This is a genomic window from Luteimonas sp. MC1825, from assembly GCF_014764385.1.
Classification (GTDB): Bacteria; Pseudomonadota; Gammaproteobacteria; order Xanthomonadales; family Xanthomonadaceae; genus Luteimonas.
This window is the reverse complement of sequence record NZ_CP061714.1, coordinates 2,772,499-2,882,955: the sequence shown is the minus strand read 5'-3', so window position 1 is coordinate 2,882,955 and position 110,457 is coordinate 2,772,499. Positions and strand designations below refer to the sequence as shown.

Sequence of the window (110,457 nt, the reverse complement as noted above, 5' to 3'; positions counted from 1 at the left end):
CCGTGCGAAGGCCGGGGATGCCGCGAATGGTGCGCCTGGAGGGATTCGAACCCCCGACCAATGGCTTCGGAAGCCACTACTCTATCCAGCTGAGCTACAGGCGCGCAGTGCGGCATTTTCCACTATCGCGCCGCGCGAAGCGAGCGCCCGGCCGGAACGCCCCGGTGACGGAGCCAGCGCCGTCGCATCGGCACCCGGCGGTACCATGCCCGCCATGTCCTACGAACGCTTCGACCCGCAACCCGCCACCACGCCCGGCTGGCGCACGCGCCTGGGCCTGTACTGGCGGCTGATGCGCGCCGACCGCCCGATCGGCTGGCTGCTGTTGCTGTGGCCGACATGGTGGGCGCTGTGGATCGCCGCCGAGGGCGTGCCGCCGCTGTGGACGCTGGTGGTGTTCAGCGCCGGCGTATGGCTGACACGCGCGGCCGGCTGCGTGGTCAACGACTACGCCGACCGCTGGCTGGACCCGCATGTCGAGCGCACGCGTGGGCGGCCGATGGCGACCGGCGCGGTTTCCGGGCGCGAGGCGCTTGCACTGTTCGCGGTGCTGATGCTCGTCGCGTTCGCGCTGGTGCTGACGATGAACCGCCTGACCATCCTGCTCAGCGGGGTGGGGCTGTTCCTGGCGGCGACCTACCCCTATCTCAAGCGCCACACGCACCTGCCGCAGGTGTACCTGGGCATGTCCTTCGGCTGGGGCATCCCGATGGCGTTCGCCGCGGTGCAGGGCGAAGTGCCGGCGGTGGCCTGGGTGCTGTACGTCGCCAACATCTTCTGGTCGACCGCCTACGACACCTGGTACGCGATGGTCGACCGCGACGACGACATCAAGGTGGGCTCGAAGTCGACCGCGATCCTGTTCGGTGACCTCGACCTGGTGGCGCAGGGCGTGCTGTACGCGCTGGAGTTCTCGGCGCTGGCCCTGGTCGGACGGCAGGCGGGGCTGGGCCGGTTCTATTGGGCGGGGCTGGGCGTCGGCCTGTTGCTGGTGGCGTACGAGTTCTGGATTGCCCGCCATCGCCAGCGCGAGCCCTGCTTCCGCGCGTTCCTGCACAACCACTGGGTGGGCATGGCGGTGTTCGCGGGCATTGCCGCGGACTTCGCGTTGCGGCGCCCGGGCTGAGCGTCGTGGAACGCGCGCCCGCTCCGCCGCCGCCACCCGATCCCGTGCAGCGCCCGTCGGCGCTGTCGGCCATGCGCTATCCGGTATTCCGCAAGGTCTGGCTGGCCAGCGCCTCGTCCAACTTCGGCGGCATGATCCAGTCGGTCGGCGCGTCGTGGCTGATGATCTCGATCGCGGAGTCGGCCGACATGGTCGCGCTGGTGCAGGCTTCGATCGCGCTGCCGGTGATGCTGTTCTCGCTGGTGGCCGGCGCCATGGCCGACAGCCTCGACAGGCGCAAGATGATGCTGGGCGCGCAGCTGTTCATGCTGCTGGTGTCGGTGGCGCTGGCGCTGTGCACCTGGTCGGGGCTGATCACGCCGTGGCTGCTGCTGCTGTTCACCTTCCTGATCGGCTGCGGCGCGGCGTTCAACGCGCCGGCCTGGCAGGCGTCGGTCGGCGACATGGTGCCGCGCGTGGAACTGCCGGGCGCGGTGGCCCTCAACAGCATGGGCTTCAACATCGCGCGCAGCGTGGGGCCGGCGCTCGGCGGCGCGATCGTCGCCGCCGCCGGTGCCGCCGCGGCATTCGCGGTGAATGCCGTCAGCTACATCGCGCTGATCGTGGTGCTGGCGCGCTGGCGCCGGCCCGCCGAGCCACGCCTGCTGCCGCGGGAAACCCTGGGCGTGGCGATCGCCGCGGGCATCCGCTATGTCGCGATGTCACCCGCCATCCGCACCGTGCTGGTGCGCAGCGCCGTGTTCGGCGTCGGCGCCAGCGCGGTCATGGCACTGATGCCGCTGGTGGCCAGGGACCTGGTCGCCGGCGGCCCGCTGACCTATGGCCTGCTGCTCGGTGCGTTCGGCGTGGGTGCGATCGCCGGCGCGATGGGCAGTGCGCACCTGCGCCAGCGCCTGACAACCGAGTCGCTGGTCGGTTGTGCCTGCGTTGCCTTCGCGGTGGCCGCGGCAGGTGCGGCGATGAGCACGTGGCTGCCGCTGACCATGGCGGCGCTGCTGCTTGGCGGTGCGGCGTGGGTGCTGGCCATGTCGACCTTCAACGTCACGGTGCAGCTGTCCACCCCGCGCTGGGTCGTGGCGCGCGCGCTGTCGCTGTACCAGATGGCGGCGTTCGGCGGCATGGCGACCGGCAGCTGGCTGTGGGGTTCCGTGGCCGCGCGCGACGACGTGCGCACGGCGCTGCTCGGCGCGGCGGTGGCCATGCTCGCCTGTGCGGCGCTTGGCCGCTGGCTGCCACTGGCGAAACTGACCGAACTCAACCTCGATCCTTTGCGCCGCTGGCAGGAGCCCGCCACCGCGGTCCCGGTGCAGCCGCGTACCGGTCCGGTGGTGATCACCATCGAGTACGTGATCCGCGAACAGGACGTGCTGGAGTTCCTCGGTGCAATGGCCGAACGCCGCCGCATCCGCCGCCGCGACGGCGCCCGCAACTGGCGGGTGCTGCGCGATCTCGCCGATCCGCAGGTGTGGATCGAGCGCTACGAGACATCCACCTGGCTGGAGTACATCCGCCACAACAGTCGCCTCACCCACGACGACGCGACCATTCCCGAACACCTGCGTGCGCTGCACCAGGGGCCGGGGGCGCCCCGGGTGCGGCGGATGATCGAGCGCCAGACCTCCGCGCTGCACACGGTGGCCAGCGCCGGGTCATCGGCGATCGGCGAAACGCTGATCGATCCGAACCGGTCCCCCTAGGTGCGGCACCCGGCGCGCGGCGCTCACGGCACCCGGGCCGCGACCCAGGCGTCGACCCGGGCCACGCCGGCCCGGCGCAGGGCGATCGCGGCGGCATGCAGGGTGGCACCGGTGGTCATGACGTCGTCCACCAGGGCGACGTGCCGCGGCAGCGCGCCGCCCGACGGCTGCGCCGCGAATGCGCCACGCAGGTTGCGCCGGCGTTCGTCGGCATGCAGCCGCGACTGCGGCGTGGTGGCACGCGCGCGCAGCAGCAGGCCGTCGCACAGCGGCAGCGCCAACGCGCGCCCCAGCGGCCGTGCCAGCTCCAGCGCCTGGTCGTAGCCGCGTTCGCGCAGGCGCGCGCGGTGCAGCGGGATCGGCAGCAGCGCATCGGGACGTGGCAGCGATGCGAACGCGCCGGCCATCGCCGCCGACAGCAGCCGGCCCGCGGCAAGGTCGCGGTGGAACTTGAAGCGCGGCAGCAGCCGGTCGAGGGGGAAGGCGTAGACGAACGCGGCGTGGGCGGCATCGAGCGGGGGTGGCTGGCGGAGGCAGGCGGCGCAGGGCGCGGCCGGTGGGCCAGGCGCCGCGCAGCGCGGGCAGGCCAGGCGGTTCCACGGCAGCGCGGCGGCACAGGGCTGGCACAGGTCGCGCCGGCCGTTGGCCAGCTCGCCGCAGACGAGGCAGCGCGGCGCCCACAGGCTGCGGCCCATGCGCGCAAGCCAGCCGTCAACCGCGGTGGCCGGGCTGCGGTTGACAGGCGCAGGCATGGTTTCCAGACTGCCGGGTCCGCAATACGTGCGCCCTCAGGACTCCGCCATGCCCGACGTCAGCGACTTCCGCGCCAGTGACGCCGCCATTCCGCGCCACGACTGGTCGCGGAGCGAGGTCGAGGCCCTGCTGGACCTGCCGTTCACCGAGCTGCTGCACCGCGCCTCGAGCGTCCACCGGCTGCATTTCGATCCCGCCGAAGTCCAGGTCAGCACCCTGCTGTCGGTGAAGACCGGTGGCTGCCCCGAGGACTGCGCCTACTGCCCGCAGGCGCAGCGCTACGACACCGGCGTCGACGCGCAGAAGCTGATGGAAACCGAGGCGGTGATGGAGAAGGCGCGCCAGGCCAAGGCCGCGGGCGCCTCGCGCTTCTGCATGGGCGCGGCGTGGCGCTCGCCGAAGGACCGCGACATCCCCAAGGTCGCCGAGATGATCGCCGGCGTGAAGGCGCTCGGCCTGGAGACCTGCGCCACGCTCGGCATGCTCACCGGCACGCAGGCGCAGGCGCTGAAGATGGCCGGGCTGGACTACTACAACCACAACATCGATACCGATCCCGAGCACTACGGCAACATCATCCACACCCGCGAGCTGCAGGACCGCTTCGACACGCTCGGCCACGTGCGCGATGCCGGGCTGAAGACCTGCTGCGGCGGGATCGTCGGCATGGGCGAGTCGCGGCGCCAGCGCGCCGGCCTGCTGCAGACGCTGGCGACCATGCCGGCGCACCCGGATTCGGTGCCGATCAACCGCCTGGTGCAGGTGGAAGGCACGCCGTTGCACGGCACCGCCGAGCTCGATCCGTTCGAGTTCGTGCGCACGATCGCGGCGGCGCGCATCCTCATGCCGAAGTCGATGGTGCGGCTGTCCGCCGGCCGCGAGCAGATGAGCGACGAGCTGCAGGCGCTGTGCTTCGCCGCCGGTGCCAATTCGATCTTCCACGGCGACAAGCTGCTGACCACCGGCAACCCGGATACCGCACACGACGAAGCGCTGTTCGCGCGCCTCGGCCTGCGCGCGATGGCGGTCACCGTGGACGCACCCGACCATGACCACGGCGGCACCGTGCATGCCGACATCGTCGCCTGCCAGCCGCGGAGGCAGGCCGTTGGCTGAGCAGCGCCCCGACCTGCGCCGGCGCGTGCAGTCGCTGCGCGCGGACGCACTGGCCGACGACCTGGTGCGGCGCCGCCGCGTGGTGGGCCGCCGCGACGGCGTGCGCCTGGAAGTCGACGGCCGCTGGCTGCTGAACTTCTGCGGCAACGACTACCTCGGCCTGGCCCAGCAGTTCCAGGTCGTGGACGCGCTGCAGAACGCGGCCTCGCGTGACGGCGCCGGTGGCGTGTCCTCGCACCTGGTCTGCGGCCACCACGTGGCGCATGACGCGCTGGAGCGCGAGGTCGCCGACTGGCTTGGCACCCCGCGCGCGCTGCTGTTCGGCAGTGGTTACCTCGCCAACCTCGCGGTGCAGCAGGCGCTGCTGGGCGATGACGATGCCTGCGTGCAGGACCGCCTCAATCACGCCAGCCTGATCGACGCCTCGCGCCTGGCCGGCTGCCGCCTGCGCCGCTACCCGCATGCCGATGCCGAAGGTGCGCTGCGGCAGCTGAAGACCGTGCCGGCTGGCGCGGCGATGCTCGCCACCGACGGCGTCTTCAGCATGGACGGCGACGTCGCGCCGCTGCGCCAGCTGGCGCTGGCCGCGCGCATGCAGTCGGCGCTGCTGTATGTCGACGATGCGCATGGCGTGGGCGTGCTTGGCCCGGGCGGGCGCGGCAGCGTCGCCGAAGCGAAGCTGGGCGTCGAAGAAGTGCCGCTGCAGCTGGCCACGCTAGGCAAGGCGCTCGGCGGCTACGGTGCCGTGGTCGCCGGCGATGCGGATCTCATCGAACACCTGGCCGGTACCGCGCGGCCGTACCTGTACACCACCGCGCTGCCACCGGCGCAGGCCGCGGCCTCGCTGGCCGCGGTCAAGCTGGCGCGCCGCGAGCACTGGCGCCGCGACAAGCTTGCCGCGCACGTGCAGCGCTTCCGCGACGGTGCGCGCCGCGCAGGCCTGCAGCTGCTGCCGTCCGACACCCCGATCCAGCCGGTGCTCTGTGGCGGCAACGCCCGAGCGCTGGACATGGCCGCACGCCTCGAGGCCGACGGCATCTGGGTGGCCGCGATCCGCCCGCCGACGGTGCCCGAAGGCCGCGCACGCCTGCGGGTCACGCTGAGTACGGTCCACCTCGACGGGCAGGTGGATGCGCTGGTGGAGGCGCTGGCGCGCGCGCGCGACCACGTCGACGCGTTGCACCTGGCCTGATCGGCGTGCCGGCGCATGCGTCCGCCCCCAGCCGCCCGCTGGCCGCCGTCGGCATCGGGCTGGCATCGGCCCTGTTCTTCACCATGACCTACGTGCTCAATCGCGCCGCGGTGGGCGGGGGCGGTGACTGGACGTGGACGGCGGCGCTGCGCTACCTCATCACCTTGCCGCTGCTGCTGCCGCTGATGCCGTGGATGGGCGGCATGGGGCCGGTGGGGCGCGCGCTGCGCGCGCATCCCTGGGCATGGCTGCGCTGCAGCGCGATCGGCTTCGTGGCGTTCTGCGTGCTGCTGACGTTCGCGGCGTCCAGCGGGCCGTCGTGGCTGGTCGCCGGCACCTTCCAGTTCACCGTGATCGCCGGAATGCTGTGCGCGCCCTTCCTCTACAGCGATGCGCGCCGGCGCATCCCGCGGGCGGCACTGCTGGTGGCCGCGCTGATCTTCGCCGGCGTGCTGCTGCTGCAGGTCGGCTACGGCGGCGGCGCGATCGACCGCGCCGGCTGGATCGCGCTGGCCTGCGTGCTGGGCGCGGCATTCGCCTATCCGCTCGGCAACCGCCTGTTGCTGCTGCACCTCGAGCGCAGCGGCGAAACGCTCAACGCGGCGCAGCGCGTGTTCGGCATGACGCTTGCCAGCCAGCCGCTGTGGTGGCTGGTGGCGGCCTGGGCCTGGACGCGCAGCGGCGCGCCGCCGATGGACCAGGTCTGGCTGGCCGCCGGCGTGGCGCTCAGCGCCGGCGTGATCGCCACCATCCTGTTCTTCCAGGCCACCGGCATGGTGCGCAACAACCCGACCGCGCTCGGCGCGGTCGAGGCGATGCAGGCCGCCGAGCTGCTGTTCGCGATCGGCATCGGTGCGTGGCTGCTGGGCGAGCCGCTGCCGGGCGCGCTTGGGCTGTGGGGCGCCGCGCTGATCGTGGCCGGCATCGTCGCCTTCGCCTGGGTGGTGGCGCGGCCGCAGGCCGGCAGTCCGCGCCGTGCGCAGGCACTGCGCGGGGACAAGGGCGCATGAGCGGCGAGCTGCACATCGAAGTCGTGGGCCAGGGCGCGCCGCTGGTGCTGCTGCACGGCTGGGCGATGCACGGCGGCGTGTTCGCGCCGCTGGTGGCGCGCCTCGAGGACCGCTTCACCCTGCACGTGGTGGACCTGCCCGGGCACGGCCGCAGCCGCGACAGCGCCGTGGCGCTGGAGCCGGAAGCCTGCGCCGCCGCGATCGCCGCGCGGGTGCCGGTGGCGCCGTGGCTGGGCTGGTCGCTGGGCGGCATGGTCGCGCTGCACGCCGCATCCACGCGCCCGGAGCGCGTGCCGGCGCTGGCGATGGTGTGCTCGGCGCCGCGCTTCGTGCGTGACCCGGAGGCCGCCGGCGACGACGACGGCCGCTTCGGCATGTCGGCGGAGATCTTCGCCGGTTTCGCGCGCGGCCTGCGCGAGGATTACCACGGCACGCTCGACCGCTTCGTCGCGCTGGAAGCGTTCGGCTCGGACGACCCCAGGGGCGAGCTTCGCGCCCTGCGCGCGGAACTGTTCGTGCGCGGCGAGCCGCCGGCGGCGGCGCTGGCCGACGGCCTCGACCTGCTCGGCAGCGTCGACCAGCGCGCCCTGCTGCCGACGCTGCGCGTGCCCAGCCTGTGGCTGGCCGGGCGCCGCGATCGCGTGGTCGACCCGCGCGCGATGCGCGCGGCGGCGGCGCGCACGCCGGGCGCGCGCTTCGTCCAGGTCGAACACGGCGGCCACGCACCGTTCCTCACCCATGCCGACGAAGTCGCGGCCGCGATCGCCGGATTCCTTGATGCCGTCGGTGCGATGCCCGGGCAAGTTGCGATCGACCGCGCCGCATCAGACTCCGAACCAATGCCATGACCGACACCTTCGATACCCGCCAGGTGCGCCGCGCCTTCTCGCGCGCCGCCGCCGGCTACGGCGCCGCGGCGGCGCTGCAGCGCGACGTGGAAGCGCGGCTCATGGAATCGCTGGAATATCTCGGCGAGCGCGTGCCCGACACGGTTGTCGATGTCGGCAGCGGGCCAGGCAGCGCCGCGCTGGCGCTGCGCGCGCGCTGGCCGAAGGCGCGCGTGCTGGCCGTCGACCTCGCCCTGCCGATGCTCCACCAGCTGGCGCCGCGCCGCGGCTGGAACCCGCTGCAGCGCCGCATCGACCGCGTCTGCGCCGATGCGCGCCTGCTGCCGCTGGCCGACAACAGCGTCGACCTGCTGTTCAGCAACCTGTGCGTGCAGTGGGTGGACGACCTCGACGCGCTGTTTGCCGGCTTCCGCCGCGTGCTGCGCCCGGGCGGGATGCTGCTGTGCTCGACGTTCGGCCCCGACACCCTGCATGAGCTGCGTGCGGCGTTCGCGGCGGCCGACGACGAGGCGCACGTGTCGCCGTTCGTGCCGATCGCGGGCTTTGGTGACGCGCTGATGCGGGCGGGCTTCCGCGATCCGGTGCTCGACCGCGAGGTCGAAGTGCACGGCCACCATGACATGCCGGCCCTGATGCGCGAACTGCGCGCGCTGGGCGCGACCAATGCGCTGGCCGGCCGGCGGCGCGCGCTCACCGGGCGCGGGCGCTTTGCCGCGGCGCAGGCTGCGTACGAAGAGTGGCGCGGCGCTGACAACCTGCTGCCGGCCACCTGGGAAACAATCACCGCGATGGCCTGGTCGCCCGCGCACGGCGCGCCGATCCGCGAGGCCGGCGCCGAGATCGCGCGCTTCCCGGCGAGCGGCATCCCGGTGCGCCGCCGCACCGCGTGAGCCGCGGGTTCAGCGAACGCACACCGGCGCTGCCTACACTCCGCGGATGAGCAACCACACATCCCGCAACATCGCGGTGCGCAACGCGCGCGTCGCAACCGGCACCCTCGCCGCCCGCGCACCGCGCCGGTCGCTGCGCCGGTTCGCCGGCCACGCCGCCGTGGCCGTGCTGCTGGCCGGCGCCGCCTCAACCGCCAGCGCGCAGCGCTACAACATCGACCTGTCGCGGATCGATGCCAGCCAGGTGCTGGCGCTGGGCGAGGACGTGCTGCTGCGCGCGCCGGATGCGGCCATCGACCGGCTGTTCCATGCCGTGCACGCCAGTTCGCGCCTGCCCGATGAATCGCAGGCGCTGTGCGCGCTGTTCGAACCCGACGCGGCGCGCGATGTCCCCGCGTTCCAGCGCACGGTCGACCGCCTCGGCAGCGCCAGCCGCGAGCGCTTCGCGCTCGCCTTCACCGACGTCGCACTCGCCGGCCTGCAGGGCCAGCCGCAGCCCTATGATCCGGTGCAGGCGCGGCAGGTACTGAAGTCCGCGGCGGTCAGCGCGACCTTCCTGCATGACGGCTTCATGGCCGGGTTGATGTCCGAAGGCCGCGATGCCGCCAGCCGCGAGGCGCGCTGCCGTTCGTTCCGCTGGCTGGTGGGCGTGCTGGTCGACGTGCCGCTGGCCGAGCGTGCCGCGGCGACCCGCTGGCTGCTGCGCGAGGGCCTGACGCTGGTGTCCGCGGCGCCCTGAGCGGGCAACCTTGCCGCCTACTCGGGCTTGACCACCAGGTCGCGGTGGAAGAAGTACACCTCGCGCGCCAGGAACCGCCACTGCGTGCGGAAGCTGCGGAAGCGGCTGCTCGGCGTGGGCGAACCGAGCGCATCGATGCCGAGCCGGCGGCACAGCCGCAGCGCGCGCGCCATGTGCAGCGGGTCGCTGACCACGATCACGCGCTGCAGCCCGTGTTCGCTCAGCACATCGCGCGCCTGCGCCAGGTTCTGGTAGGTGGTGCGCGACAGGGTTTCGATCAGGATCGCGTCGCCCGGCACGCCCTGGCGCAGCGCGTAGGTGCGCGCGACCTGCGATTCGGAGAAGCGCGCGCCGCTGCCGTAGCCGCCGGTGAACAGCAGGGTCGGCGCGAAGCCGCGCTCGTAGAGCGCGATGCCGTGGCGGATGCGCTCGGTGAACACCGGCGACGGCCGCGTGTCGTAGGCGGCGGCGCCCAGCACCACGATGGCATCGGCCGGCCCGGCCTGGTCGCGGCCGCCCACGTACACGATCCACGCCGCCACCCCCGCCAGCCACAGCAGGCACAGCAACACGAGGCGCGGCAGCCAGCGGAAGCCGTGCCGGCGCGGCTGCCGCCGGCGCGCGGTGCGGCGTCGGCTCATGCGAGCCACGGCAATGCGTCGAGATCGACGTTGCCGCCCGACAGCACCACGCCCACGCGCTGGCCGGCGAAGCGCTCGCGCTGGCCGAGCACCGCGGCCAACGCGATCGCCGACGACGGCTCGACGACCTGCTTCAGGCGCTGCCACAGCAGGCGCATCGCGGCGATCGTGTCGGCATCGTCGACCAGGATGACCTCGGCACCATGTTCGCGCAGCAGCGCGAAGCCGGGGGCGCCCAGCGTGCCGCGCAGGCCGTCGCAGACCGTGTCCGGCACCAGGCCGGTGACCCGCTCGCCGCGCGCCAGCGACGCCTGCGTGTCTGCGGCGCCACGTGGCTCGGCCAGTACCAGGCGGCAGTCCGGTGCGCGCGCGGCCAGCGTGAGCGCGGTACCCGCGGCCAGGCCACCGCCGCCCACCGGCACCACCACGGCGTCGAGCGCGCCGGCCTCGGCGAGCAGCTCCAGCGCCGCAGTGCCTTGGCCGGCGATCACCATCGGATCGGCGTAGGGGTGGACCAGCGTCGCGCCGCTGGCGGCCTGGATGTCGGCGCAGGCCACCTCGCGGGCGGCGATGCCGGGCGCGCAGCGGTGCAGCACCGCGCCGTAGCCGGCGATCGCCGCCAGCTTGGTGCGCACCGCATCCGCCGGAACCACCACGTGGCAGGACAGGCCGCGGGTCGCCGCGGCCAGCGCCAGCGCGCCGCCGTGGTTGCCAGACGAGTGGGTCACCACGCCGCGTGCGGCCAGGGCTTCGGGCAGTGACCACACCGCATTGCAGGCGCCGCGGAACTTGAACGCGCCCGCGCGCTGCAGGTGCTCGGCCTTGAACGCGAGGGTGCAGCCGGCTACGGCATCCAGGCCGCGCGAGCGGAACACCGGCGTGACGCAGGCGTGCGCCGCGATGCGGGCGGCGGCGCCAAGCACGTCGTCGAAGCTGGGCAGGGCGTCGGGCATGTCGCCAGATTAACCGGGATGACTGAGCCGTTCAGCTGAATTCCTTGCAAACGGGGGTGGGTTAAGCGCCAATTCAACGGCTTGGGCCGACTCTGGTCCGGCACACCTGCAGGGGAATGGTCATGATCCGCAAGTTCCTTCTCGCCGCCGGCGCCGCGCTCGTGCTCGGCGGCTGCGTAACCGGCTACGGCTACAGCGGCCACGGTGGATACGACGCCTACGGCGATTACTACCACGGCGGCGGCTCCAGCTACGGCTATGGCGGCTACGGCTACGGCGGCTACGGGTATGGCGTGCCCTACGGCGGCTTCGGCTACGGCGCGTACGATCGCTATTACGGCGGATACGGATCGCCGTGGTACGGCGGCGCCTCGTGGTACGGCTGGCCTGGCTACGGCTATTACCCGCCGTACCGCCCGCCACACCGTCCACCGCACCAGGGGCGTCCGGATCGGCCGGATCGGCCGGGCATGGGCATTCCCCAAGGTCCGAGCCAGTCGCAGGCGCGACCCGTGATCCGCGACGGCTGGCAGACGCGACCCGGGCGCACGATCACGCCCACGCCCGGACGCCTGGGCGCACCGGCCCCCGTGGACCGGCAGCCTTCGCGCATGCGTGAGCGCCCGCTGCAACGGCCGGCGCCGGACCCGCGCGCGTCGCTGCGGATGCCGGAGTCCCGGTTGCAGGCTGGCGGCGCCGAGGCTGGCGGTGCCAGGCTGCGCGCGCCGGCAATGCGTCAGCGCCCCGACGCGATGGCGATGCCGGCACCGGCGGCACGGCAGCAGGCGCCGGCACGGCGCGCCATGCCGTCGCGCCAGGTGGAGCGCAGCGGCACGTCGGCTGCGCGACCCGCCGTGCGCGCGCCGGCGCGTGGCGCGAGCGAGCGCCGCAGCACGCGCGAGGTGCTGACCGAGGCCCCGTAACGCGACCTGCGTCGCGTCCTTGAAACATATTGCCGCTTGCAAAGGTGGCCGCCATGGTCGCAAGCTAGGCCAACTGACCCGATGCGTCGCTTTGGGACGTAATTTGGTCTGACGATTGTCGACACCCGGCGGGGGATCCCGGATCCCCCCTGTTCCGCTCCCGCCGGGCGTCGGCGCCTCACCGGCGCCACTGGCCCGTTCTCCGGCCAAAAAAACGGGGCCGAACGTCCCCCGACGTTCGGCCCCTTCGCTTCCCCGGAATGCGCCTGGCCAGCCCTGTTCCAATCTCCGGCCACGTCCCTTCGGGGTCGTTGGCCATTCCGGGTGCGCCAGAACAGAATGCAGGTTGCGTGCCAACTTTCCGCGCGCGCGTGTACACGCCACGGGCAAACGCGATAATCGCGACATGCATCACGACTTCCATCGCTACGACGTCATCGTCATCGGCGGTGGCCACGCCGGCACCGAAGCCGCGCTGGCCTCCGCACGCGCCGGTGCGCGCACCCTGCTGCTGACGCACAACATCGAGACGGTCGGTGCGATGAGCTGCAACCCGGCCATCGGCGGCATCGGCAAGGGCCACCTGGTGCGCGAGGTCGATGCGCTTGGCGGCGTGATGGCACGTGCGGCGGATGCCGCCGGCATCCAGTGGCGCCGACTCAATGCATCCAAGGGCCCGGCGGTGCGCGCCACGCGCTGCCAGGCCGATCGCGCGCTGTACCGCGCCTTCATCCGTCGCGCAGTGGAAGCGCAGGCCAACCTCACCGTGTTCCAGGCGGCGGTCGACGACCTGGTGATCGACGCCGGCAGCGTGCGCGGCGCGGTCACCAACACCGGGCTGCGCTTCGATGCGCAGGCGGTGGTGCTGACCGCGGGCACCTTCCTCGCCGGGCGCATCCATGTCGGCGAGACCCAGTACTCCGCCGGCCGCATGGGCGACCCGCCGGCGACCACGCTGGCCGCGCGCCTGCGCGACGGCCCGTTCGTGGTCGACCGCCTGAAGACCGGCACGCCGCCGCGCATCGATGGCCGCAGCCTCGACTACTCGGTGATGGTGGAGCAGCCCGGCGACGACCCGCGCCCGGTGTTCTCGTTCATGGGCTCGCATGCCGACCAGCCGCGCCAGGTGTCCTGCTGGATCACGCAGACAACCGAACGCACGCACGACATCATCCGCGCCGCGCTGCACCGCTCGCCGCTGTATTCCGGGCAGATTGAAGGCACCGGCCCGCGCTACTGCCCGTCGATCGAGGACAAGGTGGTGCGCTTCGCGGAGAAGGCGAGCCACCAGGTATTCGTGGAGCCCGAAGGGCTGGACGTGGCCGAGATCTACCCCAACGGTATCTCCACCTCGCTGCCGTTCGACGTGCAGCTGGCGCTGGTGCGGTCGGTGCAGGGTTTCGAGCGCGCGCACATCACCCGCCCGGGCTATGCGATCGAATACGACTTCTTCGACCCGCGCGGCCTCAAGGCCACGCTGGAGACCAAGGCCGTGGCGGGGCTGTTCTTCGCCGGCCAGATCAACGGCACCACCGGCTACGAGGAAGCGGCCGCGCAGGGCCTGCTCGCGGGCGCCAATGCGGCACGCCTGGTGCATGGCCATGACGGCTGGTCGCCACGCCGCGACCAGGCCTACATCGGCGTGCTGGTGGATGACCTGATCACCCACGGCACCGTCGAGCCGTACCGCATGTTCACCTCGCGCGCCGAGTACCGCCTGCAGCTGCGCGAGGACAATGCCGACCTGCGGCTGACCGCGCTCGGCCGCGACCTGGGCCTGGTCGACGACGCGCGCTGGGACGCGTTCGCACGCAAGCGCGACGCGGTCGCGGCCGAAACCGCCCGGCTGGGCGCGTTGCGGGCGTCGCCCAACAACGCGACCGGACGCGAAGCGGTGGCCACGCTCGGCATCGAACTGAGCCGCGAATCCAGCGCGCTCGACCTGCTGCGCAGGCCCGAGCTCGACTACGCGCGGCTGGTCACGGTGCCGGCATTCGGGCCGGCGGTGGCCGATCCGGCCGTGGCCGAGCAGGTCGAGATCGAGACCAAGTATTCCGGCTACCTCGAGCGCCAGCGCGAGGAGATCGCGCGCCAGCGGCGCAGCGAGGACACCACGATCGACCACGCGTTCGACTACACCGTGGTCCGCGGCCTGTCGTCGGAACTGCGCCAGAAACTGGAGCAGGTGCGGCCCGGCACCATCGGCCAGGCGCAGCGCATCCCGGGCATGACTCCGGCGGCGATCTCGCTGTTGCTGGTGCACCTGGAGCGTCGCCGGCGCGTGGCTTAACGGCAGGCAACGGTGGACGCGCGATGCGGCCGCCGCCACCTTGATCACGGTTCCGCCGTTCCTATCTCCGCCACTGGCGGGCTGACGTGCCCGCCCGGCAACAACGGAGGAGAACATATGAACCAGATCAGCCGCCAGCGCGACCAGTGGCCGCGCGCCCAGGACCCGATGGGCCAGCTCTTCGACCGCCTCTTCGGCGGCAACCTGATGGGCGAAACCGGCAACGACGAGTCGTCGGTGGTCACCAGCCAGTGGGCGCCACGCGTCGACATCAAGGAAGAACACGACCGCTTCGTGCTCTATGCCGACATTCCCGGCGTCGACCCCAAGGACATCGAGATCCAGATGGACAAGGGGCTGCTCACGCTGAAGGGCGAGCGCAGCAGCGTGACCCGCGAAGGAGGCGAGCAGTTCTCGCGCATCGAGCGCAGCCACGGCATCTTCCATCGCCGGTTTGCACTGCCCGACAGCGCCGATCCGGACCGAATTTCGGCGAGCGGCGAGCACGGCGTGCTCGAGATCGTCATTCCGAAGCGGCCGGAAACCACCCCGCGCCGGATCCAGGTGGGTGCACGCACCACGACGCAACAGAACGGCGGATAACGCCGCGCCAAGGCCAGGGTCGGCCGGCATCCGCGGCTGCGGGTGCCGGCCGGCGGCTCAGTCCGCGCTGCGCAGGTTCTGTGCGCCGCTCAGAACTTCCACGTCGCCCGCGCGTACACGTCGTCGTCCCGGCGCGGGCCGGCGGCGCTCGCGGGCAGGTCGATCTCCTCGCGGCGGCGGATGCGCGCGTCGATCTGCCAGGCCTTCGAGGCCTGCCACACCCAGCGCGCCTCGAGCAGCTCGTCGTTGGGGCGGAAGTCGCTCGACAGCAGCCAGCCGTCGGCAACGCGCCCGTAGACGATGCCGAAGTCGTGGTCGGGCAGCACGTCCATGAAGCTGAAGGAGGCCTGCCACGACAGCGCGTCAGCCTCGCCGGTGCCTGAATTGACCGCCTCGCGGCGCGGCGTGTCGGGCGCCCAGCCGATCTCGCCACCGAGCCGGAACTTCGTGCCGCCCTGGCCCAAGGGCCATTCGGCGGCGGCCTTCGCGGTCACCGCCAGGTAGTCCTCCAGCGCCGGGTCGGCGAGGCCGTTCGTGCGCAGCGCGGATGGCAGCCAGGTCAGCGTGACCATGCGCTGCACCACGGGGCCGACGGCCGTCTTCGATTCTGCCGCCACGAACAGGCCGGCGCGCGCCGCCATCGGCGAAGTCCAGCGGGCGGCGCAGCGCGCCTGTGGGCCCGCGGCGATCGTTGTGCCGCGCGATCACGTGCGTGGTCCAGTCCTGGCCGCGCCACTGCCACCAGGCGCCATCGGTCCAGGTGATGTCGAAGTTGGTGCTGTCGTTCTGGTCCAGCGACTTCTTCATGATGTCGTCGATGGCGAACGCGGCCTGGAAGCGGCCCAGGCGCAGGCTCCAGGGCGATTCCGCCGCACGGTATTCGAGGTAGGCCTCGTCGATGGTCGCCTGGCCATCCTCGAGCCCCTGTGGGCCCGGCGCGTAGCTCCGCAGCCAGAATTCCGCGTCGTCCTGTTCGCTGTCCAGGCGTGCGGCCACGCGACCGCTGGCGTGCCAGCCGCCGCCGAGCTCGCCGCGCACGCGAAAGCGCACCCTGGCGCGGACGCTGTCGGCGTCGGTGGTGGCGCCGCTGCGGGCGCGCGTTTCGGAGCCGACGTAGCCGAAGCGGACGTCGCCGCTGGTTTGCCACGCGTCGCTGGCCTGCGCGCCGCCCGCGGCGAGTGCCAGGGCGAGCGCCAGGGCAGTGCGTCCGGCGTGACGCGCCGGGGTTCGCCGGGCGAGCCGGCCTTGAATCGCGTACACGTTGTCGATCTCCAGGCCATGCGGGTGCCGGGGCAGGGCGGAAACAGGCTGCGCCGGATCGTGGAGAAGTATGGATACCCGCCGGCCGCGGGGCCTTGACCCGCATCAATCAGGCGCAGGTCGCGCGTGGCGCGGCGCCGCGCCATCAGGCACCGATGCGCCGGCCTCAGCCGGCGTCGGGGTGGCGCTCGAGCCAGCGGGCCAGCCGCTCGCGGTAGTACTGCAGCTCGTCGCTGTAGCTGTCGTTCACGCACGGATCGCAGCCGCTGTCACAGCAGTCGCTGGGGAGCGGCGGCTCGGGCGGTACCGGGCGCGGGTCGCGGTCGGGGACGGGGACGGGGACGGGATGGAGCGTTTTCATCGCGCGCCATTGTCCCACGCGGCACCGGGGCGAAGACCGCGCAGCGCTGAACAAGGCGTGCCAGCCGCGTGCATGCGGCACGCGCGCATCCGCCATCCTCAGCCGCGCTTGGCGCGGGAGAAGGCGTCGGCCAGCGCGCTGTTCGCGGGCGGGGCATCCGCGCGCGTCGCGCCGCCGTTGCGTGGGCCATTGCCAGGTCCGCCACCACCGCGCGGGCCCGTGCGCGAGCGGGGATCGCGGGCACCGCCATCGCGGCGCGCGTCCTGCCGTTCCTCGCGCGGCGCCGGCGCATCATCCAGCCGCCGCGTCAGCGCGATGCGCTTGCGGGCCACATCGACCTCCAGCACCTTCACTTTCACGATGTCGCCGGCCTTGACCACTTCGCGCGGGTCCTTCACGTAACGGTCCGCCAGCGCCGAGATGTGCACCAGGCCGTCCTGGTGCACGCCGATGTCGACGAAGGCACCGAACGCGGCGACGTTGCTCACCACGCCCTCGAGGATCATGCCCACGCGCAGGTCCTTGATGTCCTCGACGCCGTCGGCGAAGGTCGCCGCCTTGAACTCCGGGCGCGGGTCGCGGCCGGGCTTTTCCAGCTCGCCGAGGATGTCGCGCACGGTCGGCTCGCCGAAGCGCGCGTCGGTGAACTGCGCGGGCTTGAGCGTGCGCACGAAGGCGGCATCGCCGATCAGCGCCTTCACCTCGCGGCCGCAGGCCTGCACCATGCGCTCGACCACCGGATACGCCTCGGGATGCACGGCGGAGGCATCGAGCGGTTCGTCGCCGTCGGCGATGCGCAGGAAGCCGGCGCACTGCTCGAAGGTCTTCTCGCCCAGGCGCGGCACCTTCAAGAGGTCCTTGCGGCGCTTGAACGGTCCGTTGGCGTCGCGGTGCGCGACGATGTTGTCGGCCACCGTGGTCGACAGCCCCGCGACGCGCGCGAGCAGCGCACCCGAGGCGGTGTTGACGTGCACGCCGACCGCGTTCACGCAGTCCTCGACGCGCGCATCCAGCGCGCGCGCCAGCCGGTACTGATCGACGTCGTGCTGGTACTGGCCGACGCCGATCGCCTTGGGCTCGATCTTGACCAGTTCGGCGAGCGGATCCTGCAGCCGCCGCGCGATCGACACCGCGCCGCGGATCGACACGTCCAGGCCGGGGAACTCACGGGCCGCGGTCTCCGATGCCGAATACACCGACGCGCCGGCCTCGCTGACCACGATCTTCTGCAGCTTCAATTCCGGCGCGGCCTTGATGACGTCGGCGGCGAGGCGGTCGGTCTCGCGCGAGGCGGTGCCGTTGCCGATCGCGACCAGCTGCACGCCGTGCTCGGCGCACAGCTTGCGCAGCACGTGCACCGACTGGTCCCACTGCTTGCGTGGCTCGTGCGGATAGATCGTGTCGGTGGCGACCAGCTTGCCGGTGGCATCGACCACCGCGATCTTGCAGCCGGTGCGGATGCCCGGATCGATGCCGAGCACCGCCTTCGGCCCGGCCGGCGCCGCCAGCAGCAGATCCTTGAGGTTGTCGCCGAACACGGTGATCGCCTCGGCCTCGGCCTTCTCGCGCGCCTGCGCGAACAGGTCGAGCATCAGGTGCAGCTGCAGCTTGGCGCGCCACGCCAGGCGGCAGGCATTGAGCAGCCAGGCGTCGGCGGCGCGGCCCGCGGCGCGGATGCCGGCGCGCAGCGCGACGCGGCCCTCGGCGTAGGCGTTGCCGGCCTCGACATCGCTGCCGGGTTCCAGCTCGATCTGCAGGAACTCCTCGCGGCGGCCGCGGAACAGCGCCAGCAGGCGGTGCGAGGGGATCTTTGCCAGCGGCTCGGCGTGGTCGAAGTAGTCGCGGAACTTCTCGCCGGCCGCCTCCTTGCCCTCGGCCACCTTCGACCGGATCACGCCTTGCGTCGACAGCCATTCGCGCAGCTCGCCGATCAGCGCCGCGTCCTCGCCCCAGCGTTCGATCAGGATTGCGCGCGCGCCTTCCAGCGCGGCCTTGGCATCGGCGATGCCCTTGTCGGCATCGACGAAGCGCAGCGCGAACTCCTCCGGGACCTGCGTCGGGTCGGCCAGCAGGCCGTCGGCCAGCGGCTCAAGCCCGGCCTCGCGCGCGATCTGCGCGCGGGTGCGGCGCTTGGGCTTGTACGGGAGGTAGAGGTCTTCGAGCCGCGCCTTGCTGTCGGCGGCGTCGATGTCGGCGCGCAGCGCGTCATCCAGCTTGCCCTGCTCGTCGATGCTGGCCAGGATCGCCGCGCGCCGCTCCTCGAGCTCGCGCAGGTAGGCCAGGCGCGTTTCGAGGTTGCGCAGCTGGGTGTCGTCGAGGCCCTCGGTGGCCTCCTTGCGGTAGCGCGCGATGAACGGCACGGTCGCGCCGCCGTCGAGGAGCGCCGTGGCGGCGTCGACCTGGGCGGGGCGGGCGCCGATCTCGTCGGCGATGGTGGCGGCGATCTTGCGCGCGAGCGCGGGCGTGATGTCCAGCGTCGTGTCCTGCATGCAGCGGCTGCACAGCGCCGCGGACCGGTGATTGTCCCCCGCGTCGCCGGTGCGCGTAACCCGTTGACAGCGCCGGCCGCTCAGGCCTTGCGCACGACCTCGTCGGCAGCGCCGCGGCGCCGGCGCCACGGCAGCGGCAGGCCCAGCAGCATCAGTGCCGCCCAGGCGAGGCGGCTGGAAACCGATTCGCGGTCGGGCGGCAGCAGGCGCGCGTCGTCGGCGGCCGCCTCGGCCGCGTCGGTGGCCTCGTCTTCGGCGGTGTCGAGCGCGTAGGCGCCGGCATCGAGTTCGGCGAGCACGCGCCGGGCGTGGATCGCCTGCGCGTCGGGCACCCGCAGGCGCATGCCGCCGATCGCCAGCCGCCATTCCCAGTTGGCGATCGCGGTGCCGGTGTCGTCCAGGCGCGCGTCCAGGCCCTCGGCCTGCAGCAGCCCGCAGGCGAGGTGCGCCTCGAGCGGATCGCTGTAGCTGGCGACGGTGGTGAACATGGTGCGGCCCACGGTACGCTGCGGTGATGCGCATCGCCATCCTCGCCCTTGCCGTGCTGGGCCTTGCCGCCGGATGTGGCGGCGGGGCCGAGGCTCCCGCCGCTGCCGCGCCGTCGTCGGGCATCGATCCCGCCGTGGCGCGCGTGGTCGAAGACTGGCCGCTGCCGGCGACGCAGCCGGGCTCGGCGCTGCCGGACCTCGCACGCGCCGCCGATGGCCGCCTGCTGCTGGCGTGGACCAACTCGCAGCCCGGGCGCCGCCACATCCTCCAGTTCTCCAGCTACCACCCCGGCGACCTGCGCTGGCAGACCGCGCCGGTCACCATCGCCATCGGCCAGAGCATGTTCGTCAACTGGGCCGACACGCCGCACATCACCGCCACCGCCGACGGCACGCTGTGGGCGCACTGGCTGCAGAAGAACGGCACGGCGCCGCACGCCTACGACGTGGCGCTCAGCAACTCGCGCGACGGCGGCATGCGCTGGAGCACGCCGTTCAGCCCGCACGACGACGGCACCGCCAGCGAGCACGGCTTCGTGTCGCTGTGGCCGCAGTCGCCCGACAGCCTCGGCATCGCCTGGCTGGATGGCCGCAACAGCGCGGCGGCGGCCGCCGGCGGGGACGCGTCCGGCAGGGACGCGGTTGACGCCGGCCACGCCGATGCCCACGGCGCGGTCGCGGGAGGCGCGATGACCCTGCGCGCCGCCGTTTATGGCCCCACGCTGCGCCGCAGCCTGGATACGGAGATCGACGCCAGCGTCTGCGACTGCTGCCAGACTTCGGTGGCGGTGACCGCGCGCGGACCGCTGCTGGTCTATCGCGGCCGCACCGCGGGCGAGGTGCGCGACATCATGGCCACGCGCCTGATCGGGGATGCCTGGATCACCCCGCTGCGCGTGCATGCCGACGACTGGACCATGCCGGCCTGCCCGGTCAACGGCCCGGCGGTCGCCGCCGAGGGCGACTCGGCGGTGGTGGCCTGGTACACCGCGCCCGCTGGCGTGGTGCAGGTGCGTGCCGCGTACAGCGATGATGCCGGCACCACGTTCGCGCTACCGGTGGAACTCGACCGCGGCGAAGCGGTGCAGGGCCGCGTCGATGTCGCGCTCGGCGACGGCCAGGCCTGGCTGCTGTGGCTGCGCGAGGACGGCGACGGCCAGTCGCTGTGGCTGTCACGCCGCTCGCCGGACCTCGCCACCGAATACCAGCGCCTGCAGGTGGCCCGGGTCGCCGGCCGCGGCCGCGGCACCGGCTTCCCGAAGCTGCAGGTGGCCAACGGCGTGGCGCACGTGGTGTGGACCGATGTCGTCGACGGCGTGGCGCAGCTGCGCGGGGCACGCGTGCTGGCACGCTGAGCGCGCGTGCGGCAGTCGCGCCGGGGTCTCGCCTCAGCGCTCGTGGCGGTAGTTGATCGAGCCGCGGCTTTCCAGCGTGCTCGATTCGATCTCGATGTCGAAGCCGCGGCGCAGCAGGTACTTCAGCGTCAGCACCTGGCCGGTGCCGAGCAGTGACACGCCAAAGCCGACGTACAGCCGCGGCGACAGCTGCTTGCCCACGCCCAGCACGCTGCCGCCGAGCGCGCGCGACTGCATCACCCCGGCGTCGTCCAGGCCGATCTGCTTGCCCAGCTGCGAGGCCAGCAGGCTGCCGCCGGCGTTGAGGGCGGCGGAGGCGGCGTCGAGGTCGCGCGCCTGGCTGCCGCTGAGGCTCGACAGCGGCCGGCCCAGCGCAAGGTAGGCGAGCGCTTCGGCTTCATCGCTGGCGGGATCGGTCCAGACCCGCGCGCGCGGCGCCGAGGCGCGGCCGTCGACGTCGATGCCGGCGGTCACCTCGCCCACGCGGCGCTCGGCGCGGATGTCGAGCACCGGGTCGGCCACCGGCGTGTTCGACCACTCCAGTCGCCCGCGGGTGATGTCGAGTTCCTGGCCGTAGGCCTCGTAGCGGCCACCGACCTCGAGCATGCCGTCGCCGGTCATTTCGCGGCCGGCGCGCGAGCGCACGCGCAGGCGCCCGTCGAGGGTGCCTTCGAGGCCGAAGCCGTTGAGCGTCACGTCGTCGCCCATCACCAGCGACAGGTCGAGTTCCATCGCCATCGCCGGGCCCTTCCCGGGGTCCACCGGGTCGAGGATGACCACGTCGGGCGACGTGGAGACGCCGTCGCTCAGGCGCTCCAGGTCCATGTGCGCGCTGGGTACGGTCACCGTGCCGGTGACGCGCAGCGGCTGGCGCGCGGCGTAGCGCACTTCGATGTCGGGGCTGGCGACGGCGCGCAGGTCGCGTGTGTCGGAGACCAGCACGTCGTTGCCGCGCACGCGCAGCAGCAGCGGTGCGTCCGCGTTCCGCCAGCCGAGGCTGCCGTCGATCGCCAGGCGCCCGCTGCCACCGGTGCCGAGCGTGCCGGTGATGCGCGCCGAGCCGTCGGGCAGGGCATCCAGCCGCGCGCTGCCGTCGACGATCGCGATGGCGAGCGCCGGCAGCTCCGCGTTGAAGCCGCTCAGCGCCGCCTGGCCGCCGAGCGCGGGCTGCGCACGCGTGCCGCCGAGGCGGATGTCGGCGGTCAGCCTGCCGGTGGGCGAGACGATGTCGGGCGAGAACAGTTCCATCCAGGTGAGCTCGCTGGTGGCCAGCGCGATCTCGCCGTCGAGCGGCGCATAGGCGTCCCAGCCGGTGCGCAGGCGCGCGTCGATGCGACCGTCGCCGTTGAACGCGCTGCCGAGCGTGGCGTCGATGCGGTTGGCGTCGAACGTCGCCGCCAGCGCCAGGCGCTCGTACGACAGCACGCTGCGCCGCGCGCCCGGCCGCGTGCGCAGCGCGCCGCTGGCCGAGGTGAGGTCGACATGGCCCTGCCAGGCGCGGCCTGCCGGACGCAGGCGGCCGTCGAGGTCGACGTTGCCGTCCAGCGCCCAGGGGCGGCCGTTGTCCTGCTCCGGCAGGTACGGCAGCGCCAGCGCCAGCGGCAGGCCTTCGCCGCTGACCGCCAGCCCCTGGCGTGGCCAGTCGGCGCTGGCGCACAGGTTGCCGCCGGCCGTGGAGGCCAGGCAGGTGCGCGACAGCGTCCAGCCACTGCCGGCCTGCGCGAACGTCGCCGGCGCCTGCAGGCGCCAGCTGGCACCACGTGCCGGCGCGGCATCCAGCGATGCCAGCGCGCCGCGCCACTGGCCGCTGCCCGCGCGCTGCGCGCTGCCGGCCAGCGTGATGCGACCGATCTCGCCCTGTGCTTCGGCGTCGAGCTCGAGGTCTTCGACCGCGCCGCGCGCGCGCACCGCGAGGGTGTCGAACGCGATGCCGGCCTGCAGCCCGCCGGCATCGATGGCGAGTTCGCCACCACCGCCGCGCCAGGGCAGCTGGCCCTGCAGGCGCAGGCGGTCGGCGCGGTAGTCGCCGTGGCGCAGGCCGGTACCGGTCAGGTCGGCGCGGATGTCCGGCGCGGTGCGCGCGCCATTGACGGCGAACGTGCCGCGCAGCTCGCCGGACGCACCGGGCAGCAGGTCGTCGAGCCGCAGCGGGCTGAGCGCGCCGTCGACGGTGATGGTGTCGGTGAGGCGGCCGCTGGCGTCGATGCGGCTGGCGCCGACGGTCAGCGCGGCCTCGCCTTCATAGCGTGCCTCGGCGGCGGCGCTCGCCGCGCCCTGCATCGCGAAGCGCGCGTTGCCGGCCAGGCGACGGCCGCGCAGCTGGCCGCCGAGGTCGCGGGCGTCGACGGTGATGTCAAGGCCACCATCGCCGCGGGTGGTGCCGGTGCTGGCGATGCGCCCGTCGATGGCGCCGTCGAAGGCCGGCATGAAGTAGCCGGGGTCGAAGCCGGCGAGGGTGGCGTCCAGCGTCCAGCCCAGTGCCGGTGCCCATGTCAGGTCGCCAGTGCCGTCGAGGCGTCCGCCGGGCATGCTCGCGCGCAGCGTCTGCAGCTGCAGGTGGGCGTGATCGCCGCGGCCCTTGAGCTCCAGCCCGGCGGACTGCGTGCCGCGTTGCAGCGCCGCGGTACCTGTCAGCGCCCAGGCATCGCTGCGCCCGGCGATGCCGAAGTCGGCATCGCCGCGCACGGTGGCCGCGGGGTCGGCGCTGGCGCCGGCTTCGGGTGTCGGCGCCCACGACAGGCCGCGCGCGATCACCGCGTAGCGGAACGTCGCCGCCCGCGGGTCCTTGAAGTCGCCGCGGCCGGTAACGGTGACGCGGCCGTCGAACACGTCCAGCACCAGCGGCTCGAACGCCAGCACCTGCTCCTCGAGGCGCAACTGCGACGGCTGCAGCACGGCGCGCAGCGTGCCCTGCGCCAGCCGCCCCTGCAGCGTGGCCGAGCCGCCGGTACCGTCGGCGCGCAGGTCGAACGACAGCGGCGTGGCGCTGCTGCCGGTGCCGGTGAGCAGCGCCAGGTCGAGCTGCTCGCTGGCCGCGGCCAGCGACCAGCGCGGCGCACCGGCGCCGCGCAGGGTGAGGCGCGCGCGCAGCGGTGCCGGGGCGTGTCCGGTCAGCGCGATGTCGAGCGCCGCCACGTCGCCGCGTGCCACCAGCCCGAAGCGCGGCCGGGTGCGGCCGGCGGGTGCCGGCAGCAGCGCGGACGCGGTCAGATCCATGCGGTAGTCGTCGCCCGGCGCGTACTCGCCGCTGGCGGCGAAGCGGCCGCGGTCGCTCTCCACCACCACGTCGCCCAGCTTGAGCGCGCCGCGCCGTGCATCCAGGCTGCCGCGCAGCGTGGCGACGTCGACCAGCGCCTCGCCGCCGCGCAGCACGCGGAAGCCGTCGACCGCGATCGCGTCCGCCTGCAGTCCGATCGGCGGATTGACCTGCGGCAACACCTCGGGCCACTGCGGCAACGAAAACGGCTCGTCGACAGCCGGCGGCAGTTCCAGCACCGCGTCCTCGACTTCCAGCCGGTCGAGGCGCAGCAGGCGCCCGAGCAGCGGGCGGATGTCGGGGTCCAGGGTGACCCGGCGCGCGCTGAAGCGCAGCGCGCGTGGCGCAGCGCAGCCGCCGTAGGGCACCTGTTCGCCGTCCATGTCCGGGCAGACCAGCTGCTCGAACACCACGTCATGCATGGTCAGCGGGCCGGATGCCGGGCCCTCGGCCGCGCGCCAGGCGAGCGTGGTGCCGGCCGGCAATCGCGCCACCACCTGGGCGAGCAGGAAATCACGGCCGCCGAACGTGGACAGCAGCCAGTACCCCGCCACCAGCAGCAGCACCACCAGCGCCGCGGTGCCGATTGCACTGCGCCGTGCCAGCACGCGCATCCGCGCGCGGCGGCGCGCGCGCAGTCCGGCGATGCGCGCCTCGCGGTCCTCGCCGGTCACGTCGGGTGCCTGCGCCATGGCTACAGGTCCGCGCCGATGTTGAGGTGCAGGGTGAAGGGTGAGTCCGGATCGTCGAGGCCGCGTGCGATGTCCAGGCGGAGCGGCCCGACCGGCGAGCGCCAGCGCAGGCCGATGCCGACGCCGGTGCGGATGTCGGGTGAGCTGTCGTAGGCGCTGCCGGCGTCGACGAACGCGGCCACGCCCCAGCTGCCGCGGAAATAGTGCTCGTATTCCGCGCTCGCGGTGAACACGTGGCGCGCGCCGAGCGCGAAGCTGTCGTCATCGGCATCGACCACGCGCGGGCCGACCTCGCGCCATTCGTAGCCACGGACGCTGCCGTCGCCGCCGGCGTAGAAGCGCAGGCTCGGCGGCATGTCGACCAGCGCGCTGGTCGACGTCTGGCCGAACTCGCCGCGCAGGATCAGGCGGTCGAGGTCGCCGAACCCCAGGTACCAGTGCCCGCGCGCGTGCACCTGGGCGAAGCTCGCCTCCGAGCCGAGGCCCTCGGCGCCGCCGCGCAGCAGCAGGTGGCCGCTGTAGCCGCTGCGCGGGAACAGCGGGTCGTCGAGGTCGACGTAGCTGGCGCGCAGCGAGGGATAGGTAAAGGTGGCGTAGCGGTACAGCGCCGGCGTGCCGGGATCGTTGTCGTCCTCGTATTCGTACGCCCAGCGCTCGCGCAGTGCGTGCACCGCGGCGACCAGGTTGAGGTTGCGGTTGTACTGGCCGCTGCGGCTGGCCACGAACTCGACGCGACGGGTGTCGATGTAGTCGGTCTGCTCGTCGGCGGCCTGCAGGCTGGCGGTGTACCAGCCGTCAAGCCAAAGGAAGGCCGGGATGCGGTACTGCAGGGTCAGCGTCTTGCGCTTGCGCGCGTAGTCGAGCTGCGCCAGCGCCTTGTGGCCGCGGTCGTTGACGTAGCGGCGCTCCAGGCCGAGGCGCACGCCCGGGCCGCTGTCGGTGCCGTAGGACAGGCCGGCCGTGTACACGTCGCGCTTGGCGGGCGTGAGCACCACGTCCACCGGCACCGCGCCATCCACCGCTTCCTCGATGCGCGGCTGGATGTCGATGCGGCTGAAGTAGTCCAGCCGCGCCAGCGAGGTGCGCAGCCGGTCGAGGCGGCCCTGGTGGTAGTAGTCGCCCTCGTTCCAGTACATCAGGCGCTCGAGCAGGTCGTTGCGCACCACCGCCCTGGGCTGCTGCAGGAAACGCGTCGCGCCCATGTCGTAGCGCGCGCCGCTGGTCCACACCAGTTCGATGTCGGCGGCGTGATCGGCGCGGGTGACCTCCACGCGGCGCGCGGAGAAGTCGGCGTCGAAGTAGCCGCGCTCGGCGAGGCGGCGGCTGATGCGCGTCTTGCTGGATTCGTAGGTCGGGTGGTGGAAGATCGAGCCCTCCCGCGGCAGGAAGGCGTCGAGCTCCTCTTCCAGGTAGCGGTCGTCGTGGCCCTCGCCAAGGATGGCGATGTCGGCGCGGCGCACGCGCACCGGCTCGCCCGGTTCCACGGTGATCACCACCGCGACCGGGCCGCGGCTGTCCGCGCCGGCCCCATCGCCGGCGCGCACCTCGCGCGCCACCGTGGCCACGCTCTCGGCCTCGTCTTCGGGCGGGGCGGCGGTATCCAGCACCACCCGGCGGGCGCCGTCGCGCTCGCGTTCCACCACGATCCGCGGCGAGTAGTAACCGAATGGCTCCAGCGCCTCGCGCGTCTCGTCGCCCGCGGCGCGCAGCATGTAGCCGAGGCGCCGCGCCGTGACGTCGCTGCCGATCGCGCCGCCCAGCGACAGCGCCGTGCGCACGTTGTCCTCGAGCTCCTCGTCCAGGCCGCGGATCTCCACCGACGACACCTTCACCGCATGCGCAAGGCCGCCGATCGACAACAGGAAGACGGCGATGGCGGCGCGGGAGGCTGGATGCATCGCGCGAGGATACCGGTCCGGCGTCAAGCCACGATTAACGGCGCCGGGCGTCAGCTCGACAGATGCTCGATCGCGGCCACCGCGCCCAGGCGCGCCGACAGGCGGCCAAGCAGGGCGAGGCGGTTGTCGCGCAGCGCGGTGTCGTCGACGTTCACCATCACCTCGTCGAAGAACGCGTCCACCTGGGGGCGCAGGCGCGCCAGGCGCTCCAGTGCCGCGACGTAGTCGCCGGTGGCCAGTGCTGGCGCGGTGTCGGCCTCGGCTTCGGCGACCGCTTCGGCCAGCGCGCGCTCGGCGGGCTCGGCGAGCAGCGACGCATCGACCTGGTCGGGGCGGGTGCCCTCGGCCTTCTTCAGGATGTTGCCGATGCGCTTGTTGGCCGCGGCCAGCGCCTCGGCCTCGGGCAGTGCCGCGAACGTGCCGATGGCGGCGATGCGGCGGTCGAAGTCACGCAGCGATGCCGGGCGCAGCTCGGCCACCGCGGCGAAGTGCTGCGGCGGCACGCCGCGGTCGGCGTAGTAGCCGCGCAGGCGCTCGAGGATGAAGTCGTAGAGCTCCGTGGCCAGCGCGTCCGGCGCCGGTGGTGGCGCGGCGGGTTTGCCGGCCTTGGCCGCGTCGCCACCGGCGTCGGCTTTGGCGGCGAGCTGCGCGGCATCGACCGCCGCCATGCCGTCGACCACGTGGCGCGCCGCGAGCGCGGCCAGCGCCGGCAGGTCGAGCTCCAGCCCGCTTTCGATGACGGTACGCGCCAGGCCCAGCGCGGCGCGGCGCAGGGCGAAGGGATCCTTGTTGCCGGTCGGCTTCAGGCCCGCGGCAAAGCCGCCAGCCAGGGTGTCGAGGCGCTCGGCGATGGCCAGCACCCGGCCGGCCGCGGACGGCGCGATGGCGTCACCGGCATGGCGCGGCTGCCAGGCCTCGTCGATGGCATGCGCGAGCGCGAGGCGATCGTCGTGCGCGAGGTCGTCGAGCGAGGCGTCCTGCATCGCGTAGTAGCGGCCGGCGATGCCCTGCAGCTCGGGGAACTCGTTGACCATGCGCGACTGCAGGTCGGCCTTGGACAGCAGCGCCGCGCGTGCCGCCAGATCCGGATCCACGCCCACCGGGCGCGCGATGTCGCGCGCCAGCGCCGCCACGCGCGCGGCCTTGTCGGCCACGCTGCCCAGCCGCGCCTGGAAGGTCACGCCCGCGAGGCCGGCATTCATCGACGCCAGGCCCTGCTTCATGTCCTCGACGAAGAAGAACCGCGCGTCGGCGAAGCGCGGGCGGATCACGCGCTCGTATCCCTTGCGGATCTCGGCCTCGTCCTTCGATTCGATGTTGGCGATGCCGATGAAGTGCTCGCCGAGCCGGCCATCGGCGTCGAGCACCGGAAAGAACTTCTGGTTGGCTTCCATGGTCGCGATCAGCGCCTCATGCGGCACCGCCAGGAACCCGGCGTCGAACGAGCACGCGACCGCCTTGGGCCACTCCACCAGGCATTCCACCTCGGCGAGGTTGCCGGGCTCGATGCGCGCGCGGCCGCCGGCCGCCGTGGCCGCGGCCTCGACCTCGGCAACGATGCGCGCGCGGCGCTCCACCGGGTCCACCAGCACTTTGGCCGCGCGCATGGCGTCGACGTAGTCGCCCGGCTGGCCGATCCACACCGGCCGGTCATGCATGAAACGGTGGCCGCGGCTCATGCGGTCGGCATCGATGCCGAAGGCCTGGGCGGGCACCACCGCGTCGCCGAGCAGCACCACCAGCCAGTGCACCGGGCGCGCGAACGCGTGGCCATGCGCGCCCCAGCGCATCGGCTTGGGGATCGGCATCGCGGCGAGGGCGTCGGCGAGCACCGCGGGCAGCAGGTCGCGGGTGGCCGCGCCGGGCGTGACCGCGCGGTGCACGAAACGCTCGCCCTTCTGGTCGCTGGTGCGCTCGAGCGCGGTCCAGTCGACGCCGGCCTTCTGCGCGAAGCCCTGCAACGCGCGCGTCGGCTGGCCGTCGGCGTCGAGCGCGATGTTGAGGTACGGTCCCGGCACCTCGCTGGCCTGTTCCGGCTGCAGCACGGCCACGCCGTCGAGCAGTGCGGCGATGCGCCGCGGCGAGTACAGCGGGCGCGCGCCGGCCGTGAACGCGATGCCGCGGCGCGTGAGCGCATCCTGCACGCCGGCGAGGAACGCCTGCGCGAGGCCGGGCAGTGCGGCGACCGGGAGTTCGTCGGTGCCGAGTTCGATGAGCAGCGGTGCGGTATCGGTCATTGCTGTGCCTTGGTGCGTCAGGCGGCCGAAGCCGGGGCCTGCTTGAGGTCCGGGAAGCCCAGCTTCTCGCGCTGTGCGTGGTAGCTCTCGGCCACCGCCTGCGACAGCCGGCGCACGCGCAGGATGTAGCGCTGGCGCTCGGTGACGCCGATCGCGCGGCGCGCGTCGAGCATGTTGAAGCTGTGGCTGGCTTTCATCGCCTGCTCGTAGGCCGGCAGCGGCAGGTCCAGCGCGACCAGCTTCAGTGCCTCGGCCTCGCAGGCGTCGAAGCGGTGGAACAGCTCGGCGACGTCGGCGTGTTCGAAGTTGTAGGTGCTCTGCTCGACTTCGTTCTGGTGGTACACATCGCGGTAGGTCACCGGCGTGCCGTCGGGGCCGTGCGTCCACACGATGTCGAACACGTTGTCGACGTTCTGCAGGTACATGCACAGGCGCTCGAGGCCGTAGGTGATCTCGCCGAGCACCGGCCGGCACTCCATGCCACCCGCCTGCTGGAACCAGGTGAACTGGGTGACTTCCATGCCGTTGAGCCAGACTTCCCAACCGAGGCCCCAGGCACCCAGCGTCGGCGACTCCCAGTTGTCCTCGACCAGGCGCAGGTCGTGCACCAGCGGGTCCACGCCCAGGCTCTTCAGCGAGTCGAAGTACAGCTCGACGATGTTGTCGGGGCTGGGCTTCATCGCCACCTGGTACTGGTAGTAGCGCTGCAGGCGGTTGGGATTCTCGCCATAGCGGCCGTCGGTGGGGCGGCGGCAGGGCTGCACGTAGGCGGCATTCCACGGCTCCGGGCCCAGCGAGCGCAGGAAGGTCGCGGGATGGAAGGTGCCGGCACCCACCTCCAGGTCGAGCGGCTGGATCAGCACGCAGCCCTGCGCGGCCCAGAATTCGTTGAGCCGCTGGATCAGCTGCTGGAAGGTCGGTGCGGTCATGCGCGTTCGGTGCCCGTGGAAAGGCCGCGTGGCGGGGCGCGCTAGTATAGCGGCGCCCCCGCACGCCCCCATGCGGATGCCGGAGCGATGTTGCAGCCGCCTTCTCCCTTTCGCGAACACGCCGCCACGCCCTCGCCCGCACGCCTGCCGCAGGGGCGCCTGGCACTGGAGCCGGTGCTTGCCGCGCTGGTCGCCGACGGCCTGCTTGCGGAGAACGATGCCGAGCGCGCGCGCACCGCGTCGCGCCAGGCGCGCGCGCTGGACGGCATCCATCCGCTGGTGCTGCTCGCCAACCTCAAGCTGCCCGCGCGCGTGCCGGTGGGGACCGACCTCAGCCTCGAACGGCTGTCGCAGTGGCTGGCCGGTGTGTGTGGGCTGCCCTACCTGCGCATCGATCCGACCCGCGTCGACGTGGCGGTGACCACGGCGCTGGTATCGCAGGCCTACGCGCGGCGCCACCGCATCCTTGCCGTCGAAGTCACCCCGACACACGCGGTGCTCGCGACCAGCGAGCCGCTGGATACCGCCTGGTTGCCGGACCTGCAACGCCTGCTGCGCCGCGAAGTCTCGCTGGTGGTCGCCAACCCGCTCGACATCGGCCGCTATGCGATGGAGTTCCACGGCGTCACGCGCTCGGTGCGCGGCGCGCGCGACAACCGCGAGGGTGGCGACGCCGGGCTGCCGAGCTTCGAGCAGCTGGTCGAGTTGGGCCGCGCGGGCGACGTCAACGCCGACGACCAGCACGTGGTGCACATCGTCGACTGGCTGCTGCAGTACGCCTACGAGCAGCGCGCCAGCGACATCCACCTCGAGCCGCGGCGCGAGGCCAGCCAGGTGCGGTTCCGCATCGACGGCATGCTGCACAAGGTGTTCGAACTGCCGCCGCCGGTGATGGTGGGCGTGGTGAGCCGGGTCAAGGTGCTCGGGCGCATGGACCTGGCCGAGCGCCGGCGCCCGCAGGACGGGCGCATCAAGACGCGCTCGCCGGGCGGGCGCGAGGTCGAGATGCGCCTCTCCACCATGCCCACCGCGTTCGGCGAGAAGTGCGTGCTGCGCATCTTCGACCCCGATACCGCGTTCAAGCCGCTCGAGGCGCTGGGTTTCGACGCCGGCGAGGCCGCGGCCTGGAACGACCTCACCACCCGTCCGCACGGCATCGTGCTGGTCACCGGCCCGACCGGCTCGGGCAAGACCACCACGCTGTACTCGACGCTCAAGCGCCTCGCCACGCCGGACCTCAACGTGTGCACCGTCGAGGACCCGATCGAGATGATCGCGCCCGAGCTCAACCAGATGCAGGTGCACAACGCCATCGACCTGGGCTTCGCGCAGGGCGTGCGCACGCTGCTGCGCCAGGACCCGGACATCATCATGATCGGCGAGATCCGCGACCTCGACACCGCGCAGATGGCGGTGCAGGCCTCGCTGACCGGCCACCTGGTGCTGTCCACGCTGCACACCAACGATGCGCCCTCGGCGGTCACGCGCCTGCTCGACCTCGGCCTGCCGCATTACCTGATCGCGTCCACGCTCAACGGCGTGCTGGCGCAGCGCCTGGTGCGCACGCTGTGCCCGCACTGCAAGGCGCCGGCGGAGGTGCCTGCGGACGACTGGCGCGCGCTGCTCGGCGAGGGTGCGCGCATCCCCGAGGGCACGCCGTTCGGCCCGGTCGGCTGCCTGGAATGCCGCAACACCGGCTACTACGGCCGGGTTGGCCTGTACGAACTGATGCCGGTGTCACCCGCCCTGCGCGCGAAGATCAGCGCCGACATGGATCTCGCCGGCTTCGCCCGCGCGGGTGCCGCGGAAGGCCTGCGCACGCTGCGCATGGCCGGCGCCGAGAAGGTCGCGCAGGGCCTCACCACGATTGCCGAGGTCGTCTCGGTGCTGCCGCCGCGCGAGTAGCGGCGTGTCCATGGATCAATGCCGATGAGTCGCCGCCACGCCCCCTTCCTGGTCCTCGAGACCGGCCGCCCGGTCGCGTCGATGCGCCGCCACGGCCGCTTCCCGCACTGGATCCGCACCGCGGCGGGGCTCGCGCCCGGCGAAGTGACGGTGGTCGACGTGCAGGCCGGCGCCACGCCGCCGTCGCACCGCGGCTTTGCCGGGATCCTGGTCACCGGGTCCGGCGCGATGGTCAGCGACCGCGAGGACTGGAGCGAGCGCAGCGCCGACTGGCTGGGCACCGCGGCGCGCGCCGGTACCCCGGTGTTCGGCATCTGCTATGGCCACCAGCTGCTGGCGCACGCGCTGGGCGGCGCGGTCGGCGACAACCCGCGCGGCCGCGAGATGGGCACCGTGGCCGTGGACCTGCACCCGCAGGCGGCGGACGACCCGCTGTTCGCGGGCCTGCCGCCGACCATCCTCGCCCAGGCCACGCACCTGCAGAGCGTGCTGGCGCCGCCCGACGGCGCCACCGTGCTGGCGGCGTCCGCGCTCGACGATTGCCACGCGTTCCGCTGGGGCGATGCGGCCTGGGGCGTGCAGTTCCACCCCGAGTTCAGCGGCACCCACATGCGCGGCTACATCCATGCCCGCCGCGATGCGCTGGCCGGCGAGGGCCACGACCCGGTGGCGGTGCGCGACGCGGTCAGGGCGGCACCGCGCGCGCGCGACGTGCTGCGTCGCTTCGTGCGCCACGCGCGGCGCGGCGGGGCCGTCGGGCAGGCGGCCGTCCAGTAGAATGTCGCCTGCGTGGCGACCGCCACGGATACGCTGGGAACGGGGAAAGGCATGACCACGCGCGCGATGGGCCCGATTGCGGGTTTCGGCTGGCTGAAGCAGGCGATCAACCAGGGGGGTGGCAATCCGAAGGCGGTGTTCGGCGGCGCCGGGCTGCTGATGCTGGTCGCGCTGGTGCCCACCCTGGTGCAGATCGTGGTGCAGGGTGGCATGGGAGCGGTCAGCGCGACGGCGACCGTGGGGCTGCTCGGCTTTTCGGTGCTGTATTCGCTGCTGGTCATGGGCCCGCTCTTCGCCGGCTACCTGCGCCTGCTGCACGCCAACGAGTCCGGCGCGCCGGTGCACGCCACCTCGATCTTCCAGATCTTCCAGGCGGGCCAGGGCGCGGGCCGGGTGATCGGGGTGCTGCTGCTGGTGCTCGTGCTCGGCCTGCTGCTGTTCGGTGCCATCGCGCTGGCGTTCGGCGGCGACTTCTTCGCCGAGATGGCGGTGGTGATGCAGGCGCTGGAGTCGGCGGAGCCGGGCGAGGCACCGGTGATCCCGGCGCTGCCCAGCGGCACCGGCACGCTGTTCGCGCTGCTGTTCATCGTTGGGGTGTTCTTCAACGGCGTGTACTCGCTCGCCCTGGGCCAGGCCGCGCTGGGCCGCGCGGGCGTGGGCCAGTCGCTGGCCGATGGCCTGCTGGGCGCGCTGAAGAACCTGTTGCCGCTGCTGGTGCTGACCGTGGCGGTGCTGTTGGCCGGGCTGATCGCCCTGTTCGTGCTGGCGCTGGGCGTGGCCCTGCTCATGGCGCTGGGTTCGTTCATCAATCCGGCGCTGGGCATGGTGCTGGCGGCACCGCTGTATTTCGCGGCGATGGTCGCGCTGTACGTGGTGATGTTCGGCGTGATCTATGCGATGTGGCGCGACATCTGCGGTGGCGGCGTGGACACGGCGGCCGGCGGCGGGCACGAAGTCGCCGCCTGACCCGCCGGCTCAACCCGGCGCGCGCTGCAGCGCGGCGCGCAGCACGCCACCCGCCGCCGAGACCAGCCAGATATTTGCCGCGAGCGTCGCGGCCGCGAGCAACCACAGCCATGCGCCTGCCCAACCGGGCATGCGCGCCGGTGCGTCGTCGGCCAGGCACACGCGCGTCCGGCTGATGCGGTCGTGCAGCGCGGCATGGCGCGGCGGCAGCGCCGCCAGCAGATGGCCGAGGTTGAGCGTGAGCCAGGACAGGCCGCCGGCGAGGAAGCGCACCAGCAGGGACATGATGCCCGGCGGCTGGCCCGCCGCATCCACCACGCGCAGGCCGAGCGCGCGCTTGCCGGGCGTCGCCTGCCAGGGCGTGCGCTCGAAGCCGACGCACCACGCCAGCCAGGCGACCACGAACGCCGCCAGCGGCGGCAGCAGCATCGCCGACAGGGCCGACTCCACCCCGTGTGCCGCGGCCAGCAGTTCCGGGTCGCGCAACCAGCCCTGGGCCAGCGCAAGCGGCGACTCCAGGGTCTGCAGCGCGTCGGCCATGCGCAGGGCGGTGGCTTCGAGCAGCGTGTCGGTCGCGGCGCCGAGCGCGCCGATCGAACGCCGCAGCGGGTTCCAGACAACGCCCAGCACCGGCAACGCGACCAGCGCGGCATCCAGGCTCCACGCCGCGGCGCGCCGCCAGAAGCCGGCGGGTCGCATCAGCCGCTGCCGTCGCCCGCCGCGGGCGCGCGTCGCGACACCGCGCGCGCCGCCAGGATCCCCGCCTCGTACAGCAGGCACATCGGGATCGCCAGCATCAGCTGCGAGATCACGTCCGGCGGGGTGATCACCGCCGCCAGCACGAAGATGCCGACGATCGCGTAGCCGCGCGACTCGCGCAGCTGCGCCGGCGTCACCCAGCCCAGCAGCACCAGGATCACCAGCGCCACCGGCAGCTCGAAGCTGATGCCGAACGCCAGGAAGATCACCAGCACGAAATCGAGGTAGGCGTTGATGTCGGTCATCATCGCCACGCCCTCGGGCGTCACCGCGGTGAGGAAGCTGAACACCGACGGCAGCACCACGAAGAACGCGAACGCGCAGCCGGTATAGAACAGCAGCAGGGACGTCGCGAGCAGCGGCAGCGCCAGGCGCTTCTCGCGGCGGTACAGACCCGGCGCCACGAACGCCCAGGCCTGGTACAGCAGCCACGGCATGCTCACCACCAGCGCGGCGAAGAACGCGAGCTTGAGGGGAGCGAAGAACGGCGAGGCGACTTCGACCGCGATCAGGTGCGCGCCTTCGGGCAGCTTGTCGATCAGCGGCTGCGCCAGCCACGCATACAGGCGGTTGGCGAACGGCAGCATGGCCAGCAGCGCCACGCCCAGCCCCATCAGTCCGCGGATGATGCGCGCACGCAGCTCCAGCAGGTGGTCGAACAGCTGGCTTTCGCCGCTATCGGTCTCCGCGGACATGCGCGTCTCCCGCGGCAGGGGGCGCGTCGCCGTTGCTGGCGCCCGGATCCGACGCGTCGTCTCCGCGCACCGGCGCGTCGTGGGCGACGTCGCGTGCGGGCCCGTGCGCATCCGCCGGCTCCGGGTCCGCGTCGGCCGCCGCAGCGGGCGCTGCGGGGTGTGCCCACGGCTCGATCGCGTCGCTGACTTCATCGCGCATGCGTTCGAAATCGCGCTGCATCTCGTCGCCGCCGGCGCGCACGCGGTCGCGCAGGCTGCCCGCGGCTTCGCGGGTCTCGTGGATGCTGCGTTTCAGCTCCTCGGCGGCGAGTTCGCGCTCGAGTTCGGACTTCACCGAATACCACTGCGCACGCGCACGGCGCACCCATAGCCCGGCGAAGCGCGCCGCCTTGGGCAGCCGTTCGGGGCCGAGGACCACCAGGGCGACCACTGCGATCAGCAGCAACTCGCCAAAGCCGAGGTCGAACATGTGTGCGTTCGCGAAGCGCCGGCCCGGGGGCTCAGCGCTTGACGCTGTCGTCGTGCTGGTCGGGGGCCTTGTCGCTTTCGCGCGACTGGTCACTCGGGCGCGACTGGTCGCCGAGCTGGCCGGCCGGCTTGTCGTCGTCGTCGGACATGCCCTTCTTGAAGCCCTTCACCGCTTCGCCCAGGTCGCGGCCGGCGCCGCGCAGGCGCTTGGTGCCGAAGATCAGCAGCACGACCACCAGCACGATGATCCAATGCCAGATGCTGAAACTGCCCATGCTGCTCTACCTGGAATGCGTCGGGCGCTCAGGATAACAAGACGCCCCGCGCGACGCGTGCCGGCGGGGCGTGCGCGCTCACCAGCCCGGTTCGGGGAGCGGCTCGGGCAGCGATTCGGGCAGCGGCTCGGCAAGCACCGGGCTGTCCTCGACCGGTTCGAACGCGGAAGGCGCCGCCAGCGTGTTGCCCGCGTCGATGGGCCGGGTGTCGACCACCGCGGTGCCGGCAGCGGCCGGCAGGGTGGCCGGGGCCGTGCGGGGCGCGCCCGCGGTCGTGCCGCGGTTGCTGCGCGCCAGCGCGGTGGCTTCTTCCAGGCGGTCGCGGAAATCCACGACCGCGGCCGACGGCTGGCCCCTGGCACGGCCCTCGAAGATCATCCGCGGCGTGGTGTCGCGGCCGTAGACGGACTCGTTGGCGGAGTCGTCGATCGACAGCACCGCGCCGTCGAGCGCCACGCCGGCGAACAGGCCGCGCGCGCGCGACCACGACCAGATCTCGGCCTTGAGTTCGCCGTCGGTGGCGGTGGAGGCATTGCGGCCGAGCGGGCCGGCAGCCACCGCGGCGTCGGCGCCGAGGGTGAACTTGCCGTTGACGATCGATTCCAGGCCGCGGTCGCTGCGGAACACCAGCACCACGTCGGCCGACTGCACGCCGGCCTGGAAGCCGATGCTGCCGCCGGTGAGGGTCACGAAGCTCGGGTTGGACCAGGTGCCGTCGGGATTCTTGACCGACATCAGCCCGCGGCCGCGGCGGCCGCCGAGCACCAGGCCGGCCTTGATGGTGTCGGGCACCACCACGATCGCGCGGGCCTCGTCGAACAGCTTGTCCGGGATCCCCGACTCCGGGATCTGCTGGATGTCGGTCAGCACGCGCACGGCGTTCAGCGCGCGCGCATCCTGGTCCGGCCCGGCAACGGCGGGCGCGGCGACGAGGGCGAGCGCGAGCGCGGCGGCAAGCGCGGGCAAGCGGAGCTGGTTACGCGTGGCGGACATGGCGGACTCCGGAAAGGGATGGCACGAGGATGCGGCGGGCGACGCACGATGTCGACCGCGTCGCGCAGGCCGTCAGGCTATGCGCGCGGCGATGAATCGGCGATGAGGCGGCGAACCCGTAAACTGCAGCCTGTTGCCGAACGCCACGCGCATCCCGCGAAGCCATCCCCCATGACCGAATCCCATCCCGCCGCCAGCGACACGCTGTTGCTGGTCAATCTCGGTACGCCCGCCGCGCCGACGCCCGAAGCGATCCGCACCTACCTCGGCGAATTCCTGTCCGACCCGCGCGTGGTCGCGCTGCCGCGCTGGCTGTGGCAGCCGATCCTGCGCCTGGCGGTGTTGCCACGGCGCTCGAAGGCGGTCGCGCACAAGTACGAACAGGTGTGGATGGACGGCGGCTCGCCGTTGGCGGTGCATACGCGCCGGCTGGCAGAAGCGGTGCAGGCGCGCATGCCCGGCGTGCGCGTGGTGCACGCCATGCGCTACGGCGCGCCGGTGCTGGCCGACGCACTCGCTGCCGTGCGTGATGCCGGTGGACGCGCGCTGGTGCTGCCGCTGTATCCGCAGTACTCCACCACCACCACCGCCTCGGTGGTCGACGTGGTGGAGCGGGTGATGCCGGCCGCGCAGGCGCGCGTGGTGGACGAGTATTCCGTCGATCCCGGCTGGGTGGGCGCGGTGGCCGCATCGATCCGTGCGCACTGGCAGGCCAACGGCCGCGGCGAACTGCTGCTGTTCTCGTTCCACGGCATTCCGCAGCGGCTGGTGGATGCCGGTGATCCCTACGAACGCCAGTGCCACGCCGGTGCACGGGCGATCGTCGCCGCGCTCGGACTCGAGGATGGCGAATGGAAGACGGCGTTCCAGTCGCGCTTCGGCGCGGGCGCGTGGCTGAAGCCGGCGACCGACGCAACCGTCCGCGCGCTGGCGCAGGCGGGCACGCGCCGCGTCGACGTGGTCTGCCCCGGTTTCTCGGCCGACTGCCTGGAGACGCTCGAGGAGATCGCGATCCAGAACGCGGAGCTGTTCCGCGAACATGGCGGCGAGACACTCGCCTATATCCCCTGCCTCAACGACGCGCCGGCGCATGCGGACGCGATCGCGGCGATCGCCGCGCGCGAACTGGCAACCTGGCGCTGATGGAAGCCTTCGAACTCGACGTGCCGTTGGGGAAGGTGCGCGGCCTGCGCGCCGGAACGCCCGGTGCGCCGCCGGTGCTGGCGCTGCATGGCTGGCTCGACAACGCCGCGAGCTTCATACCGCTCGCACCGCACGTTTCCGGCGTGGACCTGCGCGCGGTCGACCTGCCCGGGCATGGCGCCAGCGACCACCTCGGCGCGGGCGCCGACTATTCGTTCGCCGGTGCCGTGCATTCGGTGCTCGACATCGCCGACGCGCTCGGCTGGGCGCGCTTCGCGCTGCTCGGCCATTCGATGGGTGCCGGTATCGCCAGCCTGGTGGCGGCGGCGTGCCCGGAGCGGGTGACGCGGCTGGTGGCGATCGAGGCGCTGGGTGCGCTCTCGGAAACCCCGGACAACACCGTGTCCCGGCTGCGCCAGGCGGTGGGCGCGACGCGCGCGCTGCCCGCCAAGCGCCTGCGGGTGTTCCCCGACCTCGAAGTGGCGGTGCGCGCGCGCATGCAGGCCAACGGCCTCACCGAGCCGGTGGCGCGGCTGCTGGTGGAGCGCGGCGTGGTGGCGGTGGAGGGTGGCTGGAGCTGGAGCAGCGATCCGCGCCTGACCCTGCCGACCATGGTGCGCATGACCGAGGCGCAGGTCGACGAGCTGGTGGCCGGCATCACCTGTCCGACGCGGGTGGTGTTCGCCGACCCCGCGCAGGCCTACCTGCCCGATGCGCTGCGCCGCGCGCGCGCAGCGCGCCTGCCCGATGGCGACGTGACCATCATCGCCGGCAGCCACCACCTGCACATGGAAGACCCGCAGGCGGTGGCCGACGCGATCGGCGATTTCCTGCTCCGCTGAGCGCGGCGCGGCGCGTCAACGCGTGGCGGCGCCGTCGCCCGACAGCAGCACGCGCAGCGCCGCCTTGAGCTGGCGGCCCTCGCTGCGGAAGTAGTCGCGCTCGGCGCGCCAGCCCGGGCAGCGCGCCTCGACCTCGTGCCAGAACGCCGGGGAATGATCGGCGCGCAGCAGGTGGCAGAGCTCGTGCACCAGCACGTATTCGAACGCGGAGGGACGGCCGAGCACCAGCGCCAGGTCGAGCGCGAGCGTGCCGTCCGGCGCCAGCGAACCCCACTGCGAGGACATCGGCTTCAGGCGCAGGCGCGCGGGCGCGCGCGGCAGTCCGGGCAGGTAGCCGGGCAGCCAGCGGCCGACGTCGGCGCGCGCTTCGCTCTCGTAGAACTCGCGCAGTGCGCGGCGCAGCGCGGTGCCGCCGCCACGCGCGGTATCGCGGAACACGAGGCCGTCGGCATCGCGCACCACGCAGGCGAAGCGTCCGCGCTCCCAGCGCAGGGGCAGCAGTTCGCCCCGCAACGGAAGCGTGTCGGTGACGCCGCGCTGCAGCGGCGTGATGTGGTCGATGGCGTGCGCGCGCAGTTGCGCCTGCAGCCAGTCGCTGTGTTCGCGCAGGAAGCGCTCGCCCGCGTCCAGGCTGGCGCGCGGCGGGAGCGTCAGGCGCGCTCCGCGTTCATCGACCGACAGGCGTACGCGGCGCGCGCGCGGATCGCGCACGCGCAGCACATCAATGGAGCTGCCATCGTCCATGGCGAGCGCGACGGTGTCGCGCTGGACGTTGCGGGTGCCCGGTGCAATGGACTTCGGAAGCAGCAGGCGGAGCAGGGACGACATGCGCGCATTCTACCGGTGCGCGCACGCAACGCGCACGCGCGCCGGATGCGCGCGCGCCGTTGCGATGCACGCGTTCAGGCGTCGACGCGCGACAACTTGAGCGCGGGCTCCAGCACTTCGAACAGGCGGCGCACCTCCGCCGACATCAACGCGAACTGCGCGTCGAGTTCGGCGCGCTGGTCGGCGCGGTCGCCGCTGTCGAGCTGGTCGACCACGCCGTCGAGGAACTTCAGCTTGCGCACCACCAGGTCTTCGCCGAGCACGAACGACACGTGGTCGTCGAGGGTGAGCGCCAGGCGCGTGACCTGCTTGCCGGCCTCCAGGTGGTGGGTGATCTCGTCGCTGCCGAGGTCCTGGCGCTGGCACTTCACCACCGCGCCCTTGTCGTTGGCGTCCTTCATCTCGCATTCCTCGCCAAGCGCCAGGCCGTCGGGAAGCGCCTCGCCGGCGATCCAGCCGGTGAGCACGCTGCGCGGCGCGACTTCCGCGTTCAGCGGCAGCGCCGGGAAGCTGCCCAGCGCCTCGCGAAGCTGCGACACCACCGCCTCGGCGCTCTTGCGCGACGAAGAGTCGACGATGCACAGGCCGTTGCGCAGGTCGATCATCGCGTCGGTGCGGGTCGGGCGCACGAACGCGCGCGGCAGCAGTTCGTGCACCAGGTCGTCCTTCAGGCGCTTGCGCGCGCGGCCGCCCGGACGGCGGCCTTCGCGTTCTTCCAGCTCGTCGAGCTTGCGCGCGAGCATGTCGTTGACCACCGCCGACGGCAGCAGGCGGTCCTCGCCGCCCACGGCGACCCAGATGGCGTCGGGCACGCGGTGCGCGAGCGCTTCGGTGTCGCGGCCGAGCGGCGCGACGAAGCCGCGCGAGGAGAGTTCCAGCGGGCCGACCGGCTTCAGCGGCTGCGCGGCGAGCGCGTCATCGAGTGCGGCAAGATCGAGCGAGGTGGGGAAGCGGAACAGCGTGAGGTTGCGAAAGAACATGCGGGGGCAATCCAGGATCGGTGTGTCGGGGGCAATGGCGCGTCGTTCCCGCATGTGCGGGAAGCCGGCCATCGTGCGTGGGGTCAGTGCTCGGTACGGGGTGCGGGCCCGGAATCGCCGCGGCCGAGGGCGGCGAAGTCGAACAGCGCCGGGTCGCCCAGTTGCGCGGGGCGGACGTCGCCCAGGGCGCGCGCGATCTGGTCGATGCGGCCGGGCGACGCGCGCTCCCAGTCCGCCATCATCCGCTGCACCTGCACGCGCTGCAGGTTCTCCTGCGAGCCGCACAGGTTGCAGGGAATGATCGGGAAGCGCATGGCGTCCGCATACGCGGCGATGTCGGCCTCGGCCACGTAGGCCAGCGGGCGGATCACCACGTGGCGGCCGTCGTCGCTCAGGAGCTTGGGCGGCATGCCGGCGAGCTTCGCGTGGAAGAACATGTTGAGGAAGAACGTCGCCACCATGTCGTCGCGGTGGTGGCCCAGCGCGATGCGCGTGAATCCATGCTCGGCCGCGTGCGCGTACAGCGCGCCGCGGCGCAGGCGCGAGCACAGTGCGCACATGGTCCTGCCTTCCGGCACCACGCGCGCGACCACCGAGTAGGTGTCCTGCTCGATGACGTGGAAGTCCACGCCGCGCGCGCGCAGGTAAGCGGGGAGCACATGCGCCGGAAACCCGGGCTGCTTCTGGTCGAGGTTGACCGCGGTGAGCGAGAACGACACCGGCGCCTTCTTCTGCAGCTGCAGCAGGATGTCCAGCAGGGTGTAGCTGTCCTTGCCGCCGGACAGGCACACCATCACCCTGTCGCCGTCCCCGATCATGCCGAAATCGGCGATCGCGCGGCCGACCTGGTGGCGCAGGCGACTGGCCAGCTGCGCTGCCGGTGCGTCGGCGCGCGGCTTGCGCGGGGTCGGGGCGGCGAGGGACAGGACGGTACTCATCAGCAGGCCATTCTACCGGCTGCCCACCGTCGGGCCGCGGCCGTCGCGCCGGCGCCGCCCGCCGTGTAATCTCGAGCGCAGATGCATCCGCCGGACACCACCGAACTGGCCCGCCTCACGCAACGCCTCGTCGCGCTGCGCGTCGAACACCGTGACCTCGACCTGGCCATCGAGCGCCTGCACATCGACATCCAGACCGATGAACTGGTCCTCAAGCGCCTGAAGAAGCGCAAGCTGCAGATCAAGGACTGCATCGAGCGGATGGAGTCGGCGCTGATTCCCGACCAACCCGCCTGAGCCGCGGCGGGCCGTCACCAGCGCAGCGTCAGGGCAGCGCTGCTGCGCCAGTAGCGCCAGACATCGGCGTCGAGGTGCCGGCGCCCCCGCGCCGCCGATAGTGCGCGCCGGTCAGCGCGCGGGCAGGTCGTCCGTCGCGGCGGCGGGCTCCGGCGCAGCCGGGCCCGGCTGCGGCACGGGTTTGACCGCCTCGGGGCTGATCTTCTCGATGGTGTGGCGCAGCTCGCGGCCGAGGATGACCTTGGCGTCCTTGGCCCAGGTGTCCAGGCGCTGGTCGAAGGCGAGCTTGCTGTTGTGGTCCAGCTTCACCAGGCCGAGCTCGCGCAGCTTCTGGATGAAGCCGCGGAACAGCGTCTTGTCGAAGAACTCCGGTGCCGCCGGCGCGTACAGCAGGCTCAGGCGCTGCGCCGCCAGCTGGCACAGGGTTTCCAGTTCGCCGGTGCCGAGCGCGCCGGAGCCGTTCTTGGCCAGCACCGAAATCGCGATGTAGTAGCGCTCGAACGCCTGCTGCAGCGGATGGCCGAGCGCGCGCAGGCGGAAGACCTCGTCGGACTGCCCCGGGTGGCGGGCGAGGATGCCGCCGTCGTCGTCACCGACGCGCTCCAGCAGGCCCTCGCGGATGAACAGCGCGATGGTCTGGTCGATGCGCGCGGCAAAGCCGTCCTCGTCCCAGGGCAGGAACAGTTCGCCCTGCAGGAACGGGTACATCGCGCGGCCGATGCGCAGCAGGCTGTCGCGCGCCATGCGCCGGTTGTGCAGGAAGCAGCACGCGATCCACGCCGAAGCAGTGAACAGATGCACCACGTTGTTGCGGAAGTACGACAGCAGCACCGCGGTATCGCCGTTCACGCGCAGCACGTCGCCAAGCGGATGCGCCACGCGGTGCAGCACACCGATCTCCTCGCCGTGGGCGATGATCTGCTCCGGCGCGTGCGGGGTCACGGTGACCAGCGGGCTGTAGGGCACCTCGGCCAGCAGCTTCTTCGACAACACGATCTGCGCGACCAGGTCGGCCTCGCCCATCGCGTGCTTGGGCGTGGACAGCAGGGCCAGCGCCAGCAGGTTGATCGGGTTGACGTCGGCGGCGGCGTTGACGCGTTCCTGGATGCGCTGCGCGGTGGCATCGACCGTGGTCGACAGCCAGGCGGGTTTTTCCTCGTCGGGCAGGGGCTTGCCGTCCCAGGCGGCGGCGTGTTCGGCCAGCATGTCGGCGAGCGCGATCGGCTGGCCGAAGTTCACCACCACTTGGCCGTAGTTCTGCCGCAGCACCTTGGGGATGCCCCACAGCAGGGCCCAGATGGACTCGCCCTGCTTGGGCTTGCCGGACAGCTCGTCGAGGTAGCTGTTGCCCTCCATCAGCTTCTCGTAGCCGATGTACACCGGCTGGAACAGCACCGGCCGCGTCGGCTGGCGCAGGAACGCGCGCACCGTCATCGCCACCATGCCGCCCTTGGGTTGCAGCAGGCGCCCGGTGCGCGAACGCCCGCCCTCGATGAAGTACTCGATGGAGTAGCCGCCGGCCACCAGTTGCGCCACGTACTCCGTGAACACCGCCGAGTACAGCGCGTTGCCGCGGAAGCTGCGGCGGATGAAGAACGCGCCACCCTTGCGCAGGATGGTGCCGATCACCGGCAGGTTGAGGTTGATACCCGCGGCGATGTGCGGCGGCACGATGCCGCGCGTGTACAGCAGGTAGCTGAGCAGCAGGTAGTCCATGTGGCTGCGGTGGCAGGGCACGTAGACCACTTCATGGCCCGGCGCCGCGGCCTTGAGGTTGTCGAGGTGGTGCACCAGCACGCCGCGGAAGATCCGGTTCCACACCGTGGACAGCAGGAAGCTGGCGGAACGCACCACCGGATGCGCGTAGTCGGCCGCGATCTCGTAGGCGTAGCCGTGCGCCTTCTTCCAGGCCTCGGCCTGGGCCTTGTCGCCGGGCGCGCCCTCGCGCCGCGCCTGGTCGGCGATCGCGTCGCGCACCGGCTGCGCGGACAGCACCTTGTCGACCAGCAGGCGGCGCGTGGAGAGGTCCGGGCCGATCACCGCCGCGCGGATGCGGTTGAAGTGCGTGCGCAGCACGCGCGAGAGCTTGCGCACCTCGCGTTCGGCATCGAGGCCTTCGGCGATCACGCCCTGCAGGTCGATCGCCGGCGAGAACCGCACCAGGGTGTCGCGGCCGTTGAGCAGGATCGCCAGCAGCCTGCGGAAACGGCCGACGATGGTCCAGTTCTCCGAGAACAGCACCGAGAACCAGCCGCTGTTCTTGTCCGGCGAGCGCCCGACGAAGATCGACACCGGCACCAGCTGCACGTCGAGGGAGGGATCCAGGCGGTGCGCCGCGAGCAGGCGGGCGAGCGAGTCGGAATGGTTCTTCTTCGGCGGCTTCGGCTGCTGGGTGGCGATCTGCGTCGCCAGCGCCAGGGCATTGCCGGCATTGCGTCGCGACAGCGCCACGTAGGCACGCTTGCGGCCCAGCGGATCGCCCGGCAGCGGCCGCAGTGGCGATGGCAGGCCGGCCTCGCGGCAGGCGCGGTCCAGGATCAGGGCGTTGGACAGGCCGTAATCCTCGAGGACATAGCAGACCAGGCGTGTGTCGATGCCGGCGCCCGGGGACGCCGGCTCGATCTTGAGCCCGATCCATGGCGCGAGCACGCCGCCAAGCAGCCGCGCCCGGAGCGAACGCTGCGCACGCGGCGCGGCGCGCGGGCGGGCGGGGGCGCGCAGCACGTCCGCATCGCCGGGCTGCACCGTGTCGCGCGCGTCGCTTCCGTGGCGTGTGTCCGGCGCGGCGGCAGCGGGCACGGGATCCTCCTGCGCCGCAGCGCCGGGGACATCCGTGCTGTCGGGCCTTGCGGGCTCCGGGCTGCTGTCGAACAGGGAAGGTTGGTCAGGCATCTTCGGCATTATGCCCAAGCGCGCCGATCGCCCGGTCGCCCGCGTTCAGGGTGCGGCGGCCGGGCCGTCGGGCAGCGGCGCGGTCCGCTGCGGGCTGGCGGGGCGGGCCGGGACGCCCGCGGCGGCCTGGGCGTGGCGCAGGAAGTCGCTGACGTACCACTGGCCACCCAGGCGTTCGACCGGGATCAGCGCATCGATCGGGTCGCCGGCGAGCAGGTAACGCAGGCGGACCTCGGCGTAATCGCCGGCCTGCATGTGCAGGCTCGCCTCCAGCCCGTCCAGGCTGTCGTCAAGGCCCAGCCCGTAGCCGGCGAGCACCGCCTTCGCCTCGCCACTGAAGCGGCCGATGCGACGCAGCGTGGCGTCCATGCCGAGCGCCGACCAGGCCTCCTTGTCGGCGTTGCCCAGTTCCGCCGCACGGGCCGCGGCCGCCAGGCGCGCGATGGCCGCGTGCGCGCGTGCGCGGTCGGCCAGCGGCGCGCGTTGTGCCCAGCGTGCCGCGGCGGTCACCAGCTGCGCGTAGTGGGCGCGTTCGGCGGGGCTGAAATCACCCTGGTGATCCACGTACTGAACGCCGAACACCCCGAGCGTGGTCGCGGCGGCGCGGATTTCACCGCCCGCACCCGAGAACTGGCGGTCGAAGTCCTTGCGCAGCGCGGTGTCCGCGTCCGGCGCGGCGAGCGCGGCGAGCACCGACGGGATGCGGTCATTGAAGGGCAGCTCGTCCAGCGGCCAACGGCTGCGGCCGTCGCGCCAGGCCCGTTCCAGGCGGGTGTGCAGCGCGGGAGGCACGGCGTCACGCGCGAAGGCGGCAAAATCGTTGTCGCGCAGGTGCCGGCTCAGCAGCTGCACCGCCAGCACCGGACGACTGGTATCGCCGCGCCCAGCCGCCGTGGCGGGTGCCTCAGCCGCGGGCTTGCAGGCCGAGACCGCGCAGGCCAGCGCGGCGGCTGCGAACACGCGCAGCAGGATGGTTCGTGGTGGCGGCACGTGGCGTCCCTCCCCGGAAGCTGCTGGCATCTTGGCCGCGCGCCGACGCCGGCGGCAAGCGCGGACGGCTCAGAGGTCGCGCACGACCCAGCCATGCGGGTTGGCGGCGGCGCCGCTGTCGATGGCCGCCTCGGCCACCCTGTCGGGCGGGTCCCCGGCGGCCCAGGCCGCGGCAATCGCCGCCAGGCGCTCGCGGGTGACGCGCGTGTAGGCGCCCTCGAGCTCGTTCTGCGCGTCGGCGGCGAGCTTCTGCGGGTACAGCGTGCGCGCATCGTCGCTGCGGTTGAGCATGGTGATCATGCGCGCCAGGCTGTTCCGGAACGTGTCTGCGGACAGCGCCGTGCGCTGGGTGCGCTGCAGGTGCCAGACCGTGAGGTATTCGACCGGCCCCAGCATGCGCCGTGGCGTGGCACCGAAGAAATGCCCGGACAGCGCGCTGGCCGCCATGGGCGCGCCATGGTCGGGGAGGCCGGTCGCGCCCCACGAACTCAGCGCGCCGCCGGGGAGGTCCATGCGCCGCAGGGCGGTGCCGAAGGTCTCGGCGAGGATGCGCTGCGCGCGCTCGTCGTCGCTCTCCGCCACCACCCCCACCAGGCGCAGGAACAGCGGGTACTGCTCCTCGCCCAGCCGGCGCACCAGGCGCTTGAGCACGGCCAGCCGGTACTCCGGATCGGCGTGCGCGGCCAGCGCCGAGACCAGGCGGTCGGCCGCGGTCCGCAGGGCGGCCGGGGTGGGCAGGGGATCGGTCATGGCGCCGGCATTATCACGGCCTGGCGCGGCGGGCAGCCAGTCGCCGCCGTGCACGGGATTCAGGCGAAGGCGTCGAGGACGGCGTCGACGGCGTGTTCGGCGGCCTGCGCCAGCGGCATGCCGCCCAGGCTCGCCTCCAGCGCCAGGTCCCCGGCCAGCAGGCGGTCGTGGCCGGACTCCCACGCCGGGGCATTGAGCATGTACTCGCCGGCATCGGCCTGCGGGGTCGGTGCAACCTCGGCTTCGACCAGCGGTACGGTGCCCTGGACCTCATGCGCGTCCCCGCCCTGCTGGCGACGGAGGTCGTCGAGCGGGCTGTCGATCCGGTGCAGGGCGGAGGCGACGTCGAGGCGCGAATCGGGGCCGGTGATGCTCATTGCGCTGCGTGGAACCTGCACGGACGAGGGGCGATGCCGGAACTCTACGCCCCCACCCCGCGCATGCCAGCTCGGGGCAACCCTAGATGGCGCGGGCCTGGCGGGCGCGCATGGTAGCGTGCACCGGCACTGCAGGCAGGGAACGGGATGGCGAAGGACCAGGGCGCCGACAAGACCGAGCAGCCCACTTCCAAGAAGCTGCGTGACGCGCGCAAGGACGCCAACGTCACCAAGAGCAAGGAGCTGACCAGCACCGTGCTGGTGCTCGGCTGGCTGGTGGGCGCGTGGATGATGCTCGACTTCATGTGGGACCGCATGCGCCAGCTGTTCGAGGCCAGCGTGGCCTCGATCGGCCGCCCGTTCGCCGAGGCGCTGCCCGATGTCGGCATGCTCGCCGTCTGGACCCTGCTGTGGCTGTGCCTGCCGCTGCTGCTGCTGGCGGTGTTCCTGGGCCTGGTGACCGAGTTCCTGCAGACGGGGCCGGTGGCGAGCATGAAGAAGCTCACCCCGGACCTGGCCAAGCTGAACCCGGTCGAGGGCATCAAGAAGATGTTCTCGATGGACAACCTGGTCGAGCTGGTGAAGGCGTTCTTCAAGAGCGCAGGCCTGATCTTCATCGGCGGCTTCGTGCTGTACGGCATGCGCCACAGCCTGCTGCTGCTGCCGCATGCCCCGCCCGAGGCGATGGCCACCGCGATCTGGCACGGCCTGCTGCGCATCGGCATCTGGACGATCTTCGTGTTCTTCTTCGTCTCGGTGCTCGACGCCTGGTACCAGAAGTTCTCCTACCTCAAGCAGCTGCGCATGAGCCGCCGTGACATCCGCCAGGAGGTCAAGGAGAACGAGGGCGACCCCTACATCAAGCAGCGCCGCAAGCAGTTGCACCAGGAGTGGTCGCAGCAGACGATGCTCAATGCCGTGCGAGGATCCAATGTCGTCGTGACCAATCCCACCCACATCGCCGTCGCGCTGCAGTTCGAGCCCGGGGTCAACGACCTGCCGGTGGTCGTCGCCAAGGGCGAGGGCCACCAGGCCGAGGAGATCAAGCGCGCCGCCGAAGAGGCCGGCGTGCCGATCCTGCAGAACATCCCGCTGGCGCGCGGGCTCAACGAGAAGGTCGCGCTGGACGAGTACATCGGCGGCGAGTTCTTCGACGCCGTGGCCGAGGTGCTGCACTGGGCCGAGGGCATCCGTCGCGGCGACTGAGCCCGGCGGCGCGGGTCAGGTCAGGTGCCGAAGGCCTGCTGCAGCACGCCGAGCAGATGGCGGTTGCTGCCCAGGCGCTCCAGCACGATCTCGATGTACACGCCCAGCAGCATCAGGATCAGCGCCGTGGCCAGCCAGGCCTTGATCGGGAGCGTCAGCGCGAACACGTTGAGCTGCGGCGCGTAGCGGTTCACCAGCCCGAACGACAGGTCGATGATCAGCAGGATCACCATGATCGGCGCGGCCATCACCAGGACCGCCGTCATCATGTAGCTGAACTGGCCGACGAACAGGTTCATGCCGGCGGCCGGCAGGTCGGGGAAGTACGACGTGACCGGCCACAGCAGGTAGCTCGACATCAGCAGGTCGAGGAACACCAGGAACGCGCCGCTGGCCATGAACAGCCACGCTGCCAGCTGCGACAGGAACTCGCCGTGCACGGTGACGGTGTGGCCCTGGATGGGATCGAACACCGACGCCATCGACATGCCGACCTGGGTGTCGACCACGTTGCCGACCGCGCCGATCGCCCAGAACACGATGCCGAAGCAGAAGCCGATCGCCACGCCGATGAACAGCTCCTTGAGCACGATCACCGGCCACTCGGCCGCGCCCAGCGACTCCATCGGCATGCCGGCCAGCGCGACGGGCAGGGCGATGATGGCCAGGCTGACCATGAAGCTGTTGCGCACCATCGCCGGCACCGTCTGCTGGGTCATCAGCGGCAGCACCACGAACGCGCCCACCACGCGCGGCAGCGTCAGCGCGAGCGCCAGCAGGGGATTGCCGAGAAAGTCGAACACGCGCTACTGCCGCACCAGTCCCGGGAAGTCGCGGAAGATCCGGTCGGCGTAGCTGTACAGCGAGCCGCCGATCAGCGCCGCGGTCACGAACAGCATCAGCACGATCGCCAGGAACTTGCAGGCGTAGGCGAACGTCTGCTCCTGCAGCTGGGTGGCCGCCTGCAGGAACGCGATCACCAGCCCCACCAGCGCCGCGGCGCCGATCGGCGGCCCCGACAGCAGCATGGTCAGGAACAGCGCCTCCCTGGTGAGCTCCAGGACCTCGTTCACTACCAGGCGCTCCCGTAGGTCAGCACCAGGCCGTGCACCAGCTTGGCCCAGCCGTCGATCAGCACGAACAGCAGCAGCTTGAACGGCAGCGAGATGGTGGTCGGCGAGAGCATCATCATGCCCAGCGCCAGCAGGATGTTGGCCACCACCAGGTCGATCACCAGGAACGGCAGGAAGATCAGGAAGCCGATCTGGAACGCCGCCGCCAGCTCGCTGACGGTGAACGCCGGCACGACCACGATGAAGTCGTCGACGTCGAGCTCGTCGCGGCGCTCGGCGGGCATCAGCCGCTGCGCGCTGCGCAGGAAGAACGCCCGCTCGGCATCGTTGGAATGGTTGATCAGGAAGCCGCGCAGCGGCTCCTTGCCGGCATCCAGGATGCCCAGCATGCGTGCCGCATCCATCGGGCCGTCGGCGGCGGGCTTCGCTGCCGGCGTGCCGACCGGGGTTACCACCACCGGCCCGCCGTCGCCGGCCTGCGCGTCGCCGCTTGCGTCAGGCTCGCCGGCGCCGGGTTCCTCGCTGCCGTTGCGCACGTTGGCGAACAGCGGGCCGCGCCGCGGCGCGGGTGGCGCCTGGGCATCAGGCTCCGCGGCGCCCTGTGCGGCCGTGCCGGCGGCGATCGCCTCGGCCTCGGCACGCAGCGCATCCGCCGCGGCCGGGCTGGCGGGCGGCGGTTCGGCCGCTGTGGCCGCGGGCGCCGCCGCGGGACCGCCCGCCGCCCGCTCCGCGCGGAGGCGTTCCAGTTCGCGGTTCGCCGCGCGCTGCGCGCGTCCCGCCGCGCGTGCCTCCAGTTGCGCCTGCACCGATGCCGGCGGCGGCTTGCCTTCCATGTAGGCCGTCACCGATGCATGCGTCTCCAGCAGCACCGGATGCATCACGTAGATCGACAGCACGATCGCCAGGCCGTTGATGACCACGTTGGGCGGCACCTGCTGCAGGCCGAGCGCATTGCGCAGCAGGCTCAGCACCACCACGATCTTGGTGAACGAGGTCACCATCACCGCGACAAAGGGTGCGAGGCCGATGAACACCACGGTGACGAGAACGACCGCGGGGGAGAACGTGGTGAAGTCCATGCCCGGTCAGCTCCAGGACACCAGGCGCACGCCGAGGGTGTCGCCCACGGCGACCAGTTCGCCGCGGCCCACGTCGCGGCCGTTGGCGCGGATCGCGACGTTCGCGCCCTCGAGCGCGGTTGCCAGCGGGAAGACATGGCCGGGCTGCAGGTCGGCGAGTTCGCCGACGCTCAGTTCGCTGCGGCCGAGTTCGAACTCCAGGCGCACCGGCAGGCGCCGCGCGGGGTCGGCATCGGCCGCCGTCGGGCTGCCCTCGTGATCGGTCATGGTGCTGTCCTCCTGGTACATGGCGGTCGGGATAGGTGTGCCGCGCACGGACCAGCCGCCGGCGGCCGGGGCCAGCGGCCAGTCCTGGCCGGCGGCGCGCGCGATCACGTGGGGCTGGCTGCTGCGGCCGGCGACGATCACGTCGCCCGGGCGCAACGCGCGCCAGTCGCCAGCGGAAAGCGGGGGCGCCGCGAGCAGCAGCGATACCGCGACCGGCAGCGCGCGCCAGCGCCCTGCGCCCTTCGGCGGCTCGCCGTCATGCGCGGGTTCGGCGCGGGCAGCCAGACGGTGCAGCCAGGCGGCGGGCAGCCACAGGCAGGCGCGGGTGCGCGCCGGCGGCGCCGCGGGCGCCGCGTCGTCCGGCAGCGGCGCATCGTCCTCGATGGCCACGTCCAGCCACAGCCCGGGCGCGGCCAGCGCTGTCGTGGCGTCGCCGGGGGCATCATCCACCACCGGCAGCAGCGACACGCCCAGCCATTCGCTCAGCCGCATCAGCAGCGACTCGTGGGCCAGGCTCCAGGCGAGCACGCGCGCGCGGCCGCTGTGGTCGCTCCAGCGCATGCGGCCGTCGTCGGCGTCGCCCGCCGCACCCTCGACGTGCAGCGCCAGGCGCGTGCCCTCGGCGTCGATTTCGAACGCGGCGCTCGGCGCGCGGCCGAAGCCCACCTCGACCGCGCTGCGGTCGGCGAGCATCCACCAGCGCGGTTCGGCGAAGAACGCGCGCAGCGCGTCGGCCACCGGCGCGTCGAGCACCGGAAGCAGGCCGCGCGGTGAACGTGCCGCGACAACCGCTGCCGGCACGCGCACGGCGTCGCCGGTGCGCGCGCGGGCCTTGCGCGCGCCGCGCTCAACCGTGGCCAAGCGCCACCTTCATCAGCTCCGGCACGGAGCGCACGCCCAGCTTCGCCATCATGTTCGCCCTGTGCAGTTCAACGGTCTTGATGCTGATGCCGAGGATGTCGGCGATGATCTTGTTGGGTTTGCTGGCCACCACCAGGTCGAGCACCTGGCGTTCGCGCGGGCTGAGCCGGGCGAGCAGTTCGCCGGCCATCGCGCCGCCGCCATTGCCGCGGCTGCGTGCCCTGGCCAGCGCGGTGCGCAGCGCGCCGACCAGCGCCTCCTCGCTGAACGGCTTCTCGAGGAAGTTCGACGCGCCCTTGCGCATCGCCTCGACCGCCAGCGGCACATCGCCGTGCGCGGTCACGAACACCAGCGGCAGGTGGATGCCGCGGCGGATGAGTTCGTCCTGCAACTGCAGCCCACTCATTTCCGGCATGCGGATGTCCGACACCAGGCACTCGGCGACGTCGCCGTGGCGATTGCCGGCATAGGCCGCCAGGAACGCCGCGCCGGAGGCGAATGGCAGCACCTCGTAGCCGGAGGTCTCCAGCAGCCAGGCGGTGGAATCGCGGAATCCGTCGTTGTCGTCGACCAGGTAGACACGCGTAGCCGGCATCCTCATCCCCTTCCGTCCGCGATCGGCAGCGTGAAGCCGAACACGCTGCCACCGCCGTCGCGCGGCTCGAAGAACAGCCGCCCCTCGTGGTATTCGATGATCGAGCGGCAGATGGCGAGCCCGATGCCCAGCCCGTCGCTCTTGGTGGTGAAGAACGGCGAGAACAGCTGCTGGCCCTGCTCCGCGCTGAGGCCTTCGCCCCGGTCGCAGACGCGCACCTCGACCTCGCCGTCCAGATTCACGCGGCCTTCGATGCGCAGCCCGCGCTTCGCCGCCGGCACTTCGCGCATCGCCTCGATGGCGTTCTTCACCAGGTTCAGCAGCACCTGCTCGACCATCACCCGGTCCGCGTAGACCGCGGGCAGGTCGGGCGCCAGTGCCAGTTCGATGCGCAGTTGCTGGCGGTCCGCCTCCAGCCGCAGCAGCTCGAGCACGGTGCCGGTGATCTGCGCCAGGTCGCGCGCGTCGCGCCGGGGTTCGCGGGCGCGGATGAACTCGCGGACGCGCGAAATCACCGCGGCGGCGTGCTCGGCCTGGGTGCGCGCGGCCAGCAGCGCGCGCTCCACCTGCACCGGTCCGCCGGCCTGGTCCACCAGGCGCAGGCTGCCGTTGAGGTAGTTCACGATCGCCGCCAGCGGCTGGTTCAACTCGTGCGCGAGCATCGCCGCCATTTCGCCCACCGACATCAGCCGGGACGTGAAGAGCAGCTTTTCCTGGCGGCTGCGGTGCGAATCCAGCGCCTCGATGCGCGCGCTGATGTCGACCGCGGTCAGCAGCGACAGCGGCTCGCCGCCGGCATCGGATTCGCCCCAGTGCAGGGCATACCAGCGATTGCTGTGCGCGGCATGGACTTCGCGCGGCGCGGCACCGCCGCTGCCGCTGTCGTGGTCGTCGTCGCCGAGTTCGGCGAGCAGGCGCGTGCGATGCACATGGCCAGGCAGTCCGCTGAACGCGTCACGGTAAGGGCTGTTGCTGGCGAGCAGCCGCCCGTCGCCTCGCGCGAACGCGGCGCAGGGCACCGGGATCGCTTCGAGCAGGGCCGCGACCGCGCCGTCCGCCGTCATCGCGCGCGCATTCCACGGCGCTGGCGGGTGGGAGCGCTGTTGTAGGCTGACGCCGCGCGTCCCGCGCCAATCCCCAGGGCCTTCCATCCCGCCATGTCCAAGCGATCGCTGACTGCCATACCCGCCATCCTGTCCCTCGCCTGTGGCCGCGCCATGTCGGCCGAGCCCGTGGTTGCCGATGCCGCGCCCGCCGCCTCGTCCTTCGGCGCCGAACTGATGGCCATCCTGCTGCCCCTGGCCTTCATCATCGTGGGCCTGCTGGTGGTGCTGCGCCTGCTCCGTCGGCGCTATGGCCTCACCGGTCCCGATGCCCCGTTGTCGATCCTGCAAATCCTGCCGCTCGGGCCACGCGAGCGCCTGGTGCTGGTGAAACTGCGCTCCGGTCGCGTATTCACGATTGGAGTCAGCGCGCAAAGCGTGAACTTCGTCACCGAACTGGACGCGGACGACGTCGCGCCAATCGATCCGGCGACCACGCCGCAGACCTCGATCAAGTGATGCACCGCACTGGCGAAATTTCCGTGACGGCAAAATTACGCCTCAATTACAGCGGCTTGCGTTCACTTCACTGAATCGGCAACGCCTTCGCCGCCATCGCGTCCTGCAATATTTCCCACGTTGCTCTTGTGTCGAGACTATCGTAATTTGCCACAAAGTGACGCATGGGGTCAGTGCGATGTGGCGAGGGCGATGCATCGATAACAGCGGACGGACGCACGGCAGTTGCACGCCGGTTGCGCGCCGTGCGTGGTGCGCGACATGCGTGCGCTGATCGGCTCGCTGTTCGCGGCACCGGGCAACGCGGCACCGCGCGTCAAGCTCGGCTACAGCGACATCATCCTTGCGTTCGCGGCGGTGATGATCATCAGCGTGATGATCCTGCCGCTGCCGCTGGTGGTGATCGACGCGCTGGTCGCGGTCAACATCTCCATCGGCTTCGGCCTGCTGCTGCTGGCGATCTACATCCCCACGCCGGTCGCGTTCTCCAGTTTCCCGAGCGTGCTGCTGCTGACCACGCTCTTCCGCCTGGCGCTGTCGATCGCCATCACCCGCTCGATCCTGCTCGATGCCGAAGGCGGCCACATCGTCGAGACCTTCGGCAGCCTGGTGGCCGGCGGCAACCTGGTGGTCGGCCTCGTGGTGTTCATGATCATCACCGTGGTGCAGTTCATCGTCATCGCCAAGGGCGCCGAACGCGTCGCCGAGGTCGCGGCGCGCTTCACCCTTGACGCCATGCCCGGCAAGCAGCTGTCGATCGACTCCGACCTGCGCTCCGGGCTGATGGACAAGGACGAGGCCAAGCGCAGGCGCCGCCTGCTGGAGTCCGAGAGCCAGCTGCACGGTGCGCTCGACGGCGCCATGAAATTCGTCAAGGGCGACGCGATCGCCGGCATCGTCATCATCATCATCAACCTGCTCGGCGGACTGGCGATCGGCGTCATGCAGCGCGACATGTCACTGGCCGACGCCACCCGCACCTACAGCATCCTGACCATCGGCGACGGCCTGGTCTCGCAGATCCCGGCCATCCTCGCGACGATCGCCGCGGGCCTGGTGGTCACGCGCACCACCGGCGAGGTCGACGACCGCCACCTCGGCGACGCCATCACCCGCCAGGTCAGCGGCCAGCCGCGCGTGCTGCTGATCACCGGCCTGCTCGCGTTGCTCATGACGCTGGTGCCGGGTTTCCCGAAGATGGTGTTCGCCGCGCTCGGCGTCTCGCTGCTTGGCATCAGCGCCTGGCGCTACCGGCACGGCTTCGTGGTGCTGCGCCGCGCGTTCCGCGTGCCCGAGGACGAAGTCGCCGAGGCCGACCGCCTGCCGCCGGTCGACGACCTGGCGCCACCCGCGCCGCTGCAGCTCGAACTGTCACCGGCGCTGCTCGCGGCGACCGGCAAGGACGCGCTGTTCGCACGCGTGGCCGGCGTGGCGCAGCGCATGCGCGAGGAATACGGCGTGCCTGTCCCCGTGCCGCAGTTGCGCGTCTCCGAAGCCCTGGGCCCTGGCGAATACCGCCTGACCGCGTTCGGCGCGCGCCTGGCGGCGGGCCACCTGCGCATGGACGAGGACTTCCGCCGCGCGGCCGTGCCCACCGACGGCAATCGCCAGCCCGGCTTCTTTCCCACGCTCGCCGGTGACTGGGTCGCCCGCGGCGAGGCCGGCGCGCTGGCACCCGACGACCTGCTTGCATCGCATTGCAGCGCCGCGCTGCAGCGCCGCCTTGGCGGATTCATCGGCATCCAGGAGACCGCCAACCTGTTCGCGCGCATGCAGCGCGACTACCCGGACCTGGTCAAGGAAATGCTGCGCGTGGTCGCGCCGCAACGCGTCGCCGACGTGCTCCGCCGGCTGGCCGAGGAAGGCGTGCCGGTGCGCAACCTGCGCGATGTGTTCGAGGCGATCACCGACGTCGGCGGCCGCGAGAAGGACGTGGTGCTGCTCACCGAATACGTGCGCGTCGCGCTCAAGCGCGAGATCGCTGAACGCCATGCCGATGTCGAACGCACGCTGCACGTGTTGCTGATCCATCCGGAACTCGAGGACAAGCTGCGCCAGTCGGTGCGCGTGGCCGGCGGCGCGAGCCAGCTGGCCATCTCGCCCGAGCTCGCCGCGCGGCTGGGCAACGAAGTGCGCGCGCACCTCGCCCGCCAGGCGCCCGGCGTCCAGCCGGTGCTGCTGTGCTCGCTCGATGTGCGCCGCCACCTGCGCAAGCTGATGGAAGTCGATTTCTTCGAGCTGCCGGTGCTGTCGTACCAGGAACTCGCACCCGACCTGCGCATCGTGCAGGCCGGGCAGGTCAACGCATGACCGTCGGGCTGCTCCGCCGCCGGGCAACGATGCAGTCGCAGGATGGAAGACGGGAGGGTCGGCAATGAACGTGGCACGGGACAACGGGACGGAGGGCGGGGTCGACAAGGTGCTGCGCGTGGTCTCGGGCCTGCATGCCGGTGCGCTGCGCCCGCTGGCGGCGCGCGAGATGATCCTCATCGGCAGCGGCGACGACTGCGACATGGTGCTCGCCGACGCCGGCGTGGCCAACCACCACGCCTTGCTCAGCCTCGTCGATGGCGCGTTCTCGCTGCGCGCGCTCGACGCACCGCTGCATGTCGGTACCACCATGGTCCACCCCGGTGATCCGGTCGAGCTCGACCGCGTGCAGCGCGTGGGCCTCGGCGAGGCGGCCATCGCGTTCGGCGCCGCGGACGATCCCGCGTGGGAGCTGCTGGTGCCCGGCGGGCTGGGGCCGCGCGCGCTGGCCACGCCGGCGGCCACCCCCTACCTGCGGCGCCTGCCGGCGGTGGCCGCAGTGGCCGTGCTGTCACTGGTCTCGCTGGCGATTTTCGCCGCGGTCATGCCGGCCAGGCCCGAACCGCCCGATCCGCGCGAGCAGTTGCAGCGCCTGGTGCCCGAGTACGGCATCGATGACGGCCGTGCCAATCTCGACCTGCAGGGCGGGCTGGTGCTCACCGGAACCGTGCCCGACGCCGCCACGCGCGAGCGCATCGCGCGCCGAATCGCCGACGACAACATCGACGCCAAGCTCGAGCTGCGCACCGGCGACGACATCGCCGGCGACGTCAGCGAGATCCTCCGCGGCCAGGGCATCAACGCGCGTACGCGCTACCTCGGCAACGGCGACGTCGAGGTCAGCGGCCGCTTCGAGGACGAGGCCGCACTGCGCGCCGCGTCCTTCTCGCGCGCCATGCGCGAGGTCAAGGGCGTGAGCCGGGTCATCCCGGTGAACGTGGCCGAGCGCAGCGCGGCGGCGAGCGCGCCGGCGGTGCCGCCAAAGCCCGTGCGCATCCGGGTTGCCGCCATCGTGCGCGGCGCCGATCCGCACGTGCTGTCCGGAAAGGGCGACAAGTACCCGGTTGGCGCGGAACTGCCCGGCATCGGCACGCTGGTGTCGATCACCGAGAACAGCGCGCACGCGCTGCGCGCCGACGGCAGCCTGGAAAAGCTCGCCGTCGAACGCGCGCCGCGGCCGGACGAAGAGGTGTCGGAGCCGCAGGATTTCTCCAACGTGCGCGGCGAGGTGTCGTCGATGCGCATGTAAGCCGCGGGCCGGCTCCGGGAAGGCCGGCCCGATCCATCCGTAGTCCAACGCAGCACAGATCACAGAGAGAGGAGAGAACCATGACCAATGTCACCGGAAATGCGGGAATCGGACAGTTCATCGCGGGCGCGGCGGTCACCGGCGGCGCCGGCGGCATCCGTGGCGGTGCGTCGGCCGGCGATCGCGGCAGCTGGTACGAGGCGATGTCGCGTGCCTGGGGCCAGACCCTGGATTCGCAGGCGTCGGTGATCACCGACATGTCGGCCAACATCAGCGGCGGCGACGACCAGCCGTCCTCGATGGTGCAGCTCACCGCGGCCAGCCTGAAGATGCAGTTCATGTCCAACAACGCCGCGACCTCGCAGAACAGCGTCGGCCAGGCGCTGGAAACGCTGGGCAAGCGCCAGTAACCGAGGCATCCGGGTGCGTGCCGCCGGTGGCTTCGCCACCGTGGCAGGTTCCCGCGAATGCAGCCCAACAGGAGACGGAAATGATCGAAGCCATCCAGGTGGCGGCCATGGACCCGACGCAGGCAGCCGGCAATGCCGCTGCCTCCGCGGGCGGTGGCCAGGCCACGGCAACGCCGTACGACGTGCGCGATTTCGCCGCGTCGCTCGAGCGCACCGGCGGCGTGCAGCCGCAGCAGCAGGCGACGCCGGTGGAACTGCCGCCGGCGCAGGCGTCCGAGGGCACGCGCGCGCTGATCGCCGCCATCGACAACCTCAACACCGGTGCCGCCAACATCAACGCGCTGTCGCAGACCATGAGCGGCAACATCGCCGAGCTCACGCCCGGGCAGATGATGGAAATGACCATGAAGTGCCATCAGTTCCTGTTCCAGGCGGAGATGACGTCCAACGTCGCCAACCGCACCTCGGACGGCATCCAGCAGCTGTTCCGGCAGCAGGGTTGACCCAGGAGGGCATGGCATGAAGTCCCACGACCGGCCGCGCGCCCTGCGCGCGGCCCTGTTCGCACTCGCGGCCGGCGCGATGCTCGCCGCCTGCGGCGGCAAGCCGTTGTACAGCCAGCTCGACGAGGGCCAGGCCAACCAGATCATGGGCGCGCTGATCGCCGCGGGCATCGATGCCGACAAGAATCCGTCGCCGTCGAAGACCGGGTGGGAGGTGCGTGTCGCGGCCTCGGACTTCCCGTACGCGATGCAGATCCTCGGCGCGCACGGCCTGCCACGGGCGCAGTTCGCGACCACCTGCGAGGTGTTCAAGAAGGAAGGGTTTGCGTCGTCGTCCACCGAGGAACGCGGGCGCGAAGTGTGCAGCCTGCAGCAGGAGCTGTCGGACACGCTGACGCGCTTCCCCGGCGTGGTCGACGCGCGCGTGCACGTCACGCTGGCCGAGCGCGACCCACTGGGCGGGTCGAGCCTGGATTCGTCGGCGTCGGTGGCGATCTTCGAACAGGCGGGCGCCAGCGTCCGCGACCGCGAGGCCGACATCAAGTTGCTGATCAAGGACGCCGTGCCCGGCCTCACCGACATCAACAAGGTCACGGTGAAATTCGCGGCCGCGCCGCCATTGCCGGCGCGCACCGCGCAGGGGGCCGTGGCACTCTCGGCGGTCAGTCCGCTGACGCTCGGCATCGCTGCGGCGGTCGTCCTGCTGCTGGGCCTGCTGGTCGCGTTCTGGGGCCGGTTGCGCGGGACCACGCAAACCGCCAAGCCCGTCGACCAGGTCTGGAACGGCTGAGGCATGGCCTCCAGGGCGCTGCTGGCGGATATCGACCCGGGCTGGCTCGCCGATGGCGACACGCTGCTTGATGCGGAGCTTGCCGCGCGCGCCCGCGACAGTGCGCTGGGACGGCGCATGCTGGCCGCCTGGCTGGCCGACGGCCCGGCGGCGGCGCTGTTCGCGCCGGACCCGGGCCGGCAGCCGGACCTGGTGCGCATGCGCTGGCCGCGGCAGCGCCTGGACGCGCTGCTGCGCGACATCGGCGTGCTGGCGCATGCCCCCGCGATCCGCGCCGAAACCGGTCGCGAGCCGGTGCGGCGGCTGAAGGCGGCGCTGGGCAACAGCTACCTGCTCGCGCTGGACCGCACCGTGTGGGACGGACACGTCGAACGCGCGCGGCAGGCGGCGCTTGCCTCCGCGCTTGCGCACGCGCTCGCCGCCGCCACGACCGCGGACGGTCCGCAGCCGCTGCACGCGCTGTTCGATGCCCAGGGCCGCGCAGAACTGGTCGCCTGGGCGCGGCGCCGCGATCCGGCGCTGGCCGACTGGTGCCAGCTGCTGCATCCCCCGGGTCCCGCGCCGGTGGCCTGGCTGCCCGAAAAACCGGTGCTGCGCATCTACACGCACCACGACACACGTGCCGCCTGACCGCGGCCCACAGGATCCCGGATGAGCGCAGACGCTTCAGCCATCGCCAGCAGTACGCCCGTCAGCGCGACCGTGGGCGCAGGGCCACGCGCCGGTGCCGGCGTGGGGGTGTTCGAACGCCGCCAGTTCGAGCGCTCGCTGGGTGCCGGCGTCGTGCCCGCCCAGGCCTGGGCGCGGCTGGAGGAACTCGACACCTTGCTCGTCCGCGTCAACGCGCTCTACGACGAGGCCGCGGCCGAGATCGAGGCCGCCCGCGAGCAGGGCCACGCCGCGGGCTACGCGGCCGGCGTCGCCGCGGCCGAGTTGCAGATGACCGGACAGCTCGCCGCGCTCAACGAGCGGCGCGCACGGGTGCTGGGCGAGGCGTCCGGGCGCATCTCCGAACTTGCCTGCGCGATCGTCGACCGCATCGCACCGGGCTTCGACGCCCGCAGCGTGGTGCCAGCGCTGGTGCTGCAGGCGGTGGAGGCCGCGCAGGCCGAGCAGTTCCTGCTGATCCGCGTGCACCCCTCGGTGCGCGAAAGCGTGGCCGCCGGCCTGGGTGCCGTGCGCCAGGCGCATCCGGCGGTCGGGGTGATCGAGCTGGTCGACGATCCCAGCCTCGAGCCGGCCAGCTGCGTGGTGGTGTCGGAGGCCGGCGAGGTCCGCGCCGGCGTGGCGCAGCAGATCGAGGCGATCCGCGCCGCGCTCGCAGGCAGTGCCGCGCATACGGCGAGGTCGGCGCAATGAGTTCCGCCAGGTCCGCAAAGCCGCTCGCCGGCCTGGCGGCCCACGGCGCGCATGATCCGCTGTTGCATGCCCTGGCGCAGGTGCAGTCGATCGAACGCGTCGGTCGCGTGGCCGAGGCTTACGGCACGCTGATCCGCGCCACCGGCCTGAAGGCCGCGATAGGCGAGCTGTGCGAACTGCGCAATGCGCGAGGCGACGGTGATCCCACGTTCCGGCTGGCGGCTGAAGTCGTCGGCGTGTCCAAGTCACACACCCTGCTCACCCCGCTCGGCGCACTCGACGGCGTGTCCGCGACCACCGAGGTGTATGCCAGCGGCCGGCAGGCCTCGGTGCTGGTCGGCGACGGCCTCCTCGGCCGCATCCTGGACGCCCACGGCGAGGCCATCGACGACCTTGGCCCGACCGGCGCCAGCCACGAGATGCCGATCTACGCCGCCTCGCCAAATCCGCTGGCGCGCAACCTGATCGAACGCCCGTTCTCCACCGGCGTGCGCGCCATCGACACCACGATGACCGCGGGCGAGGGCCAGCGCATCGGCATCTTCGCGGTCGCCGGAGGCGGCAAGAGCACGCTGCTGGGCATGCTGGCGCGCGGCGGCGATGCCGACGTCAACATCATCGTGCTGGTCGGCGAGCGCGGCCGCGAGGTCAACGAGTTCATCCACGACAACCTCGGCCCCCAAGGCCTGGCGAAGTCGGTGGTCGTGGTGGCCACCTCCGACCGGCCGGCGCTCGAGCGCAGCCGCGCGGCCTGGGTGGGCACCGCCATCGCCGAGCACTTCCGCGACCAGGGCAAGCGCGTGCTGCTGCTGGTCGACTCGGTCACCCGCTTCGCCCGCGCCCTGCGTGACGTGGGCCTGGCGGTCGGCGAGCCCCCGGCGCGGCGCGGCTTTCCGCCATCGGTGTTCAGCGCGCTGCCGCGGCTGTTCGAGCGCGCCGGCAACAACCACATCGGCTCGATCACCGCGTTCTACACCGTGCTGGCCGAGGACGAGGACGGCGGCGACCCGATCGTCGAGGAAGTGCGCTCGATCCTCGACGGCCACATCGTGCTGTCGCGCAAGCTGGCCGCGGCCTATCACTACCCGGCGATCGACGTGCTCACCAGCCTCAGCCGCACCATGCCGCGCGTGGTCGACGGCGCGCACCAGCGCGCGGCCGGCCAGCTGCGCAAGCTGCTGGCGAAGTACCAGGACATCGAGTTGCTGATCCAGCTGGGCGAGTACAAGCGCGGCACGGATCCCGATGCCGACGCCGCCATCGAGAAGATCGGCGCGATCCGCAAGCTGCTGCAGCAGTCGTCCACCGAACTCGTGCCGTTCGCGCAGTCCGCGGACGCGCTTCGGAAACTCTTCGCGTGAAGCGCTATCCGCTGCAGACGCTGATCCGCCTGCGCGAGCACCGCACGGAGGCCGCGCGCCAGCTGGTGCTGGAGCGCCAGCGCGAGGCGCAGGCCTGTCGCGACGCCTGCCTGGGCGTGGAGGGCGAGATCATCGCGCTCGACTTCGAGCAGCGCCAGCAGCGCGGGCGGATGCTCGACGCGCCGCCGGCAGGCGTGCCGTGGCCCGCCGCGCTGGCGCAGCGCGAGACGCACATCGACCTCCTCGGCGAGCAGGCCGAAGCCGCGCGCCAGCGGTTGTTCAAGGCCCAGGACATCCTGCGCGCGGCGGAAGTCGCGCTGGCCGATGCGCGGACCGCGTACTTCCGCGCCAAGGCGCGCGTGGATGCGCTGGAAAAGCGCCGCGACGTGTGGCGCGGCGAACAATCCGCCCTCGCGTCGCGCCAGGAGGAAAGCGCCACCGAGGACCTGCTGCAGGCACGCCACCTGGCGGGCGCTGAGGCGAACAGGAGACCGGCATGACGATTGAACGCAGCAGCTCGACTTCGGCGTCGGATGCCGCGCGCAGCCGCGAAGGCGGCGAGACGACCCGCGACGTGCGCCCGCCGGCGCAGCCGGAGCACATCGAGCGCTTCCGCCATGCGCTGGACCAGGTGCGCGACAACGGCAAGGGCGGCCAGTCCGATGCCACCGCCAGCGCGGCGGAGCCTGGCGAGGAGGGCGCGCGCGTCGACGAAGGCCTGCGCATCGGCGGTCGCGAGGGCCACGGCCACGAGCAGCGCCAGGACAGCGGCCACGGCGACCAGGCCGAAACCACCCTCCTCGATCCGGCCCTGCTGTGGCAGGCGCAGAACGCGCTGCGCGGCGAGGCGCCGCAGGCGATGCCGGCGCCGGTGGGTGCCAGCAACGCGGTGATGGACATGATCGAGCGCCACGTGCGCCAGCTCGCGATCGGCGACGGCACGCGCGACGCCGCCGGCGATGGCCAGGTGCTGCTGCGCATGTCCGACGCCACGCTGCCCGGCACCGACCTGCTGCTCACGCGCGTCAATGACGGCTGGGTGCTGCGCGCCGACGTGCGCTCGCGCGCCAGCCATGACGCGATCCGCGAGGCCGGCCCGGAACTTGCGCGGCGCTTCGCCGAGCGCAACCTCGGCACGCTGCGCGTGGAGTCGCACTACACCGGCTGAAGCCCGCCATAGGGTCCGACCTAGCTGGCGTGCACGCCCGCCCACGCCTGTAATCACCGCATGCGCGGCAACGCGCCCCGGAACACAGGAGCATCCGCATGGTCGGCCCGGTATCCGCGAACACCCAGAACGTCGTCGGCGATCGCACCAGCCCCGGTGGCTTCGACTACAACCGCATCAGCGGCGTCGAAGGCAACCGCAACGTCACGCCGGAGTTCATCGCCCAGGTCGAGGCCATGGCGCAGCGCCTCGGCACGCAGCCGGAATACCTGCTGGCGGTGATGAGCTTCGAAACCGGCGGCAGCTTCAGCCCTGGCGTGCGCAACGGCGCCGGCAGCGGTGCCACCGGCCTGATCCAGTTCATGCCCAACACCGCGCGCGAGCTGGGCACGTCCACCGACGCGCTGGCGCGGATGAGCGCCACCGACCAGCTGCAGTACGTGGAGCGCTACTTCAACAACCGTTCCGACCCCGGCGAGCTCGACACCCTCGAGGGTGTCTACACCACGGTACTGTACGGAAGCCCGCGACCGGACCCGAACGCCACGCTGTTCAGCGAGGGTGGGGCGGCCTACCGCATGAACTCGCCGCTGGACACCAACCGCGACGGCCGCATCACCGCAGGTGAGGCCACCTCGTTCGTGCGCGCGCGGATCGACGGCGAAGCGCCGCCGCCGCGCGACACCGGGCCTGCCCCTGCGCCGGGCGGCGAGGCGCCCGCGCCTTCGCCATCCGCGCCGGGCGGCAGCGTCACGGTGCGCAGCGGCGACACGCTGTCGGGCATCGCGGCGCGCAACGACGTGTCGCTCGATGCCGTGCTCGCGGCCAATCCGCAGATCCGCAACCCGGACCTGATCTATCCCGGCCAGACCGTGCACCTGCCAGGCGGCGGTGGCCGGGACGTCACGGTGCGCGGCGGCGACACGCTGACGGGCATCGCTGCACGCAACGGCGTGTCGCTGGACGCGGTGCTCGCCGCGAACCCGCAGATCCGCAACCCGGACTTGATCCATCCCGGTCAGCTGGTGCGTATCCCAGGTGGCGGAACCCCGGCACCCGGCGGCGGCAACGCGCCCGCCCCGGCGCCAGGGCAACCGCCCTCGGGCGATGTCCCGACGTACGCGCCCTACACCGTGTACAGCACCGGGAACGCACCTGCCATCGCGGTGCAGGGCCCGGACCAGATGCAGCCCCACCACGACTACCAGACCGCGCAGCGCGGTGGCCAGACGCTGGAAGTGCGCGACGTGGTCCTGCACCGCAACGGCCAGTCGCAGTCGCAACAGGCCATTCCCTCGCCGATTGCCGGCACCGTGGTGTCGGCAGGCCCCATGGGCAATGCCGGCAATGCGGTGGTGGTGCGGGGCGACCAGGGCCAGCTGGTCTACATCTTCCACATGTCGAGCATCGACGTGCGTGCAGGGCAGCGCGTCGACTACGGGCAGGACCTGGGCAACCAGGGCTCGACCGGCAACTCGACCGGTCCGCACGTGCACATCGAAGCCTCGAGCGCGACCATAGACCGCTGGGTCAACGACCTCCTCGACGGACGCTTCGACGGGCGCAGGCAGTAGCCGGCACCCGCCGTGGTCTGGCGCATCAGGGCGCGTGCCATGCTGCCGGCATGACCGCATCACGTACATGGCCACTGCGGCTGCATCCGTGGCGCGCGGCGCCGGTGATGGCCTGCGTGCTCGCGCTTGGGTTCGCCGCGGGCTGCGAGCGTCCCGCCGCCGCGGATCCGCAGCCTGCCGCAGCCCGCATCGCTCCGTCGGATTCCGTCGGGCTGGACGGGCCAGTGCGCATCGAGGCCCTTGATCCGCGCCCCGGCACCCAGCTGCCTGCGGACATCGCCCGGGCCCTGTCCAGCGACGCGCGCGTACTCGATTGCGCGGAGGGCATGCATGCGGGCGGGTCCGCGTTCGCGCCCGACTGGGTCGTCGCGCGGCGCGTCGACCTCGACGATGACGGCCGCGACGACTGGGTCGTGCACGGACGCCATCGCTGCCTGGCTGCTGGCGATGCAGCCGACTGGTGGCTCTACGCCGACGACGGGACACGGCGCCGGCTGCTGCTGGCGGCCGGCCGGGCGCGTGCGATGGAACTGCAGGCGCCGCGCAACGGCGGGTTCCGCGACGTGGTGTTCCAGCGTGACGGCGGCGCCGTGCGCGCCAGCTACCGGGGTACGGCGTACGTGTTCCCCGCGCTGCAGCGCACCGGGGCCACCCCGGGCACGGGCACGACGCTCGACGCCGGGCGGGCCACCGCGTCGCCTGCCAACGGCGCGCAGGTCATGCAGACCGTGGCCGGGCGGCTCGAGATATCACCCGCCGGCACCGGCACGCACGGAGACGCCCACGTGGTGCGGCTCGATGGGCGGGAACTGCTGCGCACCGGTGCCGATGGCGCATTCGCCGATTTCCCGCTGCCGCGCCTGGTCGCGCGCTATCGCGCCCTCGCGCCGTTCGATGAAGTGCTGGTGTTCCAGCAGCACATGTACGGCAACGCCTGCAGCGGCGGTCCGCTGTGGATGCTGGGATTGCGGCGCGGCGGGGCGGCGGTGCGTTCCGCGCCCATCGACTACTGCGGCGGAGGCGACCCGGTGCTCCAGGCCGACGGCGCGGCGCTGCGGGTCACCCTGCCCGGCGCGCCCGCCAGCGGCGTGCATGCGGGCCAGGCGCCGCAGCGCTGGGAGTTCCGCGCCGGCGAATTGCGCCGGCTCGATACGCCCTGATCCCGGCGTGCGGGGGCACGCCGCACATGCGCTCGCCTGGAATCAGGCGTGCGCCGCGCGCCGGCGCACGCCGCGCCAATCACCGCGCGCCAGGCGCAACTCCAGTGCCGGTCGCCCGCGCTGCATCACCTCGCCGGCCGGGACGAAGCCCAGGCGCATGAGCAGCGGCGGCACCGAACGGTTGGCGGGATCGCACCGCCCGACCAGCGTCGGCAGCCGCAGGGTTTCAAACGCGTGCGCGCACAGCGCGGCGCCGCCTTCCAGCGCATAGCCGCGACCCCAGGCGCGCGGCAACAAACGGGTTCCGATTTCCACCTCGCCAGGTGCGAGCTCCGCCATCAGCGAGAAGAAACCGAGGAATCCGTGCGCGTCGTCGGCGCGCCAGACCCCCAGGCCGGGCCGCTCGCGATAGATGCGGTTGGCGAGGTCGACCAGCGCGCACGCGCTGGCGATGTCGTCGACCGGCGCGTCCAGCAGCGCCTGCGTCACCCGCGCGTCGCGGCCAAGGCGCTGCAGGTCGAACACGTCGGCGTGGCGCAGCCCGCGCAGGGTCATCCGCCGCGTGTGCAGGAACGGATCGCCCGGATGGTCGCGTGTCGACATGCGCCGAGTATGCCGCGCCCTCCCCGCGCCCGCGGAGGCGCTCAAGGGTGCGCCCTAGGTGGGGCGCGCACCAGCTTGGCGCGTGGCCGGCGATGCGGAAACTGCCACCTGTCCGGCGAGATCCCCCGGGCATATCCCAACCAGGTGAGGACATGACATGGGCAGTCAAATCGGTTCAATCGTCGGCGGTCTCGTCGGCACCTTCTTTGGTGGCCCCGCCGGTGCGGCCATCGGCCAGCAGCTCGGCTCCTGGCTCGGCGGCATGATCGGTGGCGAAAGCGGCGGCGCCGAAAGCGGCGGATTCGACTTCGGCTCGATGTTCGGCAACGCCTATTCGGGCGGATTCGACTTCGGCTTCGGCGCGGGGGGCGGCTGAGCGATGCAGGCCGATGGCGCACCGCGCACCCGCGAGGAACTCGTCGAACGTCTCGGCGACCTTCGCCGGCAGGGCATCCTCGACACCGCGGAAGAAGATCGCCTCCTCCGCCATTACGACGAGTTGCTGCGCGACGTGCACGACGAAAAGGCGCGGCTCGAGCCGGAGTACAACCGGCGCGTCCGCGAACAGGGGCTGGAGCCTGCCAATGCCTGGCTGCGCGACGCCGCACAGGACCTGGGGCGCCGGCATGGTGAAGCCACGCGCGTGATCACCGACCAGTTGCGCGTGGTCACCGGCTGATCGGCAGCCGGCGGCCCGGAGGTGCCGGTGGACGCTCGCGACCCCTTAGGGTTGGCCCCAGATTGTTGCGCAATGCGAACTCCCTACACTCGATCCAGACAGCCAAGCAGCTCCGTGCCCCGCCCACTTCGAGACGATCCGATGGCCCAGCGTCCGCCCCAGCGTCCGACCTTCCAGCAGCCCGCGGCATTTGTCGCCGGTGCCGCGCTGGAAACGTCGCCCGCACCGGTGGCCGCGCTCGACTCCGGCATGGAGGAGCTGCTGCGCCAGTTCGAAGAGGCGCTGCACGAGCTGGAGAACGACCCGTCGATGGATCTCGCCACCCGCGGCCTGCTGCGCGACCAGTTCACGCAGGCCATGCGCGACATGCGGCACGGCAGCGACACGGCGCTGGAGATCCCCGACCGGGCCATGTGGATGGATGCGCTCCAGGCGCTCCAGGCCAGCGGCGCGGTTGCAACCGACCAGGTCGACGAGCTCATCCGCCAGGTCAACCAGGCGTTGCAGCCGCTGCAGCGTCGTGACACGCGCATCGCGCTCGAGTTCAGCCGCCGTCTGCGCAGCGAGGGCGAGGAAAAGGCCCTGGCCTGGTTTCGCACCGAGACCGCGAAGAACAGGGCCGAAGAGGGTGAGTCCGTCCCGGCCGTTGTTCCTCCCGTCGCGACGGTGTCGCCGATATTGCGCGGTGACGTGGTGAACTCGCGCTCGCGGCGGCTTCGCGGACCTCCGTGAGAAGAAGGTTTCACGGCCTGCGGGCCGGCTGGACCCTTCAACTCGCGTCAAAGAACATCCACGGAGATCACCATGAGCATCGAAGGCAACTTCAACTTTTCTTTCAACGCCACCGCGCAGAACGATCGCGCGTCCGAGGCGCAGAATGCGCGCGCCGGCGGCAGCAACGGCGGCGGCTGGCTGCTCGCGATTGCACTGACCATCGGCAAGATCGCGGACGCGATGGGCGAGCGCATGCTCAAGCTGGCGGAGAAGATCGATACCCTGCAGGCCAAGCAGGCCGACGACCCGAAGGCGGTCGACGCCGAGACGGGCGACGGCCTGACCGAGCTGAACGCCCAGCTGCAGGTCCTCGGCCAGCAGCTCGGCCAGATGCTGCAGATGCTCTCCACCATCGTGAAGACCATCGGTGAAGGCAACAAGGATCTCGCCCGCAAGCAGTAAGGGTTCGCAGGCTGGTCCCCGACGCCTCCGGCTTTGCCCGGGGGCGTTCGGCATTTTGCGGAGGCAACTCATGAACCTGTTCACGCGCAGTGCGGTCGCCATCGCCATCACCTGCGCCGCCGGCTGCGGCAACGCCGCGGAGCGCGCGGCCACGCCATTCACGGGCTCCTATGCCGGTACCGTGAGCGCCCGTGTCGCGCAGGGCCATGGCAAGGCGCAATCCGGCACTGCCAGCGCCACGTTCGCGCCGTCCGGAGGGCGCGACCGCCTGGAGGTGAAAGCAAGTATCCGGCGCGCCAATGATTCCGGCTTCGTCGTGCACGGCCGCCCGGTGCACGGTGGATGGCAGGGCCGCGGCGGTCCGCTCAGCCTGGTCGTCGATCGCGCTGGCCGCATCACCGGTGGTGGCATCGAGAAGGGCCACCGGATCGGGTTTTCCGGGCAACTTGACGCGGCGCGCATGACCCTGACCGTCGAGACCGTCCAGCTGGCGCCGCCCGGCGAGCGGATCGTGTTCGAGTACCGGCTGACGCGTCCTGCGCCGGCCGGGCAGGTCGGCGCGACGGCGGCCGGGCGCGCCCAGGCGGCCGGTGCCTGCAGGCGGCGGGTGTGGAGGACGCGCAACGTCGCTGCTCCCGGCGGCGGCATGGTGATGACCCAGGTTCCCCACTGCCTCGATTGAGCGGCGCGGCGTGCGGGCTTCAGTCGACGCTGTCCACCCGCGACGCGCGCGCGCGGCCGCCACGCGCCAGGTGGCGCGCGAACCACCACGCGCCGCCCGCGGCCACCAGGCCTGCGATCGCGAACCCGCCGCTCCAGCCTCGACCCGACACGGCACTGGCGGCGCTGCCGCTGCCCGACGGCAGCAAGCCCACGATGGCGAAGGCCACGCAGCCGTAGGCGATGATCGCCAGCAACCAGAACAGCCACTGCATGGCGGCCGCCTGGAGTTCGCGTTCGACCTCCCGCGCATCGCGACCCGCCCCCGACGTGCGGCCCTGCGCGCCCATCGCCACCAGCAATGCCGACAGGCTCCCGGGCAGCGCGCGCCCACCGCGCCGCAGCCTGCGGCGCTGCGGGCCTTCGCCGGTGTAGGTGCCGCTCATCGATTCCGCGCGCACCGCCTGGCCGCGGTCGGCGATGGCGAGGCCGGCCACGTTGCGTGCGTCCGCGCCCTGGGCTGCCGGCAGCGCCGGTGCCGTGGCCGCGGTGGCCAAGGTGGCCCCGACCGCGGCGGTGGCCGCTGCCGCGGCCGCAAGCGTCGACGCCGACGCATTGCCCGGCAGCGTGGCCTGCAGGGGACCCGCCGCGTCGGCACGCGCCAGCCCCGCGGGCAGTGCGTCGCCGCGGGCAAGCGGCTGGACGGGGAGGCCCTCGCCGCGTGGTGGCGTGGCGGCATGCAACTGGCCAGCATCCGCGCGCAGCGGCAGCGCTGCCTGCTGTGCGAGATCGCCGCGCGCCTGCGCCGCCGGCATGGCGCCGGCGGCCTGGGCGACTGCCACGCCGGTCGTCGCCACGCCGGGGAGTTGTGCGGCCAGCCCCGTACCGCTGCCCGGCAGGCCCGCCATCGCGGGCTGCGCACCCATGGCCATGGGTGCCGCGGCTTGCGCGCCGTGGGGTCCGTGTCCGTGGGCGTGCCCATGGCCCTGCGCCGCGTGCGCGGGTGGCCCCGGAGGCGACCCGCGCGGCGGCAGCGCATTGGCGAGTCCCTGGGCGACGTCCAGGCTGCCCTGGATCACCTGGCCCGGTGGAGCCGATGGTCCGTTGCCAGGGTTGGGCCGGTCCAGGCCCGGCGGAATGTGGCCCGGCAGCGCGCGTTCGACACCGCGCGGCCCGGCCGGCAGGTCCGGGATACCCGGAATGGCGCGCGGAACACCGCCGGGCATGTCGCCGCCCTTGGGTGGGCCAAAGCCGCGGTCGCCCGCCCCCGGATGCGGGCCGCCGTGATGGTGGAGGGGGCCGCCCGCGTTGTGCGGCCCGCGCCCCGCCATCGGGCCGCGGTTGAGGAGCGCCTGCGCGTTCGCGTGCACATTGTCGATGAGGGACATCGCGCGCCTCCGGCGTCGGCCATGTCGCTGCCGCTGCGGGCGTGGACAGATCCCGAGGCTAGGCGCCGACCGTAGCGGGCACACCCCGGGGCAAACCCTAGGTCGGGCGGCGGCACCATAAAAAACGGGAGACCCTGGGTCTCCCGTAAAGCCGGCCGAAACCGGAGGACTGTGTTGTGGCCAAGGCAGGTTACCTGCTGGTACAACCTGATGCAACGCTTGAGTTTATGGCATTCAAATGATTGATTTTGTTACCTGTCGAGCAGGAGCGCATCACGCTTTGCCGCACGCCGCACCGTGCGCGGCTGGCCCCAGGCGTTGTTGAACAGTGCCGGTTCCCAGGCGCCGTAGGTCGGATTGGGCAGCACCCACCAGCGGTCGCCGAACCAGGCGCGGTATTCCGCGTGCAGCGCTGCGTGCGCCTGCGGCGTGTTGGCCGGCGCCTCGACGAAGTCGCCCAGCTGGTCGCCGAACTGCATCAGCACGCGATAGCCGCGGCCGGCCAGCTGGCGGCGGCAGGTCTTGCCGGAGCCCTTCTGCTCGCAGCCCTCGACCACGGTGCCAAGCCCGAGGAACACGCTGTCGTCCTTCACCGGAAGGCCTACCGCGCGCAGGTTGGCGAGGGTCGCCGCGTGCAGGGCCTTGTCGCGGTTGGAGAGGTAGATGACGGTGACGCCCTTGGCGTGCGCGGCGCGCGCGAACTCCAGCACGCCCGGCACCGGCTTGGCCTTCTCCTCGGCGACCCACTCGGCCCAGGTGGCGTCGTCGTACTCCAGGCCATCCCGGACCAGGCGCGCCTGGTAGGGCGAGTTGTCGAGGACGGTCTCGTCGATGTCCATGACCACCGCGGGCGGCAGGGCGGCGATGGACGCCGCGTTGCGGCGCTCGCCCGGCACCAGGGCATTCCAGTCAGGGGTGGCCAGCGCGGTATCCAGGCGTTCGCCCGCGGCGCGGAACACCGTTTCCGACAGCGCCCGGTATTCCACCGAACGTTGCACCCAGAGCACGGCGTTGAGGTTGTCGTCTGCCGGCACGGCCACCTGCGCGGCAGCCGGCGTGACGGCGGCGGGCGCCGTGCCCGGGAGCGGTGCCGTCGTCGTGCAGGCGCCCAGCGCCAGCACGGCGGCGAGCAGGGTGAGCGTGGGCAGCGTGCGGCGCATGGCGGGACCTGGCGGGTGGAGGGCCGCCGAGTCTAGCCGACACCGGCGAACGCACCGTTGCCCGTCGCCCCGCCGATCAGCCGTCGAGCATCGCCCGGATGGCGGCAAACCCCACCTCCGCGCGCTCCTTCTTGCGCGCCGCATCAGCGACCGGATCGGCGCCGTCGCGCTGCAGTTCGGCGGCCGGCAGTTCGTCGATGAAGCGGCTCGGCTTCAGCCGCAGCCGCTCGCCCCAGCGCTGCGCCTCGCGCGAATGCGACAGCCACAGCTGCTCCTTGGCGCGGGTGATGCCCACGTACAGCAGGCGGCGCTCCTCGTCGATGCGCCCCTCCTCGATGCTGGCCTCGTGCGGCAGCGTGTAGTCGTCGACGCCGACGATGAACACGTAGCGGAACTCGAGGCCCTTGGCCGCGTGCAGGCTCATCAGCCGCACCTGGTTGCCGGGATCGCCCTTGTCGGCGTGGCTGAGCAGCGCCAGCGATGCCGCCAGTTCGCCCGGGCCCGCGCCGCCGCGGGCGCCCTCGAACCAGTCGGCCAGTTCGTCGAGGTTGCCGCGGCGGATGCGGAACATCTCGTCGCTCTTGCACTCCGCGCGCAGCGCGGCGAGGAGCCCGGAGCGCTCGTTGAGCGTGCGCACGAGTTCCGAGGGCGTGAGCCGCGCGGCGTCGCTGCGCAGCCCGCGGATCAGGTCGGCGAACCCGGACAGCGACGCCGCGGCGCGCGGGTGCAGCTGCTTCAGCAGCCCGATCGATTCAATGGCACGCGACATCGGCTGTCCGGCCTGCTGCGCCAGGCCGGACAGCTTGGCCAGCGAGGTCGCGCCCACGCCGCGGCCGGGTGACTGCACGGCGCGCAGGAACGCGGAGTCGTCGTCCGGATTGGCCAGCAGGCGCAGCCAGGCCAGCGCGTCCTTCACTTCGCCCCGATCCAGGAACGCGGTACCGCCGGAGAGGTGGTAGGGCACGCGCAGCATCTGCAGCGCCTTTTCCAGCAGCCGCGACTGGTGGTTGCCGCGGAACAGGATGCAGAACTCGCTCCACTCGGCGTTGCGCGCGGTGTGCAGGAACTGGATCTCGGCGGCCACGCGCTCGGCCTCGTGGGTGGCGTCGCGGCACTCCCAGATGCGGACCCGCTCGCCGTCGGCCTGCGCGCTCCACAGCGTCTTCGGGTGCTCGTGCGGGTTGTTGGCGATCAGCGCGTTGGCCGCGCGCAGCACGCGGTTCGAGCAGCGGTAGTTCTGCTCCAGCTTCACCACCCGCAGCGCCGGGTAGTCGACGCCGAGCTGCGAGAGGTTCTCGGGGTTGGCGCCGCGCCAGGCGTAGATCGACTGGTCGTCGTCGCCCACGCAGGTGAAGTTGCCCTTGTCGCCGGCCAGCGCCTTCAGCAGGCGGTACTGGGCGTCGTTGGTGTCCTGGCATTCGTCGACCAGCAGGTAGCCGATGCGTTCGCGCCAGCCCAGCGCGCAGTCCGGATCGCCTTCAAGCAGTTCCACCGGGCGGCGGATCAGGTCGTCGAAATCGACCGCGTTGAACGCCGCCAGCCGCGCCTGGTAGAGCTCGTACACAATTGCCGCTTCGTGCTCGGGCGTGGACCGCGCAATGGCACGTGCCTGTTCCGGCGACAGGCAAGCGTTCTTGGCGCGCGACACCAGGCCCTGCATGGCCTGGATGGCGTCGGGCTTGGCGCCGGGCATCAGGTCCTTGAACTGCGCCAGCGAGTCGTCGGAATCGAAGATCGAAAACCCGCGGCGCAGGCCGGCGCGCTCGTGCTCCACCTGCAGCATGCGCAGGCCGAGCGCGTGGAAGGTGCAGATGGTCAGGCCTTCCGCCGCATCGCCACGGATGCGCCTGCCAACGCGCTCGCGCATCTCCTTGGCGGCCTTGTTGGTGAAGGTGATCGCGGCGATGCGCTTGGCCGGGTAGCGGCCGGACGCGATCAGGTGCGCGATCTTCTCCACGATCACCCGCGTCTTGCCGCTGCCCGCGCCGGCGAGCACCAGCAGCGGGCCTTCGCAATGGTCGACGGCCGCGGATTGTTGGGGGTTGAGGCCGTGCATGGAAGGTCCTGGGCGGCTGGCGAGTTTACCCCGCGCGTCCGGGGGCGCCGGCGCTAGAATTCCGCCATGGCCAAGCTCTACTTCTACTATTCGGCGATGAATGCCGGAAAGACCACCACCCTGCTGCAGTCCGCGCACAACTACCAGGAGCGCGGCATGCGCGTGGCGATCCTGGCGCCGCGCCTGGACAACCGCGCCGGCAGCGGCCGCGTCGCCTCGCGCATCGGCCTGAGCGCCGACGCCGTGGGCTTCGACCCGGGCACCGACCTCGAGGCCTGGGCGCGCGCGGACATCGCCGCGAGCGGCAAGCTCGACTGCCTGCTGGTCGACGAGGCGCAGTTCCTGACCCGAAGCCAGGTGTGGCAGTTGTCGGAGATCGTCGACGGTCTGCGCGTGCCGGTGCTCTGCTACGGCCTGCGCACCGACTTCCGCGGCGAGTTGTTCGAGGGCAGCCAGTACCTGCTGGCCTGGGCGGACGAGCTGCAGGAGATCAAGACCATCTGCCACACCGGCAGCAAGGCCACCATGACCGTGCGCGTGGACGCGCAGGGCCACGCCGTGCAGGACGGGCCGCAGGTCGAGATTGGCGGCAACGAACGCTACGTGTCGGTGAGCCGTGCCGAGTACAAGCGCATCGCGCGCGGCGAAGGCCGCATCGCGCCGTTGCAGCAGTCGCTGCCGCTGGGCTGATCGCGCGGCTCAGGGCGCCGTCGCGCCGGCCTCGCACGCCCGGTGCCAGCGCGCGATCTCGCGTGCCACCACGCCGCCTTCGGGCTGCGCGACGGCGACCGCCTGGCCAAGCGCGAGCAGCGCCGCCGACGCGTCACCGTGCTGCGGCCCGGCGCAGCGGACCGCCGCCGCCGTGGCGCGCGCGCGCCACGCGATCTTGCGCAGTTCGATGTCGGATTCCGGCAGCGCACCGAGATGGTCGAGCCGCGCCATGGCTCCGGGCACGCCCCGCCCGGCCTCGAAGGTGGCCAGCGCCAGCTCGGCGCGCCGTGACGCTGGATGTGCGGCGCCGAAGGAGCTGCTGGTGAGCGCCACCGCCCGGCGCAGCGCGACCAGCGCCTCCGCGTCGGACCCGCGCGCCGCCGCGACCTCGCCGATCATCCGCCAGGTATTGCCGACCTGTCCGTGGCCGGCGCCGAACACGGCCTTGCGCAGCACCAGCACCTCCTGGAGCACTGCCGCCGCCGCATCGCTGTCGCCGGCCTCGTGCAGCACCTGCGCCTGGTTGAACAGGCCGCCGGCCAACAGGCCCTGGTCGCCCTGGCGGCGCCAGATGGTGTTGGCCCGACGCAGGTCACGCAGCGCGCCATCCAGGTCGCCGCGTTCCCAGGCCACCACCGCGAGGCTGTTGTAGTTGCGGGCGACGTCGCTGTGGTCCTCGCCCAGCCGCGAGAGCAGCCAGGCCTGCGTGTCGCGGAGCGCGGCATCGGCTTCGCCGATGCGCCCCTCGTCGACCAGCAGCGCGGCCAGCTGCCGGCGCACGTCGATGGTGGCCCGGTGCTGGCTACCGTGGACCTCGAGCGCCAGCGCCAGTGCCTCGCGGCAGTCACGCTCGGCCGCGCCCACGTTGCCGAGCTCGCGCTGCAGGGCGCAGGTGCGGCGCAGGATCTCCACCGCCAGCGGATGCCGTTCGCCCACCCGGGCGCGCAGCATGGCCAGCGCCGTGCGCTGTTCGCGCAGCGCCAGCGCGCTCTGCCCCGCAGCGGCGCGCAGCCCGGCCAGGTCCGACAGGTCTTCGACCACGCCCGCGTCCTGGCCGGTGGCATTGCGGCGGATGGCCAGTGAACGCTGGAACCCGGCGCGCGCGGCGTCCAGCTGCCCGGCGTCGCGCAGGCAGCGCGCCAGCTGGGCGTGGAATGCGGCGGCCTGCAGGGGCAGGCGCTCCTGTTCGCGGCGGGCGAGGGTCCGCCAGGGGTCCATCTCCCTGATGCATCGCGATGTCTGGCCGAGCAGGCGACGGGTCCGCCCCATGTCGGTGACCGCCTGCAGCCGCAGGCTGGCCGGGGGGCTGTCGAGGGCGTCGATGATCGTCGCCTGGCGCTCCTGCAGCGCCAGCGCCTCGACGTAGTCACCCAGGCCCGAGCGCAGGCGCGCGATCACGCCCAGCAGCTCGGCGCGCGCCACCGGCTGCTGCGCGAGTTCCAGGTCGCCGCGGCGCACGCCGTCCTCCAGCAGCCGGCGGATGTCGAGCGGCGCGCCGTCCGGCGCGGCGCTGGCGTTCTCGAACAGGCCGACCATGAAACTCTGCAACGCCTGTGCGCGCGCGGCCTGCTGCACCGCCTGCTGCGCCTGCCAGCCGACGATGCCCAGCGAGGCGACCAGCACCACGCCGATCGCCGCCACCGTGGCCAGCGTCCAGCGGTGCCGCCCCAGGTACTTGCGCACCCGGTACGCCAGGCTGGCGGGGCGCGCGTGCACCGCCTTGCCCTCGAGGTGGCGGCGCAGGTCGAGCGCGAACGCCTCCACCGAGGGATAGCGGTGCTCGGGTCGCTTGGCCAGCGCCTTGAGCACGATGTTGTCGAGGTCGCCGGCGATCTCGCGCGCCTGGCGGCGCAATTGCGGCGGCGTCGCCGAGGCGTCCTCGGCGCGCCGCTGCAGCGCCGCCGACGGCCGCGTGGGATCGACCGCCAGGATCGCCTCCTCCCACTCGGCATCGCTCTGGCGCTTGAGGCGGTAGGGCTTGGCGCCCACCAGCAGCTCGTACAGCACCACGCCGAGCGAATACACGTCGGTCATGGTGGTGACCGGCTCGCCGCGGATCTGCTCAGGCGCGGCGTAGTGCAGGGTGAACGCGCGCAGGCCGGTGCGGGTGTTGTCGGGCGCGGCATCCGGAGTGTCGAGCAGCTTGGCGATGCCGAAATCGAGCAGCCGCACCTCGTCGAGCGGCGTCACCAGGATGTTCGAGGGCTTCAGGTCGCGGTGCACGATCAGGTTGGCATGCGCGTGGCTGACCGCATCGCAAACCTGCAGGAACAGGCCGATGCGCTGGCGGATGGTGGGCGAGCGGGCGCGGCACCAGTCGGTGATGGGCTCGCCGTCGACGTATTCCAGTGCAAGGTAGGGCTGCTGGTCGCTGCTGATGCCGGCATCCAGCAGGCGCGCGATGTGCGCGTGTTCCAGCCGCGCGAGGATCTGCCGCTCGCGGGTGAAGCGCAGGCGCAGGTTCGGATCGGCCAGGCCGGGGCGCAGCAGCTTCAACGCCACGCGGCGCTGGTACAGGCCGTCGGCGCGGCTGGCCAGCCACACCTGGCCCATGCCGCCCTCGCCGATCATCCGTTCCAGTTGATAGGGCCCGACCATCGCGCCGGTGCGTGCATGCGGCAACTGCGACACCACCGGCTCGGCGAGGAAGTCCTCCTGGCCGTCCTCCAGCGCCAGCAGTTCCTCGAGTTCGGCGGCCAGCTGCGGGTCGTCGTCGCGCAGCGAGGCCAGGCTTTGCGCACGCGCGCCTGGCTCGAGTTCGATCAGTGCATCGAGCAGCGGCGACAGGCGCTGCCAGCGGTCGGCATCCATCGCGCGGGCCCGGTGCCGGTCAGTCCACCTTGAGCGACGCCAGCAGGTAGATCCTCGCCTTCTGCCAGTCGCGGCGGATGCTGCGCTCGGAGCGATCCAGCAGCTCCGCGATCTCGACCTCGGACAGCCCGGCGAAATAGCGCAGCTCCACAACCTGCGCCAGGCGCTTGTCCACGGCGGCCAGGCGCGTCAGCGCGGTGTCCAGGGCCAGCGTGTCCTCGTCGAGGCGCAGCCCGCCCTCCACGTCATCCGGCAGGTCGGTCACGCGGTGCAGGTCGCCGCCGCGCTTCTGCGCCATGCGCTGGCGGGCGTAGTCCACCACCACGCTGCGCATGGCCGAGGCGGCGTAGGCGAAGAAGTGGGCGCGGTCGTCGAACTGCGCTTCGCGGCGGCCGATCAGCTTGAGGTAGGCCTCGTGCACAAGCGCGGTGGCGTCGAGCGTCTGCCCGTACTGGCCGGCCAGCTGGCGCCGCGCCATCGAGTGCAGTTCCTGGTACAGCGTGGCCAGGACGCGATCCAGTGCGCCGCGGTCCCCGCCGCGGGCGGCATCCAGCCACAGGGTGATATCGGCGGTGTCGGACATGGCGCTCCCCTCGGAGCGGCGATCATAGCGCCTCGGCTCAGCCATGGCGCCTCGGCTCAGCGCTGGCAGTGGCCGCACCAGACGGTGGCCCGCTGGCCCACCATGGCGTGCCGCAGCGGCCGGCCGCAGCGCAAGCAGGGTTCGCCGCCGCGGCCGTACGCCGACAGTTCCTGTTCGAAGTAGCCGGGTGCGCCGTCGGGCGCGAGGAAATCCCGCAGCGTGGTGCCGCCGCGGGCGATCGCGCGCGCCAGCACCGCGCGGATTTCAGCGGCGATGGCGGCATAGCGCTCGCGCGACACGCGCCCGGCGGCGCGCATGGGCGACACGCCGGCGGCGAACAGGGCCTCGGCCACGTAGATGTTGCCCACGCCCACCACCACTTTCTGGTCCATCAGGAACGCCTTCAGGGCGACCTTGCGGCCACGGCTGCGCGCATACAGGTAATCGCCGTCGAATCCGTCGCCCAGCGGCTCCGGGCCCAGCCCCCGCAGCAGCGGGTGCAGCTCGCCGGCCGGTTGCCAGAGCAGGCAGCCGAAGCGGCGCGGGTCGGTGAAGCGCAGGATGCGCTCCGGCTGGCCCGCGTCATGGGATAGCGCGATGTCGAGATGGTCGTGCAGGCGCGGTGGCGTGTCGGCGGGCAGCACGCGCAGGCTGCCGGACATGCCCAGGTGCAGCAGGGCGCTGCCGGCCCCGGTGTCGAGCAGCAGGTACTTGGCGCGGCGGCGCACGCTGTCGATGCGCTGGCCCGGGAGCAGCGCAGCCACCTCGGGGGGGATCGGCCAGCGCAGGTCGGGCCTGCGCAGCACGACCGCACGCACCCTGCGGCCTTCGAGGTGCGGCGCCAGGCCGCGGCGGGTGGTTTCGACTTCCGGCAATTCGGGCATGCCGGCAGCGTGGGGGCGTGCCTGGCCGCGCACAAGTTGTTGACGTGCAACGTGAACACGCGCATCGATGCGCCGCCCCGGGGCTGGAAATCACCCTGCCGGAACCGCATCATGGCCCGGTACACCCCACGATGATCGGTGCCATGCCTGCTTCCCTGCTCGACTTCCTCGCCGGCGGACTCGTCCAGTCCGGCTTCTGGGGCCTCGCCCTGTACATGCTGGTCTGCACGCAGCTGACGATCTTCGCGGTGACTCTGTTCCTGCACCGCAGCCAGACCCATCGCGGCGTGGATTTCCATCCCGTGGTCAACCATTTCTTCCGTTTCTGGACGTGGCTCACCACGTCCATGATCACCAGGGAATGGGTGGCCATCCACCGCAAGCACCACGCCAAGTGCGAGACCGAGGAAGACCCGCACAGCCCGATGCACAAGGGCATCAAGGAAGTGTTCTGGAAGGGCGCCGAGCTCTACCGCGAGGCGCGCACGCACCGCGCCGACATGGAGCAGTACGGCCGCGGCACCCCCGACGACTGGCTGGAGCGCACGCTCTACACCCCGCACGCCACCATGGGCCCGGTGCTGCTGTTGGCCATCAACGGCGTGCTGTTCGGCGCGGCCGGCGTCGCCATCTGGGCCATCCAGATGCTGTGGATCCCGTTCTGGGCGGCCGGCGTGGTCAACGGCCTCGGCCACTGGTGGGGCTATCGCAACTTCGAGACCACCGATACCGCCACCAACCTGTCGCCCTGGGGCGTGTGGATCGGTGGCGAAGAGCTGCACAACAACCACCACGCGTTCCCGAGTTCGGCCAAGTTCGCGCTGCGCCGCTGGGAAGTGGACATCGGCTGGATCGCGATCAAGTCGCTGGAGAAGGTCGGCCTGGCCAAGGTGCTGCGCGTGGCGCCGTCGCTTGACGTGCGACCCAACATCAACGCGCCCGACACCGACACGCTGAAGGCGCTGCTGGCGCTGCGTTTCCAGGCCATGACCGACTACCAGCACCACGTGCTCGCCCCGGCGCTGCGCGAGGAAGCCCGCGCGGCCGGTGCGCGGTTGCGCGCGCTGCTGCCGCGCAAGCTGCGCAAGGGACTGGTCGACGACGGCCGCTGGCTCGATGACGCTGCCCGCGAGCAGCTGCGGCACTGGGTCGCCGAGCGTCCGCGCATCAGCACCGTGGTGGAGTATCGCGCGCGCCTGGCCGCCCTGCTCGAGCAGCGCGGGCACGACGCCGCGGAATCGCTGGCCAACCTGCAGTCCTGGTGCCGCGAGGCGGAAGCCAGCGGCGTCCGCGCGCTGCAGGAGTACTCGGCGCGGCTGAAGGGCTACGCGCTGCAGCCGACGCGCGCCTGAGCCTGCGCCCGGCCATGGCCGACTGCATTCCCGCAAGCAACAAGCCCGGCCGGCCACGGCCGGGCTTTTTCGTGGCTCTTCCCGCACTCGCGGGAAGCCCCTGCAAAAACCCCTTTTCGACACCCGCCAGCGTGCTTTGCGCCGCACTGGCCGCCTGGGCCGCGCCGGCGATGGCGCAGGTGACCGCCACCAGCGACTACCTGGCGCGCATGGATACCGATGCCAACGGGCGCGTCTCGCTTGCCGAGTACCAGGCGTGGATGAGCTACGGCTTCGACGGCATGGACCGCGACGCCGACGGCGTGCTTTCGCCCGCGGAGTTGCCGGGTGGCAAGGGCAAGCCGGTGCTGCGCAGCGAGTACCTCGCGCGCATCGCGCTCACGTTCAACCGCCAGGACGTCGACCGCAACGGCAGCCTCGACGCGCGCGAGCTGAGCGCGCCGCCGCAGTAGTCCGCCACGCCGCGCAAGTTCGCGGCAAGGCAAACCGCGATCCCACACATGACAACGCCGGCACAAGGCCGGCGTTGTCGCGGAGCGTGGCGCGCTTACTTGTGCTGGTCGGTGTAGGTGTCTTCCCTGGTGATGTCGAGCTTGTAGGTCTCGCGCAGGAACAGGGAGCCGATCACGAACGTCATCAGCGCGATCACGATCGGATACCAGAGACCGTAGTAGATGTTGCCGGTCGCGGCCACCAGGGCGAAGGCGATGGTGGGCAGGAAGCCACCGAACCAGCCGTTGCCGATGTGGTACGGAAGCGACATCGAGGTGTAGCGGATCTGCGTCGGGAACAGCTCGACCAGCCATGCCGCGATGGGGCCGTAGACCATGGTCACGTAGATCACCAGGATGCTCAGCAACAGCAGCACCATCGGCTTGTTGATCCGTGCCGGGTCGGCCTGGCCGGGATAGCCCGCTTCGGTCAGCGCGCCGGTGAGCCCCGTGTTGAACGTCGCGGTGCTCGCCTTGAACGCGTCGCCGGCAAGCCCGGTCCCCTCGAAGCCGTCGATCGGCGTGTCACCGATCATCACGCGCGCGACGGTGCCCCGCGGTGCCTCCTGCACGCTGTACGGCACGCCCGCCTTGGCCAGGGCCGCGGTGGCGATGTCGCAGGAGCTGGTGAACTTCTTCTTGCCGACCGGATCGAACTGGAAGTTGCAGGTGTCGGGGTCGGCGATCACCACCGCCGGCGATTCCGCACTGGCCTCGGCCACGGCCGGATTGGCGTAGTGGGTCAGTCCCTTGAAGATCGGAAAGTAGGTGAGCGCGGCGATCAGACAGCCCGCCATGACGATCTTCTTGCGCCCGATCTTGTCCGACAGCCAGCCGAAAAAGACGAAGAACGGCGTGCCGATCGCGAGCGCGCCGGCGATCAGCAGCCAGGTCGTCGTGCTGTCGACCTTGAGCGACTGGGTCAGGAAGTACATGGCGTAGAACTGGCCTGCGTACCAGACCACCGCCTGGCCCGCGGTCGCACCGAGCAGGGCGAGCAGCACGATCCTGCCGTTCTTGCTGAAGAAGCTCTCGGTGATTGGCGCCTTGGACGCCTTGCCGCTCTCCTTCATCTCCTTGAACAGCGGCGACTCCGACAGCTGCATGCGGATCCACACCGAAATGCCCAGCAGCACGATCGACAGCAGGAACGGCAGGCGCCACGCCCACTCGTTGAACGCCTCGACGCCGAAGAACTCGCGCACGCCCAGGATCACCATCAGCGACAGGAACAGGCCGATCGTGGCGGTCGTCTGGATGAAGCTCGTGTACAGCCCGCGCTTGCCGTTGGGCGCGTGCTCGGCGACATACGTCGCCGCGCCGCCGTACTCGCCGCCCAGGGCCAGGCCCTGCAGCATCCGCAGCACGATCAGGATCACCGGCGCCGCGATGCCGATGCTCTCGTAGCTGGGCAAGAGGCCGACCATGAACGTCGACAGGCCCATGATCACGATCGTGACGAGGAACGTGAACTTGCGCCCGATCATGTCGCCGACGCGGCCGAACACGATCGCGCCGAACGGGCGCACCGCGAAGCCGGCCGCGAACGCCAGCAGCGCGAAGATGAAACCGGTGGTCTCGTTGACGCCGCTGAAGAACTGCGCGGCGATCACCACCGCGAGCGAGCCGTACAGGTAGAAGTCGTACCACTCGAACACCGTCCCCAGGCTGGACGCGAAGATGACCTTCTTGTGGCCTGCGGTAAGCGGCTTGCCTGATGGCAAGGGGGTTGCTGTTGTCGTCGACATCGTGGTGTCCCTCAGAAGGTGTACTTGATGTGGGTGTGCAGGCGGGTCAGGTCACCCTCGCGGTCGTCCTCGAGGAAGCGCTGGCCGAAGATCAGCTCCGCACCGACGTCGAGCTTCGGGAACGGCGAATAGATCAGGTTGGCGTGGAACGAGTGCGCGGCTTCGGTCACCCCGAAGCCGGTGATGGCCTTGTCGTTGTCGAACTCCGCGCGCGAGTACATGAGGTTGCTGCGCAGCTTGGGCGTGTAGGCGTGGCGCCAGGCGACGAACGCGCCGTAACCGTCGAGTGCGTCGAGGTCGCCGCTGGCGTCCACCACCACGTCGCTGCCGAGGCCGAACGCCAGGTAGCGGCCGATGCCCGAGCCGGCGTTGACCGCGTAGCGGATGTCGTCGCTGGGCCCCATGTTGAAGCGGCCGGAGACGCTGACGGCCGCGCCGGTCGCGGTCTCGTCCAGCCACTTGAACTGGCGCAGCAGGCCGGCAACGCTGAAGTGGCCCCAGTCGCCCTTGGTGGTCCAGCGCGCGGTGAGGTCGGGCAGCACATTGTCGCCGGTGTTGAAGCGCGCGCCGGCCGCGAGGTACGGCGTGACCGTGGTCTGCGGGTTCTCGATCGACACCGACCACGGACCCTTGGTGTAGCGCAGCTGGGCCTGGCGCACGAAGATGGTGCCGTCGGTGGGACCGACGAAGTCGACCGCCTCGGGCAGCGCCGCCACGTCCATGAAGTTGGACCAGGTCTGGCCCGCCAGCCATTCGTTCCAGCTCACGTAGGCATGGCGCAGCGCCACGCCGTAGGTGTTGGTGGCGGTCTCGTTGCCGAGCAGCGCATTGCTGCCGCCGCCGAACATGTCGGCCTCGATGTAGGCCTTGACCTTCTGGCCACCCTCGGTGACGTGGTCTGCGCTGAACCAGAAGCGCGAGAACTGCGCGTGCTGGTCGGTGTAGGCGTCGCCGCCGTCGGCACCCGGGCCGCCCACCGGGATCGCGGACGGCAGGTAGAACAGGCGCCCGGCCGAGCCGTCGGCGATCCGCCCGTCGCTGGTGTCGGTGACCATGGTGTCGAACTTGATGTTGCCGCCGTAGGAGAACGTGGTGCCGGCGTTGGCCGCGGTCATGATCGGCGTGGTCTGGATGCGCGGCTTGCCGTCGGCGGGCGCGGTGCCCGCCTGCGCGCTGCGCACCTCGGTCACCTCGGCGCGCGTCTCGGCCACGGTGGTCGCGGTCTGCTGCTGTTGCGCGAGCAGCTGTTCGACCATGCGTTCGAGCTGGGCCACGCGCGCCTCGAGCTCCTGTTCCTTCGCGGTTTGAGCGAGCGCCATCCCCGGCGCCAGCAGTGCGACCAGGACCGCTGTCGCGAGCAGGCGCCGAGGCGCCTTCGCAACAGGCCCCGGCCTGTCCAACAAGGTCCCACGTGGGACAGGCATTGCGGTCATGTTCCCCTCCGGAAGTGACGCAGCACAGGTTCGCCGCCGAGTGGACGGTCGCCCGCAGACTGAGCGACCCCTTGCACGCCGCATATTCGCCATTGGTCGAATACAGGGCGCAGCGCGACGAAGGTCTAAGGCCGTGGGCGTTGCGATGCGGCACACTTGTGCTTCGACGTTCCACCGGTGAACCGCCATGTCCGACCCGCAGACCGTGTATCCCGTCTCCGACGCCTTCGCCGCCGACGCTAATGTCACCCGCGCCGACTACGAGCGCGACTACGCCGAGTCGATCCGCGACCCGGATGCCTTCTGGGCGCGCATCGCCACGCGCCTGGAGTGGATGACGCCGCCGACGCAGATCCGCGATGTCAGCTTCGACCGTGAGGATTTCCGCATCCGCTGGTTCGCCGATGGCGAACTCAACGTGAGCGTGAACTGCCTCGACCGCCACCTCGCGACGCGCGGCGACAAGACCGCGCTGGTGTTCGAGCCCGACTCGCCGGGTGGCGACGCGCAGCGCGTCAGCTACCGCGACCTGCACGCGCGCGTGTGCCGACTGGCCAACGCGCTGCGCAACCTCGGCATCGCCAAGGGTGACCGCATCACCATCTACCTGCCGATGATCGTCGAGGCCGCGGTGGCCATGCTCGCCTGCGCACGCATCGGCGCGGTGCACACGGTGGTGTTCGGAGGCTTCTCGCCGAACTCCATCGCCGATCGCATCGGCAACTGCGGCTCGAGGCTCGTGATCACCGCCGACGAAGGCCGGCGTGGCGGCAAGACCGTGCCGCTCAAGGCGAATGTCGATGCCGCGCTGAAGATGCCCGGCACCACCACCGTCGAGACCGTGCTGGTGGTGCGCCACACCGGCGGCGCGGTGGACATGCAGATGCCGCGCGACCGCTGGTACGACGCCGTGGTCGACAGCCAGCCCGACACCTGCGAGCCCGAGCGCATGAACGCCGAGGACCCGCTGTTCATCCTCTACACGTCGGGTTCCACCGGCAAGCCCAAGGGCGTGCTGCATACCACCGGCGGCTACCTGCTGTTCGCGGCCTACACCCACGAGTGCGTGTTCGACCTCAAGGACAGCGATGTCTACTGGTGCACCGCCGACGTCGGCTGGGTCACCGGCCACAGCTACATCGTCTACGGGCCGCTCGCCAACGGCGCCACGTCGCTCATCTTCGAGGGCATCCCCAGCTACCCGGACGCCTCGCGCTTCTGGCAGGTCATCGACAAGCACAAGGTCACCATCTTCTACACCGCGCCGACCGCGATCCGCGCGCTGATGCGCGAGGGCGATGCCCCGGTGAAGGCGACTTCGCGCGCGTCGCTGCGCCTGCTGGGCAGCGTCGGCGAGCCGATCAATCCCGAAGCCTGGCGCTGGTACAACGATGTCGTCGGCGACGGCCGCTGCCCGATTGTCGACACCTGGTGGCAGACCGAGACCGGCGGCATCATGATTTCGCCGCTGCCCGGCGCCATCGACGCCAAGCCCGGCGCCGCCACGCGGCCGTTCTTCGGCGTGCGCCCGGCGCTGGTGGATGCCAGCGGCGAGATCATCGAGGGCGAAGGCGAGGGCAACCTGGTGATCCTCGATTCCTGGCCGGGCCAGATGCGCACCGTGTACGGCGACCACCCGCGCTTCATCGAGACCTACTTCAGCACCTATCCCGGCACCTATTTCACCGGCGACGGCTGCCGCCGCGATGCCGACGGCGACTACTGGATCACCGGGCGCGTCGACGACGTGATCAACGTCAGCGGCCACCGCATCGGCACCGCCGAAGTCGAGAGCGCGCTGGTCTCGCACCCCAAGGTCGCCGAGGCCGCGGTGGTCGGCTTCCCGCACGACATCAAGGGCCAGGGCATCTACGCCTACGTCACCCTGGTGGCGGGCGAGGCCGAGAGCGACGCGCTGCTGAAGGAGCTGGTGGCGCACGTGCGCCGCGAGATCGGCCCGATCGCCTCGCCCGACTTCCTGCAGTGGGCCACCGCGCTGCCCAAGACGCGCTCCGGCAAGATCATGCGCCGCATCCTGCGCAAGATCGCCGAGAACGCGCCGGACCAGCTGGGCGACACCAGCACGCTGGCGGATCCGTCGGTCGTCGATGCGCTGCTCGGCAACCGCCGGCAGCCGTGACCTGACCCAGGCCCACCGCCCCCATGACCGAAGCACCCCCCGCCACGTGACCACCCTGCTCATCGCCGACGACCACCCGCTGTTCCGCGAGGCGCTGCGCGGCGTGGTGGCGCGCGTGCTGCCCGCGGCCACGCTGCGCGAGGCCGACAGCGTCGAGGCCCTGTACGCGATGGTCGAGGCCGAGGCCGACGCCGACCTGCTGCTGCTCGACCTCAACATGCCCGGCGCGCACGGCTTCAGCGCGCTCGTGCACCTGCGCGCCCAGCACCCGGAGCTGCCGATCGTGGTGGTGTCGGCGCGCGAGGAACCCGACGTGATGCGCCGCGCGCTGGACCACGGCGCGATGGGCTTCATCCCCAAGTCGGCTGATGCCGGCACCCTCGGCCAGGCCATCACCGCCGTGCTCGACGGCGACCGCTGGGCGCCCGCCGCGGCGCGCGCGGCGCCGGCCGCCGGCGCCGACGAACACGACGCCGCACGCCGCGTCGCCGACCTCACCCCGCAGCAGTTCCGCGTGCTGCAGATGCTCGGTGCGGGCCTGCTCAACAAGCAGATCGGCTACGAGCTGGGCGTGTCCGAGGCCACCATCAAGGCGCACATGACCGCGATCCTGCGCAAGCTCGGCGCCAGCAACCGCACCCAGGCGGTGCTGGTGGCCGGCAGGCTGGCGTTGGACCCGGGCAGCATCAAGCCGCAGCCGGACGAAGCGGTCTAAGCTTCGTACACGTTCGAGATCGACCACGCGGCACCACATTGATCGCCAGCTGCCGAGCCGGAGCTGGATGCGCAAAGGTGGCACCCACCATCTCGACGACGCCTACGCGTACGACGGCAACGGCAACGTCACCTCCATCGTGGACAACCGGCTCGGCGGCAGTGGCCGGCGTACCCGGACCATGACCTACGACGGGCTGGACCGGCTGCAGGCGGTGGCCTCGAACATGTACGGGACGGCGGGGGCGACCTACACCTACAACGTGCTCGACGACCTGACCCGGGTGAAGATCGGCGGCACGGCGGCGCGCGACCACTACTACTGCTACGACAACGGGCAGCTCACCAGCATCAGGACGGCGGCCTGCAGCGGCGGAGGGAGCACGGTGCACGGCTTGGGCTACGACGTACAGGGCAACCTGGAAAACAAGGACGGACAGCACTACCGGTTCGATTACGGCAACCGGCTGCGCGAAGTGGACGGGGTGGAGCGCTACCGCTACGACGCCCACGGGCGGCGGGTGCTGGCGATGCAGTTCGCGACCGGCACGGTGCTGTCCATGTATGGCCAGGATGGCCGGCTGATGTACCAGAAGAGCGACCGTACAGGGCAGCAGAGCGACTACCTGTACCTGGGCGGAAGCCTGGTGGCGATCCGGGACGAGCCGATCGGCGGTGGTGCCGCAACGCTGAAGTACCAGCACACCGATGCGTTGGGGAGCCCTGTAGTCGTGACGAACGAGGTCGGCACGGCGTTGGAGACGACAGAGTATGAGCCGTACGGGAAGGTGCTGAACCGGCCGGTGCATGATGGACCGGGGTATACGGGCCACGTGGAGGATGCAGCAACGGGATTGGTGCAGATGCAGCAGCGCTATTACGATCCTGGCGTTGGGCGGTTCCTGAGCGTTGATCCGGTGACGGCATACAGCAGCCCCGTGGTGCAGTTCAATCGGTATCGGTATGCAAACAGCAATCCCTATCGATTCATCGACCCGGATGGAAGATGCGCTAGAGCCACCGGCTCTATGATTTGCGGCGGCGCAGCTGGCATGGCAGCTATGGCGACCACCGCCAAAGCAGTTCCGACGGGCGCCCGGGCAGAATCAAAAACTTTATCCGGGGTGCCAGCTGCCGCAGATCGAAATGACCAGAAGATCGTCGGGAATGTGAACAAAGGAATAGAAGGAGCGCGCGGACGAATTGATAGGGCGAAAGACCCAGTTCTGAATGGCGCTTGGAACTCAACAGAGTAGAAATGGAATCCCACTGATCCGGAACTATCGGGTGAGAAGACCGCGGCATATGTCAACCCCGCGTTGCCGCAAGTTGTGAATGTCGGAAGGTACTTCGGGAGATTTGCAGATAGTACGCAGATGTTCGACTACCACAATGCCTCCTTTGTCGGCGTCTCTAGTGCGTTGACATTCGCGGCGCTGCACGAGTTTGCACATGTCGTGCAGGCGGGGGTTGGAACACCGGGTGCGGTGCGTGAGCGAATGGCGAACGGGTTCGCGTATAGAAGAATTCACTTCACGGAGCGAGGAAATTTCGAATGCGATGGATGCATGGAGTAGCATCTCTTGTGGCAGCTCTTCTTTGCATGTCCGGCGGTGCCCGTGCGGGGGCGGACGTCGAGGATGCCGGGGCTGACAGGGTTTATCTGTACTCAACGCCACGTCATACGGACGGCATGGATGCTGTTATCAGCTCTCGACGACGGACCATGAGGCTTGGTTCTGACATGGTTGCTTTGCGGCCGTGCGAGGTGGCTGGGACTGTAGAATGTTTGAAGTCGGATTACTTCAATCTCCAAGTGCCAAGAGCAATAGATATGCCCTGGTGGTTCGACGGAGAGTTCGGCTTTACGTACTTGGGCAAGCAACGGGTTTCATTCGGCGGGGCTACTGAGGTTTCAGTCATAGCTTCATTTCAGCGCCAATCGATGTTCTTGTTTTACATAGACCAGGATGCCGGACTAATTGGCTGGACGCATGTTTCAAACGTCTTGGGCATACCAGAAAGCTATATTCTGGAAGTCAAAGTACCAGATGGAGTGAACTGAGTCGTCCTTGGTTTCGTAGATGCCTCAGAGACTGATTCTGAATTGCGGAATCAGTGATCTGGCGCGCAATAACTTGCATAGGATGTGGGAAGGCTCCCTCCGCAAGTACGTAACGTGATGATGATGCGGTAATACCTCCATCAGTTTGTCGACCGCACAAAGAATCGCGCGCTAGACAGTACGCCGCTAACCGGCTCTAGAGACTAAACCCCGCGTGCGCACTCCGCTGCGCCGCCAGGAACGCCCGCAGTGACGCCGGCTTGATCGGCTTGGTCAGCACCCGGTAGCCGCGCGCGCGCGCGGCGCGCTTCACCTGGTCGCTGCCGTCGGCGGTGACCAGCGCGCCGGGCAGGTGCGCTGCGTGCTCGCGCAGCGCGTCGAGCGTGTCCAGGCCGTCGAGGCGGTCGTGCAGGTGGTAGTCGACCAGCAGCACGTCGGGCTCGCCGGCCATCTGCGCCAGCGCCTGGTCCACGGTGCTGGCGCGCAGCACGTCGATTTTCCAGCGCCCCAGCAGCACCGCCATGCCGGCGAGGATGTCGGGGTCGTTGTCGACGCACAGCACGCGCATGCCCGCCAGCGAATCGGGCAGGCCACCGCCCTGTACGGGTTCGGGTGTCGGCTCGGCATGGGCGGCGCGCGGCACGCGGATCGAGAACATGCTGCCGCGGCCGGTGCGCGAGCGCACGTCCAGCTGGTGGTCGAGGACCGCCGAGATGCGCTGGCAGATCGACAGCCCGAGCCCCAGGCCCTGTTCGTCCCAGCTGCCGGGGTGCTCGAGGCGGAAGAACTCTTCGAAGATCTGCCGAAGGTGGTAGTCGGGAATGCCCGGCCCGGTGTCCCAGACCTGCAGTTCCACCTCGTCGCCACGCGGCCGCGCTGCGAGCACGATGCGGCCCTCGCGCGTGTAGCGCAGCGCGTTGGCCAGGAAGTTCTGCAGCACGCGGCGCAGCAGGCGGCGGTCGCTGCGCACCGGCAGGTGGGCGCCGTGCACGCGCAGGTCGATGCCGCGGGCCGCCGCCAGCGGCGCGTACTGCGCGACCAGTTGCTCCATGAGCTCGGTGGCGTCGAAGTTGGCGAGCTGCGGCTGCAGCGCGCCGGCGTCCAGGCGCGAGACGTCGAGCAGGCCTTCGAGCAGTTCCTCCGCGGCGCGCAGCGAGGTGTCGACGCGTTCGGCGAGGTGGCGCTGCTCGGCGACGGTATCGCTTTCGCGCAAGGCCGAGGCGAACAGGCGCGCGGCGTTGAGCGGCTGCAGCACGTCGTGGCTCACCGCGGCCAGGAACCGCGTGCGCGACGCCTGCGCGGCTTCGGCTTCGCGCGTGCGTTCGGCGACGCGCTGTTCGAGCGTCTCGTTGACCTCGCGCAGCGCGCCTTCCACGCGCTTGTACTCGGTGACGTCGCTGTAGCTCGTCACGTAGCCGCCGCCCGGAAGCGGCTGGCCGCGCATCTCCACCACCTGGCCCGATGCGCGCACGCGTTCGAATACGTACGGCGAGCCGGCGCGCATGTAGTCGACGCGCTTGGCGATCTCCGCTTCCACGTCGGGGTTGCCGCCGCCGAGCTCACCGCGCAGCGCGTTGTAGCGGATCAGGTCGGCGACCGGGCGGCCGACGTAGAGCATGCCGTCGGGGTAGCCGAACATTTCCAGGTAGCGCCGGTTCCACGACACCAGGCGCATGCCGCGGTCGACCACGCTGACGCCCTGGTCCAGGTTGTCGAGCGTGGCGGACAGGATCGCGCGGTCGAAGCGCAGGTCCTGGCCGGCCTCGTCGAGCACGGCGACCACTTCGGCCACGTCCATGCCCGAACCCTTGAGCGCACTGGTCAGCACCAGCCGCGCCGAGGACGCGCCGATCGCCGCCGCCAGCAGGCGCTCGGTGAACTGCACCCAGCTGCGGTCGGCGGCGGCGGCGGGCTGCAGGTCGCGCGCGCTGGCCAGCGCGTGGTCGTCGAAGGCGCGGCGCGCGGTGGCTTCACCGACGATGCGCCCGGCGAGCGTCAGCAGGTCGCCGACCAGCACGCCGCTGTGCGACACGCCGCTGCCCAGCGGCTCGCGCGCGGTGGAATACGGATCCAGGAACGGCGCGGTGCGCAGGCGCTCCTCGAAGCCCGGGCGCCAGCGCGCCGACACCAGGAACAGCGTGCCGATGTTGACCAGCAGCGACCAGAACGTGCCGTGGGTCAGCGCATCCCAGCCGGCCAGGCCGAACATCTGCCGCGGGCGCAGCCAGTCGATGCCGAACGGGCCGGCGACCAGCCACGTGCCATCGAACCAGCCGGCATCGGTCAGCGTGGGCAGAAGCAGGGTGTAGACCCACATGCCGAAGCCGAGCAGCAGCCCCGCCTCCACGCCCTGGCGGCTGGCGCCGCGCCAGTACAGGCCGCCGATCAGCGCCGGCGCGAACTGCGCCACCGCGGCAAACGACATCAGGCCGTAGGCGGCGAGCGTGGTGTCGCTGCCGCTGACCCGGTAATAGCCGTAGGCCATCGCGGCGAAGCACACGATCGCCACGCGGCGGATCCACAGCACGGTGGAGGCGACGTTGCCGCCGTGGCGCTGCGCCCAGCCTCGCGCCAGCAGCGGCGGCATCACCAGGTCGTTGCTGACCATGGTGGCCAGCGCCACCGAGGCCACGATCACCATGCCGGTGGCCGCCGAGAATCCGCCCACGTAGGCGAACAGCGCCAGCATGTCGTTGCCCTCGGCCAGCGGCAGCGCCAGCACGAAGGTGTCGGGCGCGACCGCGCCGTCGCTGCCGAACATCGCCACGCCGGCACCGGCGATGGGCAGCACCGCCGCCGAGACCAGGATCAGGTAGCTGCCGAACATCCAGCGCGCGCGGCGGATGTCGGCCACGTTCACGCATTCCACCACCGCCACGTGGAACTGGCGCGGCAGGCAGATGATCGCGGTGAAGGCGAGCAGGGTCTGGCCGATGAAGCCCACCGGCGGCGCGTTGTCGACCAGCGCGCGCGTCGCATCGGCCAGCGGCAGGTTGTTGGCGCCGAGCCAGCGCATCGCGAACACGCCGACGAAGATCAGCGCCACCAGCTTGACCATCGACTCCAGCGCGATGGCCAGCATCATGCCCGGGCGGTGCTCGGTGGCGTCCACCTGGCGCGTGCCGTAAAGGATCGCGAACAGCGCCATCAGCACCGCGACGTAGATCGCCGGGTCGCCGATGCGCGCCATCACTTCGTCGCGGCCGCCGCCCAGCACGTGCAGGCTGAGCGTGACCGCCTTGTACTGCAACGCCAGGTACGGCACCGCGGCCAGCAGGGCGATCAACGTGACCAGCGCGGCCAGGCGCTGCGAGCGGCCGTAGCGCGCGGCGATGAAGTCAGCGATCGACACCGTGCTCTGCGTCTGCGCGATCAGCGCCAGGCGCTCGAGGATGCGCCAGCCGAACAGCAGCATCAGCAGCGGGCCGAGGTAGATCGCGAAGTAGCCGACGCCGTTGCGCGCGGCGGTGCCGACCGCGCCGTAGAAGGTCCACGACGAGCAGTACACGGCCAGCGACAGGCTGTAGACCATCGGCCGCAGCCAGCGGCTGCCGGCGCGCAGGTGCACCGGATACCGGTCGCCCCACCACGCCACCGCGAACAGCAGCGCGGCATAGCCGAGCGACACCAGCAGCAGCATCCAGCCAGGCAGCATCCGCGTCCCCTCAACCCGATGCCGGAGTGTAGGCGCACAACCGGACAGGCGCGCCACCGGCCCGGGCGGCGCCCACGAAAAAGCCCGCCTTGCGGCGGGCTTTTCCTGGAACGGGTCGGCGGGACCTTACTTGATCTTGCCTTCCTTGTAGATCACGTGCTTCCGGACGACGGGATCGTACTTCTTGATCTCCATCTTGTTCGGCGTGTTCTTCTTGTTCTTGTCCGTGGTGTAGAAATGCCCGGTGTTGGCCGAGGAGATCAGACGGATCTTGTCGCGCTTGCCTGCCATTGTCGTGTGCTCCTCAGACCTTTTCGCCGCGGGCGCGGAGATCGGACAGGACGACATCAATGCCGTTCTTGTCGATGGTGCGCATGGCGGCAGCGGAAACGCGCAGCTTCACCCAACGGTTCTCACTGGCGACCCAGAAGCGGCGCTCGTGCAGGTTGGGGAGGAAACGACGACGGGTTTTGTTGTTGGCGTGCGAGACGTTGTTGCCGCTCTGCACGCGCTTGCCGGTCACCTGGCATACACGGGACATGACGCACCTCGATGGTGTTGGTTGCACCCCATGGCCTGGGGAACGGCGGCCCCGGCACACCCCTCGGGGGATGCCACGCGATACGGGTCTGCAGGCACTGCCAGGGCGCGCCGGAATCGCATTTCCGGGCCGCCAGGACCTTCCATAGGGAAGGCGGGCGCAGCGAGCCGGGCATTTTGCTGCAAACCCGGGCTGTTTTGCAAGGCATGGGCCATCTGGCTGCGAATGCCACCCCAGCCGGGTGGCGGCGGGGAAATGCCTAGCGCTGCGCGCGCAGCCGCTCCAGCACGCCGTCCAGCGTGTCCAGGTCGCTGTAGTGGATGACCAGCCGGCCCTTGTTGCCGCGGCCGTGGGCGATGCTCACCCGGGTGGCCAGCGATTCGGACAGCTCGGTCTCCAGCGCCGCGATGTCGGCCTGCGGGCGCGCCTTGCCGGTGGCGGCCTTCTTGCGGCCATTGGCCGGCACGCGGCCGGCGGCGAACTGCTGGGCGCGGTGCTCCACCTCGCGCACCGACCAGCCGTGCTCGGCGGCGTCCGAGGCCAGCTTGCTGGCCAGCTCCGGCGACAGCGTCAGCAGCGCGCGCGCGTGGCCCATTTCCAGGCGCTTGGCCTCGAGCAGGGCGCGGATGGCGGGCGGCAGTTCCAGCAGGCGCAGCAGGTTGGACACCGCCGCGCGCGACCGGCCGACGGCTTCCGCGGCCTGGGCGTGGGTAAGGTCGAATTCGTCGATCAGGCGCTGCAGCGCCTGCGCTTCCTCGAGGGGGTTCAGGTCTTCGCGCTGGATGTTCTCGATCAGCGCCATCGCGACCACGGTGCGGTCGTCGACCTCGCGCACCACCGCCGGGATCTCGGCAAGCCCCGCCTGGCGCGACGCGCGCCAGCGGCGCTCGCCGGCGATGATCTCGTAGGTGCGGTCGGGCAGCTGGCGGACCACGATCGGCTGGATCACGCCCTGCGCCTTGATCGATTCCGCCAGCTCGGTGAGCTTGTCGGGGTCCATCGAGCGCCGCGGCTGGTACTTGCCCGGTGCCAGCGCATCGACCGGCAGCGTGCGCAGGGTGTCGCCGGGGCGCGCCTCGAGGACCGGCGCTTCGGCGGCCTTGGGCCCGAGCAGGGCTTCCAGCCCGCGTCCGAGGCCGCGCTTCTTGGCCGCACCCTTCGCCGGCGCGTTCTTTGCAGCGGTCATGCCGCCTTCTCCTGTTGGTCGCGCTCGCGCTGGCGGCGCAGCACCTCGCCGGCCAGGCCGAGGTAGGCGATGGCGCCGCGCGAGCCGCGGTCGTAGCCGACGATGCTCTGTCCGTGGCTGGGGGCCTCGGCCAGGCGCACGTTGCGCGGCACGATGGTGCGGAAGACCTGGTTGCCGAAATGGCTGACGAGTTCGGCCGAGACCGCATTGGCGAGGTTGTTGCGCACGTCGAACATGGTGCGCAGCACGCCCTCGATCTGCAGTCCCGGATTCAGCTTGCCCTTCAGCGCCTCGATCGTCGCCAGCAGCGACGTCAGGCCCTCGAGCGCGTAGTACTCGCACTGCATCGGCACCAGCACGCTGTCGGCGGCGGTGAGCGCGTTGAGCGTGAGCAGCGACAGCGCCGGCGGGCAGTCGATGATGATGTAGTCGTATTTCGGTCGCAGCGGGTCGAGTGCGCGCTTGAGGCGCTGCTCGCGGCCTTCCTCGTCCATCAGCCCGATCTCGGCCGCGGTGAGGTCGGTGTTGCCGGGCATCAGGTCGAAACCTTCGGGCGTGGCGACGATGGCGTCGGTGGCGCTCGACTCTTCCAGCAGCACGTCGCAGGTGGACGCGGCCACCTCGCGCTTGTCGATGCCGCTGCCCATGGTGGCGTTGCCCTGGGCGTCGAGGTCGACCAGCAGCACGCGCTGCGGCGTGGCGGCGAGCGCGGCGGCCAGGTTGACGGCCGTCGTGGTCTTTCCGACGCCGCCCTTCTGGTTGGCGATGGCGATGATGCGGGCCATGGGCTCCGGCTGCCTCGATGCAGCGAATACGACGGGGATCCCCGGCCACACCCCGGCCGGGTCGGTGATTATGCCCCGCCCGGGCCCGCGCGTCGCACCACCACGAGGTGGCGTTCGGCGTCAAGGCCGGGAACGGCGAGCGGATGCACCGCTTCAAGCGCCCAGTCGCCCGTCAGCGCGGCGATCTCGGCCTCGGGCCGCGCGCCCTTCATCGCCAGCAGGCGGCCTTCCGGCGTGAGCAGGTGCCCGCCGGCGGCGAGGATGTCGGGCAGGGTGGCCATGGCGCGCGCGGTGATCGCGTCGAATGCCCCCGGCTGGTCGACCGCCTCGGCGCGGCATTCGGCCACGCGCGCGTTCGCCAGGCCCAGCGTGCGCACCGCCTCGCGCAGGAAGCGTGCCTTCTTGCCGTTGGATTCCACCAGGGTGACCTGGAGCGCGGGCAGCGCGATCGCCAGCGGAATGCCGGGCAGGCCGGCGCCGGTGCCGAGGTCGGCCAGGCTGGCGACGTCGCGCACATGCGCGTGCATCGCCAGCGAATCGAGCAGGTGGAGCGTGACCATGTCGCCCGGGTCGCGGATGGCGGTCAGGTTGTAGGTGCGGTTCCAGCGCGCCAGCAGGTCGAGGTAGGCGGACAGCGGCGCGGCGAGCGCCGGCGCGAGGTCGAGGGCTTCGAGCCCGGTTTCGAGCGCGGCGTAATGGCGGGGATCGGTCATGCCGGCATTGTAGGCGGCGGCCCGGGGCCAGCGTGCCTCAGGGCCAGCGCGGGCGCCAGGCGACGGTGGCCAGGTAGTCCGGCGCGGGGCGGAACGCGTGCAGCGTCCAGTCGCCGGGTGCGCCCAGTGCCGGATCGCAGTCGACCAGCGCCCAGTCATCACCGTCGGGCGCGAACACCAGGCGGTGCAGGCCGAACGACAGCCCCTGGCCGTGCGCCTTCAGCACCGCTTCCTTGGCGCACCACAGCCTGACGAATGCGCCCTCGCGCCGGTCGTCGGGCAACGCCGCAAGCGTGGCCGCCTCGCTGGCGGCGAAGAAGCGGTTGGCGAGCACCTGCGCCTTGGGCCGCGGACGCTCCAGCTCGAGGTCGATGCCGATCCGCACGTCGGCCGCCAGCGCCATCAGCAGGCCGTCGCCGCTGTGGCTCCAGCTGGCGTCGAACCCGCCGTGGCCCGCGCCCAGCAGCGGCCGGCCATGCGTGTCGCGGGTGATCTCCAGCGACGCGGGCAGGCCGCCGAGCTGTCCGGCAAGCCAGGTGCGTACCAGCGGCTCGGCGGGCGCACCATGGCGGTAGGGCTGCCAGGCGCAGCGGACGGGGCCGACCTGGAGCTGGCCGGGGGCAAGCGGCATCGGTGCGCTGATCCTTGGGGACTCGGGTTGGCCAGCGTAAAGTAACGGCGTGGTTGCATGGGCTTCGGCCGCGAACAGGGGGCGCTCGCGCGCCAGGGAGTATCCAGCGACATGTCGGCTGTCATCGAGACCCATCCGCGGCAGCCAGCCGCCGGCGCCCAGGCGACCCCGCTGGCGGTCGGCGCACCCGGCCGCCCGGTGGCGTTTGGCGCGGGCGGCAGCGTGGCGCAGGCGGATTTCGTGGCCGAGGCGACGGCGCTGGCGGCCCTGCTGCCGGACCGGCCGTACGCGGTGAACCTGTGCGAACACCGTTACGCGTTCCTGGTGGCATTCGCCGCTGCCATGCTGCGCGGCCAGACCACGCTGCTGCCGCCATCGCGCACCCGCCACGCGATCGACGAGGTCCGCGCCCACCACCCCGACAGCTACTGCCTGGGCGACAGCGATGCCGCCGGCTACGAGGCCATCGCGCCCCTGCCGCAGTACCTGCGCCTGCCCGATCCCCTGCCGCGCGCCGCCCACGGCGGCGACATGCCGCAGGTGGCGGGCGATGCCACCGTCGCCATCGGCTACACCTCCGGCAGCACCGGTGCGCCCAAGGCCAACCACAAGACCTGGCGCAGCTTCGCGGCCAGCACCGCCCAGAACATGGCCGCGCTCGCCGACCTGCTGCCGGCCGGGGCCACCGCGCACATCGTGGCCACGGTGCCGCCGCAGCACATGTATGGCATGGAGATGTCGGTGCTGCTGCCGCTGGTCGGCGGCGTGGCGGTGCACGATGCACGGCCGTTCTTCCCGGTCGACATCGCCGCGGCGCTGGCCGCCGCGCCGCTGCCGCCGCTGCTGGTCACCACGCCCGTGCACCTGCGCGCGCTGGTCGAATCGGGCATCGCGCTGCCGCCGCTGGCCGGCATCGTCGCGTCCACGGCGGCCCTGCCGGTGGAGCTTGCGGTCGCCGCGGAAACCCGCTTCGGCTGCGAGGTGCGCGAGCTGTTCGGCTCCACCGAGACCTGCATCCTCGCGCGCCGGCGCACCGCCTGCGAGGAGGAGTGGACCCTGCTGCCCGGCGTCGAGCTGCTCCCCCGGCCCGACCGCACCATGGTCCATGCCGCCCATCTCGCCACCGCCGTGGCATTGGCCGACATCGTCGAACTGCGCCCCGGTGGCCGCTTCCGCCTGTGCGGGCGGCAGTCGGACCTGCTGGAGATCGCCGGCAAGCGCGCTTCGCTCGGCGACCTCACGCGCCGCCTGCTGGCGATCCCCGGCGTCGTCGATGCCGCCCTGCTGCAGCTCGATCCGGACGCCTTCGGGGTGCGCCGCCTGGCCGCCGCCGTGGTCGCGCCAGGGCTCGATGAAGCCGCCATCCTCGCCGCGCTGCGGCAGGCCGTGGATCCGGTGTTCCTGCCACGTCCGCTTCGCCTGGTGACGGCGCTGCCACGCAACGAAACCGGCAAATTGCCGCGCGAGGCACTGCTCGCCCTGCTCCAGCACGGCGGTGCCTGGGCCCCTCCACAGGGCCTCGCCGCTACGCAGTCGTCACGCGACCCCCGGGAAACTGCGCCGGCGCCGTCCCTCTTCACGGGTTCGGCCCCCGTGACCACCTGGAGAATCGAATGAATTTCATCATCTACCTGATCGTTGGTGGCATCGCCGGCTGGCTCGCCAGCATGATCATGCGCACCGACGGACAGCAGGGCCTCCTGCTCAACATCATCGTCGGCATCATCGGCGGCTTCCTGGGTGGCTGGCTGCTGCCGGCCATCGGCCTCGGCCTGGGTGGCGGCTGGATCGGCTTCCTGATCACTGCGCTGATCGGCGCGGTCATCCTGCTGGCCATCGTCAACCTGTTCCGCCGTGGCAGCGTGCGCTGACCTGACCAGGTCGGTGTGAAAAAGGCCCGGCATTGCCGGGCCTTTTTTTGTGCGTTCAAGGCGCCCCGGGTGCCGACGCCCTTGAGGGCTCAACCGCCCAGGCGCACCCAGGCCGGGGCGTGGTCGCTCGGACGCTCCCAGGTGCGCGGCTCGCGGTCGATGCCGCTGGCCACGGCCTCGGCGCGCAGGGCGTCCGACACCAGCGTCAGGTCGATGCGCAGGCCCATGTCGCGACGGAATGCCGCCTGGCGGTAGTCCCACCAGCTGAACACGCCGGCCTCGTCGTTGTGCAGGCGGAACGCGTCATGCAGGCCGAGGGCGAGCAGGGCGCGCAGCGCAGCGCGCTCGGCGGTGGAGGTGAGGATGTGCCCCTCGTTCCAGACCGCCGGGTCGTGCACATCGCGTTCGTCGGGCGCGATGTTGAAGTCGCCCACTACCACCAGCCGCGGATGCTGCGTGCGTTCGGCTGCCAGCCAGTCGCGCACCGCCGCCAGCCAGCGCAGCTTGTAGGCGTATTTCTCGGTGCCGACGTCCTGGCCGTTGACCACGTACAGGTTGACGATGCGCACGTCGCCGACCGTGGCGGCGATCACCCGCTTCTGCTCGTCCTCGAACCCCGGGATCCCGATCTGCACATCGGCGGGCGCCTGGCCGCGGGCGAGGATGGCCACCCCGTTGTAGGTCTTCTGCCCCGAGAACACGCTGCGGTAGCCGAGCGCGGCCAGCGCGTCGTCGGGGAAGCGCGCATCGTCGAGCTTGGTCTCCTGGATGCCGACGACGTCCGGCGCGGCGTCCTTCAGCCATTGCTCGAGGTGCGGCAGGCGCACGTTGAGCGAGTTCACGTTCCAGCTGGCGATTTTCAATGCGGGGCTCCGGCGCGCGATGGCGGCGACTATAGCCCGGGCTAGAATGCGCGCATGAGCCTCCGACCCTACCGCGGCCAGTTCCCGCGCCTTGGCGTGCGCGTCTATGTCGACCCGGCCGCCACCGTCATCGGCGACGTCGAACTCGGCGACGACTGCTCGCTGTGGCCCGGCACCGTGGTGCGCGGCGACGTCAACGTGGTGCGCATCGGCGCGCGCTGCAACCTGCAGGACGGCGCCATCGTGCACGTCAGCCATGCCGGACCGCATTCGCGCATGGACGGCTATGCCACGGTGATCGGCGACGACGTCACCATCGGCCATGGCGCGATCATCCACGCCTGCCGCATCGGCAACGCGGCGCTGGTGGGCATGGGCGCGATCGTGATGGACGGCGCGGTGGTCGAGGACAACGGCTACGTCGGCGCCGGTGCGCTGGTTTCCCCGGGGAAGGTCGTGCGCAGCCGCGAGCTGTGGCTCGGCAACCCGGCGCGGCTGGTGCGGATGATCGACGATGCCGCCGTGGACGGCCTGCTGTACAGCGCCGCGCACTACGTGCGCCTGAAGGACGAGTACTTGGCGGCCGGCTGAGCGGCTGCGTCGCCGGCCCGCTGCGCGGCGCTCAGTCCGCGGTGATCAGGTGGTTGTGTTCGGCACGCAGCTCGCCGTAGATCTCGTCGGTCTCGGGTTCCACGCCGTGCCAGCGCGCGAAGCCCAGTGCCGCCTGTTCCACCAGCATGCCCAGGCCGTCGACCACCGCGTGCGCGCCGCTGGCGCGCGCCCAGGCGAGGAACGGCACCGCCGCCTCACCGTAGTTCAGGTCGACCGCCGCCATCCGCCGCCCGACCAGCGAACGCGGCAGCCCCATGAGCCCGGTATTGCGCGCCGCCGACGTGGCGTTGACCACCAGTTCGAACTCGCCCAGCGATCCGATATCGGACAGGTGCCGCGGGTGCACGCGCCCGGGCTGGCCCAGGCCGTCGGCGAGCGCGTCGGCATGCGCCGAGGTGCGGTTGACGATGAACAGGTCGCCGATGCCGGCATCCAGCAGCGCCGGTGCCACCCCGCGCGCCGCGCCGCCGGCGCCGATCAGCAGCGTGCGCCGCGCGCGCAGGTCCAGCGCATGGCGCCCGGTGAGGTCGCGCACCAGACCGTCGCCGTCGGTGTTGTCGCCGTGCCAGGTGTCGCCGTTGCGCACCAGCGTGTTGACCGCGCCGGCGCGGCGCGCGCGTTCGGTGACGTCATCGCACAGGTCGAGCGCCAGTTGCTTGAGTGGCAGGGTGACGTTGGCACCGGCGCCGCCGCGCGAGGCGAACGCCTGCAGTGCGTGACGGAACCCGTCCGCATCGGCGTCGATGGCCACGTAATCCACCGGAATGCCGGTCTCGCGCCCGAAGGCGGCATGGATGCGCGGCGAGAGCGAGTGCGAGACCGGGTGCCCGAATACCGCGTAATGCTTCATGCCATGCCTCCCTGTTGCCTTGGCGATGCCGGCCGCAGGCGCGTCCGGGCGTTTGCTCCGAGTCTACGCCGGCCGCGGCGCGGCCTGCAGCCTGTCGGCCCCGCGCATGGTCAGCCCTCGCGCAGCCAGCGCGCGGCGTCGAGCGCGAAATAGGTCAGCACGCCGTCGGCCCCGGCGCGCTTGAAGCCGAGCAGCGACTCCAGCACGCAGGCGCGCTCGTCGAGCCAGCCGTTGGCGGCGGCGGCCTTGAGCATCGCGTACTCGCCACTGACCTGGTAGGCGAAGGTCGGCACGCCGAAGCTGTCCTTCACCCGGCGCACCACGTCGAGGTAGGGCATGCCCGGCTTGACCATCACCATGTCCGCGCCTTCGTCGAGGTCTGCCGCGACTTCGCGCAGCGCCTCGTCGCTGTTGCCGGGGTCCATCTGGTAGGTGCGCTTGTCCGCCTTGCCGAGTGCCGACGCGCTGCCGACGGCGTCGCGGAACGGGCCGTAGAAGCTCGAGGCGTACTTGGCGGCATAGGCGAGGATGCGGGTGTGGACGTGGCCGTCCTCTTCCAGCGCGAAGCGGATCGCGCCGATGCGGCCGTCCATCATGTCGCTGGGCGCGACCACGTCGGCACCGGCGCGCGCGTGCGACAGCGCCTGGCGCACCAGTGCTTCCACGGTTGCGTCGTTCGTGACGTAGCCGCGGTCGTCGACCAGGCCATCCTGGCCGTGGCTGGTGTAGGGGTCGAGGGCGACATCGGTGATCACGCCCAGCTCCGGGAAGCGCGCCTTGAGTGCGCGCACCGCGCGCTGGCAGAGGCCTTCGTCGTCCCAGGCCGCGGCCGCATCGAGCGATTTGGCATCGGGCGCTGTGACCGGGAACAGCGCCAGCGCCGGCACGCCGAGTTCGCAGGCGGTCTCCGCGTCGCGCAGCAGGTCGTCGATCGACATGCGTTCGATGCCGGGCATCGAGGCGATCGCCGCGCGGCCGGCGGGCTCGTGCACGAACACCGGATAGATCAGGTCGTCGGCGGTCAGGGTGTGCTCGCGCATCAGCCGGCGCGAGAACGCATCGCGGCGCATGCGCCGGAAACGGGTGTCGGGATAGGCCATGGCGGGATTCTACGCCGCGGCAGGGCGGCGCATCGCGGCCCATGAAAAAGGCCGGCGCCCCCGAAGGAGCGCCGGCCCTGGAACGACCTCAACGCGTGACGCGAATTACAGCGAGCACTTGCGCAGCGAGGCTTCCGCGCTCGCCGGGATGGCACCGACCGAGCGCAGCTTGGCCACGAACGGAGCCAGGCAGGACGCGAGGCCGGCCTTGTTCTTGATCGTGCTGCTGCACATCGCAGCCGCCGCCTGCAGGTTGGCACCACCGACCAGCCCGATGACGTCGGCGTCGAACACCGGCACGCCGGTGTCGCAGCGTCCATTGCGGGTCGCGGCGTTGCCCTGGTTCAGCGTCCAGCCCATGTCCGAGTACAGCGCGGGCGTCAGGTCGAGGCGCAGGTTGCCGTCCAGGTCCTGGTTGATCGACGGCTCCATCAGCGCGTTGGGCGCATGGCTGACGTCGAAGTGCGAGAACGTCGAGCCAGTGGCCAGCACAGCCGGGGAGTACAGGCGCGCACGGCCCTGTGTATCGGAGCCCGCGAAGGAACCCGGGACGGCCTGGAGCGCGGCGTTGGCGTTCGGCAGCACGGTCTTGATGGCATTGCCCGCCGACAGCGCGACCATGATCGTCGGCACCGTGGCATTCACCGAGGGATCCTCGGCCATGCCCGCGATAGCCTCGACGTTGTTCGCCACGATCACCGCGATCGCGCCGGCGTTCTGGGCGTGGTTCGCCTTGATCTCGAACGCGCAGGTGCCGCGGTCGACCAGCGCGACCTTGCCGGCGTACGCACCGGCCGGCGACGCCACGCAACCCTGCGAGGCGTTGGTGGGGCTGCCGTCATTGACGAGCACGATCGCGCCGCTGAAGTTCGCCGGCGTGGGCGTGGCACCGAACGCGGCCGTGCCGTAGTCGTACTGCGCGGTCAGGCCACCGGAAACAAACAGGCGCACCAGCGGGCCCAGTGCATCCGGCACCTGCGAGGTGACTTCGTCGCCGGTCCATACCAGCGCGTCGGACTTCGCGGCAGCCACGCGCTCGGCGTTGGTCATCGCGTTCCAGGCCTTGCTGGTGGCGTTGTCGTAGACGAAGGACGAGTAGATGTCGGTGAAACCGCTCTGCGGCGCGCCCGTGGTCAGGTTGTGGAAGCCCTGGAAGTTCAGGCCGTGGCCGATCTCGTGCATCACCACGTCGAGGAAGTTGATCCTCCCCGCCGGGGTGTTGCCGTCCAGGCCGTAGTACCAGCCGGAGTTCTCCAGGCAGCCCGGGGTGCCCAGGTTGGAGTTGAAGTTGCTGTTGATCTCGTCTTCGGTGGGCGACAGGTTCTCGCCGGCGATGGCGTTGGCGAGCGCTTCGCCGTACCAGGTGGCCGGCACGGCGCCTTCGAAGTCACGCTGGATGAAGCGCGCGCCGGCGGAGCCGAGAACGCCGCTGGCGGCCTCGCAGGCCAGCGGGGTGAACTGGGCGCGCACGCGGATGTCCACGTCGCTTTCCAGCACCGCGCCCCACAGGTCGGCCGCGAACTGGTACACGATCTGGCGCTGTTCGCCGACCGTCTTGCCGGGGTTGTTGCCGACCGGCACCGCCGGGGTCGGATCGTTGAGGCCCACGCCAGCCGCGTTCATGTTGACCGGGATGATGGTCGCGGCCTGGGCGGTGCCGATGGCGGCCACCGAGGCGACGGCCAGTGCGCACGCAAGCAAAGTCTTATTCATGGGCGGCGCCCTCCGTGGCGGGGGCGTGGTCGCCGTGGGTGATCACGATGCTGCCATCGGCCTGCTGGGTGGCGATGACATTCGACATCATGTCCTCGGACACCTGCATGCTGACGCGGCCATCGGGATGGCGGCGCATGGTGCGTTCGGCTTCGGCGCGGGTCTTCGGGCCCGGCTTGGCGATCGACATGGACGTATCGGTCCGCATGCGGCTCGCGGCGTTGCGCAGCGCCGCCTGCTCGGACGCGGTCGGCGCGCGCAGGCGGCCGGTGGCGGGATCGATGGCAACGGTAACGCCGGCAAAGCTGCCGGTGGCATCGGAGTCGGTCACGGCCGGCTCGGACGCATGCGCGGCAAAACCGGCGGTCAGGCCGGCCAGCAGCAACAGGGTGGGGCATTTCATCAGGGCGATCCTCGGAATGGAGGCGCGCGGGATGCAGTGGTCGATGCCACCGTCCCCCCGGCGGTGCTCCTTGGTCAAATCAAAGAGTGGATGCAGCAGGCAGGTCGATGTCGTCTGGCCCGGCCCGAGTCTGCATCTTTTTTTCCCCGATCATCAATCTTGCAGCGCAACAGAACGCCACGGTATTGTGAGCGGCTGCCTGTTCAGGATGTGACCGGGAGCACCGGGCTGCCGTGCACGCCGTCGATCTCGACGGCCAGTTCGCGCCGGCAGATGGCCGCGTGCAGCAGCACGCGCGGCACGGTGTCGCCGAACCGGCGCTCAAGCGCGGCGGCCACCACCGGCAGGTCCGCGCGGTCGCGCACGTACACCTTGAGCCGCGTGCCGTCGCCAAAGCGCGGCGGCAATCCCGGGCAACGCGCGCGCGCGCTCGCCAGCAGCGCGTCGAAGTTGGCGAAAGTCTCGTCCACCTGCGCCAGCAGTTCGCCTTCGTGCATCGAGGCATGCCCGACCACGGCGGCCGTGCCCGACAGCAGCAGCGGCATCGCGCTGCCGTCGGCGGCCAGCATGGCGCGGGCGAAGCTCGGCGGCTGCGGGCCGTACTGGCGCGGGTAGTGGTAGGCGCTGACCTGGCGCGGGTTTTCGACCGGCGTGCCGGGCGCGTGCGCGGCCAGCCAGTAGACCTGCACCACGCGCGCCTCGTCGCAGCGGCCGATGGCGGTGGCCGCCGGCAGCGCGCGCGCATCGAAATCACCGAGGCCGCCGGCGCGACCGATGCAGAACGCGCGGTAGCGTTCCGCGTCGCCCTGGCCGACGGTGATCGCGTCGATGTAGTTCCAGATGCGCAGCAGGTGCGGCGTGCGGCTGTCGCGGGTGAATGCCACCAGGCGCGCGTAGGCATGGCGCGCCGCCGCCTCGATGCCGCCTTCGCCTTCGTCCACCTCGATGGCGCCGAACAGCAGCTGGCCATCGCTCGCCCACTGGATGTCGCCGTCGCGGCCACGCATCACCGGCGCGTTGGCGCGCCAGACTTCGTACGGCGCATCGCCATGCGGCTCCAGCGGCACGCGCAGGTAGCGCGGATCGGCGAGCGCCTGCGGGACGTCGGCACCGAAGCCGAACACCGCCAGCGTGTCGTCGCCGAGCAAGGCCCCGGGCGCATCGGCGTGGACGTAATCGACGGCGAGCCGCGGGGCGGCGGGCGAGGCATCCGGCAGGTGGCTCATGGATTGCCGTCCTGCAGCGTGTCGCCGCTGAACTGTTCATTGACCTGGCGGCGGCGCCGCAACCACCCACGCAGGGCCTGCGGCGCGATCGCCACGGCGTTGGCCGCGTACAGCAGGCGGAACACGCGCAGCCGCCGCAGCACGCGGCGGTTGTCGAACACGTCGCCGGCCAGCATCGAGACCACGGCCTGCTCGAGCTGCAGCGTATTGCGCGGATTGGCGAACAGGCGCTGCATCACCGGCGTGGTGAAGCGGTGGATGAACCACGTGAAATGCCGCAGGCCGCCGCGCAGGTGCCGGTCCATGGCGCGCTGCAGGGCGCGCTCGCGCGCCGGCTCGCGCAGGCTGCCGTCGACGACGTCGGCCGCGTGCTCGGCGCTCTTCATCGCCAGGTACACGCCGGCCGAGAACACCGGGTCGATGAACGCGAACGCGTCGCCGGCCATCACCCAGCCGGCGCCGGCCATGCGGCTGCAGCCATAGGAATAGTTGCCCGTCGCATGCACCGGTGCCACGCGCTCGGCCCCGCGCATGCGCGCGGCAACCGACGGCGCCAGCGCCAGGGTCTGCATCAGGAAGTCGTCGTTGTTGCCGCGGCGTTGCTTCAGGTAGGCCGGGTGGCACACCGCGCCGACGCTCATCACGTCGTCGCGCAGCGGGATCAGCCAGCACCAGCCGTGCTCGAAGCGGTCGACGGTGACATTGCCGGCATCCAGCCCCGGGCGGCGCTCGACGCCGCGGAAATGGCTGAAGATCGCCGCCGACTGGTGCTGGCGGCTCTTCTGCTTGAGCTTGAGCTTGCGGCCGACGAACGTGTCCCGGCCGCTGGCGTCGACCACGTAGCGCATGCGCACGCGCAGCATGCTCCCGTCCGCCTGGCGCGCGCGGGCACGCGCCGGCCGGCCGGCTTCGAAGTCGACCGCTTCCACCTGCGCCTGTTCGCGCGCGTCCACGCCGTTGTCGCGCGCGTGGCGGAACAGCAGCTCGTCGAACTCCTCGCGCTTGACCTGGAACGCATGGTCGAAGCCCGCGTCGAGCGCGCGATCGAAACGGAACACGTTGGTCCTGCCCGACGCGTCCTGCACGGTGAAGTCCGCGCCGCGCTTGTGCACGCCGATCGCGCGCACCTGCTCCAGCACCCCGAGCCGCTCGAGGATGGGCATGTTCATCGGCAGCAGCGACTCGCCGATGTGGAAGCGCGGGTGCAGCGCCTTTTCCAGCATCAGCACGCGCCAGCCGCGCCGGGCCAGCAGGGTGGCAGCGGTGGAGCCGGCGGGGCCGCCACCGATCACCAGTACGTCGGTGTCGATGTCGTGCGTGGAGGCGTCCGTGTCTTCGATCGTGTTCGGCATTTCGCGGCGCTTGGCGGCCATGCGATGATTGAGGGGCGCAGATGATAGCGTGCCGCCAGCCAGAGGGCCGGCGTGCAACGGTCGCCACGACCCAGCCGCCACCGGAATCCGCAGATGTCCAGCCAGACCGCCGCCGAACGCGAACTCGCCGAACTCCTGGTCGAAAGCCTGAACCTCGAGGACGTCGATCCGGCCGCCATCGACCCGGAGGCGCCGCTGTTCAACACCGGGCTGGGCCTGGATTCGATCGATGCGCTCGAGCTCGCGCTGGCGGTCGGCAAGCGCTACGGCTTCCAGCTGCGTTCGGACAACGAGGAAAACCTGCGCATCTTCGCCTCGCTGCGCGCGTTGTCGGCGCACGTCGAGCAGCAGCGCACCTGAACGCGCGCGCTGCCGCGGGGACGACGTCCATGGTCCTCGGCCTGCAGGTGGTGATGGCGGTCGCGTACGCACTGTTGGCGCATGCCGCCAGCGCCACCGGCGACGGCCGCTTCGCCTACGCGGCGCTGCTGTCACTGGTGGTGATGATGCTGGCAGCCGGCATCGCCGCGCGCCGCGCATGGGCGTGGCTGCTGCTGCCCGTGTCGCTCGCGGCCTGCCACGCGCTGTACCTTGCCGGCCTTGCCGGGATGCCCTTGCTGCTGGTGCCGGTGGCGTTCGTGGCGCTGGTCGCCTGGGTGTTCGGGCGCAGCCTGCGCTCGCCGCACGGTGCGTTGATCACCCGCATCGTGGCCGCGCTGGATGGCTCCACGCCGGCCACGTTGGCACCGGACTTGCTGTCCTACAGCCGCGGCCTGACGGCGGCCTGGGCCTGGGTGCTCGGCGGCATGGCGTTGGCCAACCTCGCACTGGCGCTTGCCGCGGAGCCAGGTGGCCTGCTGGCCAGCCTGGGGATCGCGCCGCCGGTGTCGATCACGCTGGAGCAGTGGTCGCTGTTCGCGAACCTGCTGACGTATGGCGTGGTCGGCGGGTTCTTCGCGATCGAGTTCATGTACCGCAACCGGCGTTTCCCGGGCCGCTATGTCAGTTTTCTCTCGTTCCTGCGCCAGATGGCGGGGTTGGGCCCGGCGTTCTGGCGCGACTTCCTGCGCTGAACGGCGGACGCGCCTGGCGGCATTGGTATGCTTTGCCGATGCAGACCCGCGTCGACAACATGGAAGTGGCCGAACCGGCCGCGCTTCGCCTCGCCTGGCGTACCCACAATGCCCTCGGTTTCGTGTTCATGCTGGCCTGGACCGCGGGCTGGATCAGCCTCGCCCTGCTGCTGCTGGGGCTGACGCGCCGCCGCGACCTGGCGCTGCGGATGGCCGCGCGCGGCTGGGCGCCCACGCTGATCGCCGGTGCCGGCGCGCGCCTGGAGGTCGAGGGCGCCGAGGACATCGACTGGTCGCGCGCACGCCTGCTGGTCGCCAACCACCAGTCGATCATCGACATCTGCGCACTGTTCCGCGCGGTTCCCGTGCCGCTGCACTTCCTGCTCAAGCAGGAGATGGCGCGGGTACCGTTCGTGGGCTGGTATGCGCGCGCCTGCGGGATGCTGTTCATCGAGCGCGACAACCCGCGCTCCGGACCCCTGCTGCGGCGCCAGGCCGCAGCCCTGCTGCGCGACGGCCACAGCCTGTGCCTGTTCCCGGAGGGCACGCGCAGCCGCAGCGGCACGGTGGCGCCGTTCAAGGGCGGCGCGTTCCAGTCGGCGATCGATGCCGGCGTGGAGGTACTGCCGGTCGCCATCGAAGGCGCCAGCGCGGTGCTGCCGCCCGACCGCATGTTCCGCGTCCGCCCGGGGGTCATCCGCGTGCGCATCGGCGCGCCGCTGCCGACCAGCGGCGACACCGGGCCCGTCGCCCGCCAGGCCCTGGCCGATGCGGCGCATGCCTCCGTGCAGGCGCTGCTGCGCCGCCCGTCCTGAGCGCATCCCGCCACGCCATGCAGTTCGTCGTCGCGCCCACCCATCCGTGCCTGCCGGGGCACTTCCCCGGAAACCCCCTGGTGCCCGGCGTGGTGATCCTCGACCACGTGCTGGCCGCCATCGAACACGGGCACGTGCCCCTGGGGGCGCTGCGCCTGCCGCAGGTCAAGTTCCTCGCACCCTTGCTGCCGGGGGTCGCGGCGACGGTGGTGTTCGATGGCGCGGCGCCGCGCTGGCGCTTCCGCGTGCTGGCCGGCGACGTGCTGGTCGCCACCGGTGAGGTGGTGGCGGCATGACCCGCCACTGGAAGCAGCGCAGCGAAGGCGGGGGCCGCGTGGCCCTGCGGCTGCTGAGCGCCATCAGCCGCCGCGGCGGGCGCGGACCGGCGCGGCTGCTGCTGTATCCGATCACCCTGTACTTCCTGCTGCGCCGGCGCGAGGAACGCCGTGACTCGCGCGCCTATCTGACGCGGGCACTGGGCCGGCCGGCGCGGTTGCGCGATGTGGCGCGCCATATCCATACGTTTGCCGCCACGATCCTCGACCGCCTGTTCCTGCTGGTGGGCGATACGCGCCGCTTCGACATCGGCATCAGCGGGCTGGGGCCCCTGCACGAGGTGCTCGACCGCGGCCAGGGCCTGCTGCTGTTCGGCTCGCACCTCGGCAGCTTCGAGGTGTTGCGCGTACTGGGCCGGCAGCGCCCGGATGTGCAGATCCGGGTGGTGCTGGACAAGGCGCACAGCCCCGCGGTCACCGCGCTGCTCGACGCGCTCAACCCGCAGATCGCGTCGTCGGTGATCGATGCCAGCCAGGGCGGTCCGGCGATCATGTTCGAGATCCAGCGGGCGGCCGCCGAGGGCGCGGTGATCGCGCTGCTGGTCGACCGCACCCAGCCGGGCGAGCCGTCACTGCCGGCATGCTTCCTCGGCACGGAGGCCCAGTTCCCGCTGGCGCCGTGGCAGCTGGCCGCGGTGCTTGGGGTGCCGGTGCAGCTCGCCTTCGGCCTGTACCGCGGCGGCGCGCGCTACGACCTCGTGTTCGAAACCTTTTCCGACGGCCTGGCCATCCCGCGGCGCGAGCGTGCCACCGCGCTGCCGGCGCTCATCGCGCGTTACGCATCGCGCCTTGAACATCATGTCCGCGATGCGCCATTCAACTGGTTCAACTTCTACGACTTCTGGGGCGACCGTGAGCACGATCGAAGCCTGCAAGACACCACGCCCGATCCCGCGCCCGGCACCGGGCCCGGGCGCGACGCCGCGCCCGACGCGCCGGTGGACGCTGCTGCTGCTGGCGGCGTGCGCGCTGCTCCCGGCACTGCCGTGCTTCGCGCAGCCGGCGGCGGTCGATAGCGCCTGGATCCTGGCGCGGCTGGCACGGCCGGCGCCGATGCGCACGCCGTTCGTGGAGGTGCGCGGTTCGGCGATGCTGAAGGCCCCGCTGCGCATCGAGGGCGTCTACGCGCGCCCCGACGCCGACACGCTGGTACGCGAGGTCCGCGCGCCGTACGTCGAGACCACCACCATCCGCGGCGGCCGCGCCACCATCGTGCGCGGCAGCCGCGCGCCGCGCAGCTTCGCGCTGTCGCGCGCGCCCGAACTTGCCGGGCTGCAGGCCAGCTTCGGCGCGCTGCTGGGCGGCGACACCGCGGCGCTGGGGCAGAGTTACCGCACCACGGCGAGCGGGAGCCGCGAGGACTGGACGCTGGTGCTTGCGCCGCGTGACCCCGCGTTGGCTGCCACGCTGCGCGACATCACCCTGCGCGGCCGCGGCGCGGAGCTGCGCTGCATCGAGACGCGGCCGATCGATGGCGAGCTGCAGCGCACGCTGCTGGCGGGCGCGGCGCGTTCGGCTGGCGTGGGTGCCGACGCGGCGACGCTGGCCGCGCTCTGCCGCCAGCCCGGCGCCGGCACGCAATGACGCCCGCGCGCCGCACCGCGCTGGCCCTGCTGTGGCTGGCGGCGCTGGCGCTTGCCGGCTGGGTGGTGGGCCAGCAGCTCACGCTGAGCGGCGACCTGCGCCGCTTCATGCCGGAGCCGCGCACGCCCGCGCAGAAGCTCCTGATCGACGAACTCGGTGACGGCCCCGGCACGCGCCTGCTGCTGCTGTCGCTGTCGGGCGACGACCCCGAAGCGCTGGCCGCGCAGTCGCAGGCACTGGCGGCCACGCTTGCCGCCAATGACGACTTCGAGTTCGTCGCCAACGGCGGCGATGCCAACCTCGATGCCATCCCGGAATCGTTGCGCGCCTACCGCTACCTGCTGACACCCGGCTTCGATACGCAGCCGCTGGACGCCGCGTACCTTGCCGAGCAGCTCGACGAACGCCTGCAGGATCTCGGCTCGCCGGTCGCTGCCATGATCGAGCCGCTGCTGCCGTCCGATCCCACGTTGGAGCTGCTGAAGGTGGCCGAGGCCTGGCAGCCGGCCGCGGCGCCGTCGCGGATCCACGGCGTGTGGTTCGACCGCGCCGGCAGCGAGGCTCTGCTGCTGGCGCAGACCCACGCCGGCGGCTTCGATCCCACCGGCCAGCAGCGCGCGTACGACGCGGTGTATGCCGCGTTCGACGCCGCCCGCGGCGGCGCACCGTCGCAGCTGCGCATGACCGGCCCGGGCGCGTTCTCGGTCGAGATCGGCGGCCGCACCGCGCGCGAGGCGCAGTGGATCGGCGCGATCGACAGCATCGCGTTGATCCTGCTGCTGTTGGTCGCGTATCGCAGCTGGCGCGTGCCGCTGCTCGGCGTGCTGCCGCTGGCCACCGCCGGGCTCGCCGGGCTGGGTGCCGTGGCGCTGATGTTCGAGGCCGTGCACGGCATCACCGTGGCGTTCGGCTTCACCCTGATCGGCGTGGTGCAGGACTATCCGATCCACTTCTTCAGCCACCAGCGCGCCGGCCTCACCCCGCAGCGCAACGTGCGCCAGCTGTGGCCGACGCTGGCCACCGGCGTCATCGCCACCTGCATCTCGTACCTGACGTTCCTGTTCTCCGGCGTCGACGGCCTGCGCCAGCTGGCGGTGTTCACCATTGCCGCGCTCGCGGCCGCGGCGCTGGCCACGCGCTACGGCCTGCCGCCGCTGGTCGACCCGTCGCCGCGCGACACAGCCGACTTCCCCCGCGTGCAGGCGCTGTGGCGAGGCATCAACCGCCTGCCGCGCCCGCGCTGGTCGCTGCTGGTACTGGCCATCGCCTGCGTCGCGGTGCTGGCGACCGTGCGCACGCCATTCTGGGAAAACGACCTCTCGCGCC

Annotated in this window: 105 protein-coding genes, 1 tRNA gene and 3 pseudogenes (1 of these 109 only partly in view); 55 read left to right on the top strand and 54 right to left on the bottom strand. The window is 71.5% G+C overall.

Annotated features, from left to right (window positions below):
* Window positions 1–27: 27 nt before the first annotated feature.
* A tRNA-Arg gene (locus tag IDM46_RS13375) sits at window positions 28–104 on the bottom strand.
* Between the two features lie 110 nt (window positions 105–214).
* Here IDM46_RS13375 and ubiA point away from each other — a divergent pair.
* Entirely contained in the window at window positions 215–1,126 is a 912-nt protein-coding gene (gene ubiA, locus IDM46_RS13370; protein WP_221441896.1) for a 4-hydroxybenzoate octaprenyltransferase, read from the top strand.
* 5 nt (window positions 1,127–1,131) lie between these two features.
* The gene (locus IDM46_RS13365; protein WP_221441895.1) at window positions 1,132–2,823 is read left to right on the top strand and encodes an MFS transporter; all 1,692 of its coding nucleotides are present in this window, start codon (window positions 1,132–1,134) and stop codon (window positions 2,821–2,823) included.
* Between the two features lie 23 nt (window positions 2,824–2,846).
* On the opposite strand, the gene IDM46_RS13360 is transcribed toward IDM46_RS13365, so the two are convergent.
* On the bottom strand, window positions 2,847–3,575 hold the full coding sequence (locus IDM46_RS13360; protein WP_185116046.1) for a ComF family protein: 729 nt from the start codon (window positions 3,573–3,575) through the stop codon (window positions 2,847–2,849).
* A 49-nt stretch (window positions 3,576–3,624) separates the two neighbouring features.
* Here IDM46_RS13360 and bioB point away from each other — a divergent pair, with 49 nt between their 5' ends.
* Genes bioB through IDM46_RS13330 form a run of 6 tightly spaced genes read left to right on the top strand, consistent with a single transcriptional unit; the run spans window position 3,625 to window position 9,371 of the window.
* Window positions 3,625–4,692 (top strand): biotin synthase BioB, encoded by a 1,068-nt coding sequence (gene bioB, locus IDM46_RS13355; RefSeq protein WP_182824084.1) that lies wholly within the window; start codon window positions 3,625–3,627, stop codon window positions 4,690–4,692.
* Window positions 4,685–5,884: an 8-amino-7-oxononanoate synthase gene (gene bioF / locus IDM46_RS13350; RefSeq protein ID WP_223877980.1), complete on the top strand. Its 1,200-nt coding sequence runs from the start codon at window positions 4,685–4,687 to the stop codon at window positions 5,882–5,884. Before bioB ends, bioF begins: the two co-directional genes overlap by 8 nt.
* A gap of 5 nt (window positions 5,885–5,889) precedes the next feature.
* Window positions 5,890–6,894: a multidrug resistance efflux transporter family protein gene (locus IDM46_RS13345; protein ID WP_185116045.1), complete on the top strand. Its 1,005-nt coding sequence runs from the start codon at window positions 5,890–5,892 to the stop codon at window positions 6,892–6,894.
* An 8-nt stretch (window positions 6,895–6,902) separates the two neighbouring features.
* Complete coding sequence (gene bioH / locus IDM46_RS13340; RefSeq protein ID WP_185116109.1) at window positions 6,903–7,742, top strand: pimeloyl-ACP methyl ester esterase BioH; 840 nt, start codon at window positions 6,903–6,905, stop codon at window positions 7,740–7,742.
* Window positions 7,739–8,632, top strand: a complete 894-nt coding sequence (bioC, locus tag IDM46_RS13335; RefSeq protein WP_185116044.1) for a malonyl-ACP O-methyltransferase BioC — start codon at window positions 7,739–7,741, stop codon at window positions 8,630–8,632. Before bioH ends, bioC begins: the two co-directional genes overlap by 4 nt.
* Window positions 8,633–8,678: 46 nt before the next feature.
* Entirely contained in the window at window positions 8,679–9,371 is a 693-nt protein-coding gene (locus IDM46_RS13330; protein ID WP_182824092.1) for a hypothetical protein, read from the top strand.
* A gap of 17 nt (window positions 9,372–9,388) precedes the next feature.
* Here the strand turns inward: IDM46_RS13330 and IDM46_RS13325 are convergent, their stop codons facing one another.
* On the bottom strand, window positions 9,389–10,012 hold the full coding sequence (locus IDM46_RS13325; RefSeq protein WP_182824094.1) for a YdcF family protein: 624 nt from the start codon (window positions 10,010–10,012) through the stop codon (window positions 9,389–9,391).
* Window positions 10,009–10,965, bottom strand: a complete 957-nt coding sequence (locus IDM46_RS13320) for a pyridoxal-phosphate dependent enzyme (RefSeq protein ID WP_185116043.1) — start codon at window positions 10,963–10,965, stop codon at window positions 10,009–10,011. Before IDM46_RS13320 ends, IDM46_RS13325 begins: the two co-directional genes overlap by 4 nt.
* A 122-nt stretch (window positions 10,966–11,087) precedes the next feature.
* On the opposite strand from IDM46_RS13320, the gene IDM46_RS13315 reads away from it, so the two are divergent.
* From IDM46_RS13315 to IDM46_RS13305, 3 genes are all read left to right on the top strand, one after another.
* Window positions 11,088–11,888: a hypothetical protein gene (locus IDM46_RS13315; protein ID WP_185116113.1), complete on the top strand. Its 801-nt coding sequence runs from the start codon at window positions 11,088–11,090 to the stop codon at window positions 11,886–11,888.
* Between the two features lie 406 nt (window positions 11,889–12,294).
* The gene (mnmG, locus tag IDM46_RS13310; RefSeq protein WP_182824098.1) at window positions 12,295–14,178 is read left to right on the top strand and encodes a tRNA uridine-5-carboxymethylaminomethyl(34) synthesis enzyme MnmG; all 1,884 of its coding nucleotides are present in this window, start codon (window positions 12,295–12,297) and stop codon (window positions 14,176–14,178) included.
* 117 nt (window positions 14,179–14,295) lie between these two features.
* Complete coding sequence (locus tag IDM46_RS13305; protein WP_185116042.1) at window positions 14,296–14,781, top strand: Hsp20/alpha crystallin family protein; 486 nt, start codon at window positions 14,296–14,298, stop codon at window positions 14,779–14,781.
* Window positions 14,782–14,870: 89 nt separating this feature from the next.
* On the opposite strand, the gene IDM46_RS13300 is transcribed toward IDM46_RS13305, so the two are convergent.
* The gene (locus IDM46_RS13300) at window positions 14,871–15,353 is read right to left on the bottom strand and encodes a hypothetical protein (RefSeq protein WP_223878094.1); all 483 of its coding nucleotides are present in this window, start codon (window positions 15,351–15,353) and stop codon (window positions 14,871–14,873) included.
* On the opposite strand from IDM46_RS13300, the gene IDM46_RS13640 reads away from it, so the two are divergent.
* Window positions 15,346–16,140 (top strand): hypothetical protein, encoded by a 795-nt coding sequence (locus IDM46_RS13640; RefSeq protein ID WP_255492292.1) that lies wholly within the window; start codon window positions 15,346–15,348, stop codon window positions 16,138–16,140. The genes IDM46_RS13300 and IDM46_RS13640 overlap by 8 nt on opposite strands.
* Window positions 16,141–16,207: 67 nt before the next feature.
* Here IDM46_RS13640 and IDM46_RS13290 read toward each other — a convergent pair whose 3' ends face one another.
* The 3 genes from IDM46_RS13290 to IDM46_RS13280 all read right to left on the bottom strand — a co-directional run bounded on the left by IDM46_RS13290 (window position 16,208) and on the right by IDM46_RS13280 (window position 19,379).
* The gene (locus tag IDM46_RS13290) at window positions 16,208–16,402 is read right to left on the bottom strand and encodes an oxidoreductase-like domain-containing protein (RefSeq protein ID WP_185116039.1); all 195 of its coding nucleotides are present in this window, start codon (window positions 16,400–16,402) and stop codon (window positions 16,208–16,210) included.
* A 98-nt stretch (window positions 16,403–16,500) separates the two neighbouring features.
* Window positions 16,501–18,891 (bottom strand): Tex family protein, encoded by a 2,391-nt coding sequence (locus IDM46_RS13285; RefSeq protein WP_185116038.1) that lies wholly within the window; start codon window positions 18,889–18,891, stop codon window positions 16,501–16,503.
* A gap of 80 nt (window positions 18,892–18,971) precedes the next feature.
* The gene (locus IDM46_RS13280; RefSeq protein WP_221441893.1) at window positions 18,972–19,379 is read right to left on the bottom strand and encodes a DUF2007 domain-containing protein; all 408 of its coding nucleotides are present in this window, start codon (window positions 19,377–19,379) and stop codon (window positions 18,972–18,974) included.
* A gap of 26 nt (window positions 19,380–19,405) precedes the next feature.
* Between IDM46_RS13280 and IDM46_RS13275 the strand changes: the two genes are divergently transcribed.
* Entirely contained in the window at window positions 19,406–20,734 is a 1,329-nt protein-coding gene (locus tag IDM46_RS13275) for a hypothetical protein (protein WP_185116037.1), read from the top strand.
* Between the two features lie 33 nt (window positions 20,735–20,767).
* Here IDM46_RS13275 and IDM46_RS13270 read toward each other — a convergent pair whose 3' ends face one another.
* Genes IDM46_RS13270 through glyQ form a run of 4 tightly spaced genes read right to left on the bottom strand, consistent with a single transcriptional unit; the run spans window position 20,768 to window position 29,746 of the window.
* The gene (locus IDM46_RS13270; RefSeq protein WP_185116036.1) at window positions 20,768–24,682 is read right to left on the bottom strand and encodes a translocation/assembly module TamB domain-containing protein; all 3,915 of its coding nucleotides are present in this window, start codon (window positions 24,680–24,682) and stop codon (window positions 20,768–20,770) included.
* Between the two features lie 2 nt (window positions 24,683–24,684).
* Window positions 24,685–26,580, bottom strand: a complete 1,896-nt coding sequence (locus IDM46_RS13265; RefSeq protein ID WP_185116035.1) for an autotransporter assembly complex family protein — start codon at window positions 26,578–26,580, stop codon at window positions 24,685–24,687.
* 50 nt (window positions 26,581–26,630) lie between these two features.
* Window positions 26,631–28,817 carry a glycine--tRNA ligase subunit beta gene (gene glyS, locus IDM46_RS13260; RefSeq protein WP_185116034.1) on the bottom strand — a complete coding sequence of 729 codons (2,187 nt, stop codon included), beginning with the start codon at window positions 28,815–28,817 and terminating at the stop codon, window positions 26,631–26,633.
* Between the two features lie 17 nt (window positions 28,818–28,834).
* Window positions 28,835–29,746, bottom strand: coding sequence for a glycine--tRNA ligase subunit alpha (gene glyQ, locus IDM46_RS13255; RefSeq protein ID WP_185116033.1), 912 nt, complete (start codon window positions 29,744–29,746; stop codon window positions 28,835–28,837).
* An 87-nt stretch (window positions 29,747–29,833) separates the two neighbouring features.
* Between glyQ and IDM46_RS13250 the strand changes: the two genes are divergently transcribed.
* From IDM46_RS13250 to IDM46_RS13240, 3 genes are read left to right on the top strand one after another with little or no spacing between them, the layout of a single operon-like run.
* Window positions 29,834–31,651, top strand: coding sequence for a GspE/PulE family protein (locus tag IDM46_RS13250; RefSeq protein WP_185116032.1), 1,818 nt, complete (start codon window positions 29,834–29,836; stop codon window positions 31,649–31,651).
* A gap of 24 nt (window positions 31,652–31,675) precedes the next feature.
* Window positions 31,676–32,428, top strand: coding sequence for a glutamine amidotransferase (locus tag IDM46_RS13245; RefSeq protein ID WP_185116031.1), 753 nt, complete (start codon window positions 31,676–31,678; stop codon window positions 32,426–32,428).
* Between the two features lie 51 nt (window positions 32,429–32,479).
* Window positions 32,480–33,394 (top strand): hypothetical protein, encoded by a 915-nt coding sequence (locus IDM46_RS13240; protein ID WP_185116030.1) that lies wholly within the window; start codon window positions 32,480–32,482, stop codon window positions 33,392–33,394.
* A gap of 9 nt (window positions 33,395–33,403) precedes the next feature.
* Here IDM46_RS13240 and IDM46_RS13235 read toward each other — a convergent pair whose 3' ends face one another.
* The 5 genes from IDM46_RS13235 to IDM46_RS13215 all read right to left on the bottom strand — a co-directional run bounded on the left by IDM46_RS13235 (window position 33,404) and on the right by IDM46_RS13215 (window position 36,584).
* Entirely contained in the window at window positions 33,404–34,093 is a 690-nt protein-coding gene (locus IDM46_RS13235; RefSeq protein ID WP_185116029.1) for an RDD family protein, read from the bottom strand.
* Window positions 34,093–34,848, bottom strand: a complete 756-nt coding sequence (tatC, locus tag IDM46_RS13230) for a twin-arginine translocase subunit TatC (protein WP_185116028.1) — start codon at window positions 34,846–34,848, stop codon at window positions 34,093–34,095. Before tatC ends, IDM46_RS13235 begins: the two co-directional genes overlap by 1 nt.
* Window positions 34,829–35,317, bottom strand: a complete 489-nt coding sequence (gene tatB / locus IDM46_RS13225; protein ID WP_185116027.1) for a Sec-independent protein translocase protein TatB — start codon at window positions 35,315–35,317, stop codon at window positions 34,829–34,831. The genes tatC and tatB overlap by 20 nt, the downstream gene beginning before the upstream one ends.
* A gap of 31 nt (window positions 35,318–35,348) precedes the next feature.
* Window positions 35,349–35,591: a Sec-independent protein translocase subunit TatA gene (tatA, locus tag IDM46_RS13220; RefSeq protein WP_182824131.1), complete on the bottom strand. Its 243-nt coding sequence runs from the start codon at window positions 35,589–35,591 to the stop codon at window positions 35,349–35,351.
* Between the two features lie 78 nt (window positions 35,592–35,669).
* Window positions 35,670–36,584, bottom strand: a complete 915-nt coding sequence (locus tag IDM46_RS13215) for a lipid-binding SYLF domain-containing protein (protein WP_182824133.1) — start codon at window positions 36,582–36,584, stop codon at window positions 35,670–35,672.
* Window positions 36,585–36,755: 171 nt separating this feature from the next.
* On the opposite strand from IDM46_RS13215, the gene hemH reads away from it, so the two are divergent.
* Together hemH and IDM46_RS13205 are read left to right on the top strand one after the other, a co-directional pair.
* A complete protein-coding gene (gene hemH, locus IDM46_RS13210) occupies window positions 36,756–37,727 on the top strand; it encodes a ferrochelatase (protein ID WP_185116026.1) in 972 nt (323 codons plus the stop codon).
* Window positions 37,727–38,569 carry an alpha/beta hydrolase gene (locus IDM46_RS13205; RefSeq protein WP_185116025.1) on the top strand — a complete coding sequence of 281 codons (843 nt, stop codon included), beginning with the start codon at window positions 37,727–37,729 and terminating at the stop codon, window positions 38,567–38,569. The genes hemH and IDM46_RS13205 overlap by 1 nt, the downstream gene beginning before the upstream one ends.
* Before the next feature lie 15 nt (window positions 38,570–38,584).
* On the opposite strand, the gene IDM46_RS13200 is transcribed toward IDM46_RS13205, so the two are convergent.
* The 3 genes from IDM46_RS13200 to ttcA all read right to left on the bottom strand — a co-directional run bounded on the left by IDM46_RS13200 (window position 38,585) and on the right by ttcA (window position 41,315).
* On the bottom strand, window positions 38,585–39,397 hold the full coding sequence (locus IDM46_RS13200; RefSeq protein ID WP_185116024.1) for a SprT family zinc-dependent metalloprotease: 813 nt from the start codon (window positions 39,395–39,397) through the stop codon (window positions 38,585–38,587).
* A gap of 74 nt (window positions 39,398–39,471) precedes the next feature.
* Window positions 39,472–40,377, bottom strand: coding sequence for a recombination-associated protein RdgC (locus IDM46_RS13195; RefSeq protein WP_185116023.1), 906 nt, complete (start codon window positions 40,375–40,377; stop codon window positions 39,472–39,474).
* An 83-nt stretch (window positions 40,378–40,460) separates the two neighbouring features.
* Entirely contained in the window at window positions 40,461–41,315 is an 855-nt protein-coding gene (gene ttcA / locus IDM46_RS13190; RefSeq protein WP_185116022.1) for a tRNA 2-thiocytidine(32) synthetase TtcA, read from the bottom strand.
* A gap of 81 nt (window positions 41,316–41,396) precedes the next feature.
* On the opposite strand from ttcA, the gene IDM46_RS13185 reads away from it, so the two are divergent.
* The gene (locus IDM46_RS13185; RefSeq protein WP_182824145.1) at window positions 41,397–41,612 is read left to right on the top strand and encodes a YdcH family protein; all 216 of its coding nucleotides are present in this window, start codon (window positions 41,397–41,399) and stop codon (window positions 41,610–41,612) included.
* Window positions 41,613–41,723: 111 nt separating this feature from the next.
* Here IDM46_RS13185 and plsB read toward each other — a convergent pair whose 3' ends face one another.
* The 4 genes from plsB to IDM46_RS13165 all read right to left on the bottom strand — a co-directional run bounded on the left by plsB (window position 41,724) and on the right by IDM46_RS13165 (window position 46,621).
* Window positions 41,724–44,504: a glycerol-3-phosphate 1-O-acyltransferase PlsB gene (gene plsB, locus IDM46_RS13180; protein WP_185116021.1), complete on the bottom strand. Its 2,781-nt coding sequence runs from the start codon at window positions 44,502–44,504 to the stop codon at window positions 41,724–41,726.
* Between the two features lie 45 nt (window positions 44,505–44,549).
* On the bottom strand, window positions 44,550–45,494 hold the full coding sequence (locus tag IDM46_RS13175; RefSeq protein ID WP_185116020.1) for a hypothetical protein: 945 nt from the start codon (window positions 45,492–45,494) through the stop codon (window positions 44,550–44,552).
* 69 nt (window positions 45,495–45,563) lie between these two features.
* Window positions 45,564–46,244, bottom strand: a complete 681-nt coding sequence (locus tag IDM46_RS13170) for a hypothetical protein (RefSeq protein WP_185116019.1) — start codon at window positions 46,242–46,244, stop codon at window positions 45,564–45,566.
* A gap of 59 nt (window positions 46,245–46,303) precedes the next feature.
* The gene (locus IDM46_RS13165; RefSeq protein ID WP_182824153.1) at window positions 46,304–46,621 is read right to left on the bottom strand and encodes a hypothetical protein; all 318 of its coding nucleotides are present in this window, start codon (window positions 46,619–46,621) and stop codon (window positions 46,304–46,306) included.
* 147 nt (window positions 46,622–46,768) lie between these two features.
* On the opposite strand from IDM46_RS13165, the gene sctU reads away from it, so the two are divergent.
* A complete protein-coding gene (sctU, locus tag IDM46_RS13160; protein ID WP_185116018.1) occupies window positions 46,769–47,827 on the top strand; it encodes a type III secretion system export apparatus subunit SctU in 1,059 nt (352 codons plus the stop codon).
* Window positions 47,828–47,847: 20 nt separating this feature from the next.
* Here the strand turns inward: sctU and sctT are convergent, their stop codons facing one another.
* The 7 genes and pseudogenes from sctT to IDM46_RS13125 form a co-directional block, all read right to left on the bottom strand.
* The gene (gene sctT / locus IDM46_RS13155) at window positions 47,848–48,630 is read right to left on the bottom strand and encodes a type III secretion system export apparatus subunit SctT (RefSeq protein WP_182824157.1); all 783 of its coding nucleotides are present in this window, start codon (window positions 48,628–48,630) and stop codon (window positions 47,848–47,850) included.
* A gap of 3 nt (window positions 48,631–48,633) precedes the next feature.
* The gene (gene sctS, locus IDM46_RS13150; protein WP_220486625.1) at window positions 48,634–48,900 is read right to left on the bottom strand and encodes a type III secretion system export apparatus subunit SctS; all 267 of its coding nucleotides are present in this window, start codon (window positions 48,898–48,900) and stop codon (window positions 48,634–48,636) included.
* Entirely contained in the window at window positions 48,900–49,733 is an 834-nt protein-coding gene (locus tag IDM46_RS13145) for an EscR/YscR/HrcR family type III secretion system export apparatus protein (RefSeq protein ID WP_185116108.1), read from the bottom strand. The genes sctS and IDM46_RS13145 overlap by 1 nt, the downstream gene beginning before the upstream one ends.
* Window positions 49,734–49,979, bottom strand: a pseudogene (locus IDM46_RS13140) (hypothetical protein); the annotation flags it as partial.
* Window positions 49,980–49,985: 6 nt separating this feature from the next.
* The gene (gene sctQ, locus IDM46_RS13135; protein WP_185116017.1) at window positions 49,986–51,107 is read right to left on the bottom strand and encodes a type III secretion system cytoplasmic ring protein SctQ; all 1,122 of its coding nucleotides are present in this window, start codon (window positions 51,105–51,107) and stop codon (window positions 49,986–49,988) included.
* Complete coding sequence (locus IDM46_RS13130; RefSeq protein ID WP_223877979.1) at window positions 51,094–51,702, bottom strand: response regulator; 609 nt, start codon at window positions 51,700–51,702, stop codon at window positions 51,094–51,096. Before IDM46_RS13130 ends, sctQ begins: the two co-directional genes overlap by 14 nt.
* Before the next feature lie 2 nt (window positions 51,703–51,704).
* Complete coding sequence (locus IDM46_RS13125) at window positions 51,705–52,766, bottom strand: ATP-binding protein (protein WP_185116015.1); 1,062 nt, start codon at window positions 52,764–52,766, stop codon at window positions 51,705–51,707.
* 153 nt (window positions 52,767–52,919) lie between these two features.
* On the opposite strand from IDM46_RS13125, the gene IDM46_RS13120 reads away from it, so the two are divergent.
* From IDM46_RS13120 to IDM46_RS13060, 13 genes are all read left to right on the top strand, one after another.
* Window positions 52,920–53,264, top strand: coding sequence for a flagellar biosynthetic protein FliO (locus IDM46_RS13120; RefSeq protein ID WP_185116014.1), 345 nt, complete (start codon window positions 52,920–52,922; stop codon window positions 53,262–53,264).
* 261 nt (window positions 53,265–53,525) lie between these two features.
* Entirely contained in the window at window positions 53,526–55,574 is a 2,049-nt protein-coding gene (gene sctV / locus IDM46_RS13115) for a type III secretion system export apparatus subunit SctV (protein WP_182824167.1), read from the top strand.
* A gap of 64 nt (window positions 55,575–55,638) precedes the next feature.
* Window positions 55,639–56,823 (top strand): FHA domain-containing protein, encoded by a 1,185-nt coding sequence (locus tag IDM46_RS13110; RefSeq protein ID WP_182824170.1) that lies wholly within the window; start codon window positions 55,639–55,641, stop codon window positions 56,821–56,823.
* An 80-nt stretch (window positions 56,824–56,903) separates the two neighbouring features.
* The gene (locus IDM46_RS13105; protein WP_199374003.1) at window positions 56,904–57,233 is read left to right on the top strand and encodes a hypothetical protein; all 330 of its coding nucleotides are present in this window, start codon (window positions 56,904–56,906) and stop codon (window positions 57,231–57,233) included.
* Window positions 57,234–57,313: 80 nt separating this feature from the next.
* The gene (locus IDM46_RS13100; RefSeq protein ID WP_182824172.1) at window positions 57,314–57,736 is read left to right on the top strand and encodes a hypothetical protein; all 423 of its coding nucleotides are present in this window, start codon (window positions 57,314–57,316) and stop codon (window positions 57,734–57,736) included.
* A 16-nt stretch (window positions 57,737–57,752) separates the two neighbouring features.
* On the top strand, window positions 57,753–58,526 hold the full coding sequence (locus tag IDM46_RS13095; protein WP_185116013.1) for an EscJ/YscJ/HrcJ family type III secretion inner membrane ring protein: 774 nt from the start codon (window positions 57,753–57,755) through the stop codon (window positions 58,524–58,526).
* 3 nt (window positions 58,527–58,529) lie between these two features.
* On the top strand, window positions 58,530–59,156 hold the full coding sequence (locus IDM46_RS13090; RefSeq protein WP_185116012.1) for a hypothetical protein: 627 nt from the start codon (window positions 58,530–58,532) through the stop codon (window positions 59,154–59,156).
* A gap of 21 nt (window positions 59,157–59,177) precedes the next feature.
* Window positions 59,178–59,885, top strand: a complete 708-nt coding sequence (locus IDM46_RS13085) for a FliH/SctL family protein (RefSeq protein ID WP_185116011.1) — start codon at window positions 59,178–59,180, stop codon at window positions 59,883–59,885.
* Window positions 59,882–61,246, top strand: a complete 1,365-nt coding sequence (locus IDM46_RS13080; RefSeq protein ID WP_182824180.1) for a FliI/YscN family ATPase — start codon at window positions 59,882–59,884, stop codon at window positions 61,244–61,246. Before IDM46_RS13085 ends, IDM46_RS13080 begins: the two co-directional genes overlap by 4 nt.
* Window positions 61,243–61,746 (top strand): hypothetical protein, encoded by a 504-nt coding sequence (locus IDM46_RS13075; protein WP_182824182.1) that lies wholly within the window; start codon window positions 61,243–61,245, stop codon window positions 61,744–61,746. Before IDM46_RS13080 ends, IDM46_RS13075 begins: the two co-directional genes overlap by 4 nt.
* The gene (locus tag IDM46_RS13070) at window positions 61,743–62,414 is read left to right on the top strand and encodes a hypothetical protein (RefSeq protein ID WP_185116010.1); all 672 of its coding nucleotides are present in this window, start codon (window positions 61,743–61,745) and stop codon (window positions 62,412–62,414) included. The genes IDM46_RS13075 and IDM46_RS13070 overlap by 4 nt, the downstream gene beginning before the upstream one ends.
* Before the next feature lie 98 nt (window positions 62,415–62,512).
* Window positions 62,513–63,988 (top strand): LysM peptidoglycan-binding domain-containing protein, encoded by a 1,476-nt coding sequence (locus IDM46_RS13065; RefSeq protein ID WP_182824186.1) that lies wholly within the window; start codon window positions 62,513–62,515, stop codon window positions 63,986–63,988.
* A gap of 50 nt (window positions 63,989–64,038) precedes the next feature.
* Window positions 64,039–65,148 carry a hypothetical protein gene (locus IDM46_RS13060; protein WP_185116009.1) on the top strand — a complete coding sequence of 370 codons (1,110 nt, stop codon included), beginning with the start codon at window positions 64,039–64,041 and terminating at the stop codon, window positions 65,146–65,148.
* Between the two features lie 42 nt (window positions 65,149–65,190).
* On the opposite strand, the gene IDM46_RS13055 is transcribed toward IDM46_RS13060, so the two are convergent.
* Window positions 65,191–65,751, bottom strand: coding sequence for a GNAT family N-acetyltransferase (locus IDM46_RS13055; RefSeq protein ID WP_185116008.1), 561 nt, complete (start codon window positions 65,749–65,751; stop codon window positions 65,191–65,193).
* Between the two features lie 157 nt (window positions 65,752–65,908).
* On the opposite strand from IDM46_RS13055, the gene IDM46_RS13050 reads away from it, so the two are divergent.
* The 5 genes from IDM46_RS13050 (at window position 65,909) to IDM46_RS13030 (ending at window position 68,288) form a co-directional block, all read left to right on the top strand.
* Window positions 65,909–66,127, top strand: coding sequence for a hypothetical protein (locus IDM46_RS13050; protein WP_182824193.1), 219 nt, complete (start codon window positions 65,909–65,911; stop codon window positions 66,125–66,127).
* A gap of 3 nt (window positions 66,128–66,130) precedes the next feature.
* The gene (locus IDM46_RS13045; protein WP_185116007.1) at window positions 66,131–66,430 is read left to right on the top strand and encodes a hypothetical protein; all 300 of its coding nucleotides are present in this window, start codon (window positions 66,131–66,133) and stop codon (window positions 66,428–66,430) included.
* Between the two features lie 141 nt (window positions 66,431–66,571).
* A complete protein-coding gene (locus tag IDM46_RS13040) occupies window positions 66,572–67,162 on the top strand; it encodes a hypothetical protein (RefSeq protein ID WP_185116006.1) in 591 nt (196 codons plus the stop codon).
* A 72-nt stretch (window positions 67,163–67,234) separates the two neighbouring features.
* A complete protein-coding gene (locus tag IDM46_RS13035) occupies window positions 67,235–67,606 on the top strand; it encodes a hypothetical protein (RefSeq protein ID WP_182824199.1) in 372 nt (123 codons plus the stop codon).
* Window positions 67,607–67,676: 70 nt separating this feature from the next.
* Window positions 67,677–68,288: a hypothetical protein gene (locus IDM46_RS13030; RefSeq protein WP_185116005.1), complete on the top strand. Its 612-nt coding sequence runs from the start codon at window positions 67,677–67,679 to the stop codon at window positions 68,286–68,288.
* A gap of 19 nt (window positions 68,289–68,307) precedes the next feature.
* Here IDM46_RS13030 and IDM46_RS13025 read toward each other — a convergent pair whose 3' ends face one another.
* The 3 genes from IDM46_RS13025 to IDM46_RS13015 form a co-directional block, all read right to left on the bottom strand.
* Window positions 68,308–69,654 (bottom strand): hypothetical protein, encoded by a 1,347-nt coding sequence (locus IDM46_RS13025; protein WP_182824203.1) that lies wholly within the window; start codon window positions 69,652–69,654, stop codon window positions 68,308–68,310.
* Window positions 69,655–69,905: 251 nt separating this feature from the next.
* The gene (locus IDM46_RS13020) at window positions 69,906–70,814 is read right to left on the bottom strand and encodes a 5'-nucleotidase, lipoprotein e(P4) family (RefSeq protein WP_182824205.1); all 909 of its coding nucleotides are present in this window, start codon (window positions 70,812–70,814) and stop codon (window positions 69,906–69,908) included.
* 76 nt (window positions 70,815–70,890) lie between these two features.
* Window positions 70,891–72,870: a UvrD-helicase domain-containing protein gene (locus IDM46_RS13015; protein ID WP_185116004.1), complete on the bottom strand. Its 1,980-nt coding sequence runs from the start codon at window positions 72,868–72,870 to the stop codon at window positions 70,891–70,893.
* A 66-nt stretch (window positions 72,871–72,936) separates the two neighbouring features.
* On the opposite strand from IDM46_RS13015, the gene IDM46_RS13010 reads away from it, so the two are divergent.
* Window positions 72,937–73,560, top strand: coding sequence for a thymidine kinase (locus tag IDM46_RS13010; RefSeq protein WP_182824209.1), 624 nt, complete (start codon window positions 72,937–72,939; stop codon window positions 73,558–73,560).
* A 9-nt stretch (window positions 73,561–73,569) separates the two neighbouring features.
* On the opposite strand, the gene IDM46_RS13005 is transcribed toward IDM46_RS13010, so the two are convergent.
* Genes IDM46_RS13005 through mutM form a run of 3 tightly spaced genes read right to left on the bottom strand, consistent with a single transcriptional unit; the run spans window position 73,570 to window position 77,859 of the window.
* Window positions 73,570–76,392 carry a serine/threonine-protein kinase gene (locus IDM46_RS13005; protein WP_185116003.1) on the bottom strand — a complete coding sequence of 941 codons (2,823 nt, stop codon included), beginning with the start codon at window positions 76,390–76,392 and terminating at the stop codon, window positions 73,570–73,572.
* Window positions 76,393–76,411: 19 nt separating this feature from the next.
* Complete coding sequence (locus IDM46_RS13000; protein WP_182824214.1) at window positions 76,412–76,975, bottom strand: ECF-type sigma factor; 564 nt, start codon at window positions 76,973–76,975, stop codon at window positions 76,412–76,414.
* A gap of 56 nt (window positions 76,976–77,031) precedes the next feature.
* A complete protein-coding gene (gene mutM, locus IDM46_RS12995; RefSeq protein WP_185116002.1) occupies window positions 77,032–77,859 on the bottom strand; it encodes a bifunctional DNA-formamidopyrimidine glycosylase/DNA-(apurinic or apyrimidinic site) lyase in 828 nt (275 codons plus the stop codon).
* 143 nt (window positions 77,860–78,002) lie between these two features.
* Between mutM and IDM46_RS12990 the strand changes: the two genes are divergently transcribed.
* Window positions 78,003–79,211: a fatty acid desaturase gene (locus tag IDM46_RS12990; protein WP_182824218.1), complete on the top strand. Its 1,209-nt coding sequence runs from the start codon at window positions 78,003–78,005 to the stop codon at window positions 79,209–79,211.
* A gap of 131 nt (window positions 79,212–79,342) precedes the next feature.
* Window positions 79,343–79,663 (top strand): hypothetical protein, encoded by a 321-nt coding sequence (locus IDM46_RS12985; RefSeq protein WP_185116001.1) that lies wholly within the window; start codon window positions 79,343–79,345, stop codon window positions 79,661–79,663.
* A 95-nt stretch (window positions 79,664–79,758) separates the two neighbouring features.
* Here IDM46_RS12985 and IDM46_RS12980 read toward each other — a convergent pair whose 3' ends face one another.
* A complete protein-coding gene (locus IDM46_RS12980; protein ID WP_185116000.1) occupies window positions 79,759–81,450 on the bottom strand; it encodes an MFS transporter in 1,692 nt (563 codons plus the stop codon).
* 11 nt (window positions 81,451–81,461) lie between these two features.
* A complete protein-coding gene (locus tag IDM46_RS12975) occupies window positions 81,462–82,769 on the bottom strand; it encodes a DcaP family trimeric outer membrane transporter (protein WP_223877978.1) in 1,308 nt (435 codons plus the stop codon).
* A gap of 301 nt (window positions 82,770–83,070) precedes the next feature.
* On the opposite strand from IDM46_RS12975, the gene acs reads away from it, so the two are divergent.
* The 4 genes from acs to IDM46_RS12955 all read left to right on the top strand — a co-directional run bounded on the left by acs (window position 83,071) and on the right by IDM46_RS12955 (window position 87,802).
* Window positions 83,071–85,023 carry an acetate--CoA ligase gene (gene acs, locus IDM46_RS12970; protein ID WP_185115998.1) on the top strand — a complete coding sequence of 651 codons (1,953 nt, stop codon included), beginning with the start codon at window positions 83,071–83,073 and terminating at the stop codon, window positions 85,021–85,023.
* Window positions 85,024–85,069: 46 nt separating this feature from the next.
* On the top strand, window positions 85,070–85,738 hold the full coding sequence (locus tag IDM46_RS12965; protein WP_185115997.1) for a response regulator transcription factor: 669 nt from the start codon (window positions 85,070–85,072) through the stop codon (window positions 85,736–85,738).
* A 67-nt stretch (window positions 85,739–85,805) separates the two neighbouring features.
* A complete protein-coding gene (locus IDM46_RS13615; protein ID WP_223877977.1) occupies window positions 85,806–86,993 on the top strand; it encodes an RHS repeat-associated core domain-containing protein in 1,188 nt (395 codons plus the stop codon).
* Window positions 86,994–87,340: 347 nt separating this feature from the next.
* Window positions 87,341–87,802, top strand: coding sequence for a hypothetical protein (locus tag IDM46_RS12955; protein WP_185115996.1), 462 nt, complete (start codon window positions 87,341–87,343; stop codon window positions 87,800–87,802).
* Window positions 87,803–87,998: 196 nt separating this feature from the next.
* On the opposite strand, the gene IDM46_RS12950 is transcribed toward IDM46_RS12955, so the two are convergent.
* The 7 genes from IDM46_RS12950 to IDM46_RS12920 form a co-directional block, all read right to left on the bottom strand.
* Entirely contained in the window at window positions 87,999–91,457 is a 3,459-nt protein-coding gene (locus IDM46_RS12950) for a PAS domain-containing hybrid sensor histidine kinase/response regulator (protein WP_185115995.1), read from the bottom strand.
* 126 nt (window positions 91,458–91,583) lie between these two features.
* On the bottom strand, window positions 91,584–91,748 hold the full coding sequence (rpmG, locus tag IDM46_RS12945; protein WP_078757955.1) for a 50S ribosomal protein L33: 165 nt from the start codon (window positions 91,746–91,748) through the stop codon (window positions 91,584–91,586).
* A gap of 13 nt (window positions 91,749–91,761) precedes the next feature.
* On the bottom strand, window positions 91,762–91,998 hold the full coding sequence (gene rpmB, locus IDM46_RS12940; RefSeq protein WP_182824244.1) for a 50S ribosomal protein L28: 237 nt from the start codon (window positions 91,996–91,998) through the stop codon (window positions 91,762–91,764).
* A gap of 259 nt (window positions 91,999–92,257) precedes the next feature.
* Window positions 92,258–93,184 carry a ParB/RepB/Spo0J family partition protein gene (locus IDM46_RS12935; protein WP_185115994.1) on the bottom strand — a complete coding sequence of 309 codons (927 nt, stop codon included), beginning with the start codon at window positions 93,182–93,184 and terminating at the stop codon, window positions 92,258–92,260.
* Entirely contained in the window at window positions 93,181–93,969 is a 789-nt protein-coding gene (locus IDM46_RS12930) for an AAA family ATPase (RefSeq protein WP_185115993.1), read from the bottom strand. The genes IDM46_RS12935 and IDM46_RS12930 overlap by 4 nt, the downstream gene beginning before the upstream one ends.
* Window positions 93,970–94,037: 68 nt before the next feature.
* Window positions 94,038–94,682 (bottom strand): 16S rRNA (guanine(527)-N(7))-methyltransferase RsmG, encoded by a 645-nt coding sequence (rsmG, locus tag IDM46_RS12925; protein WP_185115992.1) that lies wholly within the window; start codon window positions 94,680–94,682, stop codon window positions 94,038–94,040.
* Between the two features lie 37 nt (window positions 94,683–94,719).
* Window positions 94,720–95,313, bottom strand: coding sequence for a 4'-phosphopantetheinyl transferase superfamily protein (locus IDM46_RS12920; RefSeq protein ID WP_182824253.1), 594 nt, complete (start codon window positions 95,311–95,313; stop codon window positions 94,720–94,722).
* Window positions 95,314–95,424: 111 nt separating this feature from the next.
* Between IDM46_RS12920 and IDM46_RS12915 the strand changes: the two are divergent.
* Together IDM46_RS12915 and IDM46_RS12910 are read left to right on the top strand one after the other, a co-directional pair.
* Window positions 95,425–96,798: pseudogene (locus IDM46_RS12915) on the top strand (AMP-binding protein); the annotation flags it as partial.
* Between the two features lie 128 nt (window positions 96,799–96,926).
* Complete coding sequence (locus IDM46_RS12910; RefSeq protein ID WP_182824258.1) at window positions 96,927–97,184, top strand: GlsB/YeaQ/YmgE family stress response membrane protein; 258 nt, start codon at window positions 96,927–96,929, stop codon at window positions 97,182–97,184.
* Window positions 97,185–97,273: 89 nt separating this feature from the next.
* Here IDM46_RS12910 and xth read toward each other — a convergent pair whose 3' ends face one another.
* Window positions 97,274–98,047, bottom strand: a complete 774-nt coding sequence (xth, locus tag IDM46_RS12905; RefSeq protein ID WP_182824260.1) for an exodeoxyribonuclease III — start codon at window positions 98,045–98,047, stop codon at window positions 97,274–97,276.
* Between the two features lie 54 nt (window positions 98,048–98,101).
* Between xth and IDM46_RS12900 the strand changes: the two genes are divergently transcribed.
* On the top strand, window positions 98,102–98,638 hold the full coding sequence (locus IDM46_RS12900) for a gamma carbonic anhydrase family protein (protein ID WP_182824261.1): 537 nt from the start codon (window positions 98,102–98,104) through the stop codon (window positions 98,636–98,638).
* A 31-nt stretch (window positions 98,639–98,669) separates the two neighbouring features.
* Here IDM46_RS12900 and aroE read toward each other — a convergent pair whose 3' ends face one another.
* The 6 genes from aroE to IDM46_RS12870 form a co-directional block, all read right to left on the bottom strand.
* Window positions 98,670–99,509, bottom strand: coding sequence for a shikimate dehydrogenase (gene aroE, locus IDM46_RS12895; RefSeq protein WP_182824262.1), 840 nt, complete (start codon window positions 99,507–99,509; stop codon window positions 98,670–98,672).
* A gap of 110 nt (window positions 99,510–99,619) precedes the next feature.
* On the bottom strand, window positions 99,620–100,609 hold the full coding sequence (hemB, locus tag IDM46_RS12890; RefSeq protein WP_182824263.1) for a porphobilinogen synthase: 990 nt from the start codon (window positions 100,607–100,609) through the stop codon (window positions 99,620–99,622).
* Window positions 100,610–100,714: 105 nt separating this feature from the next.
* Window positions 100,715–102,322, bottom strand: a complete 1,608-nt coding sequence (locus IDM46_RS12885) for a PA domain-containing protein (protein ID WP_185115990.1) — start codon at window positions 102,320–102,322, stop codon at window positions 100,715–100,717.
* Complete coding sequence (locus tag IDM46_RS12880; protein WP_182824265.1) at window positions 102,315–102,725, bottom strand: hypothetical protein; 411 nt, start codon at window positions 102,723–102,725, stop codon at window positions 102,315–102,317. Before IDM46_RS12880 ends, IDM46_RS12885 begins: the two co-directional genes overlap by 8 nt.
* Window positions 102,726–102,928: 203 nt before the next feature.
* On the bottom strand, window positions 102,929–103,951 hold the full coding sequence (locus IDM46_RS12875; protein WP_185115989.1) for a pteridine-dependent deoxygenase: 1,023 nt from the start codon (window positions 103,949–103,951) through the stop codon (window positions 102,929–102,931).
* Window positions 103,948–105,303, bottom strand: coding sequence for an NAD(P)/FAD-dependent oxidoreductase (locus IDM46_RS12870; RefSeq protein WP_185116106.1), 1,356 nt, complete (start codon window positions 105,301–105,303; stop codon window positions 103,948–103,950). The genes IDM46_RS12875 and IDM46_RS12870 overlap by 4 nt, the downstream gene beginning before the upstream one ends.
* Before the next feature lie 114 nt (window positions 105,304–105,417).
* Here IDM46_RS12870 and IDM46_RS12865 point away from each other — a divergent pair, with 114 nt between their 5' ends.
* The 7 genes and pseudogenes from IDM46_RS12865 to IDM46_RS12835 all read left to right on the top strand — a co-directional run.
* Window positions 105,418–105,684, top strand: coding sequence for a phosphopantetheine-binding protein (locus IDM46_RS12865; protein ID WP_182824268.1), 267 nt, complete (start codon window positions 105,418–105,420; stop codon window positions 105,682–105,684).
* Window positions 105,685–105,713: 29 nt separating this feature from the next.
* Window positions 105,714–106,397 carry a ketosynthase gene (locus IDM46_RS12860; RefSeq protein ID WP_185115988.1) on the top strand — a complete coding sequence of 228 codons (684 nt, stop codon included), beginning with the start codon at window positions 105,714–105,716 and terminating at the stop codon, window positions 106,395–106,397.
* A 59-nt stretch (window positions 106,398–106,456) separates the two neighbouring features.
* Window positions 106,457–107,212, top strand: coding sequence for a lysophospholipid acyltransferase family protein (locus IDM46_RS12855; RefSeq protein ID WP_185116105.1), 756 nt, complete (start codon window positions 106,457–106,459; stop codon window positions 107,210–107,212).
* A 17-nt stretch (window positions 107,213–107,229) separates the two neighbouring features.
* Window positions 107,230–107,508: a hypothetical protein gene (locus tag IDM46_RS12850; protein WP_185115987.1), complete on the top strand. Its 279-nt coding sequence runs from the start codon at window positions 107,230–107,232 to the stop codon at window positions 107,506–107,508.
* A pseudogene (locus tag IDM46_RS12845) lies at window positions 107,505–108,392 on the top strand (acyltransferase); the annotation flags it as partial. The gene IDM46_RS12850 and the pseudogene IDM46_RS12845, both read left to right, overlap by 4 nt.
* A gap of 208 nt (window positions 108,393–108,600) precedes the next feature.
* Complete coding sequence (locus IDM46_RS12840) at window positions 108,601–109,131, top strand: LolA-related protein (protein WP_221441915.1); 531 nt, start codon at window positions 108,601–108,603, stop codon at window positions 109,129–109,131.
* On the top strand, window positions 109,128–110,457 hold the 5' portion of the coding sequence (locus IDM46_RS12835; RefSeq protein ID WP_185115985.1) for an MMPL family transporter. 998 nt of this gene lie beyond the right edge of the window; only the first 1,330 of its 2,328 coding nucleotides appear in the window; the start codon lies at window positions 109,128–109,130; its stop codon lies off the right edge, out of view. The genes IDM46_RS12840 and IDM46_RS12835 overlap by 4 nt, the downstream gene beginning before the upstream one ends.

What these genes read in the sequence shown, in the direction of transcription:
- ubiA (WP_221441896.1), top strand. Translation starts at nt 215, where the DNA reads ATGTCCTACGAACGCTTCGACCCGCAACCCGCCACCACGCCCGGCTGG.
- IDM46_RS13360 (WP_185116046.1), bottom strand. Translation starts at nt 3,575, where the DNA reads ATGCCTGCGCCTGTCAACCGCAGCCCGGCCACCGCGGTTGACGGCTGG.
- bioB (WP_182824084.1), top strand. Translation starts at nt 3,625, where the DNA reads ATGCCCGACGTCAGCGACTTCCGCGCCAGTGACGCCGCCATTCCGCGC.
- bioC (WP_185116044.1), top strand. Translation starts at nt 7,739, where the DNA reads ATGACCGACACCTTCGATACCCGCCAGGTGCGCCGCGCCTTCTCGCGC.
- IDM46_RS13330 (WP_182824092.1), top strand. Translation starts at nt 8,679, where the DNA reads ATGAGCAACCACACATCCCGCAACATCGCGGTGCGCAACGCGCGCGTC.
- IDM46_RS13325 (WP_182824094.1), bottom strand. Translation starts at nt 10,012, where the DNA reads ATGAGCCGACGCCGCACCGCGCGCCGGCGGCAGCCGCGCCGGCACGGC.
- IDM46_RS13320 (WP_185116043.1), bottom strand. Translation starts at nt 10,965, where the DNA reads ATGCCCGACGCCCTGCCCAGCTTCGACGACGTGCTTGGCGCCGCCGCC.
- IDM46_RS13315 (WP_185116113.1), top strand. Translation starts at nt 11,088, where the DNA reads ATGATCCGCAAGTTCCTTCTCGCCGCCGGCGCCGCGCTCGTGCTCGGC.
- mnmG (WP_182824098.1), top strand. Translation starts at nt 12,295, where the DNA reads ATGCATCACGACTTCCATCGCTACGACGTCATCGTCATCGGCGGTGGC.
- IDM46_RS13305 (WP_185116042.1), top strand. Translation starts at nt 14,296, where the DNA reads ATGAACCAGATCAGCCGCCAGCGCGACCAGTGGCCGCGCGCCCAGGAC.
- IDM46_RS13300 (WP_223878094.1), bottom strand. Translation starts at nt 15,353, where the DNA reads ATGGTCACGCTGACCTGGCTGCCATCCGCGCTGCGCACGAACGGCCTC.
- IDM46_RS13290 (WP_185116039.1), bottom strand. Translation starts at nt 16,402, where the DNA reads ATGAAAACGCTCCATCCCGTCCCCGTCCCCGTCCCCGACCGCGACCCG.
- IDM46_RS13285 (WP_185116038.1), bottom strand. Translation starts at nt 18,891, where the DNA reads ATGCAGGACACGACGCTGGACATCACGCCCGCGCTCGCGCGCAAGATC.
- IDM46_RS13280 (WP_221441893.1), bottom strand. Translation starts at nt 19,379, where the DNA reads ATGTTCACCACCGTCGCCAGCTACAGCGATCCGCTCGAGGCGCACCTC.
- IDM46_RS13275 (WP_185116037.1), top strand. Translation starts at nt 19,406, where the DNA reads ATGCGCATCGCCATCCTCGCCCTTGCCGTGCTGGGCCTTGCCGCCGGA.
- IDM46_RS13270 (WP_185116036.1), bottom strand. Translation starts at nt 24,682, where the DNA reads ATGGCGCAGGCACCCGACGTGACCGGCGAGGACCGCGAGGCGCGCATC.
- IDM46_RS13265 (WP_185116035.1), bottom strand. Translation starts at nt 26,580, where the DNA reads ATGCATCCAGCCTCCCGCGCCGCCATCGCCGTCTTCCTGTTGTCGATC.
- glyS (WP_185116034.1), bottom strand. Translation starts at nt 28,817, where the DNA reads ATGACCGATACCGCACCGCTGCTCATCGAACTCGGCACCGACGAACTC.
- glyQ (WP_185116033.1), bottom strand. Translation starts at nt 29,746, where the DNA reads ATGACCGCACCGACCTTCCAGCAGCTGATCCAGCGGCTCAACGAATTC.
- IDM46_RS13250 (WP_185116032.1), top strand. Translation starts at nt 29,834, where the DNA reads ATGTTGCAGCCGCCTTCTCCCTTTCGCGAACACGCCGCCACGCCCTCG.
- IDM46_RS13245 (WP_185116031.1), top strand. Translation starts at nt 31,676, where the DNA reads ATGAGTCGCCGCCACGCCCCCTTCCTGGTCCTCGAGACCGGCCGCCCG.
- IDM46_RS13240 (WP_185116030.1), top strand. Translation starts at nt 32,480, where the DNA reads ATGACCACGCGCGCGATGGGCCCGATTGCGGGTTTCGGCTGGCTGAAG.
- IDM46_RS13235 (WP_185116029.1), bottom strand. Translation starts at nt 34,093, where the DNA reads ATGCGACCCGCCGGCTTCTGGCGGCGCGCCGCGGCGTGGAGCCTGGAT.
- tatC (WP_185116028.1), bottom strand. Translation starts at nt 34,848, where the DNA reads ATGTCCGCGGAGACCGATAGCGGCGAAAGCCAGCTGTTCGACCACCTG.
- tatB (WP_185116027.1), bottom strand. Translation starts at nt 35,317, where the DNA reads ATGTTCGACCTCGGCTTTGGCGAGTTGCTGCTGATCGCAGTGGTCGCC.
- tatA (WP_182824131.1), bottom strand. Translation starts at nt 35,591, where the DNA reads ATGGGCAGTTTCAGCATCTGGCATTGGATCATCGTGCTGGTGGTCGTG.
- IDM46_RS13215 (WP_182824133.1), bottom strand. Translation starts at nt 36,584, where the DNA reads ATGTCCGCCACGCGTAACCAGCTCCGCTTGCCCGCGCTTGCCGCCGCG.
- hemH (WP_185116026.1), top strand. Translation starts at nt 36,756, where the DNA reads ATGACCGAATCCCATCCCGCCGCCAGCGACACGCTGTTGCTGGTCAAT.
- IDM46_RS13205 (WP_185116025.1), top strand. Translation starts at nt 37,727, where the DNA reads ATGGAAGCCTTCGAACTCGACGTGCCGTTGGGGAAGGTGCGCGGCCTG.
- IDM46_RS13200 (WP_185116024.1), bottom strand. Translation starts at nt 39,397, where the DNA reads ATGTCGTCCCTGCTCCGCCTGCTGCTTCCGAAGTCCATTGCACCGGGC.
- IDM46_RS13195 (WP_185116023.1), bottom strand. Translation starts at nt 40,377, where the DNA reads ATGTTCTTTCGCAACCTCACGCTGTTCCGCTTCCCCACCTCGCTCGAT.
- ttcA (WP_185116022.1), bottom strand. Translation starts at nt 41,315, where the DNA reads ATGAGTACCGTCCTGTCCCTCGCCGCCCCGACCCCGCGCAAGCCGCGC.
- IDM46_RS13185 (WP_182824145.1), top strand. Translation starts at nt 41,397, where the DNA reads ATGCATCCGCCGGACACCACCGAACTGGCCCGCCTCACGCAACGCCTC.
- plsB (WP_185116021.1), bottom strand. Translation starts at nt 44,504, where the DNA reads ATGCCTGACCAACCTTCCCTGTTCGACAGCAGCCCGGAGCCCGCAAGG.
- IDM46_RS13170 (WP_185116019.1), bottom strand. Translation starts at nt 46,244, where the DNA reads ATGACCGATCCCCTGCCCACCCCGGCCGCCCTGCGGACCGCGGCCGAC.
- IDM46_RS13165 (WP_182824153.1), bottom strand. Translation starts at nt 46,621, where the DNA reads ATGAGCATCACCGGCCCCGATTCGCGCCTCGACGTCGCCTCCGCCCTG.
- sctU (WP_185116018.1), top strand. Translation starts at nt 46,769, where the DNA reads ATGGCGAAGGACCAGGGCGCCGACAAGACCGAGCAGCCCACTTCCAAG.
- IDM46_RS13145 (WP_185116108.1), bottom strand. Translation starts at nt 49,733, where the DNA reads ATGGAAGGCAAGCCGCCGCCGGCATCGGTGCAGGCGCAACTGGAGGCA.
- IDM46_RS13130 (WP_223877979.1), bottom strand. Translation starts at nt 51,702, where the DNA reads ATGCCGGCTACGCGTGTCTACCTGGTCGACGACAACGACGGATTCCGC.
- IDM46_RS13125 (WP_185116015.1), bottom strand. Translation starts at nt 52,766, where the DNA reads ATGACGGCGGACGGCGCGGTCGCGGCCCTGCTCGAAGCGATCCCGGTG.
- IDM46_RS13120 (WP_185116014.1), top strand. Translation starts at nt 52,920, where the DNA reads ATGTCGGCCGAGCCCGTGGTTGCCGATGCCGCGCCCGCCGCCTCGTCC.
- sctV (WP_182824167.1), top strand. Translation starts at nt 53,526, where the DNA reads ATGCGTGCGCTGATCGGCTCGCTGTTCGCGGCACCGGGCAACGCGGCA.
- IDM46_RS13110 (WP_182824170.1), top strand. Translation starts at nt 55,639, where the DNA reads ATGAACGTGGCACGGGACAACGGGACGGAGGGCGGGGTCGACAAGGTG.
- IDM46_RS13105 (WP_199374003.1), top strand. Translation starts at nt 56,904, where the DNA reads ATGACCAATGTCACCGGAAATGCGGGAATCGGACAGTTCATCGCGGGC.
- IDM46_RS13100 (WP_182824172.1), top strand. Translation starts at nt 57,314, where the DNA reads ATGATCGAAGCCATCCAGGTGGCGGCCATGGACCCGACGCAGGCAGCC.
- IDM46_RS13095 (WP_185116013.1), top strand. Translation starts at nt 57,753, where the DNA reads ATGAAGTCCCACGACCGGCCGCGCGCCCTGCGCGCGGCCCTGTTCGCA.
- IDM46_RS13090 (WP_185116012.1), top strand. Translation starts at nt 58,530, where the DNA reads ATGGCCTCCAGGGCGCTGCTGGCGGATATCGACCCGGGCTGGCTCGCC.
- IDM46_RS13085 (WP_185116011.1), top strand. Translation starts at nt 59,178, where the DNA reads ATGAGCGCAGACGCTTCAGCCATCGCCAGCAGTACGCCCGTCAGCGCG.
- IDM46_RS13080 (WP_182824180.1), top strand. Translation starts at nt 59,882, where the DNA reads ATGAGTTCCGCCAGGTCCGCAAAGCCGCTCGCCGGCCTGGCGGCCCAC.
- IDM46_RS13070 (WP_185116010.1), top strand. Translation starts at nt 61,743, where the DNA reads ATGACGATTGAACGCAGCAGCTCGACTTCGGCGTCGGATGCCGCGCGC.
- IDM46_RS13065 (WP_182824186.1), top strand. Translation starts at nt 62,513, where the DNA reads ATGGTCGGCCCGGTATCCGCGAACACCCAGAACGTCGTCGGCGATCGC.
- IDM46_RS13060 (WP_185116009.1), top strand. Translation starts at nt 64,039, where the DNA reads ATGACCGCATCACGTACATGGCCACTGCGGCTGCATCCGTGGCGCGCG.
- IDM46_RS13055 (WP_185116008.1), bottom strand. Translation starts at nt 65,751, where the DNA reads ATGTCGACACGCGACCATCCGGGCGATCCGTTCCTGCACACGCGGCGG.
- IDM46_RS13050 (WP_182824193.1), top strand. Translation starts at nt 65,909, where the DNA reads ATGGGCAGTCAAATCGGTTCAATCGTCGGCGGTCTCGTCGGCACCTTC.
- IDM46_RS13045 (WP_185116007.1), top strand. Translation starts at nt 66,131, where the DNA reads ATGCAGGCCGATGGCGCACCGCGCACCCGCGAGGAACTCGTCGAACGT.
- IDM46_RS13040 (WP_185116006.1), top strand. Translation starts at nt 66,572, where the DNA reads ATGGCCCAGCGTCCGCCCCAGCGTCCGACCTTCCAGCAGCCCGCGGCA.
- IDM46_RS13035 (WP_182824199.1), top strand. Translation starts at nt 67,235, where the DNA reads ATGAGCATCGAAGGCAACTTCAACTTTTCTTTCAACGCCACCGCGCAG.
- IDM46_RS13030 (WP_185116005.1), top strand. Translation starts at nt 67,677, where the DNA reads ATGAACCTGTTCACGCGCAGTGCGGTCGCCATCGCCATCACCTGCGCC.
- IDM46_RS13025 (WP_182824203.1), bottom strand. Translation starts at nt 69,654, where the DNA reads ATGTCCCTCATCGACAATGTGCACGCGAACGCGCAGGCGCTCCTCAAC.
- IDM46_RS13020 (WP_182824205.1), bottom strand. Translation starts at nt 70,814, where the DNA reads ATGCGCCGCACGCTGCCCACGCTCACCCTGCTCGCCGCCGTGCTGGCG.
- IDM46_RS13015 (WP_185116004.1), bottom strand. Translation starts at nt 72,870, where the DNA reads ATGCACGGCCTCAACCCCCAACAATCCGCGGCCGTCGACCATTGCGAA.
- IDM46_RS13010 (WP_182824209.1), top strand. Translation starts at nt 72,937, where the DNA reads ATGGCCAAGCTCTACTTCTACTATTCGGCGATGAATGCCGGAAAGACC.
- IDM46_RS13005 (WP_185116003.1), bottom strand. Translation starts at nt 76,392, where the DNA reads ATGGATGCCGACCGCTGGCAGCGCCTGTCGCCGCTGCTCGATGCACTG.
- IDM46_RS13000 (WP_182824214.1), bottom strand. Translation starts at nt 76,975, where the DNA reads ATGTCCGACACCGCCGATATCACCCTGTGGCTGGATGCCGCCCGCGGC.
- mutM (WP_185116002.1), bottom strand. Translation starts at nt 77,859, where the DNA reads ATGCCCGAATTGCCGGAAGTCGAAACCACCCGCCGCGGCCTGGCGCCG.
- IDM46_RS12990 (WP_182824218.1), top strand. Translation starts at nt 78,003, where the DNA reads ATGCCTGCTTCCCTGCTCGACTTCCTCGCCGGCGGACTCGTCCAGTCC.
- IDM46_RS12980 (WP_185116000.1), bottom strand. Translation starts at nt 81,450, where the DNA reads ATGTCGACGACAACAGCAACCCCCTTGCCATCAGGCAAGCCGCTTACC.
- IDM46_RS12975 (WP_223877978.1), bottom strand. Translation starts at nt 82,769, where the DNA reads ATGGCGCTCGCTCAAACCGCGAAGGAACAGGAGCTCGAGGCGCGCGTG.
- acs (WP_185115998.1), top strand. Translation starts at nt 83,071, where the DNA reads ATGTCCGACCCGCAGACCGTGTATCCCGTCTCCGACGCCTTCGCCGCC.
- IDM46_RS13615 (WP_223877977.1), top strand. Translation starts at nt 85,806, where the DNA reads ATGCGCAAAGGTGGCACCCACCATCTCGACGACGCCTACGCGTACGAC.
- IDM46_RS12955 (WP_185115996.1), top strand. Translation starts at nt 87,341, where the DNA reads ATGTCCGGCGGTGCCCGTGCGGGGGCGGACGTCGAGGATGCCGGGGCT.
- IDM46_RS12950 (WP_185115995.1), bottom strand. Translation starts at nt 91,457, where the DNA reads ATGCTGCCTGGCTGGATGCTGCTGCTGGTGTCGCTCGGCTATGCCGCG.
- rpmG (WP_078757955.1), bottom strand. Translation starts at nt 91,748, where the DNA reads ATGGCAGGCAAGCGCGACAAGATCCGTCTGATCTCCTCGGCCAACACC.
- rpmB (WP_182824244.1), bottom strand. Translation starts at nt 91,998, where the DNA reads ATGTCCCGTGTATGCCAGGTGACCGGCAAGCGCGTGCAGAGCGGCAAC.
- IDM46_RS12935 (WP_185115994.1), bottom strand. Translation starts at nt 93,184, where the DNA reads ATGACCGCTGCAAAGAACGCGCCGGCGAAGGGTGCGGCCAAGAAGCGC.
- IDM46_RS12930 (WP_185115993.1), bottom strand. Translation starts at nt 93,969, where the DNA reads ATGGCCCGCATCATCGCCATCGCCAACCAGAAGGGCGGCGTCGGAAAG.
- rsmG (WP_185115992.1), bottom strand. Translation starts at nt 94,682, where the DNA reads ATGACCGATCCCCGCCATTACGCCGCGCTCGAAACCGGGCTCGAAGCC.
- IDM46_RS12920 (WP_182824253.1), bottom strand. Translation starts at nt 95,313, where the DNA reads ATGCCGCTTGCCCCCGGCCAGCTCCAGGTCGGCCCCGTCCGCTGCGCC.
- IDM46_RS12910 (WP_182824258.1), top strand. Translation starts at nt 96,927, where the DNA reads ATGAATTTCATCATCTACCTGATCGTTGGTGGCATCGCCGGCTGGCTC.
- IDM46_RS12900 (WP_182824261.1), top strand. Translation starts at nt 98,102, where the DNA reads ATGAGCCTCCGACCCTACCGCGGCCAGTTCCCGCGCCTTGGCGTGCGC.
- aroE (WP_182824262.1), bottom strand. Translation starts at nt 99,509, where the DNA reads ATGAAGCATTACGCGGTATTCGGGCACCCGGTCTCGCACTCGCTCTCG.
- hemB (WP_182824263.1), bottom strand. Translation starts at nt 100,609, where the DNA reads ATGGCCTATCCCGACACCCGTTTCCGGCGCATGCGCCGCGATGCGTTC.
- IDM46_RS12885 (WP_185115990.1), bottom strand. Translation starts at nt 102,322, where the DNA reads ATGAATAAGACTTTGCTTGCGTGCGCACTGGCCGTCGCCTCGGTGGCC.
- IDM46_RS12880 (WP_182824265.1), bottom strand. Translation starts at nt 102,725, where the DNA reads ATGAAATGCCCCACCCTGTTGCTGCTGGCCGGCCTGACCGCCGGTTTT.
- IDM46_RS12875 (WP_185115989.1), bottom strand. Translation starts at nt 103,951, where the DNA reads ATGAGCCACCTGCCGGATGCCTCGCCCGCCGCCCCGCGGCTCGCCGTC.
- IDM46_RS12870 (WP_185116106.1), bottom strand. Translation starts at nt 105,303, where the DNA reads ATGCCGAACACGATCGAAGACACGGACGCCTCCACGCACGACATCGAC.
- IDM46_RS12865 (WP_182824268.1), top strand. Translation starts at nt 105,418, where the DNA reads ATGTCCAGCCAGACCGCCGCCGAACGCGAACTCGCCGAACTCCTGGTC.
- IDM46_RS12860 (WP_185115988.1), top strand. Translation starts at nt 105,714, where the DNA reads ATGGTCCTCGGCCTGCAGGTGGTGATGGCGGTCGCGTACGCACTGTTG.
- IDM46_RS12855 (WP_185116105.1), top strand. Translation starts at nt 106,457, where the DNA reads ATGGAAGTGGCCGAACCGGCCGCGCTTCGCCTCGCCTGGCGTACCCAC.
- IDM46_RS12850 (WP_185115987.1), top strand. Translation starts at nt 107,230, where the DNA reads ATGCAGTTCGTCGTCGCGCCCACCCATCCGTGCCTGCCGGGGCACTTC.
- IDM46_RS12840 (WP_221441915.1), top strand. Translation starts at nt 108,601, where the DNA reads ATGCGCACGCCGTTCGTGGAGGTGCGCGGTTCGGCGATGCTGAAGGCC.